The 114,275-nt window shown below is 59.6% G+C and carries 108 protein-coding genes and 2 pseudogenes (2 of these 110 running past the window's edge); 51 read left to right on the top strand and 59 right to left on the bottom strand.

Features of this window, described 5'->3' with window-relative positions:
- A protein-coding gene (locus IPK09_15990; protein MBK7985099.1) for a Na+/H+ antiporter subunit G crosses the window boundary here: on the top strand, positions 1 to 212 show its 3' portion. 139 nt of this gene lie to the left of the window's left edge; 212 of the gene's 351 nt are visible here — the last part of the coding sequence; its start codon lies off the left edge, out of view; it ends in the stop codon at positions 210 to 212.
- A gap of 33 nt (positions 213 to 245) precedes the next feature.
- Here IPK09_15990 and IPK09_15985 read toward each other — a convergent pair whose 3' ends face one another.
- On the bottom strand, positions 246 to 539 hold the full coding sequence (locus tag IPK09_15985; GenBank protein MBK7985098.1) for a TRAP transporter small permease subunit: 294 nt from the start codon (positions 537 to 539) through the stop codon (positions 246 to 248).
- 142 nt (positions 540 to 681) lie between these two features.
- Positions 682 to 876, bottom strand: a complete 195-nt coding sequence (locus IPK09_15980) for a hypothetical protein (protein MBK7985097.1) — start codon at positions 874 to 876, stop codon at positions 682 to 684.
- A 105-nt stretch (positions 877 to 981) separates the two neighbouring features.
- Here IPK09_15980 and IPK09_15975 point away from each other — a divergent pair, with 105 nt between their 5' ends.
- The 3 genes from IPK09_15975 (at position 982) to IPK09_15965 (ending at position 2,929) form a co-directional block, all read left to right on the top strand.
- Positions 982 to 1,176 (top strand): hypothetical protein, encoded by a 195-nt coding sequence (locus IPK09_15975; protein MBK7985096.1) that lies wholly within the window; start codon positions 982 to 984, stop codon positions 1,174 to 1,176.
- Positions 1,177 to 1,269: 93 nt separating this feature from the next.
- Entirely contained in the window at positions 1,270 to 2,313 is a 1,044-nt protein-coding gene (locus tag IPK09_15970) for a GGDEF domain-containing protein (protein MBK7985095.1), read from the top strand.
- Positions 2,314 to 2,350: 37 nt separating this feature from the next.
- Positions 2,351 to 2,929 (top strand): hypothetical protein, encoded by a 579-nt coding sequence (locus IPK09_15965; GenBank protein MBK7985094.1) that lies wholly within the window; start codon positions 2,351 to 2,353, stop codon positions 2,927 to 2,929.
- A gap of 41 nt (positions 2,930 to 2,970) precedes the next feature.
- Here the strand turns inward: IPK09_15965 and IPK09_15960 are convergent, their stop codons facing one another.
- From IPK09_15960 to IPK09_15945, 4 genes are all read right to left on the bottom strand, one after another.
- Positions 2,971 to 3,399 (bottom strand): DUF1345 domain-containing protein, encoded by a 429-nt coding sequence (locus IPK09_15960; GenBank protein ID MBK7985093.1) that lies wholly within the window; start codon positions 3,397 to 3,399, stop codon positions 2,971 to 2,973.
- Between the two features lie 8 nt (positions 3,400 to 3,407).
- Complete coding sequence (locus tag IPK09_15955; protein ID MBK7985092.1) at positions 3,408 to 3,659, bottom strand: IS1 family transposase; 252 nt, start codon at positions 3,657 to 3,659, stop codon at positions 3,408 to 3,410.
- Entirely contained in the window at positions 3,656 to 4,024 is a 369-nt protein-coding gene (locus IPK09_15950; GenBank protein MBK7985091.1) for an IS1 family transposase, read from the bottom strand. Before IPK09_15950 ends, IPK09_15955 begins: the two co-directional genes overlap by 4 nt.
- 157 nt (positions 4,025 to 4,181) lie before the next feature.
- Complete coding sequence (locus IPK09_15945) at positions 4,182 to 4,493, bottom strand: hypothetical protein (GenBank protein MBK7985090.1); 312 nt, start codon at positions 4,491 to 4,493, stop codon at positions 4,182 to 4,184.
- Positions 4,494 to 4,513: 20 nt separating this feature from the next.
- Between IPK09_15945 and IPK09_15940 the strand changes: the two genes are divergently transcribed.
- The 3 genes from IPK09_15940 to nhaD all read left to right on the top strand — a co-directional run bounded on the left by IPK09_15940 (position 4,514) and on the right by nhaD (position 9,891).
- Positions 4,514 to 7,150 (top strand): glucosidase, encoded by a 2,637-nt coding sequence (locus IPK09_15940; protein MBK7985089.1) that lies wholly within the window; start codon positions 4,514 to 4,516, stop codon positions 7,148 to 7,150.
- 68 nt (positions 7,151 to 7,218) lie between these two features.
- Positions 7,219 to 8,061 carry an SDR family oxidoreductase gene (locus IPK09_15935; protein MBK7985088.1) on the top strand — a complete coding sequence of 281 codons (843 nt, stop codon included), beginning with the start codon at positions 7,219 to 7,221 and terminating at the stop codon, positions 8,059 to 8,061.
- Between the two features lie 546 nt (positions 8,062 to 8,607).
- Positions 8,608 to 9,891: a sodium:proton antiporter NhaD gene (gene nhaD, locus IPK09_15930; protein ID MBK7985087.1), complete on the top strand. Its 1,284-nt coding sequence runs from the start codon at positions 8,608 to 8,610 to the stop codon at positions 9,889 to 9,891.
- 82 nt (positions 9,892 to 9,973) lie between these two features.
- Here the strand turns inward: nhaD and IPK09_15925 are convergent, their stop codons facing one another.
- The 5 genes from IPK09_15925 to IPK09_15905 form a co-directional block, all read right to left on the bottom strand.
- Positions 9,974 to 11,896, bottom strand: coding sequence for a potassium transporter Kup (locus IPK09_15925; GenBank protein MBK7985086.1), 1,923 nt, complete (start codon positions 11,894 to 11,896; stop codon positions 9,974 to 9,976).
- Between the two features lie 69 nt (positions 11,897 to 11,965).
- A complete protein-coding gene (locus IPK09_15920; GenBank protein ID MBK7985085.1) occupies positions 11,966 to 13,294 on the bottom strand; it encodes an ArsB/NhaD family transporter in 1,329 nt (442 codons plus the stop codon).
- 1 nt (position 13,295) lies between these two features.
- The gene (locus tag IPK09_15915; protein ID MBK7985084.1) at positions 13,296 to 13,751 is read right to left on the bottom strand and encodes a CBS domain-containing protein; all 456 of its coding nucleotides are present in this window, start codon (positions 13,749 to 13,751) and stop codon (positions 13,296 to 13,298) included.
- Positions 13,752 to 14,121: 370 nt separating this feature from the next.
- Positions 14,122 to 14,469 carry a hypothetical protein gene (locus tag IPK09_15910; GenBank protein ID MBK7985083.1) on the bottom strand — a complete coding sequence of 116 codons (348 nt, stop codon included), beginning with the start codon at positions 14,467 to 14,469 and terminating at the stop codon, positions 14,122 to 14,124.
- A 139-nt stretch (positions 14,470 to 14,608) separates the two neighbouring features.
- The gene (locus tag IPK09_15905) at positions 14,609 to 15,802 is read right to left on the bottom strand and encodes a glycoside hydrolase family 57 (GenBank protein MBK7985082.1); all 1,194 of its coding nucleotides are present in this window, start codon (positions 15,800 to 15,802) and stop codon (positions 14,609 to 14,611) included.
- 365 nt (positions 15,803 to 16,167) lie between these two features.
- Here IPK09_15905 and IPK09_15900 point away from each other — a divergent pair, with 365 nt between their 5' ends.
- Entirely contained in the window at positions 16,168 to 16,848 is a 681-nt protein-coding gene (locus IPK09_15900; protein MBK7985081.1) for a hypothetical protein, read from the top strand.
- Between the two features lie 127 nt (positions 16,849 to 16,975).
- Here IPK09_15900 and IPK09_15895 read toward each other — a convergent pair whose 3' ends face one another.
- A complete protein-coding gene (locus IPK09_15895; protein ID MBK7985080.1) occupies positions 16,976 to 17,425 on the bottom strand; it encodes a hypothetical protein in 450 nt (149 codons plus the stop codon).
- A gap of 362 nt (positions 17,426 to 17,787) precedes the next feature.
- On the opposite strand from IPK09_15895, the gene IPK09_15890 reads away from it, so the two are divergent.
- Positions 17,788 to 18,399, top strand: a complete 612-nt coding sequence (locus IPK09_15890; protein MBK7985079.1) for a single-stranded DNA-binding protein — start codon at positions 17,788 to 17,790, stop codon at positions 18,397 to 18,399.
- Positions 18,400 to 18,495: 96 nt separating this feature from the next.
- Entirely contained in the window at positions 18,496 to 19,008 is a 513-nt protein-coding gene (locus tag IPK09_15885; protein MBK7985078.1) for a Slp family lipoprotein, read from the top strand.
- A gap of 4 nt (positions 19,009 to 19,012) precedes the next feature.
- On the opposite strand, the gene IPK09_15880 is transcribed toward IPK09_15885, so the two are convergent.
- Entirely contained in the window at positions 19,013 to 19,639 is a 627-nt protein-coding gene (locus tag IPK09_15880; GenBank protein MBK7985077.1) for a LysE family translocator, read from the bottom strand.
- 135 nt (positions 19,640 to 19,774) lie between these two features.
- On the opposite strand from IPK09_15880, the gene IPK09_15875 reads away from it, so the two are divergent.
- The gene (locus IPK09_15875; GenBank protein ID MBK7985076.1) at positions 19,775 to 20,077 is read left to right on the top strand and encodes a hypothetical protein; all 303 of its coding nucleotides are present in this window, start codon (positions 19,775 to 19,777) and stop codon (positions 20,075 to 20,077) included.
- Here the strand turns inward: IPK09_15875 and IPK09_15870 are convergent.
- Positions 20,036 to 20,380 carry a nitronate monooxygenase gene (locus IPK09_15870; GenBank protein MBK7985075.1) on the bottom strand — a complete coding sequence of 115 codons (345 nt, stop codon included), beginning with the start codon at positions 20,378 to 20,380 and terminating at the stop codon, positions 20,036 to 20,038. The genes IPK09_15875 and IPK09_15870 overlap by 42 nt on opposite strands.
- A 1-nt stretch (position 20,381) precedes the next feature.
- A complete protein-coding gene (gene sugE / locus IPK09_15865; protein MBK7985074.1) occupies positions 20,382 to 20,702 on the bottom strand; it encodes a quaternary ammonium compound efflux SMR transporter SugE in 321 nt (106 codons plus the stop codon).
- 247 nt (positions 20,703 to 20,949) lie between these two features.
- Here sugE and IPK09_15860 point away from each other — a divergent pair, with 247 nt between their 5' ends.
- The 3 genes from IPK09_15860 to IPK09_15850 all read left to right on the top strand — a co-directional run bounded on the left by IPK09_15860 (position 20,950) and on the right by IPK09_15850 (position 23,931).
- Positions 20,950 to 22,815: a S8 family serine peptidase gene (locus tag IPK09_15860; protein MBK7985073.1), complete on the top strand. Its 1,866-nt coding sequence runs from the start codon at positions 20,950 to 20,952 to the stop codon at positions 22,813 to 22,815.
- Positions 22,816 to 23,005: 190 nt separating this feature from the next.
- On the top strand, positions 23,006 to 23,257 hold the full coding sequence (locus IPK09_15855) for a hypothetical protein (GenBank protein ID MBK7985072.1): 252 nt from the start codon (positions 23,006 to 23,008) through the stop codon (positions 23,255 to 23,257).
- A 35-nt stretch (positions 23,258 to 23,292) separates the two neighbouring features.
- Entirely contained in the window at positions 23,293 to 23,931 is a 639-nt protein-coding gene (locus IPK09_15850) for a hypothetical protein (GenBank protein MBK7985071.1), read from the top strand.
- Here IPK09_15850 and IPK09_15845 read toward each other — a convergent pair.
- The 3 genes from IPK09_15845 to arsS all read right to left on the bottom strand — a co-directional run bounded on the left by IPK09_15845 (position 23,918) and on the right by arsS (position 25,694).
- Positions 23,918 to 24,112 (bottom strand): hypothetical protein, encoded by a 195-nt coding sequence (locus tag IPK09_15845; protein MBK7985070.1) that lies wholly within the window; start codon positions 24,110 to 24,112, stop codon positions 23,918 to 23,920. The two genes, IPK09_15850 and IPK09_15845, sit on opposite strands and share 14 nt — an antisense overlap.
- Positions 24,113 to 24,169: 57 nt before the next feature.
- The gene (locus IPK09_15840) at positions 24,170 to 24,640 is read right to left on the bottom strand and encodes a DUF302 domain-containing protein (protein MBK7985069.1); all 471 of its coding nucleotides are present in this window, start codon (positions 24,638 to 24,640) and stop codon (positions 24,170 to 24,172) included.
- 73 nt (positions 24,641 to 24,713) lie between these two features.
- A complete protein-coding gene (arsS, locus tag IPK09_15835) occupies positions 24,714 to 25,694 on the bottom strand; it encodes an arsenosugar biosynthesis radical SAM protein ArsS (protein MBK7985068.1) in 981 nt (326 codons plus the stop codon).
- Positions 25,695 to 26,111: 417 nt separating this feature from the next.
- Here arsS and IPK09_15830 point away from each other — a divergent pair, with 417 nt between their 5' ends.
- Positions 26,112 to 27,380, top strand: a complete 1,269-nt coding sequence (locus IPK09_15830; protein ID MBK7985067.1) for a cytochrome C — start codon at positions 26,112 to 26,114, stop codon at positions 27,378 to 27,380.
- Between the two features lie 91 nt (positions 27,381 to 27,471).
- On the opposite strand, the gene IPK09_15825 is transcribed toward IPK09_15830, so the two are convergent.
- The gene (locus tag IPK09_15825) at positions 27,472 to 27,945 is read right to left on the bottom strand and encodes a hypothetical protein (protein ID MBK7985066.1); all 474 of its coding nucleotides are present in this window, start codon (positions 27,943 to 27,945) and stop codon (positions 27,472 to 27,474) included.
- A 166-nt stretch (positions 27,946 to 28,111) separates the two neighbouring features.
- Here IPK09_15825 and IPK09_15820 point away from each other — a divergent pair, with 166 nt between their 5' ends.
- The 3 genes from IPK09_15820 to IPK09_15810 all read left to right on the top strand — a co-directional run bounded on the left by IPK09_15820 (position 28,112) and on the right by IPK09_15810 (position 30,362).
- Positions 28,112 to 28,399, top strand: coding sequence for a hypothetical protein (locus IPK09_15820; GenBank protein MBK7985065.1), 288 nt, complete (start codon positions 28,112 to 28,114; stop codon positions 28,397 to 28,399).
- Between the two features lie 278 nt (positions 28,400 to 28,677).
- On the top strand, positions 28,678 to 28,920 hold the full coding sequence (locus IPK09_15815) for a hypothetical protein (protein MBK7985064.1): 243 nt from the start codon (positions 28,678 to 28,680) through the stop codon (positions 28,918 to 28,920).
- Positions 28,875 to 30,362 (top strand): hypothetical protein, encoded by a 1,488-nt coding sequence (locus IPK09_15810; protein ID MBK7985063.1) that lies wholly within the window; start codon positions 28,875 to 28,877, stop codon positions 30,360 to 30,362. Before IPK09_15815 ends, IPK09_15810 begins: the two co-directional genes overlap by 46 nt.
- 98 nt (positions 30,363 to 30,460) lie before the next feature.
- Here the strand turns inward: IPK09_15810 and IPK09_15805 are convergent, their stop codons facing one another.
- On the bottom strand, positions 30,461 to 31,408 hold the full coding sequence (locus IPK09_15805; GenBank protein MBK7985062.1) for an MBL fold metallo-hydrolase: 948 nt from the start codon (positions 31,406 to 31,408) through the stop codon (positions 30,461 to 30,463).
- Positions 31,409 to 31,863: 455 nt separating this feature from the next.
- Here IPK09_15805 and IPK09_15800 point away from each other — a divergent pair, with 455 nt between their 5' ends.
- Positions 31,864 to 32,136 (top strand): hypothetical protein, encoded by a 273-nt coding sequence (locus IPK09_15800; protein MBK7985061.1) that lies wholly within the window; start codon positions 31,864 to 31,866, stop codon positions 32,134 to 32,136.
- A gap of 158 nt (positions 32,137 to 32,294) precedes the next feature.
- Complete coding sequence (locus tag IPK09_15795) at positions 32,295 to 32,495, top strand: hypothetical protein (protein MBK7985060.1); 201 nt, start codon at positions 32,295 to 32,297, stop codon at positions 32,493 to 32,495.
- Between the two features lie 69 nt (positions 32,496 to 32,564).
- Here IPK09_15795 and IPK09_15790 read toward each other — a convergent pair whose 3' ends face one another.
- The 10 genes from IPK09_15790 to IPK09_15745 form a co-directional block, all read right to left on the bottom strand.
- Entirely contained in the window at positions 32,565 to 33,422 is an 858-nt protein-coding gene (locus IPK09_15790) for a DUF533 domain-containing protein (GenBank protein ID MBK7985059.1), read from the bottom strand.
- A 105-nt stretch (positions 33,423 to 33,527) separates the two neighbouring features.
- Positions 33,528 to 33,962, bottom strand: coding sequence for a peptidoglycan-binding protein LysM (gene lysM / locus IPK09_15785; GenBank protein MBK7985058.1), 435 nt, complete (start codon positions 33,960 to 33,962; stop codon positions 33,528 to 33,530).
- Positions 33,963 to 34,036: 74 nt separating this feature from the next.
- On the bottom strand, positions 34,037 to 35,152 hold the full coding sequence (locus IPK09_15780; GenBank protein MBK7985057.1) for an SPFH domain-containing protein: 1,116 nt from the start codon (positions 35,150 to 35,152) through the stop codon (positions 34,037 to 34,039).
- Position 35,153: 1 nt separating this feature from the next.
- Complete coding sequence (locus IPK09_15775) at positions 35,154 to 36,314, bottom strand: toxic anion resistance protein (protein MBK7985056.1); 1,161 nt, start codon at positions 36,312 to 36,314, stop codon at positions 35,154 to 35,156.
- A gap of 80 nt (positions 36,315 to 36,394) precedes the next feature.
- Positions 36,395 to 37,312, bottom strand: coding sequence for a 5-bromo-4-chloroindolyl phosphate hydrolysis family protein (locus IPK09_15770; GenBank protein ID MBK7985055.1), 918 nt, complete (start codon positions 37,310 to 37,312; stop codon positions 36,395 to 36,397).
- A 16-nt stretch (positions 37,313 to 37,328) separates the two neighbouring features.
- Entirely contained in the window at positions 37,329 to 37,466 is a 138-nt protein-coding gene (locus tag IPK09_15765; protein ID MBK7985054.1) for a hypothetical protein, read from the bottom strand.
- Positions 37,467 to 37,504: 38 nt separating this feature from the next.
- Positions 37,505 to 38,983, bottom strand: a complete 1,479-nt coding sequence (locus IPK09_15760; protein MBK7985053.1) for an aminotransferase class V-fold PLP-dependent enzyme — start codon at positions 38,981 to 38,983, stop codon at positions 37,505 to 37,507.
- 86 nt (positions 38,984 to 39,069) lie between these two features.
- On the bottom strand, positions 39,070 to 40,356 hold the full coding sequence (locus IPK09_15755) for a citrate synthase (GenBank protein MBK7985052.1): 1,287 nt from the start codon (positions 40,354 to 40,356) through the stop codon (positions 39,070 to 39,072).
- Positions 40,357 to 40,529: 173 nt separating this feature from the next.
- Positions 40,530 to 41,189, bottom strand: a complete 660-nt coding sequence (locus IPK09_15750) for a DedA family protein (GenBank protein MBK7985051.1) — start codon at positions 41,187 to 41,189, stop codon at positions 40,530 to 40,532.
- Between the two features lie 81 nt (positions 41,190 to 41,270).
- Positions 41,271 to 41,537, bottom strand: coding sequence for a hypothetical protein (locus tag IPK09_15745; GenBank protein MBK7985050.1), 267 nt, complete (start codon positions 41,535 to 41,537; stop codon positions 41,271 to 41,273).
- A gap of 164 nt (positions 41,538 to 41,701) precedes the next feature.
- Between IPK09_15745 and IPK09_15740 the strand changes: the two genes are divergently transcribed.
- From IPK09_15740 to IPK09_15730, 3 genes are read left to right on the top strand one after another with little or no spacing between them, the layout of a single operon-like run.
- On the top strand, positions 41,702 to 42,262 hold the full coding sequence (locus IPK09_15740; GenBank protein MBK7985049.1) for a hypothetical protein: 561 nt from the start codon (positions 41,702 to 41,704) through the stop codon (positions 42,260 to 42,262).
- A gap of 37 nt (positions 42,263 to 42,299) precedes the next feature.
- On the top strand, positions 42,300 to 43,172 hold the full coding sequence (locus IPK09_15735; protein ID MBK7985048.1) for a DUF3365 domain-containing protein: 873 nt from the start codon (positions 42,300 to 42,302) through the stop codon (positions 43,170 to 43,172).
- A 4-nt stretch (positions 43,173 to 43,176) separates the two neighbouring features.
- The gene (locus tag IPK09_15730) at positions 43,177 to 44,589 is read left to right on the top strand and encodes a serine/threonine protein kinase (protein ID MBK7985047.1); all 1,413 of its coding nucleotides are present in this window, start codon (positions 43,177 to 43,179) and stop codon (positions 44,587 to 44,589) included.
- A 289-nt stretch (positions 44,590 to 44,878) separates the two neighbouring features.
- On the opposite strand, the gene IPK09_15725 is transcribed toward IPK09_15730, so the two are convergent.
- Complete coding sequence (locus IPK09_15725) at positions 44,879 to 45,391, bottom strand: hypothetical protein (GenBank protein ID MBK7985046.1); 513 nt, start codon at positions 45,389 to 45,391, stop codon at positions 44,879 to 44,881.
- 185 nt (positions 45,392 to 45,576) lie between these two features.
- Between IPK09_15725 and IPK09_15720 the strand changes: the two genes are divergently transcribed.
- Entirely contained in the window at positions 45,577 to 46,077 is a 501-nt protein-coding gene (locus IPK09_15720; GenBank protein MBK7985045.1) for a hypothetical protein, read from the top strand.
- Between the two features lie 86 nt (positions 46,078 to 46,163).
- Here IPK09_15720 and IPK09_15715 read toward each other — a convergent pair whose 3' ends face one another.
- The 6 genes and pseudogenes from IPK09_15715 to IPK09_15690 form a co-directional block, all read right to left on the bottom strand.
- Positions 46,164 to 46,883 (bottom strand): hypothetical protein, encoded by a 720-nt coding sequence (locus tag IPK09_15715; protein MBK7985044.1) that lies wholly within the window; start codon positions 46,881 to 46,883, stop codon positions 46,164 to 46,166.
- A 634-nt stretch (positions 46,884 to 47,517) separates the two neighbouring features.
- Positions 47,518 to 48,441, bottom strand: a pseudogene (locus IPK09_15710) (PDC sensor domain-containing protein).
- 259 nt (positions 48,442 to 48,700) lie between these two features.
- Positions 48,701 to 50,500 (bottom strand): MCP four helix bundle domain-containing protein, encoded by a 1,800-nt coding sequence (locus IPK09_15705; protein ID MBK7985043.1) that lies wholly within the window; start codon positions 50,498 to 50,500, stop codon positions 48,701 to 48,703.
- 91 nt (positions 50,501 to 50,591) lie between these two features.
- Positions 50,592 to 52,607 (bottom strand): HAMP domain-containing protein, encoded by a 2,016-nt coding sequence (locus IPK09_15700; protein MBK7985042.1) that lies wholly within the window; start codon positions 52,605 to 52,607, stop codon positions 50,592 to 50,594.
- 79 nt (positions 52,608 to 52,686) lie between these two features.
- On the bottom strand, positions 52,687 to 54,540 hold the full coding sequence (locus IPK09_15695; GenBank protein MBK7985041.1) for a methyl-accepting chemotaxis protein: 1,854 nt from the start codon (positions 54,538 to 54,540) through the stop codon (positions 52,687 to 52,689).
- 14 nt (positions 54,541 to 54,554) lie between these two features.
- A complete protein-coding gene (locus IPK09_15690; GenBank protein MBK7985040.1) occupies positions 54,555 to 56,255 on the bottom strand; it encodes an MCP four helix bundle domain-containing protein in 1,701 nt (566 codons plus the stop codon).
- Between the two features lie 1,029 nt (positions 56,256 to 57,284).
- Between IPK09_15690 and IPK09_15685 the strand changes: the two genes are divergently transcribed.
- From IPK09_15685 to IPK09_15645, 9 genes are all read left to right on the top strand, one after another.
- On the top strand, positions 57,285 to 58,559 hold the full coding sequence (locus tag IPK09_15685; protein ID MBK7985039.1) for an ABC transporter substrate-binding protein: 1,275 nt from the start codon (positions 57,285 to 57,287) through the stop codon (positions 58,557 to 58,559).
- 177 nt (positions 58,560 to 58,736) lie between these two features.
- Positions 58,737 to 60,017, top strand: a complete 1,281-nt coding sequence (locus tag IPK09_15680) for an ABC transporter substrate-binding protein (GenBank protein MBK7985038.1) — start codon at positions 58,737 to 58,739, stop codon at positions 60,015 to 60,017.
- A gap of 85 nt (positions 60,018 to 60,102) precedes the next feature.
- On the top strand, positions 60,103 to 61,080 hold the full coding sequence (locus tag IPK09_15675) for a sugar ABC transporter permease (protein ID MBK7985037.1): 978 nt from the start codon (positions 60,103 to 60,105) through the stop codon (positions 61,078 to 61,080).
- A 3-nt stretch (positions 61,081 to 61,083) separates the two neighbouring features.
- Positions 61,084 to 61,911, top strand: coding sequence for a carbohydrate ABC transporter permease (locus tag IPK09_15670; GenBank protein ID MBK7985036.1), 828 nt, complete (start codon positions 61,084 to 61,086; stop codon positions 61,909 to 61,911).
- A 98-nt stretch (positions 61,912 to 62,009) separates the two neighbouring features.
- Entirely contained in the window at positions 62,010 to 63,155 is a 1,146-nt protein-coding gene (gene ugpC, locus IPK09_15665) for a sn-glycerol-3-phosphate ABC transporter ATP-binding protein UgpC (protein MBK7985035.1), read from the top strand.
- A gap of 63 nt (positions 63,156 to 63,218) precedes the next feature.
- A complete protein-coding gene (locus IPK09_15660) occupies positions 63,219 to 64,487 on the top strand; it encodes an ABC transporter substrate-binding protein (GenBank protein MBK7985034.1) in 1,269 nt (422 codons plus the stop codon).
- A gap of 37 nt (positions 64,488 to 64,524) precedes the next feature.
- Positions 64,525 to 65,517, top strand: coding sequence for an aldo/keto reductase (locus IPK09_15655; protein ID MBK7985033.1), 993 nt, complete (start codon positions 64,525 to 64,527; stop codon positions 65,515 to 65,517).
- Positions 65,518 to 65,615: 98 nt separating this feature from the next.
- Positions 65,616 to 66,794 carry a DUF4032 domain-containing protein gene (locus tag IPK09_15650; protein MBK7985032.1) on the top strand — a complete coding sequence of 393 codons (1,179 nt, stop codon included), beginning with the start codon at positions 65,616 to 65,618 and terminating at the stop codon, positions 66,792 to 66,794.
- A 38-nt stretch (positions 66,795 to 66,832) separates the two neighbouring features.
- Positions 66,833 to 67,408: a GNAT family N-acetyltransferase gene (locus IPK09_15645; protein ID MBK7985031.1), complete on the top strand. Its 576-nt coding sequence runs from the start codon at positions 66,833 to 66,835 to the stop codon at positions 67,406 to 67,408.
- Between the two features lie 109 nt (positions 67,409 to 67,517).
- Here the strand turns inward: IPK09_15645 and IPK09_15640 are convergent, their stop codons facing one another.
- On the bottom strand, positions 67,518 to 69,110 hold the full coding sequence (locus IPK09_15640; protein MBK7985030.1) for a carbohydrate porin: 1,593 nt from the start codon (positions 69,108 to 69,110) through the stop codon (positions 67,518 to 67,520).
- A 274-nt stretch (positions 69,111 to 69,384) separates the two neighbouring features.
- On the bottom strand, positions 69,385 to 71,271 hold the full coding sequence (locus IPK09_15635) for an alpha-amylase family protein (protein MBK7985029.1): 1,887 nt from the start codon (positions 71,269 to 71,271) through the stop codon (positions 69,385 to 69,387).
- Between the two features lie 233 nt (positions 71,272 to 71,504).
- On the opposite strand from IPK09_15635, the gene IPK09_15630 reads away from it, so the two are divergent.
- Entirely contained in the window at positions 71,505 to 72,485 is a 981-nt protein-coding gene (locus IPK09_15630) for a fructokinase (GenBank protein ID MBK7985028.1), read from the top strand.
- A 61-nt stretch (positions 72,486 to 72,546) separates the two neighbouring features.
- The gene (locus IPK09_15625; GenBank protein MBK7985027.1) at positions 72,547 to 74,994 is read left to right on the top strand and encodes an EAL domain-containing protein; all 2,448 of its coding nucleotides are present in this window, start codon (positions 72,547 to 72,549) and stop codon (positions 74,992 to 74,994) included.
- A gap of 16 nt (positions 74,995 to 75,010) precedes the next feature.
- On the opposite strand, the gene IPK09_15620 is transcribed toward IPK09_15625, so the two are convergent.
- The 5 genes and pseudogenes from IPK09_15620 to IPK09_15600 all read right to left on the bottom strand — a co-directional run bounded on the left by IPK09_15620 (position 75,011) and on the right by IPK09_15600 (position 79,247).
- Positions 75,011 to 76,855, bottom strand: a complete 1,845-nt coding sequence (locus tag IPK09_15620) for a phosphogluconate dehydratase (GenBank protein MBK7985026.1) — start codon at positions 76,853 to 76,855, stop codon at positions 75,011 to 75,013.
- Between the two features lie 136 nt (positions 76,856 to 76,991).
- Positions 76,992 to 77,319 (bottom strand): annotated as a pseudogene (locus tag IPK09_15615) (gluconate kinase).
- Between the two features lie 114 nt (positions 77,320 to 77,433).
- Positions 77,434 to 77,799, bottom strand: a complete 366-nt coding sequence (locus IPK09_15610; GenBank protein MBK7985025.1) for a hypothetical protein — start codon at positions 77,797 to 77,799, stop codon at positions 77,434 to 77,436.
- Complete coding sequence (locus tag IPK09_15605) at positions 77,800 to 78,765, bottom strand: tyrosine-type recombinase/integrase (protein ID MBK7985024.1); 966 nt, start codon at positions 78,763 to 78,765, stop codon at positions 77,800 to 77,802.
- 149 nt (positions 78,766 to 78,914) lie between these two features.
- Positions 78,915 to 79,247, bottom strand: a complete 333-nt coding sequence (locus IPK09_15600) for a hypothetical protein (protein MBK7985023.1) — start codon at positions 79,245 to 79,247, stop codon at positions 78,915 to 78,917.
- 291 nt (positions 79,248 to 79,538) lie between these two features.
- On the opposite strand from IPK09_15600, the gene IPK09_15595 reads away from it, so the two are divergent.
- The gene (locus IPK09_15595) at positions 79,539 to 79,775 is read left to right on the top strand and encodes a hypothetical protein (protein MBK7985022.1); all 237 of its coding nucleotides are present in this window, start codon (positions 79,539 to 79,541) and stop codon (positions 79,773 to 79,775) included.
- 42 nt (positions 79,776 to 79,817) lie between these two features.
- On the opposite strand, the gene IPK09_15590 is transcribed toward IPK09_15595, so the two are convergent.
- Entirely contained in the window at positions 79,818 to 81,014 is a 1,197-nt protein-coding gene (locus IPK09_15590; protein MBK7985021.1) for an anion transporter, read from the bottom strand.
- A 70-nt stretch (positions 81,015 to 81,084) separates the two neighbouring features.
- On the bottom strand, positions 81,085 to 82,227 hold the full coding sequence (locus IPK09_15585; GenBank protein ID MBK7985020.1) for a PQQ-dependent sugar dehydrogenase: 1,143 nt from the start codon (positions 82,225 to 82,227) through the stop codon (positions 81,085 to 81,087).
- Positions 82,228 to 82,383: 156 nt separating this feature from the next.
- On the opposite strand from IPK09_15585, the gene IPK09_15580 reads away from it, so the two are divergent.
- The 4 genes from IPK09_15580 to IPK09_15565 all read left to right on the top strand — a co-directional run bounded on the left by IPK09_15580 (position 82,384) and on the right by IPK09_15565 (position 85,524).
- Positions 82,384 to 83,202 carry an alpha/beta fold hydrolase gene (locus tag IPK09_15580; protein ID MBK7985019.1) on the top strand — a complete coding sequence of 273 codons (819 nt, stop codon included), beginning with the start codon at positions 82,384 to 82,386 and terminating at the stop codon, positions 83,200 to 83,202.
- Positions 83,203 to 83,279: 77 nt separating this feature from the next.
- On the top strand, positions 83,280 to 84,509 hold the full coding sequence (locus tag IPK09_15575) for a beta-lactamase family protein (protein ID MBK7985018.1): 1,230 nt from the start codon (positions 83,280 to 83,282) through the stop codon (positions 84,507 to 84,509).
- A 5-nt stretch (positions 84,510 to 84,514) separates the two neighbouring features.
- On the top strand, positions 84,515 to 85,210 hold the full coding sequence (locus IPK09_15570; GenBank protein ID MBK7985017.1) for an AzlC family ABC transporter permease: 696 nt from the start codon (positions 84,515 to 84,517) through the stop codon (positions 85,208 to 85,210).
- Between the two features lie 14 nt (positions 85,211 to 85,224).
- Complete coding sequence (locus IPK09_15565) at positions 85,225 to 85,524, top strand: AzlD domain-containing protein (protein MBK7985016.1); 300 nt, start codon at positions 85,225 to 85,227, stop codon at positions 85,522 to 85,524.
- 126 nt (positions 85,525 to 85,650) lie between these two features.
- Here the strand turns inward: IPK09_15565 and IPK09_15560 are convergent, their stop codons facing one another.
- From IPK09_15560 to IPK09_15550, 3 genes are read right to left on the bottom strand one after another with little or no spacing between them, the layout of a single operon-like run.
- A complete protein-coding gene (locus tag IPK09_15560; protein MBK7985015.1) occupies positions 85,651 to 86,679 on the bottom strand; it encodes a response regulator in 1,029 nt (342 codons plus the stop codon).
- An 18-nt stretch (positions 86,680 to 86,697) separates the two neighbouring features.
- Positions 86,698 to 88,521 carry a GHKL domain-containing protein gene (locus IPK09_15555; protein ID MBK7985014.1) on the bottom strand — a complete coding sequence of 608 codons (1,824 nt, stop codon included), beginning with the start codon at positions 88,519 to 88,521 and terminating at the stop codon, positions 86,698 to 86,700.
- Positions 88,518 to 89,498 (bottom strand): cytochrome-c peroxidase, encoded by a 981-nt coding sequence (locus tag IPK09_15550; GenBank protein MBK7985013.1) that lies wholly within the window; start codon positions 89,496 to 89,498, stop codon positions 88,518 to 88,520. Before IPK09_15550 ends, IPK09_15555 begins: the two co-directional genes overlap by 4 nt.
- Before the next feature lie 1,052 nt (positions 89,499 to 90,550).
- Between IPK09_15550 and IPK09_15545 the strand changes: the two genes are divergently transcribed.
- Entirely contained in the window at positions 90,551 to 92,377 is a 1,827-nt protein-coding gene (locus IPK09_15545; protein ID MBK7985012.1) for a hypothetical protein, read from the top strand.
- A 26-nt stretch (positions 92,378 to 92,403) separates the two neighbouring features.
- Here IPK09_15545 and IPK09_15540 read toward each other — a convergent pair whose 3' ends face one another.
- The 3 genes from IPK09_15540 to IPK09_15530 are packed head-to-tail and all read right to left on the bottom strand — an operon-like array spanning position 92,404 to position 94,721.
- Positions 92,404 to 93,882 carry an NADH-quinone oxidoreductase subunit M gene (locus IPK09_15540; GenBank protein MBK7985011.1) on the bottom strand — a complete coding sequence of 493 codons (1,479 nt, stop codon included), beginning with the start codon at positions 93,880 to 93,882 and terminating at the stop codon, positions 92,404 to 92,406.
- Positions 93,883 to 93,922: 40 nt separating this feature from the next.
- On the bottom strand, positions 93,923 to 94,360 hold the full coding sequence (locus tag IPK09_15535; GenBank protein MBK7985010.1) for a GNAT family N-acetyltransferase: 438 nt from the start codon (positions 94,358 to 94,360) through the stop codon (positions 93,923 to 93,925).
- 28 nt (positions 94,361 to 94,388) lie between these two features.
- The gene (locus IPK09_15530) at positions 94,389 to 94,721 is read right to left on the bottom strand and encodes a hypothetical protein (protein MBK7985009.1); all 333 of its coding nucleotides are present in this window, start codon (positions 94,719 to 94,721) and stop codon (positions 94,389 to 94,391) included.
- 87 nt (positions 94,722 to 94,808) lie between these two features.
- Here IPK09_15530 and IPK09_15525 point away from each other — a divergent pair, with 87 nt between their 5' ends.
- Together IPK09_15525 and IPK09_15520 are read left to right on the top strand one after the other, a co-directional pair.
- The gene (locus tag IPK09_15525; GenBank protein MBK7985008.1) at positions 94,809 to 95,171 is read left to right on the top strand and encodes an IS1 family transposase; all 363 of its coding nucleotides are present in this window, start codon (positions 94,809 to 94,811) and stop codon (positions 95,169 to 95,171) included.
- A 99-nt stretch (positions 95,172 to 95,270) separates the two neighbouring features.
- The gene (locus tag IPK09_15520; GenBank protein MBK7985007.1) at positions 95,271 to 95,522 is read left to right on the top strand and encodes an IS1 family transposase; all 252 of its coding nucleotides are present in this window, start codon (positions 95,271 to 95,273) and stop codon (positions 95,520 to 95,522) included.
- Between the two features lie 80 nt (positions 95,523 to 95,602).
- On the opposite strand, the gene IPK09_15515 is transcribed toward IPK09_15520, so the two are convergent.
- The gene (locus IPK09_15515; GenBank protein ID MBK7985006.1) at positions 95,603 to 98,686 is read right to left on the bottom strand and encodes an NADH-quinone oxidoreductase subunit M; all 3,084 of its coding nucleotides are present in this window, start codon (positions 98,684 to 98,686) and stop codon (positions 95,603 to 95,605) included.
- Between the two features lie 86 nt (positions 98,687 to 98,772).
- Here IPK09_15515 and IPK09_15510 point away from each other — a divergent pair, with 86 nt between their 5' ends.
- Both IPK09_15510 and IPK09_15505 read left to right on the top strand, forming a co-directional pair.
- Positions 98,773 to 98,979: a DUF2191 domain-containing protein gene (locus tag IPK09_15510; GenBank protein MBK7985005.1), complete on the top strand. Its 207-nt coding sequence runs from the start codon at positions 98,773 to 98,775 to the stop codon at positions 98,977 to 98,979.
- Positions 98,976 to 99,194 (top strand): PIN domain-containing protein, encoded by a 219-nt coding sequence (locus IPK09_15505; protein ID MBK7985004.1) that lies wholly within the window; start codon positions 98,976 to 98,978, stop codon positions 99,192 to 99,194. Before IPK09_15510 ends, IPK09_15505 begins: the two co-directional genes overlap by 4 nt.
- On the opposite strand, the gene IPK09_15500 is transcribed toward IPK09_15505, so the two are convergent.
- From IPK09_15500 to IPK09_15490, 3 genes are all read right to left on the bottom strand, one after another.
- Positions 99,144 to 102,473, bottom strand: a complete 3,330-nt coding sequence (locus tag IPK09_15500; protein MBK7985003.1) for a DUF2309 domain-containing protein — start codon at positions 102,471 to 102,473, stop codon at positions 99,144 to 99,146. The two genes, IPK09_15505 and IPK09_15500, sit on opposite strands and share 51 nt — an antisense overlap.
- Positions 102,474 to 102,482: 9 nt before the next feature.
- On the bottom strand, positions 102,483 to 103,949 hold the full coding sequence (locus tag IPK09_15495; protein ID MBK7985002.1) for an NADH-quinone oxidoreductase subunit M: 1,467 nt from the start codon (positions 103,947 to 103,949) through the stop codon (positions 102,483 to 102,485).
- Between the two features lie 191 nt (positions 103,950 to 104,140).
- A complete protein-coding gene (locus tag IPK09_15490; protein ID MBK7985001.1) occupies positions 104,141 to 104,440 on the bottom strand; it encodes an antibiotic biosynthesis monooxygenase in 300 nt (99 codons plus the stop codon).
- Between the two features lie 172 nt (positions 104,441 to 104,612).
- On the opposite strand from IPK09_15490, the gene IPK09_15485 reads away from it, so the two are divergent.
- From IPK09_15485 to IPK09_15475, 3 genes are read left to right on the top strand one after another with little or no spacing between them, the layout of a single operon-like run.
- A complete protein-coding gene (locus IPK09_15485; GenBank protein MBK7985000.1) occupies positions 104,613 to 106,553 on the top strand; it encodes a DUF4178 domain-containing protein in 1,941 nt (646 codons plus the stop codon).
- A gap of 27 nt (positions 106,554 to 106,580) precedes the next feature.
- On the top strand, positions 106,581 to 106,721 hold the full coding sequence (locus tag IPK09_15480; GenBank protein MBK7984999.1) for a hypothetical protein: 141 nt from the start codon (positions 106,581 to 106,583) through the stop codon (positions 106,719 to 106,721).
- Positions 106,722 to 106,742: 21 nt separating this feature from the next.
- Positions 106,743 to 108,239: a polyamine aminopropyltransferase gene (locus IPK09_15475; GenBank protein ID MBK7984998.1), complete on the top strand. Its 1,497-nt coding sequence runs from the start codon at positions 106,743 to 106,745 to the stop codon at positions 108,237 to 108,239.
- Between the two features lie 54 nt (positions 108,240 to 108,293).
- Here the strand turns inward: IPK09_15475 and IPK09_15470 are convergent, their stop codons facing one another.
- Genes IPK09_15470 through IPK09_15460 form a run of 3 tightly spaced genes read right to left on the bottom strand, consistent with a single transcriptional unit; the run spans position 108,294 to position 111,310 of the window.
- Positions 108,294 to 108,743, bottom strand: a complete 450-nt coding sequence (locus IPK09_15470; protein MBK7984997.1) for a chemotaxis protein CheX — start codon at positions 108,741 to 108,743, stop codon at positions 108,294 to 108,296.
- A complete protein-coding gene (locus IPK09_15465; protein ID MBK7984996.1) occupies positions 108,740 to 109,111 on the bottom strand; it encodes a response regulator in 372 nt (123 codons plus the stop codon). The genes IPK09_15470 and IPK09_15465 overlap by 4 nt, the downstream gene beginning before the upstream one ends.
- 33 nt (positions 109,112 to 109,144) lie before the next feature.
- Positions 109,145 to 111,310 (bottom strand): type IV pili methyl-accepting chemotaxis transducer N-terminal domain-containing protein, encoded by a 2,166-nt coding sequence (locus IPK09_15460; protein ID MBK7984995.1) that lies wholly within the window; start codon positions 111,308 to 111,310, stop codon positions 109,145 to 109,147.
- A gap of 283 nt (positions 111,311 to 111,593) precedes the next feature.
- Between IPK09_15460 and pyrF the strand changes: the two genes are divergently transcribed.
- The 3 genes from pyrF to IPK09_15445 all read left to right on the top strand — a co-directional run.
- Entirely contained in the window at positions 111,594 to 112,352 is a 759-nt protein-coding gene (gene pyrF, locus IPK09_15455; GenBank protein MBK7984994.1) for an orotidine-5'-phosphate decarboxylase, read from the top strand.
- A gap of 27 nt (positions 112,353 to 112,379) precedes the next feature.
- Positions 112,380 to 113,270 carry a glutamate racemase gene (locus tag IPK09_15450; GenBank protein MBK7984993.1) on the top strand — a complete coding sequence of 297 codons (891 nt, stop codon included), beginning with the start codon at positions 112,380 to 112,382 and terminating at the stop codon, positions 113,268 to 113,270.
- A gap of 332 nt (positions 113,271 to 113,602) precedes the next feature.
- Positions 113,603 to 114,275, top strand: the 5' portion of a protein-coding gene (locus IPK09_15445; GenBank protein MBK7984992.1) for a hypothetical protein. Its footprint extends 41 nt past the window's final position; only the first 673 of its 714 coding nucleotides appear in the window; the start codon lies at positions 113,603 to 113,605; its stop codon lies off the right edge, out of view.

The following is a 114,275-nucleotide window of genomic DNA, read 5'->3' as shown; positions in this document are numbered from 1 at the left end:
GCTTGTTGCTTGCGTCGGCGCTCTATTTCAGCACGCACGGGCAGGGCGTCAGCCTGCATGAGGTGCTGGTGACGGTGTTTTTGTTCATCACCGCGCCGGTCAGCGCTCATCTGCTGTCCAAGGCGGCGCTGCATCTCAAGTTGCGCTCGTTGGCGGCGTTGCCGTCCGAGGCGAATCGTGAAGGAGTGGATCATAGCGCGGATCGGCCGTAGCCGAGCCGGCGCGGGAGTGGCATGGAGCGGCGGTCACCAAAATGATAAGAGGACGCCGAACGCCGCCAACAAGCCGAACAACAGCAGGATAACGGCCAGCGCCAGCCAGTTACCCGTCGATCGCCAGCGCCCCGGCAGCCGCTCCACGGAAAAAGTGACCAGGCTGCGACGACCGGCCATCAAGGTGGCGGTTGAACCGAGCAAGGCCAGTCCCAACAGCAAGGTGACCGACGCTTCCTCGATGAAGGCGAAGGAATAAGAGGTCAGATAGCGCACGATCGCATGGCCCAGCGTAAGCAGCGCCAGCAACGCCAAGAGCGCCACCATCGGCCGCCGTTCCCAGTCGATCCGAGGGCGGGTCGGCGGGGATTTGGGCGCGTTCGGCGGAACGTTTGAAGCCGAGCGCGAACCGTTGATCGAGTAAAGCAAAACCCCGGTTTGAGACCGGGGCGAAATTTTGGGATCGGCTTTAGCCCTGGGGGACCGCCGTCTCTGCCTTCTTGACCAGTTCAGAGCCAATGCGCTCGCTCCAGCGGTTGTAAATGTCGCGAGCCGCAGCGCGGAATGCCTGCTTCTCCGCCGCGGGCAGGCGGACGATCGCGACGCTGTTGCGCTCGATCTGCTCGAGCGGCGCGTCGTTGCGCTCGATGGGTGCTGTCAGCATAGCCGCGGGGCAATTTGGGTTAGATATGGAAGCTTGGCAGCGCATACTATACCATCCGCTTATTCCGGTCTAAGGACGGATGCCGGCCGCGACTGAGGTAACGCCATGGCCCAATCACGAGCGGGCGAACGTCGCCCGACCCTTTATCTGATCTATGCCGCGCCGCTTGCGGGCGGTCTGACGGTCGAGGACACCGTGGTGGCCGGCGATGCGGACGAGGCTTATCGAAAAGCGCGCACCTTATATCCGCGCGATCATTTCGACGTGGCCGTTTATTTGCAATCGGCGGATGACGATTGATTCAAACCCAAATTACCCATTAGTTGCGATGGTGCGACCGCCATTGGTTCGGACGGCGCTTGGCGGCACGGAAAACCACCGCGTTGGATGCGCATGAACGAACTGGATCATGACAAACTGCTGGAGTCCATCGCACGACTCACGGAGAAGCGCAACCGGCTGTCTCTGGAAATTTGCCTGACGCAGACGATGTTCGAGCTGCTTGAAGTCGAGGAAATCGTGCTGTATCGCTGTGAAAGCGATCAAGCCAACCTGCTGGTTCGCATCGACCATAAGAATTGCTGGATTCGAGACAGCGAAGTCGACGAGACCGACGCGGAGGTGCCGATCAATCGTGATACCGGGTTTCGCGCCTGCGCCCACGGGCGCGAGATGGTGATCGAATCCGTCGCCGAGGGCCATCGCTACACCTTCCCCATCCCGCGCCAGGATCCGTTGATCGGGTTCTTGCGATTGGTATCCAGGCGCGACCTGCGCGACGACCGGCGGATGATCGAAGGCTTCGTGCAGATTTACTGGAACTATCTCAAGCTGATCGAAGACAACGAACGCGACAAACTGACCGGCCTGCTCAACCGCAAAGCCTTCGACGATAAGCTCATGGATATCCTGCAAGCCAGCCGGCGCGCCACCATGGCGAGAGCGGAGCGCCAGCACGTGGAGCGGCGCGATGGCGACGACGGCAAATACTATTGGCTGGCGGTGTTGGATATCGATTTCTTCAAGCGCATCAACGACACTTACGGCCATCTCTACGGCGATGAAGTCCTGATTCTGCTCGCCAACATCATGCGCCGTTCGTTCCGTCGTTCCGATCTGCTGTTTCGCTATGGCGGCGAGGAATTCGTGGTGGTGTTCCGAACGCGGATAGAAGGGGACGCGCCGCTCGTTCTCGAACGGTTCCGGCAGAACGTGGAGCGCTATCATTTCCCGCAAGTGGGTCAGGTGACGGCCAGCGTCGGCTACACCCAAATTCTCAATTCGGAAGCCACCACGGTGGTGATCACTCGGGGCGACAAGGCGCTGTATTACGCCAAGGAGCATGGCCGCAACCAGATCCGTTGTTACGAGACTCTGATCACCGACGGCGCGATGGCCAAACCCGAAGGAAATTTCGGCGACGTTGAGTTATTTTAAGCGGCCGCTTTTTGCCGAACCTTTCAAGAACATCTTCATGCGATGCTCCCATCAGTGCACCGTCTGGCGCGCGTGGAGGGTCGGCGGTCTGGTGGCCGTCACCTTGTTGGGCGGTTGCGCCAGCGCGCCCTCCAAGCCGCCCGCCAAGCCCACCATCGCGCCGACGTCTTCCGGCGCGCTGAGCGAAAAAGCCAAACAAGAACAGCGCCAGGCCATCCTCAAGGTCCGCACCGGCACCCTGAACCAACTCTACAAACTAAAACCGCTGACCCGCAGCGAGATCGAGCAAGCCGCCGGCTACGGCGTGTTCGAGATCAACGGCCTGAACGCCGTGCTGGCGGGCAAGCACGGACGCGGCGTGGTCCACGAAAAAAGCGGTAAGGTCACCTACATGCAATTGGCCCGCACCGATATCGGACCCGGCGTCGCGGTGAAACCGTGCTGGCAGGTTTTGGTGTTTCGCGATGCCCAATCGTTGAGCCAGTTCGTCAGGTCTGGATCGTCGGCCGATGTTTCCAGCGATCCCAGCATCACCATTTACCAGTTGAACGCGAACGGTGTCTCTACCCAGGCTGAGTGGAGCGCTCAGTATTTCCGAGACCCCGATCTCAATTAGTCGCGGCTCGGCTGGATCGGACGCGATCCAGCGGAGGGATTTCACGACAGACTGGATGCGAACACGTTGACCGCAATGGCCAGCACGATCAGATTGAAGCCGAACGACAGCAAGCCATGGATCAGCGTCAACCGGCGCATGGGGCGGCTGCGCGTCGTCACGTCGGACACTTGCGAGGTCATGCCGATAACGGCGGCGTAGTATAAAAAATCAAGATAATCAGGCTCTTGATCGTCGGGAAAGGACAGGCCGCGCGCCGGTTCTTTTACTGCGGGAGGCGGTCGGTAATAGACGCGAGCGTAGTGGGATGCAAAAACGGTTTGAATCAGCAACCACGCGCCCGCCAGGGATGACAGCATCACGCCGAGATGGACCCAACGCGCCAGTCCGCGCAGGTTGCGGCCGGTATCGATCACCAGCGCGACCGCCGCAAGACTGGCGCAGCAGGCCAACGTCACCAAAACAAACAACGAGAGTCCTAACTTAAGATAGATAAGAAGACGGCGGCGAGGGCGGCGTAGTTTTTGGAGTCGCGCACATGATGGTGAAGGCGCAGGGACAGATCGACCATCTTCTTCGATTTTGAAACGACCTTGGTGCGGCGTCGGAACCGCGCCAGATAATGCCGGAGGTTGCTGTTGTCTTGCTCGATGGGAAAGGTCAAATCCTTGCCAGTGAAGAGTTGGCCTTCGGGAATGTTGCGGTGGAACCCCTCCCAGTCGTCGGTCACGAACGTATGGCCTTCGATTCCGATTTTCCGAGGTGCTCTCGGCAGGTTGCATCATCACGCCGACCCAAAACCCAGGGAAGAGCTCGCCGCTCGATAGGGTCATACGCTCGCCAAAGCCATAGTTTTTCTGTCTTTTTAAGAAAGTGATGCATCTCGTCGAGCATCACAACCTCAACGTTGGCGGGCATTTCCGGTGCTGGCAAAGCTTCTGCCTCTTTCCTTATCCACTTCAAAACGGCAACGTCGCTGACGCCCAAAAGACGGGCGATGCCGCAGAAACTCATGTTGCCCATCGCATAAAGAAGGGTCGCCAGCGCCTTCGCTGCCGCAGGCATCCCCCGCCTTTCGTTGCCGTGAAATTGCATCCGCACGCCTTGCAGCGATAGCGCTGCAACCCGCGAACAACACCGTTTTTTACGTGATCCGTTCCCTGGCAACGTTTGCAGACAACCTCGGTCATGGCATTCTCCCTTCTGGTGGTCATGCCCTTTTCGCATTCATAATCATGATATCTATCTTAAGTTAGGACTCTCCAAACAACATCAGGGCTCCCGGATCGTTCCATTGAGCGCGGCGCCGGGTGGCCTGAGCGTCCAAGCGTAACGCCAGAAACCAAATCAGAGCGAGTTCGACCGCACAGTAAGTACACCAGGCAGCCAGCCACGACAGTTCGGCGCCCTGCTCGAAGTACCGTGGCGTGAGGGTTCCGACCGCAAGCGCGGGCGCTATCGCCAAGGCTTGACGGCCTAGGGCGCTCAAACGCGCCGACCAATGCAGGTCGTGGAGCGGATGCTGTTCATGGTAAAGGGTCGCGTGTCCGATTTTATGACTCAACCATCCTGAAGGATCACCTTATGCCACCCGACAAGCCGGCCGACCCCGAACGCCAGCGCATGGACCAACCGACCTGGCGGTGTTGGGGTCCGTACGTGAGCGAGCGACAATGGGGTACGGTGCGAGAAGATTACAGCGAGTACGGCACTGCTTGGGATTATTTCACCCACGAACAGGCCCGCAGCCGAGCCTACCGCTGGGGTGAGGACGGCCTCGGCGGGTTCTGCGACGACCGGCAAATTCTGTGTTTGGCGGTGGCCTTGTGGAACGGCCAAGATCCGATTCTCAAGGAGCGCTTGTTCGGATTGACCAACCAGGAAGGCAACCACGGCGAAGATGTCAAAGAATTGTATTACTACCTCGATGCGACGCCGACCTACTCCTACGCCCGGATGCTCTATAAGTACCCGCAAGCAGCGTATCCCTACCAGCGGCTGATCGAGGAGAACCGGCGGCGCGGTAAAATGGAGCCGGAATTCGAGCTGATGGATACCGGCATCTTTGCCGACAACCGCTACTTCGATGTCGATATCGAGTATGCCAAGGCCGATGTCGACGATATTCTGCTGAAGGTCACCGCCCATAATCGCGGACCGGAACCGGCCCGCTTGCATCTGTTGCCGCAGCTTTGGTTCCGTAATACCTGGAACTGGTTCGAGGGCGCCGTCAAGCCCAGCTTGCGCGCCCAAGGCGACCGGCGCGTGCTGGTCGATCATCCCACCGGTCAGCGGGTGGCCGATTTCGACGGCCCGCAAGATTTACTGTTCTGCGACAACGAGACCAACGCGCGCCGGCTGTCCGGCAAAGCCGATGCGCCGGGTTATTTCAAGGACGCTTTCCATGATTATCTGATTCACGGCCAGGAGGGGGCAGTGAACCCGGAGCGCGCCGGCACCAAGGCGGCCGGCTGGTTTGTGTTCGATCTGCCAGCGGGCGGCGGTCAGGCGCTGCGCGTGCGCTTGCGGCCCGACCGCGGCGCTGGTGATGCCTTCGCCGATTTCGCCGATCTGCTGGAAAAGCGGCGGCAAGAGGCCGACGTTTTTTATGCCGAGACCCAAAAGAACGTCAGCGACGCCGACGCTCGGCTGGTGCAACGGCAGGCGCTGGCCGGCCTGTTGTGGAGCAAGCAGTTTTACTACTACGACATCCCGCAATGGTTGGATGGCGACCACGGCCAGCCACCGCCGCCCGAAAATCGCCGCCACGGCCGCAACAGCGATTGGCGGCATCTGAACAACGCCGACATCATTTCCATGCCCGACAAATGGGAGTATCCGTGGTTCGCCGCCTGGGATCTGGCGTTCCATTGCGTGGCGCTGGCGCTGGTGGACCCGCAATCGGCCAAGGACCAACTGGTCCTGCTGTGCCGGGAATGGTACATGCACCCTAACGGCCAATTGCCCGCCTACGAATGGAGTTTCGGCGATGTGAACCCCCCGGTGCACGCTTGGGCGGCCTGGAAAGTCTATCAAGCGGATCGCGACCAACACGGCGGCGTCAGCGATCTGGCGTTTCTGGAACGAGTGTTTCACAAGCTGATGCTCAACTTCACCTGGTGGGTGAACCGCAAGGATGTCGAAGGCCGCAACATCTTCCAAGGGGGCTTCTTGGGCCTTGACAATATCGGCGTGTTCGACCGCTCCAAGCCGCTCCCTACCGGCGGCTTTCTCAATCAGGCCGACGGCACGGCCTGGATGGCGATGTATTCCCTCAATCTGACCCGGATCGCCCTGGAACTGGCCCACCACAATCACGTTTACGAAGACATCGCCACCAAATTTTTCGAACACTTTTTGAGCATCGCCGCCGCCTTGAACAATCTTGGCGACCAGGGAATCGAGCTATGGGACGAGCAAGACGGTTTTTTTTACGATGTGCTGTCTTTGCCCGACGGCCAGAAAACGCCGGTCCGCATTCGCTCCATGGTCGGTCTGATTCCGCTGTTCGCGGTGGAAGTGATCACCGAGGACGTGCTGGAGGGTTTGAAGGGCTTTGATGGCCGCTTGAAATGGTTTCTTAACTATCGCCCCGATCTGGCGAAGCTGGTGTCGCGCTGGGAGCAACCGGGCCAGGAGCGGCGGCGCCTGCTGTCGCTGGTGCGCATCGTCCGCATGAAGGCGTTGCTCCAGAAAATGCTGGATGAAAAAGAATTTCTGTCTCCTTACGGCATCCGGGCGCTGTCGCGCTATCACCTCGACCATCCCTACCGTTTTGAATGCGAGGGAGCGGGTTACGAGGTCCGCTACCAGCCGGGAGAATCCACCAGCGGTTTGTTCGGCGGGAACTCCAACTGGCGCGGGCCGATCTGGATGCCGGTCAACTACCTGCTGATTCAGAGCCTGCGCCGCTTCGATCGCTATTATGGCGATGGGGTCAAGGTGGAATGCCCGACCGGTTCGGGCATTTGGCTGACGCTGAACGAAGTCGCCGACGAACTGTGCCGTCGCCTCAGCCGGCTGTTCCTGCGCGACGCCGGCGGTTGTCGCCCGCTGTTCGGGGCTTGCGATCTCCTGCAAACCGATCCTTATTTCAAGGACCATCTGTTATTTTACGAATATTTTCATGGCGATGATGGGCACGGGATCGGTGCCGGCCACCAAACCGGCTGGACCGCCCTGATCGCCAGTCTCATCAATGAGATGTATCGGCCGGGCTAGTTTATCGGTCGAATTGTTTTAACCCGAACTCTCAAGCTGTCCCTTTTAACGCGAGCGGAGACCCTGCGATGCCCACGCCCCACAACACCACCTTGCCCAGCTATGCCTGTCCCCAGATTCTCGCCGGCCAGAAGGCCCTGGTCACGGGTGCCAGTTCCGGTATCGGCAAGGCGGTCGCCCTCGGCCTGGGGAAGGCTGGGGCCGATGTCGTGGTCAATTTTGTCGCCAATGAAGAGACCGCCCGAGAAATCGTCGGGGCCATCGAAGGCTTCGGAGTCAAGGCGATCGCGGTCAAGGCCGATGTTTCCAAGGAAGCTGAGGTGCAGTCTCTGTACAAGGCCATGTTCGAGGCTTTTGGAACCATCGACATTCTGGTGGCCAACGCCGGTGTGCAGCGCGACGCCAGAATCGACGAGATGACCCTGGGACAATGGAATACGGTCATCGATGTCAACTTGACCGGGCAGTTCCTGTGCGCCCGCGAGGCGATCAAGGAATTCAAGCGACGCGGCGTCAACGAGGCGGTGTCCGCGGCCGCCGGCAAGATCATCTGCATGAGTTCGGTCCATCAGATCATCCCTTGGGCCGGCCACGCCAACTACGCCGCGTCCAAGGGTGCCATCAACATGCTGATGCAAAGCATGGCGCAGGAGCTGGCGCCGTTTCGCATCCGGGTCAACAGCATCGCGCCCGGCGCGATCCGCACCCCGATCAACCGCCCGGCCTGGGAAGCCCCGGAAGCCTACGCCAAGCTGATGGAGCTGGTTCCCTACAAGCGCATCGGCGAGCCGGAAGACATCGCGCAGGCGGCGGTGTTTCTGGCCTCCGACATGGCCGATTACATCAACGGCACCACCTTGTTTGTGGACGGCGGCATGACCTGCTATCCCGGTTTTGCCACCGGCGGTTAACCCGGTTCGCTCGCCGGATAACCCCGTTTGACCCGCGCTGGCGGACAGGCGCGGATTTGCCGGGTGCTGGCCGGCATCCTCCGGCGCATTCAACGGCCGCCGGTTGGCGTGAAGGCTGGCGTTCTGGAGCTTGCTACATGACCGATCGCTTTCATCGGGAAGCACGCCGATAGCGACCCGGTATGGCATCCGCGCACCGCACCCGTCGAACCTGCTGTCCTGGCGAGCAAAAGTAGTCGGCGGGTTTGAGTCTGTCGATTTTGTGCGCCTTCAAACGACGGAAGGTGTGCAGCGGTCACTCCCGACCGGAGCGTTCTTACTACCGGCCTCTATCCTGTTTGGCTGGTTCTATCAAGCGGTATCCTCTTTATCTGCCGCTGTGGCGTCCGACGCTTACCATGAGTCGTGGCGGATAAATAATTGCCCCGTTAATCAGCCTGATTCTCTACTACTCTGTACACAGTGGGGATGTGTTGCGTCCCTAGCGATCAGCAGGCTTTCCCCAGCCAACAGTAACTCCCCCATCTCCCACCAGGATCATTTGAGATGCTGACTTTGCTCGTCCTCGTTTTTGTTGTCGCTTACGCCGCCATCGCGCTGGAGCATCCCATCAAGATCAACAAGTCAGCCTCCGCGCTGCTGGGCGCGGGGCTGCTCTGGACCATCTATGCCTTGGCGGGCGGCGAGCCACATAAAGTGGGGGAGGAGCTGGGGGAGTCGGTCATGGCGACCGCTCAGATCGTCTTTTTCCTGATGGGGGCCATGACCATCGTTGAAGTGGTGGATGCGCACAATGGCTTTGCCGTCATCACCCAACGTATTCGAACGACCCAACTGTCCTCGCTGATGTGGCTGGTGGGCTTTGTGACGTTCTTCCTCAGCGCGGTGCTGGACAACCTGACCACCACCATCGTCATGATTTCGCTGATGCGAAAACTGTTGGCCAAGCATGAGGATCGCCTGTTCTTCGCGGGCATCATCGTCATCGCCGCCAATTCGGGAGGCGCGTGGTCGCCCATCGGCGATGTCACCACCACCATGCTCTGGATCGGCGGTGAGATCACGACGCTGGCGATCATGATGTCAGTCTTCATTCCCGCCGTGCTGAGCATGGTGGTCCCCTTGGCGGTGACGGCGTATCTCCTGCGCGGCAAGCCGGTCGAGTCGCCGCAACTCGACGAGAGCGATCGTGGCTCGCTCACGACGGAATTCGAACGCAATCTGATGTTTTTCCTCGGTATCGGTATCCTGGTCGCCGTCCCGGTGTTTAAGACCATCACGCATCTGCCGCCTTTCATGGGTATCTTGTTCGGCTTGGGCATCCTCTGGCTGGTCGGTGATCTGGTGCATCGTCACAAGCAGGATGAAGACAAGCAGCCCCTGACGCTGGTGCACGCCCTAAGCCGCATCGACATGAGTTCCATCGTGTTCTTCATCGGCATTCTGCTGGCCGTGGCCACGCTGGAGCACACGCACATCTTGGCTTCGCTGGCCCAGTGGCTGGATCGGACGGTGGGACGGGAGGATGTCATCGTTTTGATCATCGGCCTGGTCAGCGCCGTGGTCGATAACGTTCCCTTGGTGGCCGCTTCGATGGGCATGTATAGCCTGGAGCGGTATCCCGCCGACCACTTTCTCTGGGAATTTCTGGCCTATTGCGCGGGAACGGGTGGCTCGATTCTGATTATCGGCTCGGCGGCCGGCGTGGCGGCCATGGGCCTAGAGAAGATTCACTTCTTTTGGTACGTGCGGAAGATTAGCTGGCTGGCGCTGATTGGCTATTTCGCGGGGGCGGGGGCCTATCTGCTCCAGTATCAAATAGTGCGCTGACGGCGGCCGGTTCATGCGTGGCTGAAAATTCAGGGCTTGCTGGCGACCCCGGACAAAGCTAGGGCAAGGGCGGGTCGCCGGCTTACAACTCCACCTGAGTGCCCATTTCCACCACCCGGCCATAGGGGATGCGGAAAAAATCCATCGGGCGGATCGCACTGCGAAACAGGCTGGCGAACAGCTTTTCGCGCCACAGCGCCATGCCGGCCCGCGTGGTGGGAATGAGCGTCGCCCGTCCCAGAAAGAAGGTGGTGTCCATCATCTCAAAGTGCAAGCCGTAGCGTTCGCACAACACTAGCGCTTGCGGCAGATTCGGATCTTCGATGAAACCGTAGCGGACAACGATCCGCCAGGCGTTGTGTCCCAGAGGATGCACGCTGACCCGTTCCTCGTCCTTGAGGCGAGGGATTTCCTCCGGCTTCACAGTCAGCAGGACCAAGCGTTCATGCACCACTTTGTTATGTTTCATGTTGTGCAGCAGCGCATTCGGTACGCCATCGGGGGTGCTGGTGAGAAACACCGCCGTACCTGGTACCCGCAGGGTGGAACCTTCGTTCAGGCTTTGCAGAAACAAATCCAACGGCATGGCGTTTTCTTGTAGCCGTTGATTCAGCAGCTTGCGGCCGTCTTTCCAGGTGATCATCAGCGTGAAAATAGCGCCCGCGATCAACAAAGTAATCCAGCCGCCGTGCGGGATCTTGAGGGCGTTGGCGCTTAGAAAAGCGACTTCGAGCATCAGGAACGCCGCGACCGCCAAGCCGATATGCGGCCAGCTCCAGCCCCAAGCGATGCGGGCCAGCGTCAGCACCAGCAGCGTGTCGATCACCATGGCGATGGTCACCGCGATACCGTAAGCGGCGGCTAGGTTGGATGAGGTGTGAAAGCCGAGCACCAGCACGAGCACCGCGACCAGCAAAGCCCAGTTGGCGGCGGGCACGTAAATCTGACCGATGGCCTGATCCGAGGTGTGGCGGATGGCGATCCGCGGGCAGTAACCCAGTTGCACGGCCTGGCGAGTGACGGAAAACACGCCGGAAATCACCGCCTGCGAGGCGATGACCGTGGCCAGGGTCGCTAACGCCACCAGCGGATACAGCAGCCAGGACGGCGCGAGCAGGTAAAACGGATGGCTGACCGCCGTCGGATCGCGCAGCAGCAGCGCGCCTTGGCCGAGATAATTGAGCGCGATGGCGGGTAGCACGAAGGAAAACCAAGCCAGGCGGATCGGCCGCTTGCCAAAATGCCCCATGTCGGCATACAGCGCCTCGCCGCCGGTCACCGCCAGGAATACCGATCCCATCACCAGAAAACCGGTCCAACGATTGATAGCGAAGAAAGCCAGCGCATATTGGGGATCGAACGCCGCCAATACCTGCGGCGCTTGCACCATGCTCACCAATCCCAGCAGCGCCAGGGTCGAAAACCATAGCACCATGACCGGGCCGAAATAAGCGCCCACCCGCGCTGTACCGCGCGATTGGATCAGAAACAGCCCCACCAAAATGATGAGGGTGATGGGAACCACGTAGCGGTCCAGCAGCGGGGTGGCGATGTGCAGCCCCTCGACCGCGCTCAACACCGAAATCGCCGGCGTGATCACGCCATCGCCATAGAAGAGCGCTGCCCCAAAAATACCCAAGCCGACCAGCCAGGCGCGCTGTTTCGCACCGCCCTTGAAGTGGTGCGTGGTCAGCGCCAGCAACGCCAGAATCCCGCCTTCGCCACGATTGTCGGCGCGCATCACAAAAGTCACGTATTTGATCGAAATAACGACGATCAGCGCCCAGAAAATCAGCGACAGGACGCCCAACACGTTGTCATGGGTGGGAGCCAAGCCGTAGTGGCCGCCGAAGCATTCGCGCATGGCGTACAGCGGGCTGGTGCCGATATCGCCGAACACCACGCCCAAGGCGGCCAGGGCTACCGGCAGGAGACGAGAATCGTGCGGGACGGACCCATCGGCCGGGGCGGAGTCGGCCAGGGCCGGATCGGCGGGAGCGTTCATCTGCAAAGTTTCATCGGAAGACGGCCCCGCCCGTCGGGCGTTACCCGACGGATACAGGGCTACGGCACGTTACAAATATCGCCATTCCAAGTAGTACATGCAGATAAAGATCGACATCAGCATGATGGGGAAGGCGACCATGGTATAGCGCATGAAGCGGATCGGTTGACCGGCCCGTTCGGCAAAGCCCGCGACCACCAGATTGGCGCTGGCTCCGATCAAGGTGCCGTTGCCGCCCAGGCACGCGCCCAGCGACAAGGCCCACCACAGCGGCATCAACCCTTCCGGCCCGCCGAAGGTCGGCGCCATCGCCTTGATCAGCGGGATCATGGTGGCGACGAAGGGAATGTTGTCGATGATCGCCGACAGGACCGCCGAGGACCACAGAATCACCATCGCGGTGGCGTTCAGGTTGCCGCCGGTCAGCGCCAGCATTTTTTCCGCCAGCACTTTCAGCAGGCCGGTGCTGTCCACGCCATGCACCACGATGAACAAGCCAACGAAGAAGAAAATGGTAATCCATTCCACTTCGTTAAAGGCGTCTAACACATGTTTGCTCTGGTGTTCCGGATCGCGGCCGAAGTTGGCCAGCAGCAGCAGCACCGCCGCGCCGAAAATCGCAATGGTGGCCGCTTCCAGATGCAGCCACTTGGCGAAGATGAAGCCGAACACCACCAAGCCGATCACGCTCAGACATTGTTTGAGCAAACGCCAATCCTTGATCGCTTCAAATTCGTTGAACTGCATCACCCGCTGGCGATCCTCAGCGTTGGCCCTAAGTTGGCGACCCCAGATGAAATAGATCGGGATCAGCGTGGCGATCTGCACCACGATGATGACCGGCGCCAAATTCCAGGCGAAGTCGTTGAAGGTCAGGCCGGTGGCCGAACCGATCATGATGTTAGGCGGATCGCCGATCAGGGTGGCGGTGCCGCCGATGTTGGAGGAGAAAATCATCGAGAACAGATAGGGATAGGGATTAACCTTCAGTTCCTCGGTGATCAGCAGCGTGACCGGCACCACCAGCAGCACGGTGGTGACATTATCCAGAAACGCCGAGGTGACCGCCGTCACCAGCGAAATCATCACCAGAATGCCCCAGGGATTGGCGTTGACCTTCTTGGCCGACCAGATCGCCATATATTGAAAAATGCCGGACTGGCGGGTGATGGCGACGATCAGCATCATGCCGATCAGCAGGCCGATGGTGTTGAAATCGATGCCGCGAATGGCCTGTTCCTGATTGATGACGCCCAGGATGATCATCAAACCCGCCGCCACCAGCGCGACGATGGCGCGGTTGACCTTTTCGCTCATCACCACCCCGTAGGTGATGACGAACAGGATGGCGGCGACCCACATATACCCCGTAGAGGCGACTCCTTCGGAACCGTGCATTTTATTTATTCTCCGCCGTCAATTTTTCGATGACATTCCAGGATGAAATCATCCCAACCAGGCGCTGGCTTTGCTTGTCCACCACCGGCACGCTGACATGGCCTTGCAGCAGGAGCAGCAATGCGTCCATCGCCGAGGAATCGGGGTGAAGCACCGGATCTTTGCTCAGCCACTTTGAAACCGGTTCGTTGCCGCGCTCGCGCAGGCGTTTGGCCAGTTCAGGGGCTTCTTCATTGACGAAACCGGCATTCGACAAACCCTCCTTCATGGTCACCGCCTTGGGCAGGGCGAGTTGCAGCAATGAGTAGATACTGAACGTTCCGGCATAACGGCTCTGATCATCGATCACGGGGATATGACGCAAATGCTCTTTAATGATGTACTCGGCGGCGGCGGCCACCGTGTCGGTGAGCCGCAGCGTCACCGGCTTGGGATTCATGAGGTTTTGAGCGGTCATGGAAAATCCTTGGTTGGGGGAGGGGTCGGCTGAACGGTTGCCTCCTGAAAAATCAATCCCCAGTCCACGAGTAGCTCAGGAAACAGGCCGGATGGCGGATTTCCTGTGGTTTCGTGAATGGCCGATTTACCGTAAGCCCCGTTGGCGTTCAAAGTGTAAACGATGGCGGCGTGATCGGTGGGATCGGAACAATGCACCGACCACGCTCTGATGAGCGAGGCCGGGCGCGGCCGTGGCGTAAGCTTCACCGTCGAGCAATTCCCAGCGCTCGGCATCAGGCCAGCGGCGGTGATCGGCGCAGGTGAAAGACGCCGTGGGTTTGGGGGGTGGTTGCCCCATTGGAACCCTCCGCGATAGTGGCCGGTGAACGCTAGCCAAACGTCCCGCTGTCCCAACCCCAATTTTCGGCGCTGACGTCAGTGAAGCCGAGATAAACCCGAGCGGGCGAAATGTCGAGCTGCTCTTGAAGCAGGGCGCAGATTCGCTCGGACAGCTGGCGATTGATTGCGTTGTTCAGGCCGCCGATGCTGCGGATGTCGGCGTAAGCGGCCGGCGTGTCCGCGCCGTCCATCAGCATGGCGGCTTCGCTGACGGCGACCATGACGTAGCGTTCGGGCTTGCCGGTGCACTCGGACACGATTTTTGAGAGCGGCGCGAGCAGGTTATAACGCTGTTGGTTGGACAGGCGCACCGATGTTTGCAGGGTGAGCAGCGGCATGGTGGAAATCTCCGTTGACCGTCCCGCGGTTGTCAGCGGGAACGCGTTGGGCGATAAGCTCGATGGCCGGATGGCACGATCGATAAAGGGATCGGCGAGCGCGACGGCCGGTACGCCCGCGATCCCGGCGGCGCTGTGGCTACAGGCGGTCCCCCAACAGGGACTTGGCTTCACCCAAGTGCCAGGCGACATCATCCAAGTCGGCGTGGGTTTTGTGAACCCAAGCTTCGCCCCAGTAGAAATTACAACTGGTTTCGGCGCGCAGCAGGTGCCAGTGCGCTTCATGAATGACCCGCGCCAGCTCCGGATTAAGGTCGCCGGCCCGCGCCGCCGCTTCCGTCACCCGATGAAACTCCCGGCTGAGGTCGTGCACGCGGACCAGGGTGTCGCGCTGGATCCAGGAACCCTGCCACTGATGAAAGTCCCAGCCGTGATGGGCGTCGGTATTCCAAGCGCCGCGCCGGACCGTGACTTGCCCGTGCGCGCCGAACCGGTTCAGGTAATCGCTGATGAAAACAGGCTTCATCGCCGAGCGGCCGGCCCGAATTTCCTCCAGGGCCTCGTGATAGAAATAATTCCAGAAGTTGGCGTTCTCGGAGACGTTGCGGAACCAGCCGCCGTTGTCACCGTCGGTGGCGGTGGCGACCAGCGGCGGGAAATCACACCATTTGGTCCGCTCTTGCAGTTCGTGATGGAACCAGCCGTAGTCCATGCCGGACAGTTGGGCGTCGGACAGTTCGCGATCGCGCACCACGATCACGATTTGTTCGCCGTCGTATTCGGCGATGTGGGGCCGGTAGCGCAACTCCTGCCAGCTCATCGCGCCGACCGGGTCCACATACTCGCAGTCCACCATCACATAGCGGTAACCGGCTTTGCGCAAATGTGGGATCATCCGCATGTCGAAACCCATTTCCGGCGGCCAGAAGCCGTTGAACTGAGTCCGCCACAGCAGGTGGCCGGCGAGGGCTTGCCAGCGCGTGATGTGCTCGTCCCAATCGGCTTCCGGGATCAGGGCCAGCACCGGGTGGTAATAGCCGGTGCCGAGCACTTCGAACAATTGCTGGTTTTGCAGGTGCCAGAGCAGTTTGCCGCAATCCACCGCGCCGTAGACCCGGCTTTGAAAGGCGGGGTTGGAGAGGGTTTCCAGCAAGGTTCCCGACAGAGAGAGATGGATGCGAGCGATATCCTGATACGCCCAGAGCACGCGCGGCATTCGGTCGTAGGCAAACAGGATTTCCTTGACCTCCCACTCGTTGCTATCGAGCAGGTTTTCGAGATTCTGGGGAGGCTGGTGCATGTTCAGCACCAGGGCGTGATAAATGTCTCGCATCGGGCGTATCCTCGATTATCGTTAGAGAGCAATGGCGTTAAGCCTTCTGACGGGCTTGAGAAAAGCGGCAAGTAACGCCATGCCCGAGCCGCGCCTCTCAAGTCTGGGCGCGGGGAGCTATCCGGTTGATGGCCGGATACATCATAGAAGCCGATGGCCCTAAAGCATATAGAGAGCCGCTATGCGCGCGCCATGCCGGCGTCTGGCAACCGGCGGATCGACGCGCCGGCGCCGGTCCGCCGGCGGGCTGTTGCTCTTTTCCTCTCTAAAATTTATCGGATGGATGAACCTTTGCGCGCCGGCCGGGGAACAGTAAGGGGATCGCAAGATTTCACCGACCGTTTAACTGTGAGAGGTTCATCATCATGAATGCCATTATTCATTCTCGTTCGCTGCCATTCTATTGCAAAAGCGCTGTTTTTGCGGCCCTGGCCCTATTAGGCGCCACTGTCGGCCCGGTTGAGGCGAGCGAGGATATCCGCTTCGATCTGACGCCTTCCGGGGGGGTGCGACAATGCCTGCCAAACGCCAGGGGCGAGGTGAGCATCGACGCCGGCGAAAGCGCGGAGCTGATGAGCGTCAAGGTCGAAGGGTTGCCCGCCAATACCGCCTTCGACGTGTTCGTCATCCAGGTGCCCAACCTCCCGTTCGGGCTGTCCTGGTATCAGGGCGACCTCACCACCAACGCCAAAGGCAAGGGCAAGGCCCGCTTCGTCGGCCGCTTCAACATCGAAACCTTCATCGTCGCGCCGAACGTCGCGCCGGCCCCGGTCGTGCACGAGACGCCCATTCCCGACGCCGACGCCAACCCCCCCACCGGCCCGGTCCACACCTATCATCTGGGGCCTCTGGTTCAACTCGCCCGCCGACGCCCGCGCCGCCGGTTGCGCCGACACCGTGACGCCTTTCAACGGCGAGCACAACGCCGGCATCCAGGTCCTCAACACCGGCTCCTTCCCGGACGATCAAGGCCCCTTGGCCCAGTTGCGGCCCTGAGCGGTTCCCTGGCATCGGGTGGGGTGATCGCCGGTTCCTGGGATGCGTGATCCGAGGAGCCGGGGGTCACCCTCCCGCTGGGTTCGCTGTCGGTGCCCGCCCGCTGGTAAAAGCGTCAAGCCCGGCTTGCAAAACCGGCCGCCGGGGTTGGGCGAGGTGCCCGGAGCGGCGGCGTCGTTAAGGAACCCTCCGCGGCGTCCGGCCAAATTTCTTGGACAATGCTTGCAAAAGCAGTCCGGTACCCAGACCCCAAGCGCCGTTGATCAACAGCGCCGTGACCAGCAACGGCGGATGCCAACCTCCTCCCAACGGCCGGCCTTTCAAGGGCAGGACCACTAGCCAAGCGACCAGTGAAGGAGCCAGGGCGCCGAACAGAAACGCCGCCAGCCAATAACCGCCATCGGGGGGAAACCGGGAGTCGAGCGCGGCGAACAGGATGCCCCAGATTCCACCCCAAAACGCCAGCGAAATCACCGCCGGCACTCCAAACGGCGCCGTCGCCGCCAGCGAGAACGGCGCAAAGGGCGCCAAGCCCGCTGCCCACAGTACCGCCAGCGTCAATTGATGAAAAATCAGCGTCGCTAAAAAACCCGCTATAAATCCCAATAACGCGCGTTCGGATTTCATTTCGACAAGCCCTCCTTTCAAGAGCCAAGACACGCTAGAATTCCCGCTCGATGAGGCTTAGGACCGCCGCGCTTACTCGGTGAATCCGCAAAGCAGACCGGCGGCGGTCATGCGGAATAAGCCGATTAGGGGCTAGCGGGTTTCGCTGGATTCGGTTGGTTTCGGTATCGGTTGGTTTCGGTATCGGTCTGGCCACCGCGCACAACCTCAGGCGGCGGAGTCGGCCCGGCGGCTGGAAGTCAAGCGCTATCATCGTGAGTTTAGCGCGCAAAAACTTTAAAACAGGTCTACGATGGAATTGAAAAGCCTGTTATTTAACTCCTTGGTATTCTCATCATTCCGCTCCTGGTTGGACGTTTCATATGCTCCACATTTTGCTGACTGGAACCGTGTATGAAACCCCGGTGCAGCGCGTTGCCAAAAACGGCAATCCTTTCGCCACGGCGAAGCTGCTGGCGGATGTCGATGATGGTTCGTCCGTTTGGTGCAACGTCATTGCGTTTGCCGAGGCCGGCGAGCACTTGGCGCTGCTTCAGGCCGGCGATGCGGTGTCGATGACCGGGAAAGCGCGTCTGAACCAGTGGGAAGACCAAAATGGGCAGCCCCGCGCCGGGCTGGCCGTGACGGCCACCGGCATCATGGCGTTGCCGCGCCCCTCGACGGTCCGGTTACCGAGGCCGCGAACGGCCCGGTTTCAACCCGAGCTATCGGACCATGAAGCGGAGCCTTTCGATGATGACTTGAGCTTTCTGGATGCGGCCTCGGGCGTCGCGTCGGCTGTTGCGTCCGCCGGTGCAGCCGAAACCTACGAAACCGGCACCGCTGGCGCGGTTGGCAATGCGACCCCGCTCGCGACCGGCCCAAACCAAGCGGCCAGGGCGGGGAGCGTGCGCCGGCTCCGCGAACGATTGGAGACAAAAAGCCGCAAACGATCGGCCGCGAAAACGCGCGCCCGGCAGACTCCAGAGGTTTGAGCGGGCAGGGTCGCTGCTACTTGAAGGGGTACGAACATGACGATCGAAAAGAGAACGCGCGTTCGAAGCATTTCTTGCCGTTGGTTTGGATTGTTGATGTTGGGATGGATAGCCGGTTGCGCGACGGGGCCGGCGATCTACGATCCGATTCGGGATGCCGGTTTTCAAGGGCCGACCCTGGCGGCGGTGCGCGAGCGGACCGACATCTTTCTTCAGACGCGGGTCCGTTGGGGTGGCACCATCGCGCGGGTCGACAACCAGCGCAAGGACACTTGGCTGGAAATCGTCGAGCATCCGTTGGAAGACTATGGCCGGCCTATCCTGGCCGACAACAGCGCAGGGCGTTTTTTGGCGCAGGTCCCCGGCTTTCTGGACCCCGCCATCTATGCGGTGGGCAGACCTATCACCATGGTAGGTCTGGTGAGCGATACCACGGCCGGTCAGGTCGGCAAGTATCGTTACACCTATCCGGTGGTGATGGTGGAACATCATCGGCTGTGGTCGGAGCGGCGGGGGGCCGATGTAATCTACGTTCCCGATCCGTTCTGGCCCGGCCCCGGTTATGGGCCGTTTTATCCGTGGGGTTACCGGCCCGGCCCGTTTTGGTAGCGCGTCAGACCGGCCGTTTGACCAGCAGCGCCCATAAGCCGGCGGCGAACAGCAGCGAGCCTCCGGCCAGATTGAAGCGGCGTTGGGATTTGGCCGATGCCAGCATCCGGCGCGCCGCCGCCGCGAAGGTGGCGTAGAGCGTGGCGTTCACCGCCGCCAGCGCCACGAAGGTGACGGCGAGCAGCCAAAGCTGCTGCGGCGCGCTGCCGGAGGGGCTGATAAACTGCGGTAGAAAGGCCACGAAAAAGACGATGCCCTTGGGATTGAGCGCCGTGACCAGATACGTGTTGGCGAACAGCCGCCAGCGCGAAAGCGATGCCGGCGACGCCTCGGGTTCGGCCGGCAAGACGCCGGCTCGAAACAGCTTGACGCCCAGATAGAGCAGATACAAACCGCCGATCCACTTGATCGCCGTAAACCACCAAGCCGAGGTGGCGAGCAGCGCGCCGAGGCCCAGCAGCGACAGCAACAGCGCGGTCGAATCACCGAGCGCCACGGCGGCCACCAACGCCGCGGCGGCGCTCCGCTCCTGCGCCACTGAATAGCTGATCACGGTCAGGACGGTAGGCCCTGGGATGATGAGCAGGACCACGGAAGTCGCCACGAAGGCGAGCCAGAGTTCGAGCGGCATAATGGCTAGCGGTAGCGGGTTGCGATGGGTGAAAAAAGGGAAAACCATCGGTTGTTTCGGTCGGTCATCACAGTGCTTTATTTTTTGTTTCCGCTCTGGGTGACTTGGTTGTCGTTGAGCCTGACGAGCATGTACATGGCCTATTACGACATCGGTATTAATGCGGTCGCCGCTAATGGCTTTCTGCTTTGGATCGTCGCGCCGATACTGCTCATCGCGCTTTTCGTTACGGCGGTAGTCTCATGGTACTTAGGGCGTCGCTTTCAGCGGGCGCCCTGGTTCGGAATTTTGTTGGGGATGGGGCTGGTTTTTATGGTAGGGATGGGCGCATTTCTATTGCAAGTCAAGTCCTATTCCGACTATCCGACCCAGAAACAGCAAGATATGAGTGTGTTCTTAAATTATTACCTGCAAGAGATCGGAAGGAGAATGCGCTAGGGCTGGCCGCTGGCGCCTAGAGTGCGGCGATCGGTTCGCGGCGATAACCGGACGGCTTACCGCTCGCACGATTTGCGGCAACAGGACGAAGGTACCGATTTGGGTGGTCACATCGTCCGATAAAAATATCCCCCGATGGCCGCCCGCTTCCAGTCCTTGCGCGATGATGCCATCGACGCCGCGTGCTTCAAACCAGCGCGCCTCCTCGACCGTCGTGGCGGACGCCAGTATTTTTGAACCCCAGGCTTTTACGCGCGCCAGCAAGCCGGCCAGCGGCGGTTTTGGCGCGGCTTCCGACCTCATTTTAGCCGGGTGACGCCAGTTTGAGCCCGATGATCCCTAGTACGATCAGCCCGAGGCTGACGAGGCGGCCGGCATTGGCGGGTTCGTCGAAAAGGGCGATACCCAGTAGCGCGGTGCCGACCGCGCCGACACCGACCCAGACGGCGTAGGCCGTACCCACTGCTAGCGACTTCATCGCCTCGCTCAACAGGACAAAACTGAGCGCCATGGCGGCGACCGTTCCCAGGCTGGGCCACAATTTGGTGAAGCCGTCGGTGTATTTCAAGCCGATGGCCCAACCCACTTCAAACAATCCCGCCAGTACCAGCAGTACCCACGCCATACCCACTCCAGAAGATGATCGGCTCGCCGAATCGGCGGACACGCCATGGTAGCGCGTTGGGCGGGCGCTTGGGACCGACAACGCTATTTTGATGCAACCGATTTGAACCATGAAACGTTAGCGGGGGAAAACCGAGTATGCCGACCCGGACAGTGTGCGGGAGGTCGTGGTTGCAGCTCGGTAGTGGTGGGCGAGCGGCGAACCGCTAAGGCCTAGCCCGCCCGCATCCGAAGGAGTGTTAGATTTTATGAGCGTACAACCACGTTCTCGCCTTTATGTTGCCGTCATCACCGGCCTGCTGGCTTCGAGCTACGGTCTGACTTCGATTTCCTTAGCCTCGGCCGCCGAACAGACCGTCGAGAAGAAAACTCGCGTTCTGGCCGGCCAGACCTTTACCTTCGTCAAAATCATTGATGCCAAGGGCAACGTTCGCACCGAGGTTAGCGATGGCTCCAACAAGCTCATCAACGAAAAAGATGTGCCGCGCGGCACAGCGCCATTGGTCGATCCGCGCGTCCTGGAAGCGCTGACCAAGCTGGAGCAAGCCAAGCTCACCAGCCAGACCCTGCAAGTTGAGATCGCCTTGAACCTGCCGGTCGATGTCAGTAATGAAGTGCTGGAAACAGGTTCGGGCGAAGTCGAGAAAGGCCGCTGGGTTAAGGGATTGCTCAACGATAAGGAAATATCGGAATCCGATATGACCGCTCATGCCGACCGGCGCGCTCAGGAAGAGCAGGCGGCCCGCACCAAGCGGAATACCGCTCGCGCGCAAAGCCTGCAAGATTGGGCCAACCGCCATGGCTTGGCCGGGCAGAAAAGCTTGGAAGAAGCGTTGGCGCAAGGCCGGTTGGGAGCGACCCTCGATTTGACCGCCAAGCAGTTGCGAGCGCTGATCGATTCTCGTGACGCCGTGTTGGCCGGCATCGAACCGCATGAACCGGGCAAGGATGACATCAACGACGCCATGGACGCCACCAGCATCAGCACCTCGGCGCTGCCCAACGCCAACACGCGCGGCAACGGCATCGGCATTTACATGACCGAAAGCGGCTGCGCCGACGAATCGCGCATCACTAACTACGATCGCCTGTCCGGCAGCGAGACCGACCATTCCCGCAATGTGGGGGCCATCTTGCGGGCGGTGTCGCCCGACTCGTTCATCTACTGTCGCGGCGGCGCGGTCCTGCCGCAGAGCAGCGATCTGGACGGAGTAGGCGGCAATTCGCCGATCCACATCATCACTCGCTCCCACAGCAGCAACGACACGATCAGCTATAACACGCTCGATCGAGACTGGGATAATTTCAGTTACGACAACAACATCGCGGTGTTCAACAGCGGAGGCAACACGGGGGCCGGCACCGGCAACGTGCGCTCGCCGGGCAAGGGCCTGAACGTGATCTCGGTGGCTAACTACGATGACGCCAACGACACCATCGTCAGCAGTTCGCCGTTCGTGGACCCTGACACGGGCAATGAAAAACCCGAAATCAGTTCGCCCGGCGCTAGCGTGACCGCCGGTGGCTTCACCATGACCGGTACCAGCCAAGCCACCCCCCATGCCGCCGCGTTCGCGGCCGACATGATGTCGCATTCCACCTATCTTCAATACCGTCCGCAGTTGGTGAAGGCCAAGCTGCTGGCCGGCGCCACCGACCCCATCAGCGGCGGCTACGACAAGGTGGGTCTGGGTGGCATCGACTTCGCCAGCGCGCAATGGAGCGGCCATTGGTACTGGTGGTCGGGCGGCACCAATGCGTTCAACACCTTCGACGCACAGGATGGCGCGACCGACGGTTATGTGGTCAAGACCTTGTTTGTCTCCAATTCATGGGACAAGGTTCGGGTAGTGTTGAGCTGGCTCACGCGCGGCACTTACACCTACGACCATCGCGCCGATGCACACCCCATCGGTTTGGATCTCGATCTGAGCGTGTACGATCCGAACGGCGGCTACGTTGGCGGTTCCGCATCTTGGGATGACCCGTTTGAGGATGTGACCTTTACGCCGACCGTTTCCGGGAACTACACCTTCAAAATCCGCCGTTACGCCACCCGCGATTCCAGCTTGAGCCTGCGGATGGGAATGTACGTCAACTACTACGCTCAGTGAGCGCACCTCGGCGCACCGCCGGGCGATCTGTAAGGCCGATACGGAAGTCGGCCTTTTTTATGGGGTAAATCGCGCTCGCGGCTCTTATCAAATAACGCGCTGAGTTTGAACCGTGCGGTGCTTGATGGGGAATACCAAACAAGCGGATTCATCGCACCTTAAATTTGATCTACCAAAGAGCCGTGTAGAGATGAATGCTCAACTCCATCGCAAGCAGACCCTCGTTTTAGGGCTGGCTTCAATCCTGGCTGTGGCCTCGTTCTGGATTCCGATACCGCGAAAAACCGTGTTGCTGGACCATCCAGCGCAATTGTCCGGTTTCGACGGGGGTGGAAAAAAGAACGTTCCACTGGGTCCGGTCAGTTTAAGCGATGACCGTATTGGATTATCTGGCGCTGCGACATTCTCGGGCGATGGCGCGGGATTTGCTAAAAACCGTTAGCTTCAGTGGATCAACCGCGCATCGAGGGCGAAAGAATGAAATATTCGACTTTGGATTTGGGTGATGGCAGCGATGCGCGACTGTGGGAAGCCGGGTGTCAGAAGATCGGAATGTCGCCCGAAAATTCGCTCATCGGTAGTTCGGTGACCGCCGAGCAACTGGCCACGTTTTTTGGCGGATTGCCAGATTGGGTCTATTTTAGCGGCCATTTTGCGCCCGTGACGCTCTATGGCGATTTTGCGGCTATCGATTTCAAACCAGATAGAATAACCGTGGTTACAGAGCAGGAACCTAGCCGGGAATTGCTCAAGAACGCCAGCGGGTTTCGGCTTCATGAACTCTGTTCGGTGGTGATATGGGGCGCGTGTAGTGTGTTGCGAGATGAGGCGACGATCCGAATCCTCCGCCAGTTATTCTGGAACCCGTTGCTGCTTGGGTACGCGGCCCAATGCGGCGTTGAGATCAATAAAGTCATGCTCAATCGTTTCTTCCAGCGTATCCAGCCCGGCCAAAATGGCCCGGACGCGCTTTTGGGCGCGTGGATGCAGGCGGCGAATTCGTTTTACGGCGGAGGGCCGATCGAACACATGTTTCGCGCCGTGGATGTGAGCGGGCAAGAGTGGAAAATCGTCAAAGCAAAGATCGTTAAGGGGCGAAAATTTATAGAGGGTTGAGCGCGAGCCTGTGGGAAATCACCGGTCCATAAAGACCCTTTCGACCGCCTGCTGGCCGCGCAAGCCACACGGTCGAAGGCATTTTTTTCCAAACCCCGGCCACGTATTTGTTGGCCTCGGCCAAGGTCGGGTAAATGAGAATGGTGGAGAAGATTTTGTCCAGGCCGATGCCGTGACGCATCGCCAGCACGTACTCGGCCAGCAGATCAACGGCGTCTCGCCGCCACAGGCGTTGGCGTCAGCGCACGGCGTCACGGGCGATGGCGGCGAAAATCGGATCGAGCTCCTCAGCCATCTTATCGAGCGCGGCATTGCCGTAAGGAGCAAAGGTCGCGCTCGGCGCGCGCCAGGTCAAACTGGCTTTACCGGCGGCGTTCTCGGTCACGTAGAAGCGCAGGGGCGCTTCGATGCCGGCGGGCGCGCTGGCTTCCAACATCCGCACCGCATAATCGTTGCGAAACACCATGATCACGGCGTTACCGGGGATTTTTACCCCGCGCGCGGCGGCGCCTTTGCTGGCGCTGGCCTTGGCGACCACCGCCAGTTTGTGCTCGGCCACCGCCGCTTCGAGCTTGGTGACCAGCGTCTCAAAATCATGCGGTGAAACCAGGGTTTGGGTGCCAGGCAATTCAGCGGAACGAAGCGGCGCGACAAAACCCAGCGCAAGCACGATAAGGGCCGCAAAAGAAATCAGGATACGAGCGGGCATACAGACTCCTAAAGCAAAAAGTAAATTGGAAAACCGGATCGCCGTGTTTGAGGCGAGCGTGATGGGGGCGCTATCACGCGGCGACGGATGCGGAATCGAGCGCGCCGCCGCAACTGCTACCCTGGCCGGCGGTGCAACCGTAGCAGTGATCGGCGACCCTGATCCGAGCGCCGGTCAATTCCCGCTCCAGCAATGCGGCGATGTGGGTGGGCTTCGCCCCGCCCGCGCCGAGCGACAGCTTCAGCATCTGATTGAAATCGCAGTCGTAAACGTAGCCTTGCCAGTCCACCGAGATGAGGTTGCGGCACATCACCGCCGCCAGGTTTTCATCGCGATGAGCGGATTTCAGCAGTTCCATATACGGTTTGAATTGTCCTTTGGAAATCAATTGGCTGCCAAAGCGTTGGATCGGCATGTTAGCCAGCGCCAGCAGCCGGTTGAACACGATGCCGTAGCGGTTCGCCAATTCCCGTTTGTAGGCGGCTTCCAGCCCCGCTTGATCCGGCGGCAATACCGGCCCGAGCGGGTTGTAGACCAGATTCAGCACCAAGCCGCTAGGGTCGCGGCCATAGCCTAACGCGTTCAGTTGCCGCAAGCCGGTCACGCTGGATTCAAAGACGCCCTTGCCGCGCTGTTGATCGACGTTTTCCTCCAGATAGCAGGGCAGCGACGCCGTGACCTCGACCGCGTGTCGGGCTAGGAACGACGCCAAATCCTCTTGGCCGGGCTCGTTGAGAACGGTCAGATTGCAGCGGTCGATCACCCGAACGTCGTGCGCGCGGGCGCGGGCGACCAAGGCGCGGAAATGAGGGTTCAACTCCGGCGCGCCGCCGGTCAGATCCAGCGTTGCGACCTTTCGTAGCGACAGATAGCGCAACACCAACTCCATGGTATCCCAGGTCATTTTCTCAGTGCGTTGAGGGCCAGCCGCCACATGGCAATGGGTGCAGGACTGATTGCAGCGATAACCCAGATTGACCTGCACGGTGTCCAGACGGCCGCGATGGAGGACCGGAAAATCGGTTTTCACCAGCAAGGGAGACGTGTCGCGCATAGCGGATGTTTGCCAAAGGTGGGAAGGAAGGCGGGCCGGCGCGGGCCGGCGCGTGAGTCAAGCTCCATACCATCAGTATGTTACTGGCTTATACGCAAATTCCAGGCGTTTGGATGCAATCGACTCGAATTTTTGAGACCGGCGCGCGGAACGTGAGTCTTTGCCGGCCGATGGGACAACGAGGCCTTCGCTGGTTGCCACCTTCTTAAAGGGAATTAAATGTGTATGTATTAATACATATCATACTAAAAACGTAGATTATTTATTTCTTGCTTATGCCGTATATTCTTTCACGATTTTGACAGAAACTTAAACAGGTATTTGGAAAGTGGTAGACATCACTTGACTCAAATGCCTTTATGAAGCCGTGTCAGTCAGTATTAATAGTCTATGGTTTTTTAATTGGGAGGTTAGAAAATGATAGAAAAATTAATCAATAAGTTCTTTTTTGTGATAGTAGGGGCCATAGCTGCGATAGCTTCTGTATCAGTTCACGCAGCTACCGCTCTGGAGCAACTTGGGCGGTCGATCTTTTTTGATCGAAACCTATCCCTCAACCGCAACCAGGCTTGCGTGAGCTGCCATGTGCCGGCGATGGGTTGGAGCGGGCCCAACGCCGCCTTCAACGCGGCGGGCGCCGCCCATCAAGGCTCGATAGTTGGCCGGTTTGGAACTCGCAAGCCCCCCAGTGCGGCTTACGCGACATTCAGCCCGTTTTTTCATTTAAGGTTTAACGAATTCGTGGGCGGCAACTTCTGGGACGGCCGGGCGACCGGCGAGAAGCTGGGTGACCCGACCGCCGATCAAGCTCAAAAGCCTTTTCTGAATCCAGTCGAACAGGCGTTGCCGGATTCCGCGTGCGTGGTGTATCGGGTTTGCAATGCGGACGGTTATTCGGGCCAATTCCAACAGGTTTGGGGCTCGTATTCCTGCGCGATCGGCTGGCCTCACGACATCGAGCGCGCCTGCGCCACGGAAGGGGCGACCGTCAGGCTTTCCCTGTTCGATAGGATGACATCAGATCGGGTTTACGGCTTGATCGCGCAAAGCATCGCCGCGTTCGAAGGCTCGTCCGAAGCGAACGCTTTCAGCTCGAAGCTCGATCAGAGCCTGCAAGGCAACGTCATTCTGACGGCTCAGGAGCAGAGGGGGTTCGAGCTGTTCAAAGGTGAGGCGCGTTGCGCCCGTTGCCACGAGGCCAGCGGCGGCAAACCGCTGTTTACCGATTTCACCTTCGAGAATTTGGGGGTGCCTAAAAACCCCGCCAATCCGGCTTACAACGCCAATCCGCACTTTGTCGATTTAGGTTTGGGCGGTTTTCTGGAGACCAAGCTTTGGTATTGGTTTCTCGGGCGGGCCAATTACGGCAAGCACAAGATTCCCACGCTGCGCAACGTCGACAAACGGCCGAATCCAGGTTTCGTCAAGGCGTATACCCACAACGGCTTTTTCAAGAGCCTGAAGGGGATCGTGCATTTCTATAACACGCGAGACATCAAGGACCATTGCCCTGATGGTTATACCGAAGCCCAAGCGTTAACCGAGGATTGTTGGCCCGCGCCGGAGGTGGCGGCGAACGTCAATAACAACGATCTGGGCAATCTCGGTCTGTCGGACGAGGATGAAGACGCCATCGTCGCCTTCTTGCAAACTCTCTCCGACGGCTTTGATCCCAACGCGCACTAGCGCTCATGACCTGACTCGCCATCGCCAGACCCGCATTGCTCCGAAGCGGGTTCGGCGTTTGCAAGGGCGGCTTTCAGGCCGCCCGGAATCATTATCGTGCCCGCTGGGAGAGCAGCCAGGCCGTGGTGAGGTTGGCGTTCTCGTTTTCCCCTTGCCGGTCGGGATGGCACAGCCAGAGCAGACGCCGCAGGATGTCGGGAGGGACGGCCGAGCGCGTGTCTGATCGGCTGAGAACCGCGTGATAGCGGCGTTTCCACTGGTCGCGCTCGATTTGCAAAACAGCGCGGGCGCGCTCGAGTTCGACTAGCTTGGCCGTTGCATCTCGTGCCAGCTGTTGCTGTCGCGCGAGTTCCAGCCGAACCGACGCCAACTCCGCTTGGGTCTGTTTGAGTTCGGCGCTGGCAGAGGGACCGTTCGGGTATGGGCCAACATGGGTTCCGCGGCAGCAGTCCGAGCAGCGGCTGTGCCAGCGCAAGCCCACGAAGCGAGCACCGCAACTGCCGCACTCACGCAGTTCGCGCTGGGTCAGGATGTCGGGGAGCAGCGGGTGAGGGGTGGCGGGCATGATAGGGGTTCCAATAACGGGATTGCGGCACCGATCCGCATGGTTTGGAGGTGGCGGCTTCCTCAGATCCGAACGCCTCTGCGGTCAAGTGACAGTCTGGATACTTTCCACTATTTTCAGTCTTGCGATCAACTGATTCATTCAAGAGACTTTCAAGGGAAGCCTGATGCGTATCGATAAGTGGTCGATTCGGCGCGTCTTTATCACGCTATTGTTTCCGTTGGTGCTTTGGTCGGGGCTGTGGGCGCCGCCGGTTCGGGCGGCCGATCCGCTCGAAAACGCGCCGCTCGCCTCGAATGCGCCGGCAGCGGTTCCGCCGGTGCTGCAACCCTGGATAGGATGGGTGTTGCAGGATCGGTCGGACCAAGGCTGTCCTGTGAACTACGACGCGCTAGACCAGCATCAGTGTGTTTGGCCGTCGCTGCTCAAGCTCGATCTCGACGCGCGGTGGTGAATTTCTCCAGCAAGCGCACGCCGACCGGGAAAGCTGGCTGATCTTGCCTGGCGACCGGCGTCATTGGCCGCAAGAGGTGCGTCTGGCCGATTCAGTGGTGCCGGTGCTGGAACGGGATGGCCGACCGGCGGTTAAGGTTCCGACCGGCGCTCATCGCCTCAGCGGGCGGTTTTTCTGGAGAACGTTACCGGATTCGATCCGAGTTCCAGCGCGCAACGCGCTGCTGGAACTCGGATCGACGGCGAGCCGGTACCGCGTCTCGGCTGGAGAGCGATGGCGTGCTGTGGTTGCGCCAACGCCCGACCGAAGCGGCGCAACAGGACGCGCTCGACTTACAGGTTTTTCGCTTGCTGACTGACGGAATTCCGTTCGAGATCACGACTCGCTTGGAACTGCGCGTGTCCGGGCAGGCGCGGGAAGAAACGCTCGGGCCCGTGCTGTTGCCGGATTTCTGCCGCTGGCGCTGGATAGCCCCTTGCCCGCCCGATTGGAGCCGGACGGACGGTTGCGAGTGCAACTGAAGCCGGGGAACTGGACGATCAGCTTGACGGCTCGGCAGCGCGGTCCGGTGGAAACGCTGGCCCGAGCCGAGGTTGCGGCGCTCTGGCCCCAGCAGGAGATTTGGAGCTTTCAAGCGCAAAACGCGCTGCGGGTAGTACAGCTCAGCGGTGCGCCGGCGCTCGACCCGGCCCAAACCAATGTGCCGGCGGAGTGGCGGCCATGGCCGGCATATCTGTTGCAGCCCGGCGAAGCGTTGCGCTTCATTACCCGCACGCGCGGCGATACCGAGACCGTCCCCGAACACCTGACTTTGCATCGCAGTCTCTGGCTGGATTTTGCCGGCGGCGGTTACACCGTGCAGGACCATTTGAGCGGAAATTTGAACCGAACCCGTTTGGAGGCCGCGCCCGCGCCCCGATTGGGGCGGGTGGAGATCAACGGCGACGATCAATTCATCACCCAATTGTCGGACGCCGGGACCAGCGGGGTGGAAGTGCGGCAGTCGAACAACCTGCAACTGGTCGCCGACAGCCGGCTGGAACCGGCTGCGATCGGCGATCTGCCGGCGGTCGGCTGGCAAATCGCCCCACAAAAAATCAGCGCCACGCTCACGGGTCGGGTCGAACTCAACATCGCTGGCTGGCTGGTGGAGAGGTACATCGAAGGACGCGCCGACCGGCAATTGCAACTGACCCGCCAGCGCCAGACCGCCGCGACGCCGCTGCAAGCCGGGGTGATGCCGCCGTTCGTGCAGGTCGAGCGGGAGATCGTGCTGGATGTGGATTGGCGGGTGCAAACCCGCGTGCGGCGGTTGAGTCAAGCCGATTCGGCGGTGGTGGTGGACGTTCCGTTGTTAACCGGCGAGCGGGTGACCACGCTGGATATCCGGGTGCGCGACGGTCGGGTATCGCTCAACCTGCCCCCGAACCAAGTCGAAGTCGCCTGGAGCGCAACGCTGAACCGGGGTTCCGAGCTGGTGCTGCAAGCGGCGGAGCGGGATGAGTTGATCGAAGTCTGGCGCTTGCGGGCCGGCCCGCTCTGGCACGTGCGGAGCGCCGGTATTCCGCTGGTGCGACGCATCGATGCTGAAGGGCGTTGGTTGCCGGAATGGCGGCCTTGGCCGGGCAAGCGCGTGACCTTGCAGATCGGTCGGCCGGACGGTGCGCCAGGAACCACCGCGACCATCGACCGCAGACAGGGCTTGCTGGGAGCGCCGGACATGCAGGTCGCCGGCCATCATTCCAGCGCTTGGCAGTTGAACTGGGATCAGGATCGGACGGCCGGACCGCTGCCGACCGCGTGGGTGATTTCCGCGCCGCTGTGGCTCTATCGCGGTCTGATGCTGGCTTGGGCGCTGTGGCTGGCGCTGGCCGTGCTGCGGTGGCTGGGCTGGGCGTGGGGCTGCTGTTTCAGCGTCGGCGGGTTGTGGCGACGTTTGCGGAAAGTGAAGGACGCCGTGTAGTCACGTTGGCGGTTTCCTGCACCGGAAAGATGGGGCGCCGCGGTACAAAAGGGATGGCGCCCACACTTGATTTATTCCGGGCAATAGCTGTGGCCTGTTTAACCATTCCGATGATCGAGCCAGTAATTTAACCCCTGGGCGTTGAGTTCGATATCCGATTCAAGCACTGGCCGCCAGTGATCGGGCGACAGCCGCCAGCCTTGCCGGATCGCTTCGGTCTCGACGAGCGCCCACAGACCGGCCGCTATTCGCGCCTCGCGCTCCGGGCCGCTGTCGCGCTCGCGCTCGGCGGTCGCCACATGGGCGTCGATCAAGCGATGCAGGTCGCCGCCCAGACGCGGGACCTCCTCAACACGGGAGAAGTGAGTCAGATAAACCGCCGGCGGCTGTTGCTCCAAAATTCGATCCACCGATTGATGCATGAGCGCCGGATCGAATTGCGTCGGCGAGGTGGTCGGGATGATGGACGGACGATCGCCGACATCCAATTCACGGAAGGACATGCCGAAAATGTCTCCGGTGAACAGGCAACCACTGCGAGTGTCGAGCAGACACAGATGGTGGCTGGCGTGGCCGGGCGTTTCCAAACAAACCAAGGTGCGGCCGGCCAAGTCGAAGCTATAACCATCGGCGGCGGTGATGATGCGGTCGGCGGCTATCGGCAGGGGATCGCCGTACAAGCGTTGCGCTTCTTCCGCGCCGTACACCGCCTGTACGGCGGCGAACAGTTTCCTGGGATCGGCCATGTGCCGCGCCCCGCGCGGATGGACGATCAGCCGGGCGTTCGGGAAGGTGTCCATCAGCGCGCCAGCGCCGCCGGCATGATCCAGATGAACGTGGGTGAGAAATACATAATCGACGTGGGCCGGTGCCAAACCCAGCGCCTGCAACGCCGCCAGGACGCGCGGCTGGCACGCTTGACTGGCGGTGTCCACCACCGCGACCCGGCCATTCTCGACGATAAGATGAACGGCGGCGAGCAGGGGCCGGATATAGCCGGAATCGATGGCGTAAATGCCGTGCTCGTAGCGAAACAACTCGCTCATGGAGACTGTTCTCTCGAAGGTTGGGAAAGCAGAAAAGGGTCGCCTCGTTCGCTGCCCCGGCGTCCGTCCGCCGTCGACTGCGGGAGCACCCCTGAGATTAGGGCCGGACGGCATGGAAGGACTTAGGCGTTGGCACAGTTTAGCATCCGACCGGAATGCTTGACGTCCTTGCGCCGATTTCCACTGGATTTATAAACCATTTTAAAAATGAGGCTAATGTGTTATCATGATGTTAGAAATGTGTGCCGCGCCAAAGCCGAACCGATGCTGAAATCGGGGCGGAGCGGTACGGCCCCTGTTTCTCAGGATGGCCGGACTGTCGCATTCGGCGGAAGTAAAGGAGTTGGGTGTGGTCGTTCGGCGTGTGGAGTTCAACGTTTGAATGGCGGGTCAACGCCTCGGAAAATCCGACTTTAGCCGGATCGAGACGGTATCGTTAGGCGAGGAGGTGTGACATGTTGACTTACAAAGATTGCGTCCACTTGACCGACCTGGAAGAAGGCGAGATCGAAGCCATCGCCCGGCACGAGCGGCTGCCGGAAATCGTCGCGGCCGAATACGGCTGTTGTCTGGCGCACGAACCGGGTGGCGAACAGATCATCGATCAGATGATTCGCGATGACATCGACACCGCCAATCGTCACCAACAGCCGAAAGTAGCGATGCATTGGCAAGCCGTTCTCCAGCGTTTCGAGACGACCCATAACATTGGGCCGGACCAAGCTTGACCGCGCGCGGTCGGGCCTGAATCCGCTTTAACACCGCATCGTTTTAGGACGATGCGGCTTCAGGTGGGCTTTTCTGACATAAATATTATTTCTGGCAAAGGGTTATACTAGCGGCTCTGCTTTGGAAGGCCGGTCGAACGTCTTCGCGGAGGTCGCCGATGCGTTTTGAAGAACTACCCTCAGAGACCCGCCATGCGAGCGAACGCGCCGCCTCCCGGTTTCTGGTCGCGCACTGCTACATCAGCTTGGACGAGGCTTGCCAGACGCTGGAACTGACGCTCCCCGATTTGTGGAATCGCATCTTGCAAGCGGCGAATTTACCGGAAAGCGAGCCGCCGGCGTTTTCACCGTTTTGTTAATCTCGAAGCGGCGGCCGGCCAGAGCATGGCCGGCCGCCGCTGAGTTGAAGTCGACTCGCCCCGATTTGCTCAGGAATACAGCGGAGCCACGCCCATTTGTTGGTGGATCGCGTTGACCGCCTGTGCGTCCAATCCCAAGGTCTGCGCCAGTTGGTCCATGTAGTTGGCTTCTTCCTTGGTATCGAGATTGATCGCCATCAGCGACACCAGATAAATGTCCGGCGCCATCTCGCGGGCGATGCCGTTGAGGAATTCCAGATTGAGCGGTTTGGCCAGTTCGTTTTGCAGGAATTCTGCTTCCTTCGCACCGACGCCCGCCACTTTGGAGAGGATGTTCTGCTGCTCTTGTTCGTCGACCTTGCCATCCGCTTTAGCAGCGTTGATCATCGCCTTGATCATGACCAGGGCCTGCTGCTGCATCTCGGTGACGGCCGCCGGGGCAACACCTTGTCCGGACGCCACCATCTGTTCCAGTCCAGCCAGCGATGATTGCGCCGCGGTCTCGCCGCGCTTGCCCAGCATTTGATAGGCCGCCATGGCCAGACCGCCGAGCAAGCCCAAATTGACGCCGCTGCTTTGCGGTCTGTTTCCGCCGCCCATCAGGCCGCCGAGCAGGCCGCCGAGCCCGCCGCCTTGGGCGCCGCCCATCAGGCCGCCGAGTACGTCGCCCAGGCCACCGGTGGCGCCGGATTGCGCCCGATTGCCCATCAGGCCGCCGAGCAAGCCACCCAGGCCGCCCGCTCCGCCGCTTTGCGCGCCGCCGAGCATGTTACCCAACACGCTCCCCAAGCCACCGCCCCAGTTTCCGCCAGGTTGTGCGCCGCCTCTCATTAAACCGCCGACCATTTGATCGAGAAACTGCCCGCCGATCCCAGAGGAAGTGGCGTTGTTGCCCAGCAAACTACTCAAGATTTTTAATGCATCCATTCCGGTGTCCTCGTTGGTGGCTTCATTCAAACTCGCAGGGTGGCCGTCGGTCACCCTGCATCGCTAGCTTCAATAGGCGCTAGCCGCCGTGTCAGCCTCGCCGCATCATCCTAAAGGAATGCGGATTTTCTGGCCGACAAAAATCTTGTCGGGATCGCGGATCACTTCCCGGTTCGCTTCGAAAATTTGATTGTACGCCGAGGCGTTGCCCAGGAATTGCTTGGCGATGGATGACAGGGTATCACCTGATTTGATGGTGTAATACTCGACCTTGCCCGTTTGCGCCGGTGCTTTCAACTGGTCGGCGGTGACGCTGCCAACCCCTTGAATATTGCCCGCCATCAAGACCGCCTTTTCCATGGCTTCCGGGGTTATCGCGTCCCCGGACAATTGGACTTGGCCGTCTTTGAATTTGACATCGAGATTCTTGACGCCGGGATTGGCCGTCTCGATTTCCTGTTTGATTTTGGCGGCGGGATCGTTGTCGTCAGCGCCGAACAGCTTTTTACCTTGGTTGACGAGAAAATCAAAAAGTCCCATAGCAATCTCCTGTGATCTTCGAGTTGTCAGAAACGTTGGGTTGTTGAAAACCAATGCGTGAGCCAGCATGGCATTCAGGCATTGGGCAGGGGTGGCGGCAGGTGGGCGAAGAGGGGATCCAACTCCCGCACTTCGCCGGCTTGCGTCCAGTTCGCCATGCCTTGGACCCACACCATCGTGGTGCGAGTGAGTCGACCGCTCCGCGCCTGCCGCTGCAGTTCGTCCATATCGAACGGTCCGGTCTGCTGGTGGTCGGCCGCCACGAAATAATGCCTGACGGCCGGCAGCGGCGGAGGGGAGGTCGTCGGTGCTGGAGCGGCTTGCCCCGCTTGGACCGGTCGGTTCAGAGTTTCGTTCAGTCGTTGGGCCATCGCCAGCCCCAAACCCATGTTCAGGGCCTCGGAGCCGCCGCCCGGCTGGCCGGCGGCCTCGCGCAATGCTTCCGCCGCTTGAAACTGGGTGTACTGGTCGAGGTTGCCGACGATGCCCATGCTGGAGCGCTTGTCCAGCACCGCTTCGACTTCTTTGGGCAGCGAGATGTTTTCCACCAACAGGCTGGTCAGTTCCAAGCCGACCGCCGCGAACTCCGGGGCGATGCGCTGTTGCAGGAACTGGCCGAGCTGATCGTAATTGCCCGCCAAATCCAAGGCCGGTATCTTGGATTGGCCGAGGAGGTTGGCGCAGCGCGCCACGATCATGTTGCGCAACTGGTGGGTGATTTCCTCGGTGGTGAAGCGGCCGTCGGTGCCGACGATGTCTCGCAGAAACAGCGGCGCGTCCTTGACCCGAATCACATAGCTGCCGAAAGCGCGCAGTCGGATCGGCCCGAATTCAGGGTCGCGCAGCATGACCGGATTTTGCGTGCCCCATTTGAGGTCGGTGAAACGGCGGGTGTTGAAGAAATAGACCTCAGCCTTGAACGGGCTTTCGAAACCGTGCGGCCACGCCTGCAAAGTGGACACGATCGGCAGGTTGTTGGTTTTTAGCTCGTACAGGCCGGGCTGGAACGCATCGGCGATCTGACCTTCGTTGACGAACACGGCGGTCTGGCCTTCGCGCACCGTCAGCTTGGCGCCGTACTTGATTTCGTTGCCGCGGCGCTCGAAGCGGTAGACCAGCGTATCGTTGGCATCGTCCGTCCATTGAATGACATCGACAAATTCACCGAGCAGTTTGTCCCACAGTCCCATGTCAGCGGCCTCCGGCGGGTTGGCGGGCGCGGGCCTGGGCGGCGGACAGCGACTGGCGCAGTTCGCCTTCCAGGGTTTCGAGTTGGGCGGTGGCGGCCCGGCGGCGGCGGCGGCCTTCGTCGGCGATGCGCAGGCTGTCTTCGATGGTGGCGATCAGCGTTGCGTTGGCTTTTTTGACCGTGTCGATGTCGAAGGCGCCCCGCTCGATCTCGGCGCGGGTTTGGGCATTCGCTTGCCGGAGGTTTTCCGCGTTGGATTGCAACAGCTCGTTGGTGAGGTCGGTGGCGGCCTTGACCGTCTTGGCGGCTTGGCTGGACCGGTAGATGGTGATGGCTTGCGCCAGATGCTGCCGCCACAGCGGCACGGTGTTGACCAGGGTGGAGTTGATTTTCGAGATCAGACCCTTGTCGTTTTCCTGCACCAGCCGGATGCTGGGCAGGCTCTGTAGGGTCACTTGACGGGTCAGCTTGAGATCGTAAACCCGCCGCTCCAGATCGTCGCGGCCGGCGCGCAGGTCGCGCAACCGCTGGGCCTTGACCATATCCGTCCCGGCGGCGACCTCCTGCTCCAGCGCCGGCAGGTCCACCGCATCGACCTGGTGCAATTTGGCGTCGCCGGCCGCGATGTACAGTTCCAGCGTATGAAAATAGTCGAGATTGGCGTTATAAAGTCGGTCCAGACCGGCGATGTCCGTCAGTAAGTGCGTCTTGTGCCGTTCCAGGGCGTCGCTGATGGCGTCGATCTGGTTCCGCACGGTCTCGTATTGCTGGACGATCTTGACCAGCGGTTTGGTTTTGCCGAGCAACCGACCGAAGAGGCCGGGCTTTTTGTTCGGGTCGAGTTCATCGAAATCGAAGCCGCGCAGCACCGCGATCATTTCGTTCAGCGCTGAACCGGCGGGTCCGCTGTCCTTGTTGCGCACCCCTTCCAGCATTTGGTCGGAAATGGCGGTCAACTGCTCTTGCGCCTTGCCCCCAAAGAAAAGGATGGAGTTGCTATCGCTCAGATCCAGCTCCTCGACCAAGGCGGCGATGTGATGCTGGTTCTGAGCGGCCAGCGGCGCACGGGCGGCCAAGTCCTGTTGGACTTGCGGCAGCGCGGTGGCGAATTCTTGCGGCAATGCCGGCAGCGAAGCGAGCGTAGGGGTTGGCGTCGTGCTCATGCAGTGCCATTCCTTAAGGGTGGAAGCCGTCTTTCAAGCAAGAATGAACGAATCATGGGGAGTTGGAAAAAATTTTTCCATCAGACCACGCCTTCCCGTTTCAGTTGGGTCGTCAAGACTTCGATTTGCACGTCGAGATCGGTGACATCCGCTTCCAGCAGTTTTTGCCGCTGCTCCGCGAAAACCTCCTCAATGGTCGCCAAAACCCGGCGGAAATTGTCCTCCAGTTCCGGCGCGGTGATGCGGCCGTGGGTTTTCGCGTAGCCTTCAGTCACTTGCTGGGCGCCGTCGAGATAGACGTTCAGGAATTTGCGAGCGCGCCGCAGATCGCGGGGGTCTTCCTCCAGCATCGTCAAGATCTGGCGGGCCTGACCGGCGATGCGGCGCAGGCGGGTGTTGAGTTCGGCGTTGTGGATGTGGCGGGTGCTGTGCTCGATGGCGGCGATGGAGGCTTCGGCCTGGGTCAGCGCCTCCAGCACCCGGTCGGTGGAATCGAGGCCGTCGCGGTCGGTGAAGCGTTTGGCGCGGTGCGGGTCGAAACCGTAGCTCAGATAGCAACCGAGCAGGGCGAGCAAGCCGTAGACGAGCGCCATCAAGGGCGAGTGTCCGACGCTGGTCCAGGCCGTGGTCGCGGTCGCCAGCGCGATCAGGCCGCCGCCGAGCGTTTTGAACGGCCAGGGCGCTTTGGCGACTTGGCGGCGCAGATAGTCCGCTTCCGAGCGCAAGCCGCGCCGCAATAGCAGCGCGCCGCCGAGGAACAGCCCATAGCAGATCCCGTTGTCGGACAAGCCGGTCAAATCGCCGTGCATCAAGGCGCCGACGGCGGCCAACAACACCGGTAAGGGCAACAAGAACATCAGCAGCCCCCTGGCCGGAGAGGCCGAGCGGGGAGCTGGCGTGTAGCGTTCGGCCACGATGCGAATTCTCCTTTGCAACAGCACCACCAGGGGGACCATCAACAGCAGGACAGCGCTGGCCAGCACCAACAAACGGTTCATGACAGCGCGCGCGGAATCAATGATTTACGCTGGACTGAGCGGGCCGCGCCGGCGCGGTGCTCGCAGGGTCCGCCGTCAGCGCCTGACAGGAGACGGCACCGACCGTGGCCAGCAGCAACAGCAGGCCGATGAGTTTGCGAAGAAAGTCAGGCATGGTGGCAGACTCGCTCGATGACGTTAAGGTCGTTGGCGCTATAGTATATCTTGCGTTACACTCAGTCCAGACAGCGCGCGATCGAGCGCCGTTTCGGGGTCGAAATAGGATTCGGCCGGCGCCGCGAAGGTCCGATGCGCGAAACCGCCGTCCGCGTCCGGCTGATACAGCGCCCTATAGCGATCCGGTCGCGCCAGCAGATCCCGAATTCCAGCCAGCAGCGCCGCCAGATCGTCCCGATCGGTATGCAGGCCGAAACTGGCGCGCACCAAGCCTTGCCGGCGAGCGAGCAAGGCCGCCGCATCCTCGGCGTCGGGATCGAGCTCCAGGGCCCACAGCTCCGGTTTCAGCAGTTCGCGAACGTAAGGATGCGCGCAGAAACAACCGTTTCTGACCGCGATGTTGTGATAATCGTTCAATGCGGCGGCGGTCAGGCCGTGCTCCAGGCCGTCCAGGTTGAAGGCCACGGTCCCGAGGCGCGGCGTGCGGTCGAAATCGGTGTCGCCGTAAAGCCGCACGCCCGGCTGGGCCGATAGCTCCGCCATGAACGCCCGAAGCCGGGCTTGCTCGGCGGCATGAACGCGCGCCATGCCGATCCGTTGCAAGATGTTCAGCACCGCGCCCAACTGCACCGCGCCGATGATGTTCGGGGTGCCGGCTTCTTCGCGGTCCGGGAAGCGGCCAGTCACCCGATAAGCTTTTAAATGAACATCGTCCACCATGCCGCCGCCCAGTTCGTCGGGCTCCTGATCGGCCAACAAATTTCGCCGCGCCACCAGTACTCCCGGCGAGCCGGGCGCGTAGAGCTTGTGGCCGGAAAAGACCACGGCATCCAGTTCCCGGTCGGTGGCGCCCGTGTCGCTGAGGGGCAACGGAGCGTGGGCGAGATATTGGGAGGCATCCACGACGACCCAGGCACCGTGAGCGTGGGCGAGCGCCGCGATGTCGTGAACCGGATTGATGATGCCGGTGACGTTGCTGGCCGCCGAGACGGCGACGTAGTTGATCCGGCCGCGCTGCTGTTCCAGCACGGCGGCCAGCGCCGTCAGACCGACCGCGCCCAGCGCCGGCGGTTCGCCGCTCAACGGCGCATGAACGATGTGGCGGGCGTGTTTGCGGTGCGGCAGGTCGTTGGCGTGATGCTCCATCAAGGTCAACACCACCCCATCCCGCTCCGGCCGGCGCGCCGCCAGCGCCCGCGCCAGTCGATTTAGCAAGGCGGTGCAACCGCTGCCGGCGAAAGTGGCGGTGTAGCGGTCGGGGTCGGCTTTCAGAAAAGCTAGCGCCTGCACGTGCGCCCAGGCGTATGCTCGATGGACGATGCGGGCGGAGAAATGCAGCTCGCTATGGGTGTTGGCGTAATGTTCGAGCAGTTCGTCCGCCACCTCTCGGGCTGGACGCAGCGCCAGCGTGGAGGCCGCCGAATCGAGATAGCGGCGGCGGGTCACCCGACCGTCGGCCAATCGGTAGCGGGTGTCGAGGCCGATGAAATCTTTGGTTAAAGCGTCGAGCCACATCGAAGTTCGCGTGAGTGGCGAAAGCGCCGCCGATGCGACAAGGCGGCGCGGGTTCGGTTCTCGAACAGGACGGTTCCCGGTTGGGATCAGCGGTCCTTGACCGGCACGTAATCCTGAACGGTGGGGCCGATGTAGATCTGGCGCGGCCGGTAAATGCGCGACTTGGGATCGTCGTGGATTTCCTTCCAATTGGCGATCCAGCCGGGCATCCGGCCGATGGCGAACATGACCGTGAACATGTTCAGCGGAATACCCATCGCCCGCAGGGTGATGCCGCTGTAGAAATCCACGTTCGGATACAGCTTGCGTTCGATGAAATAATCATCCTTGAGCGCCGCTTCCTCCATTTGCAGCGCGATGTCCAGCAGCGGATCGCTGATGTTGAGCCGTTCCAGCATCTTATCGGACGCTTCCTTGAGAATCTTGGAGCGGGGGTCGAAATTCTTGTAGACCCGGTGTCCGAAGCCCATCAGTTTCAGTTTGGTGTCTTTTTTCTTCACCCGGTCGATGTATTCCGGCACCTTCATGCCGGACTGGCGGATGAATTCCAGCATCTCGATCACCGCCACGTTGGCGCCGCCGTGCAACGGCCCCCACAGCGCGCACACCCCCGCCGCGCAACTGGCGAACATGTTGGCCTGGCTGGAGGCGACCATGCGCACCGTGCTGGTCGAGCAGTTCTGCTCGTGGTCGGCGTGCAGGATCAAGAACAGGTTGAGCGCGCGGCTCACTTCCGGGGTCGGCCAGTATTCGCGGTAGGGGATCGAGAACATCATGTGCAGGAAGTTCTCACAATACTTGTATTCGGGATGCGGATACATCAGCGGCTGGCCGATCGACATCTTGTAGCTGGCCGCCGCGATGGTGCGCACCTTGGAAATGATGCGGGCCGCCGCCTTTTCCATGGTGTTCTCATCTTCGATGTCCATCATCTCCGGTTCGTAGCAGCTCATGGCGTTGATCATCGCGGAGAGGATCGCCATCGGAGGGGCGTTGGGCGGAAAACCTTGAAAATGACTGCGCAAGCTCTCGTGCATCATCTGATTCATGGTCAGCCGCCGGCTGAAACGCTCCGTTTCCTCCTCGGTGGGTAGCCGGCCCCAGATCACCAGCCAGGCGGTTTCCACGAAGGTGCTGTGCTCGGCCAGTTGCTCGATGGGGATGCCGCGATAGCGCAGAATCCCCTTGTCGCCATCGATGTAGGTGACGGCGGATTTGCAGGAACCGGTGTTGCTGTATCCGTCGTCCAGCGTGATGTAGCCGGTGCGGTCGCGGAGCGTGCTGATGTCGATGGATAGTTCCTTTTCGCTTCCCTCGACGACCGGAAAATCGTGGGGTTTTCCATCCAGTTCGATGCGGCACGTATGGCTCATGGCGTGGCTCCGTTGATGTGGGGCTTAGTGGGTTGATCGCGTGTTTTTGGTTGCGGAGTCGTTCGCGGACGGGCGGCCGGGTGACGGCCGATTGCTCCGGTGCGCCCGATGGTGGGTTAAAGACCGGAAGGCGCTCGGCGTTGATTATACAGGGCGGCTTGCGCTTGCAAACTCTATGGCGTGGTAAGGTCGGTTCCGGCCGTCGCGCGGCGGTGTCGCCAGTATTCGACCGCGCCCGGCAGGAGCGACAAGATGATGATGGCCAGGATGACCAGCGAAAAATTTTGTTTGACGAACGGCAAGTTGCCGAAGAAGTAGCCGCCGTACAGAAACGAGGCGGTCCAGAGCACGCCGCCGGCCACATTGTAACCCTGAAACCGGCCGTAGCTCATGCCGCCGGCGCCCGCCACGAACGGCGCGAAGGTGCGCACGATCGGCACGAAGCGGGTGATGATGATGGTTTTACCGCCGTGCCGTTCGAAGAACTGGTGGGTGCGATCCAGATAGGCTTGCTTGAGAATCCGGGCATCGGGGCGAAACACCTTTTCCCCCAGGTAGCGGCCGACCGCATAATTGACCGTATTGCCGGCGATGGCGGCAAACGCCATTAAAAGAAACAGGAAATGAATGTTCATCTCGCCGAGGGCGGCCAAAGCCCCCGCCGCGAATAACAGCGAATCACCGGGCAAAAACGGGGTCACGACCAGCCCGGTTTCACAGAAAACGATCAAGAACAAAATCCCGTAAAGCCGGCCGCCGTACTGGCTGGCCAATTCAGCCAGATGGCGGTCGAGATGCAGAAAAAATGAAATCAGATCCGAAACAAAATCCATTGTTGAACACTCAGTTAATATTAGAATAGCAGGCGAGTGGATGCGTGCTAAAAGCCGTGACCGAAGACCCTGTAACCGACGTTAATCCGCGCAGTTACACCAAGGCTCCAGCGGGTCGGGATAGCGGTCGCTGAAATAGCCCCCGCGCCGCAACGCCGCTTCAGCCGAGGCCGGCCAGCGCGGTAGCTCTACTTCCCGAGGGGCGACTTCGGTTCCGGCGGCGGACGCCAGCACCGGCGTGCCGTTTGCGCGGGAGGGCCGCCAGTTCAGAGACAGGGTCCTACGGCCGTCACTGGCTACCACGCCGTCGGAAGGTGCGGCAGGGGCTAGGATGATGGCGGGTCTCACGGTAAGGGTCTAATCTCAGGTTGGTCCTGGTTGATACTATACCGGAAGCGGTTCGCGACCGGCCATTTGAATTCCGCTAAGTTCCTGGGCGAGCGCCTATCCGGGCCGTGGGTTCGAAGCGAAATAGCAGACCGTCAGGCCATCGAAAAAGGGAGACTCCAACCGTGTTGGCTCATCATGACCAAAACTTGTCGCACCATCCAGTGGCGATCCGCTGGCGGCGCTGGCTGGCGGCCCTCGGCGTGTCCGCCGGGCTAGCGCTGGGGGCTGCCCCGGCGGTGTCCGGTTGGACGGCGGCGATCAAGCCGGACCCGCTCACCCGCCAGCCCCGTTGCTTGTTGTCCAGCGAACGCCAAGTCCTTGCGGACGGCTACGAGCAAACGCCCGTGTCCCTGGTGTTCGACGGCGCCAGCCTGCTGGTGATCACCGAATCGGAGCTGGATTCATCCTTCTCCGATCTGCAACTGGTGGTGAACAACAACCCGCCGCATCGCAGCGATAAAATCTCCCGCAAAATGATCCTGGTGTTCGACCAGGACTTGCCGGAATTGCTCCGGCAATTGCGGGAAGAGCGCCTGGCGACTGTGTATTTACGGTTTTGGCCGACTTGGCCGGCCACCCAATCGTACCCGGTCAACTTCAGCCTGATCGGATTCAAAAAGGCGCACGACGCCTTCACGCAAGGCTGTCTGCCGGCGGCGGGTTCCAGCCCCGCGTCCGGTTGACCGCGATTTCGACCAACCGAGCCCGAGGAATTCGCCCATGGGTCTACGCATGAAATTCAATCTGGTGTTGCTGCTGGCCTTCGTGATCGGCCTGGGGCTGGCGGCGTACCTGAGCGACCGCATCCTGAAACAAAACGCCCGCGAGGAAGTGGTGCAACACGCCCGCATCATGATGGAGAGCGCGCTGGGCGCCCGCACCTACACCGCCGAACAGATAAAACCGCTGCTTACTTTGCAAATGAAGCGGGCGTTCCGGCCCGAAACGGTGTCGGCCTACGCGGCCGGGCAAAGCTTCAAGGCGCTGCGCACCAAATTTCCCGAATACACCTATAAGGAAGCGGCGCTCAATCCGACCAATCCGAACGACCGGGCGAGCGACTGGGAGGCGGACATCATCAACGAGTTTCGCAACAACGCCGAACACAAGGAGCTGGTGGTCGAGCGGGATACACCGACCGGCCGGATGCTCAATCTGGCCCGGCCGCTGGGGATTTACGACGAGGGCTGTCTGAGCTGTCACGGCAAGGTCGAGGACGCGCCCAAGACCATGACCGACATCTACGGCGTCAACAACGGTTTCGGCTGGAAGATGAAGGAGATCGTCGGGGCGCAGGTCGTCACGGTGCCGATGGCCGTGCCGCTGGCGCGCGCCCAGAAAACCTTCACCACCTTCATGGTCCTGCTGGGTGGGGTCTTTCTGCTGCTGTTGATCTTACTTAATATCTTGTTGCATTTCGTGGTGATCCAGCCGGTGGTGCGGATTGCGGATATCGCCAACGAGGTCAGCATGGGCAAGCCGGATGTACCGGAATACGTGCGCCAGGGCAAGGATGAGATTTCCTCGCTGTCGCAGTCCTTCAACCGGATGCGGCTGAGCCTGGAGAACGCCATGAAGATGCTGGGCGAATAAAAAGATGGTTGACGACAGCGGCGACATCAGCAAGACCCGACCGCCGCGCATCGGCCGCTATCGGCTGACCAAAACGCTCGGCCGAGGCGCCATGGGCGTGGTCTATCTGGGTTATGACGAGGCGATTGATCGCCACGTGGCGATCAAGACCATCCATCGCACCCTGCTGGAAAGCGACGACGGGGCCGGCTGGTTGGAACGATTCCGCCGCGAGGTCCGCGCCGCCGGCCGCTGCCTGCACCCCAACATCGTAACGGTGTTCGAGTACGGTGAGGAAAACGGTATTCCCTACATCGTCATGGAATACGTGCAGGGCCGCGAGCTGCGCGATTATCTCAAGGAACGCCAACCCCTGCCGCTGGCCAACGCCGTGGCGGTGGCGGTGCAAGTCCTGCACGCGCTCGATCACGCCCATCACTGCGGCGTGGTGCATCGGGACATCAAGCCCGGCAACATCATCCTGCTGGCGGGCGGCCAGCTCAAGGTCTCCGATTTCGGCATCGCCCGGATGGAAACGATCAGCGGGCTGACCCAACACGGTATGACGGTCGGCACGCCGGCCTACATGGCGCCGGAACAGTTCAAAGGACTGGAGGCCGACCGCCGGGCCGATCTGTATGCGGTCGGCGTGGTGCTGTTCGAAACATTGACCGGCGTGCGACCGTTTATGGGGCGTGGCGCCAGCGATCTGATGTACAAGGTTTTACACGAGCCACCGCCTCGGGTGACGCTGATCAACCCGCGCTTGCCCGTCGAACTCGATGGCGCGCTCGAAAAAGCCCTGGCCAAGTCGCCGGAGCAACGCTATCAAAACGCCAATGAGTTTATCGCGGCCCTGGAAAACATGCGGCTGGTGGAGCGCGAGATAGCGGCCGACGGGTCGACGCTGATTCGAGTAGCGCCGGTGCAGGCGCCGGAACCGCCGGCCCCCGACACCCCGGCGGGTTGGGACCCGGCGCTGCTGGCGCAGGCCGAACGCTTCCTGACCGAAATTCTCGGTCCGGTGGCCAAGGTGCTGGTGCGGCGCGCGGCGCTCCAGGCCGGTAGCCCGGCCGAACTGGTGCAACAGTTGATGGCGCTCGTTCCGGGCGAGCCGCAACGGCTGCTGTTCCAGCGCCGGATGCGCGGCGTGATGAGCGGCACTTTGAGTGGAAGCGTCAGCCGCGTGACCACAGCGGGAACCAGCGCGCCGGCCAGCCAGATGAGCGGGTCGCTGGGCTCCTTCGAACAGCCCTTGCTGGAAACCGCGCGGCAGGATTTGGCGCTGTATCTTGGCCCTATCGCTAAAGTGCTGGTCAAGCAGGCGGCTGCCAAGGCGCAAACCCCGCAAGAGCTTTACCAAAAGCTGGCGGAATCTATCCCCACGGCCGCCGACCGCGCCGCCTTTCTCAAGCGTGCCCCGGCTTTGACCGGTTAAAACGGGTCCAGCCCGGCAGCGGCTGTCTCACTGAAGGTAGCCTTTCGACCGGCTGGCGAGTTGTTTGGAGCGCCTCGGCAAACCGGCTGGAAGGTTGCCGAACCCTCAGGAGCTGCGGGCGATCATCCGAGCGGTCGAACGGGAGCCCATGATATGGATTTGGCCTATTAGAGCATCCCCAGTATTACGACAAACTAGCGAAAAGGCGGCGAGCGAGCGCTTGAGTGGTTATTTCAATCAATTGCTCACCACGGCGGCGGATGCCAAGGAAGTGCGTTAAGCCAACGGCTCAATAAAGCATCATGATCGGCGCCAGGGTAGTGCGGATTTCGGCCGCGGTCAGATGGCGCGGGTTCTGGTCGCTGGCTTGTAGGTGGCTGCATCCTAACCGGAATACCTCGGGCTGTCGGTCCGAATGCAGGTAGAGATAGGTCGTGAAAGTGAACAGGTGGGGACCGTCGTCATCGAAGCGGCTGAAACGCGCGTGCCGCAGCCCGCTGGCCCGCGTGGAGAACAGTTCCGACAGGCGATTGACCCGCTCGACGGTGAAGCGATCCGCTCGCACCGTGCGCGGCGCGGCCGCGACCGTCCGCACTTCCAGCCGACAGACCGCATCGTAACGATAGCGGTCGCCGATGCGGGTGCCTTGAATGAAAGCGCCAGCCTGATCGGACGGAATCCCGATGTCTTGATGCAAGTCCAGAAGCGTGCCGGGCGGGATGTTGAAAGCGCGGTTACCGCTTCCATCCAACGCCTGACAGGCGGCCAGTAGTAAGAGCAACGGAATCGCGCTCAGTTTCATCAAGCTAGCCCTTGGATGATCGAAAAATGGCTCATTATGGCAACTTTTTCGGGAAAGGCTCTAAACGACCGGTTTTCCGCTGATGGCGGAAAACGGATTGAGGTCCGGTGACTTTGGTCAGGGAACCGATCCGGCGCTTGCCACCACCAAGCATTCAGCGTCTCTCAACCCGAGTAAGCCCACCCGTGAAATTCTTCTTGAAACGAGTGTTCTCGCCGCCTTTGACCGTGTTGGGGGCGTTGTTGATGTTCCTGGAAGAATGGCTTTGGGAGCACTTGCAGCGGTTGATGGCGGCAATTGGGCGGCTGCCGGCGGTTCGAGCGCTGGAAGCTGCCATCGCGCGGTTGCCCCCTTATCCGGCGATGGCCGTTTTTTTGCTGCCGGTCCTTCTATTGCTTCCAGTCAAGCTGGTCGCTTTATGGTTCATCGTTCGAGGGCAGGCTGTCTTGGGATTGCTGGTCATTGTAATCGCCAAGTTGATCGGCACTGCCTTTGTCACCCGTATTTTTGTATTGTGCAAGCCGAACTTGTTGGCTCTGAATTGGTTTCAGCGACTGCACGACGGGGTGTTGGCTATTAGGGAACGACTTTATGCCTACGTGCGCGCCTCGTCGCTTTGGCAGGCGGCGCGGCGTTGGGTACAGACCATGCGTTCGCTGTTTCGCGGGGTCAACAGTCAATTTTGAAGCTGGAGCGCAGAGTTTTATTGAGAGAACGTTGGCTAAAGAGCGAATCCTAGCTCTGACATTTGCTCTGGTTTTCGCTGTTTGCTTTAAAACTCCTCCCGCTCCTCAGTAGCCGCCGAGGTCGCGGGCGCGCGTTTCTGCTCGACCGGTGTGGGGCGGAGAGCAGGCCGGGATTTAGCCGGCGCTGACTTGGCGGCAGCCGGGCGGGCACCGGTGCCGGCGACTGAGCGCAAGTCGGGGCGGGTCTTGGCGACGTTCGCCGTTGGAGCGCTCGTGGCCTGGGAGGCGAGGGCGGCCTGCCCGTCGAGCTTGAAGAAGGCCATGAGCTGTTGGAGCTGCTGGGCCTGCTCGCCCATGGCGTGGCTGGCGGCGGCGGTCTGTTCGACCAGGGCGGCGTTTTGCTGGGTGGTCTGGTCCATCTGGAGGATGGCTTTGTTGACCTGTTCGATGCCGGAGGCTTGTTCCCGGCTGGCGGCGGCCATTTCCGCCACGATGTCGCTGACTTTCTTGATGGCGGTGACGATCTCTTGGAGGGTCTTCCCGGAGCGCTCGACCAGCGCCCCGCCGTCCTCGACCTTGGTCACGCTGTCGGTGATCAGGGCCTTGATCTCCTTGGCGGCGTCGGCACTGCGCTGGGCGAGCTTGCGGACCTCGCCGGCCACCACCGCGAAGCCCCGACCCTGCTCGCCGGCTCGGGCCGCTTCCACCGCCGCGTTCAAGGCCAGCAGGTTGGTCTGGAAGGCGATCTCGTCGATCACCCCGATGATGTCGGCGATCTTTTTGCTGCTGTGGTGGATCGCCCCCATCGCCGCCACCGCCTGCTCCACCACCTGGCCGCCTTGCTCGGCTTGCGCGCGCGCCCGCGCTCGCTAGCTGATTGGCTTGTCCGGCGTTCTCCGCGCTTTGCTTGACCGTCCCGGTCAGCTCTTCCATCGAGGAGGCCGTCTCTTCCAACGCACTGGCCTGCTCTTCCGTCCGCTGCGACAGGTCCGCGCTCCCGCGCGCGATCTCCGAGGCGGTGGCGGTCACTTGAGACGATGAAGCGGATACGGCGCTCACTATCTTACGTAACTCTTCATTGACTCCTTTAACCGCCTGAATTAATTGATCGGTTCCTTCCGGCAATTTGTCGTTGGTTCCGACGGTGAGATCGCCCTTTGCCATGCTGGTTAATTTGCCAGTCGCCCAATACATCGGACGGATCATGCGCATTGAAGCAAGAAAAATAATTAACAGCGCGGCCAACGTCGCTGTCAGGCCGACAAAAATTTCCCATTTAATATTTTTATTCTGTAGAAGCATCATCGCTCGGTCTAATTCCTTGGTTCTCACGGTTACCGCGTCTTGCGATATCCGAATCAGCATGGCCCAAGGAGTTGCTGAATGACCGACATAAACCGGTGTTACTGCTTCAATCTGTTGAGTCTGAGGGTGAATTCTGATGATGGATTGACGGGCTTGAATTACTTTTAAAAAATCCGCTGCTTCCGATGCCCAAGCTTTTTTGATGGATTGACCTAAATTTTGATCGCCTTTGCTGTATCCAACTAGAATTCCGCGATGACTGATAATGGCGGTTTCACCTTGGCCTTGATAAAGCGAATGATTCACCTGCTCGGTCAATTTTTGTAAAGTGGATAATGCGATATCGACACCCACCACCCCGATGGCGCGATTGTCCTTTAACACTGGAACTGCAACCGTACTCATCAAGATATTTTTGCCTTGAACTGTTTCGATATAAGGCTCCACCACGCAAATGTTCCGAGATTCCAGCGGACACCAATACCATTCGTTTTTGCGTACTCCATCTTCATCTCGTTCAGCATCAGGCGATAAATCTTTTTCAACAATTGCTTCAAATTGAATCTTGCCGTTGTCGTCATGCGTCCAGTAAGGGGCAAATCGCCCTTTCTCGTTAGATCCACTTTTTTGATCATCAATCAACTGATCATCAAGTCCGTCTAGCTGATTCGGCTCAAATACGGCGTATATCCCTAGGAAATTCTCGTTGACTTCCAGAACGCCCTGCATAAACTCGTTAAGTTGTTGGCGAGTTATTGAATTTGTCGAATTCGTTGTTGCTTTCGCTCGGGTAATTTTTTGGGCCAGGATTTTGGCTTCATAATAAGCTGCCTCAAATTGCGCATTGACGGTTGTTATTTCAGCGAGTCCCTTGGAAAGAATTTGTTCCTTGACGGTATCGATAATAATTTGGGTTGCTTGTTCGCGAACTAACTTTTGACTTTTCTCTGAAGCGATTAAAGAATAAGCGACTAGTATGCTGGCTGTTGTGATTAGACAGATACCAGCTAATAGGGTGATTTTCCATTGCACAGAGTTTAATCTCATATAAAAATCCATTAAATTTATTTTTAAAAATAAAAAATATGCCCTTAATTTTCTGAATTTGAGCAAGAGATTTAAGCCTTTATATCCCTCACTCTTAGATATAAAAAATGAAAAGCTTTAAGGTGTTGAAGGCCAAGAAAGAGGCTAGGAATAAAGTTTTAAATAATGCTTGCAGTGGTTCAGAAGGAACTATCTAAAGAGCTTCACCAGCTAATTAGCCAAGAACATTCCTTCTGGTCTACTGTCAACAATTGTGAGGCCGGGATCGGCCTTAAAACTCCTCCCACTCCTCGGATGCGGCGGCGACGGCTTTTTTCTCGACCGGGGCCGGACGGGCGACGGAGCGGGGCTTGACGGCCGGCTTGGCGACGCTCGGTCGCGCATGGGCCGCCGGCACGGGCCGCAAGTCGGGCCGGGCCTTGGCGACGTTCGCCGTTGGAGCGCTCGTGGCCTGGGAGGCGAGGGCGGCCTGCCCGTCGAGTTTGAAGAAGGCCATGAGCTGTTGGAGCTGCTGGGCCTGCTCGCCCATGGCGTGGCTGGCGGCGGCGGTCTGCTCGACCAGGGCGGCGTTTTGCTGGGTGGTCTGGTCCATCTGGAGGATGGCTTTGTTGACCTGTTCGATGCCGGAGGCTTGTTCCCGGCTGGCGGCGGCCATTTCCGCCACGATGTCGCTGACTTTCTTGATGGCGGTGACGATCTCTTGGAGGGTCTTCCCGGAGCGCTCGACCAGCGCCCCGCCGTCCTCGACCTTGGTCACGCTGTCGGTGATCAGGGCCTTGATCTCCTTGGCGGCGTCGGCACTGCGCTGGGCGAGCTTGCGGACCTCGCCGGCCACCACCGCGAAGCCCCGGCCCTGCTCGCCGGCTCGGGCCGCCTCCACCGCGGCGTTCAAGGCCAGCAGGTTGGTTTGAAAGGCGATCTCGTCGATCACCCCGATGATGTCGGCGATCTTTTTGCTGCTGTGGTGGATCGCCCCCATCGCCGCCACCGCCTGCTCCACCACCTGACCCCCTTGCTCGGCTTGCGCCCGCGCCGCGCTCGCTAGCCGGTTGGCTTGCCCCGCGTTCTCCGCGCTTTGCTTGACCGTCCCGGTCAGCTCTTCCATCGAGGAGGCCGTCTCTTCCAGCGCACTGGCCTGCTCTTCCGTCCGCTGCGACAGGTCCGCGCTCCCGCGCGCGATCTCCGCCGAGGCGGAATTCACTTGCCCGGTCGCTTGCGTCACTTGCCCGACCATGTCCTTCAGTTGCACCGTCATCTCGCGCATGGAACGCGCCAGATCGCCCACTTCATCTTTACGACGAGTTAGATCAGAAGCAACCTCAAGTGACATATCTCCCTTGGCAAGTACGCTAAGTATTTCGCTACCCCGCCGCAGCGGACTCGTAACACTCCGAGTAATTAACCAACCCAACAGTATCGATAAAATGACGCCCGTCACTGTTGCTGTAACGGCCACCATTTTCAATTGGCTCGCTAGATTAAGATTGCTTTCGATCCTTTCGATAGTTCGAGTAACGTGATTCTCCGTCAGAGCGTCGAAATTTTTTCCCATCGCATCCGAGATAGGTACCATGCGACCGACAAGCTGACGGTATTCCCCATAAAGCGTTGTTTTCTGATTAGTGTCGGCAGTGCTAGCCAATTCTTCGATCAGCTTGTCTAAGTCGACATAAATCGCTCGCCATACCTTATACTGTTCAGTAACTTGTCGTTGAAGCTCTCTACCTTTCTCACTCGTGCGAGGAATCTTTACCAATATTTCCCAGTTCTGATCGACTCGCTGCCAACTTTTACGGCGTTCTTCCTGAATCGTGCGATATTTTTCTCCAGCATCGGCTTGAGTTTCTTGGGCAAAAACTGCTTGCGTCTGCGCTCTAATGACCATGCGCTCTCGATTGAGTCGATCCAGTGCTAGTAATATGGGAATGCGGTTTTCACCCATCGCATTCATATCACTTGTTAACTGATTAATGCCAAATAACGCAAAACTTCCCAAGATCAAAACAATCATCGCCATGACACCAAAACCAAGTGCCAAACGGGTGCCAATTTTCAAATTACCAAGCCTCACTATATTGCCTCCAAGCTAATCTTCAATTTCGTAATAAGCGAGTCTTAATCTGTACAATGTCCATTCATGGCGAGGAAATTTTTTAATGTCATTAAAATTCCTCCCACTCCTCGGATGCGGCGGCGACGGCTTTTCTCTCGACCGGGGCCGGACGGGCGACGGAGCGGGGCTTGACGGCCGGCTTGGCGACGCTCGGTCGCGCATGGGCCGCCGGCACGGGCCGCAAGTCGGGCCGGGCCTTGGCGACGTTCGCCGTTGGAGCGCTCGTGGCCTGGGAGGCGAGGGCGGCCTGCCCGTCGAGCTTGAAGAAGGCCATGAGCTGTTGGAGCTGCTGGGCCTGCTCGCCCATGGCGTGGCTGGCGGCGGCGGTCTGCTCGACCAGGGCGGCGTTTTGCTGGGTGGTCTGGTCCATCTGGAGGATGGCTTTGTTGACCTGTTCGATGCCGGAGGCTTGTTCCCGGCTGGCGGCGGCCATTTCCGCCACGATGTCGCTGACTTTCTTGATGGCGGTGACGATCTCTTGGAGGGTCTTCCCGGAGCGCTCGACCAGCGCCCCGCCGTCCTCGACCTTGGTCACGCTGTCGGTGATCAGGGCCTTGATCTCCTTGGCGGCGTCGGCACTGCGCTGGGCGAGCTTGCGGACCTCGCCGGCCACCACCGCGAAGCCCCGACCCTGCTCGCCGGCTCGGGCCGCTTCCACCGCGGCGTTCAAGGCCAGCAGGTTGGTTTGAAAGGCGATCTCGTCGATCACCCCGATGATGTCGGCGATCTGCTTGCTGCTGTGGTGGATCGCCCCCATCGCCGCCACCGCCTGCTCCACCACCTGGCCGCCTTGCTCGGCTTGCGCGCGCGCCGCGCTCGCTAGCTGATTGGCTTGTCCGGCGTTCTCCGCGCTTTGCTTGACCGTCCCGGTCAGCTCTTCCATCGAGGAGGCCGTCTCTTCCAACGCACTGGCCTGCTCTTCCGTCCGCTGCGCTAAATCCGAACTGCCCCGCGCGATCTCCGCGGATGCGGCGGTAACGTGACCCGTCGCTTGGGTGACTTGCCCGACCATCTTCTTGAGTTGGTCGGCCATGTTATCGAGCGCTTGCGCTAAATCGCCGATTTCGTCGCCACGCCGTAGATACTGTGGCTCGATGCGTTGCGTGAGATTCCCGTCCGCAATGGTCTTGGCGAAACCGACACCGTATACCAGCGGACGAGCGATCATATTGGAAAGCAAGATGGCGATAATTAACCCTAATACAATGGCAATGGCCACCCCGACACTGGTCGTGGTAATGCTGAGATTCTCGGTGGCGATCATGCTCTTGGCGGCATTACTGGCCGCATCATACGCCAAGAGGACTACTTCCGCGCCGTGCGCGGTCATTTGTGGAATGAGTTCTTTGTTCACCTTGGTGTCGTTCGCAATCCAGGTGGCCGCCGCCTGGAAATATTCCTCAGTCGCTTTACGCGCTTGGTTGACCTTCTCGTCGTTGCCCGCGGCATCGAGCGCGTTGAAATAGCCGTTGAGCTTGGCGCGCGATTCCAGCATCTCCTTGTAATATTGACGATTCGCGTGAAGGCGCTCTTCTTTCTCTTTCTTCATGATTTCCATAGCGGTGATATACACCCAAAGCGCAGCTTCCTTTTTGGTATTTTTGTAATACTCTTCAGCAAGCTCGACCACTTTACTCCCTTGTTTGATCATCGCTTCTACAGCGGCGTTATTGCCTTTTTGGGCTTCACTCACTCCTTCAAACGTCTTGAGGTACTCCAGCGTCGCCGTCCGCGCTGACTTGGACTTTTCTAATAGATCCGCATTGGTCGAAACTTTGTCGATGCTGTCCAACGCATTGATGATCGTCTTAATATCTTCATGAACTTTAGGGTCTGCTTGCATGTCGCCGAGACGATAATCTCGAACATGCACGCGAGCATTCAATGCGTACCGCTCTACCTGCGTGGCTTCCGTTAATCCGTCAAATTCCTTACGAATACTTTGAAGATTGAAAATTGCGGTAGCGCCAAGCACCAATAAAATCAACAGGACCGTAAAAAACCCCAATAAAATCTTTAAGCGAATATTCATCCGAAAAGCTTTTTTTTCAGAATTACTGTTCATAAAAGTTTCCTAAATATTAAGAATATTAAAAAAAGCGATGTTTTTTATAGGGTTGCTCAAGCTCCGCTTAGACTCTTCATTAAAAATTTTCCCATTCTTCGGAAGTGTGAGCGGCGACAGCTTTTTTCTCGACCGACACGGGGCGGGCGGCGGGTCTCGGTTTGGCCGGGATCCGCTGGGCGACGGGTGCGCCGGTGCCAGTGACCGGACGCAAGTCGAGACGCGATTTGACTGGGGCGGTCGTAGGTGTTGTGCTGGCGGTCGCGGCAGGCGCGCCGTCGAGCTTGAAGAAGGCCATGAGCTGTTGGAGCTGCTGGGCCTGCTCGCCCATGGCGTGGCTGGCGGCGGCGGTCTGTTCGACCAGGGCGGCGTTTTGCTGGGTGGTCTGGTCCATCTGGAGGATGGCTTTGTTGACCTGTTCGATGCCGGAGGCTTGTTCCCGGCTGGCGGCGGCCATTTCCGCCACGATGTCGCTGACTTTCTTGATGGCGGTGACGATCTCTTGGAGGGTTTTCCCGGAGCGCTCGACCAACTGTCCGCCGTCCTCGACCTTGGCGACGCTGTCGGTGATCAGGGCCTTGATCTCCTTGGCGGCGTCGGCGCTGCGCTGGGCGAGCTTGCGGACCTCGCCGGCCACCACCGCGAAGCCCCGGCCCTGCTCGCCGGCTCGGGCCGCTTCCACCGCCGCGTTCAAGGCCAGCAGGTTGGTCTGGAAGGCGATCTCGTCGATCACCCCGATGATGTCGGCGATCTGCTTGCTGCTCTGATGGATCGCCCCCATCGCCGCCACCGCCTGCTCCACCACCTGGCCGCCTTGCTCGGCTTGCGCGCGCGCCGCGCTCGCCAGTTGGTTGGCTTGCCCGGCGTTCTCCGCGCTTTGCTTCACCGTCCCGGTCAGCTCTTCCATCGAGGAGGCCGTCTCTTCCAACGCACTGGCCTGCTCTTCCGTCCGCTGCGACAGGTCCGCGCTCCCGCGCGCGATCTCCGAGGCCGCCGCGTTGACGTGGGCCGTCGCGTCGTTGACTTGACTGACCATGTTCTTAAGCTGTCCGCTCATACCTTTTAATGCAGCGTAAATCCCGCTTTCCTTATCGGTGGATGCGAATTTCATGGTCAGATCGCCCTGCGAAATCTGATTGGTAATGTCGACCATGTCAGTCGGTTCGCCGCCCAAGGGCAACCGCACCTTATGATGGAACATCCAATAAAACCAGACGATGAATCCCAATAAAGACGCCATCAGACCAAAAGCGAATGAGAAATAGGTATTGCCGAGCGACGCGTAGTGATCGACCGCATCCTTAGTCCTTTGATCGAGCAAAGCAAAGAATTCGTTAATCGGTTTCATGATCTTGGCTTTCTCGATATGGTATTCTTGTGAGTGCATCAGCTTTCTCGCTATTTCGAAATCCGGATCACCCTTCTTAGTGAATTTTCCATTGCCGTCAGCGAATTGGCCCTTAACTGCATTCATGGCGACCGTTTCGATTCCCACCAAGCCATCTGAATTGGCTTGGGCTTCCTTCAATTTTCCGAATTCCTGTTCCGTAAAACCGATGTCTTTCATCAATTTTTGAAGCGCTACTTTCTGACCGTCAGCCGTCGGTTTGTTACCGTCAGCCGCCACGAAATCCCAGTAAATTCTCTGATAGTTTTCAGGACGCGGCTTTTCACCGTTACGGATGGCCAGTACATCCCAATACTGAGATTCATATTTCGCATCATTTGACACGACATAAGTTCGGGCCAGTCGCGTCAAATCATCCGAACTTTGACGCAATTCATCAGCCAATAGATAGGACTGATAACGAGTATCGGATGCCTTCAGAAGATTTTGTTGGTTGATGAGCATTGAATAAGCGACAAAAATGAAGCTCGCCAATAAAGCCAACATGATGATTGCTGACGTTAAAAATAGCTTTTTGATGGTCATTTCAATAGTCCTTGTTAAGCTACCGCCGGTTGATAAGAATGCTGATGTCGTTTGGGATGGATATGTACTGTTGAGTGAGTCTCATTGGATAGTGAATTAATTGAAGGGCTATTGCCTTCGTCGAGCTTGAAGAAGGCCATGAGCTGTTGGAGCTGCTGGGCCTGCTCGCCCATGGCGTGGCTGGCGGCGGCGGTCTGCTCGACCAGGGCGGCGTTTTGCTGGGTGGTCTGGTCCATCTGGAGGATGGCTTTGTTGACCTGTTCGATGCCGGAGGCTTGTTCCCGGCTGGCGGCGGCCATTTCCGCCACGATGTCGCTGACTTTCTTGATGGCGGTGACGATCTCTTGGAGGGTTTTCCCGGAGCGCTCGACCAGCGCCCCGCCGTCCTCGACCTTGGTCACGCTGTCGGTGATCAGGGCCTTGATCTCCTTGGCGGCGTCGGCGCTGCGCTGGGCGAGCTTGCGGACCTCGCCGGCCACCACCGCGAAGCCCCGGCCCTGCTCGCCGGCTCGGGCCGCTTCCACTGCGGCGTTCAAGGCCAGCAGGTTGGTCTGGAAGGCGATCTCGTCGATCACCCCGATGATGTCGGCGATCTTTTTGCTGCTGTGGTGGATCGCCCCCATCGCCGCCACCGCTTGCTCCACCACCTGGCCGCCTTGCTCGGCTTGCGCGCGCGCCGCGCTCGCTAGCTGATTGGCTTGTCCGGCGTTCTCCGCGCTTTGCTTGACCGTCCCGGTCAGCTCTTCCATCGAGGAGGCCGTCTCTTCCAACGCACTGGCCTGCTCTTCCGTCCGCTGCGCTAAATCCGAACTGCCCCGCGCGATCTCCGCGGATGCGGCGCTGACTTGGCCGGTCGCTTGCGTCACTTGGCCGACCATGTCCTTCAGTTGCACCGTCATCTCGCGCATGGAACGCGCCAGATCGCCGGCTTCATCCTTACGTTGGGTGAGCTCGGCGGGAATCTCATGCGTCATATCTCCTCCGGCTAGAACCTCCAGAATTTCACTACCCTGACGCAACGGACCGGTAACACTTCGCGTGATTAACCAACCCAGCAACACCGCTAAAATGACACCGGCTACTGTCGCTGTAATAGCCGCCATTTGTAATTGATCCGCCATGTGGTGCCCTTTATCGATCATTTCGTTGGTTCGGATGATGTTATTTTCCGTTATGGCATCAAAAGTCTTTCCCATGACATCCGAAATAGGCACCATGTGATCGACAAGCTGCCGGTATTCACTATAAAGCGTTGCCTTCTGATTGGCCTCGGTAGCACTGGCTAGGACTTCGAGAAGTTTGTCTAAGTCGACATAGATGGCTCGCCATGCCTTATATTGCTCGGCAAGCTGTTGTTGAAGCTCCTTTCCTTTCTCACTGGTGCGAGGAATCTTCACCAATGTTTGCCAACTCTGATCGACCCGCTGCCAACTCTTGTAGCGTTCTTCCTGAATCGCCCGATATTTTTCACGCGCATCGCCTTGGGTTTCGTAGCCGAATACTGATTGGGTCTGCGCCCGAATTACCATGCGTTCTCGATTGAGTTGAGCGAGTGCTTGTAATGCGGGAAGGCGGTTGTCGCCAATTACTTCCATGTCATTCGACAATTTATTAATGCCGAACACCGCGAAGCCTCCCAAGATCAAAGCAATCATTGCCATGACGCTAAAACTGAGTATCAAGCGCGTACCAATTTTTAAATTACTAATTTTCATAAGTGTGTTTCCAAGCCAATATTGAATGGAGTAGTAAGCGAATTTTAATTGGTATAGTGTTTTCCATGACCGAGAAACTGTTTGAGATGCGGTTGTTAAAACCCCTCCCACTCCTCGGATGCGGCAGCGACAGCCTTTTATCTCGACCGGGGCCGGACGGGCGACGGAGCGAGGCTTGACGGCCGGCTTGGCGACGCTCGGTCGCGCCTGCTGTAACGGTTGTCTGGACCTTGAACACTATTTCTTACAAACAACCTTTCATTGTTTGTATGGCTTGTAATAATTCATTGATTTCAGAGTAAATACCCGTTGCCTTAGCAGCATTTTTGAACGATATGTCAAATTTCAGTTAGCAATTTGCTCGGTCAATCTTCGATGACTTCTGGCTTGCCACCCAACGGACGAAACAACACTAGATGAATAAAGTAAGCCGTTGATAAATAACCCCGATGGTTGGTTGTCCTAAAAAAATTAAAATAATGAAATCAATAAGTATGCTAACAACATGCCATTTTCACTCAATGACTCAGAATGCGGGGCGAGAGTAGTGGATGTTACAATTTGCTTTTTCGTGCTTCGCGGCAACGCGAGAAGGTGTGGTCTTTTAAAAAGAGACGATGCTGAGCGGTGTTCGAGGCCACACGAACCAGGTAGAGGCCGGCTAGGGCGCTAGCATGGCCGCTCGTGAGCCTATAATTCTGGATGTGGCGAAGAGTTTGAGTGTGGCGTGTCGATAATACCCGTTGCGCCAACCGGCGCTCCACGGCTCAAGTGCGAGGTTACCTATCGGCGATGTGTCAGTAATCGGCGGTCGAGCGGGGGGCGGGGCGTCGATATTTTGGCGGGCGACCGCACGGTTTATCTGGTGGCGCGCCGCCATGCGGTAGTCGATTTCTAATATCGCTTCAACCGACTTCTTTTCCGCGCTTTGCGAGCGGCGTATAAATATCTGTGGCGGAATGCATCCCTCGCCGGCAAAGGTTGATTGTTAAAACAGCATCGACCACCAGCAGACCAGAGGAGAATGCCATGAACATCCAGCGACAAGCTCTTTTCGCCGTGCTTGCTGTCGGTTCGGTCGCGTTGGGCGCGGCTGCGATCCAGGCCGCAACCCTACGAATAGCCTGCGGTTCTGGCCCGCATCTGGAGCATTGCAGCAAAACCGTCCAGGCGTGGGGCAAGGAACACGGTCACACGGTGGAAACGGTCTCTACCCCCAATTCTCCCACCGAGCAGCTCGCCCTATACCAGCAAATGCTGGCTGCAAAAAGCGCCGACATCGATATCTACCAGATCGATGGGGTCTGGGCGGGTACCCTGGCCTCGCACTTGGTGGATTTGAAACCGCACTCGAAAGGCGTCGAAGACCATCATTTTCCAGCGATCATCAAAAATGACACGGTGGACGGCAAACTGATCGCACTGCCCTGGTTCGCTGACGCCAGCTTGCTGTTCTACCGAAAGGATCTATTGGAAAAGTACGGCGAGCAGGCGCCCCAGACCTGGGCGCAACTGACCGCGACCGCGCAGAAGATCCAGGACGCCGAGCGCAAGGCCGGCAATGACAAGTTCTGGGGTTACGTCTGGCAGGGTCGGGCCTATGAAGGATTGACCTGTAACGCCCTGGAATGGGTCGCCAGCTACAACGGCGGCAGTATCGTCGAGCCGGACGGCAAAATTTCCATCAACAATCCTCAAGCTGTGAAAGCCCTCGCCCAAGCCAAACCCTGGGTCAACACCATTACGCCGCCGGGCGTATTGAACTACACCGAGGAAGAAAGCCGCGGCGTGTTTCAGGCTGGCAACGCGCTGTTCATGCGCAATTGGCCGTATGCCTGGGGTCTGTCCCAGGGAGCCGACAGCCCGGTGCGGGGCAAGGTCGGCACCGCGCCCCTACCCAAGGGCGGCGATGGGGGCCGCCACGCCGCCACGCTGGGCGGCTGGCAAATGTCGGTCTCCAAATACTCGGCCAATCAGGAGGCAGCCATCGCGCTAGTGCTCTATCTGACCGGGCCGGAGGTGCAGAAGCAGCGGGCGGTCGAGCTATCGCAATTTCCTACCTTGACCAAGCTTTACGACGATCCGGATATTTTGAAGGCCAATCCGTTCTTCAGGGAAATGAAAGCAATTCTGGCTGCGGCTATCCCTCGCCCCGCCAGCGTGACCGGCAGCAAATACAATCAGGTCAGCAGCGAGTTTTTCAACGCCGTCTATGCGGTGCTCTCCGGCGGCAAGACCGCCGAGCAGAGCCTTAGCGATCTGGAAGGCTCGCTCAAGCGCATGAGCCGAGGCGGCAAGTGGTGAGCCGCTGAACGATCGGTAACGCCGAATGGGAAATCAGCAACAAGCGACCATACTCATAGCAAGACTGCAAAAGGAGCCCAACCGCCACAGCCGGCCACTGACCTTTCAAAACCATGCGGACAACAGCTTGCAAGAGGCGTTTTAAAAACAATCTGAGCAACCACAGTGAGGACGATCATGAAAACCGCTAAACCCGTTAGATTCTTTGCTTCCGTGATGTTCGGCGCGGCCCTGTGCGGCGCCGGTGCGGTCCATGCCGCCAAGATTTCGATTTCTTGCGGCGCGGTCGGCCAGGAATATGAGTTCTGCAAGACCGGCAGCGAAGCATGGGCCAAGAAAACCGGCAACGAAATCAATTTGGTCTCGACGCCCAATTCCGCCACCGAGCGGCTGGCCCTCTACCAGCAATTGCTGGCGGCGGGCGCGCCCGACATCGACGTGTTTCAGATCGACGTGGTGTGGCCCGGCACCTTGGGCAATCACTTCATCGATCTGGCCCCGTTCGCCAAGGACGCGGTGAAGAGCCATTTCCCGGCGATCATCCAAAACAACACCATCGACGGCAAGCTGGTCGCCATGCCCTGGTTCACCGACGCCGGCTTGCTCTATTACCGCAAGGATTTGCTGGAGAAGCACGGCGCCAAGCCGCCGCAAACCTGGCAGGAGCTGACCGATACCGCCAAGAAAATCCAGGACGCCGAACGGACCGCCGGCAACGACAAGATGTGGGGCTTCGTCTGGCAGGGTCGGGCGTATGAAGGATTGACCTGTAACGCCCTAGAATGGGTGGCCAGTTACAACGGCGGCACCGTGGTCGATAAGGACGGCAAAATTACCATCAATAACCCGCAGGCCGTCGCCGCCCTCACCATCGCCGGCGGCTGGGTCAAGACGATCTCACCCGAAGGTGTGCTGAACTACACCGAGGAAGAAGCACGCGGCGTATTCCAGTCCGGCAACGCCGTGTTCATGCGCAACTGGCCTTATGCCTGGTCGCTGGCGCAGGGGCCGGAAAGCGCCATCAAGGGCAAGGTCGGCGTGGGCGCGCTGCCCAAGGGCGGCGCGGACGGGCGCAGCGCCGCCACCCTCGGCGGCTGGCAGCTTTCCGTGTCTAAGTATTCGAAAAACAAGGAACTGGCCGCGGATCTGGTCATGTATCTGACCAGCCCCGAGGAGCAGAAGCGCCGCGCCATCAAGGGCGCCTACAACCCGACCATCGAAAGTCTCTACAAGGATCAAGAAGTGCTGGCCGCCGTTCCGTTTTTCGGCGAGTTATACGACACCTTCGTCAACGCGGTCGCGCGCCCGTCCACCGTCACCGGCGCCAAATACAACCAGGTCAGCAACGAGTTTTGGAACGCGGTGTATAGCGTGCTGTCCGGCAAGGCCAAGGCCGACGCCAGCCTGGGACAACTGGAAGCCTCGCTCAAGCGCATGAGCCGCGGCGGTAAGTGGTAACGATCCGGCATCGCGCCCGGCGGAGCGCGGCGTCAGAGCGCTCCGCCGCCTGCTAACGCTTCAATCGGTTCACAAGGGGGTTCTCATGGCGACCGCAGCAGCCGAACTCGGCGACCGGGCGGCCAGCGTGGCCAGCATCGCCGCTCCAGCGCAAAAATCCCAACTCACGCGCAGCCGCGTCCGGGCGGCGTGGCTGTTTCTGACCCCGATGCTGATTCTGCTGGTGATGGTGGCCGGCTGGCCGCTGTTTCGCACCATCTGGTTCAGCTTCACCGACGCTAACCTGTCGGATTTGAGTAACGCTAAATTCATCGGTTTTGAAAACTATCTCGCTTACAACAACGGCGAATGGTACGGCGTGCTGGCCGATGGCGAGTGGTGGAACGCCGTTTGGAACACGCTGAAGTTTTCAGCGATTTCCGTCACGCTGGAAACCATTTTGGGCATGGTGGTCGCCCTGGTGCTCAACGCCTCCTTTCCGGGCCGCAGCCTGGTGCGGGCGGCGGTGTTGATTCCTTGGGCGATTCCGACCATCGTCTCGGCCAAGATGTGGGGCTGGATGATGCACGACCAGTTCGGGATCCTCAATCACATGCTGATGGGCCTCGGGCTGATTTCCTCGCCGCTGGCTTGGACCGCCAGCCCCGATCTGGCGTTGACGGCGGTAATCATGGTCGATGTTTGGAAAACCACGCCGTTCATGGCCTTGCTGATTCTGGCCGCGCTCCAGATGCTGCCGACCGACTGCTACGAGGCGGCCCGCGTCGATGGCATCCATCCGGTGCGGGTGTTTTTCAAGGTCACCTTGCCGCTGATCAAGCCGGCGTTGATGGTGGCGGTGATTTTCCGCCTGCTGGACGCCCTGCGCATCTTCGATTTGATCTACGTGCTGACCTCCAATAGCAAGGACACCATGTCGATGTCGGTCTATGCCCGCCAGCAACTGGTCGATTTCCAGTCGGTGGGTTACGGCTCGGCGGCTTCGACCTTGTTGTTTTTGACCGTGGGCTTGTGCGTGGTGTTGTACATGGCCTTCGGCCGCGTCCGTTTTGACGGGAGGTAAGCCATGAAACGCATCGTCGGTTGGATCGCTTTTTATGCGCTGGTGGCGGCGATCATCCTGTATTCAGTGTTTCCGTTCTACTACGCCATCGTCACCTCGCTCAAAGCGGGTTCGCAGTTGTTCAGCGTTGAGTATTTCCCTTCCACTTGGAATTGGGATAACTACGTTTCGGTGTTTCGGGAACAGCCCTTCGCCCATAACCTGTTCAACTCGGTGCTGGTGTCGTTCGCGGTGGTGGCGCTGTCGCTGTTTTTCGGCGTGACGGCGGCCTTCGCCCTGGGCCGGGTGCAATTCCGGGGCCGGGGCGTGCTGTTGCTGACCGTGCTGGGCGTGTCGATGTTTCCGCAAGTGGCGGTCTTGTCCGGCATGTTCGAGCTGATCCGGGGCCTGGGCCTGTACAACAACCTGTTAGGGTTGATGATTTCCTACATGATCTTCACCTTGCCGTTTACGGTGTGGGTGCTGACCACCTTCATGCGCGATCTGCCCAAGGAACTGGAGGAAGCGGCGATCATGGACGGCGCCAGCCCGTGGGAGATCATCGTCAAGGTGTTCATGCCGCTGATGTGGCCGGCGCTGGTCACCACCGGCCTGCTGGCGTTCATCGCCGCCTGGAACGAATTCCTGTTCGCGCTCACCTTCACCTTGACCAATACCCAGCGCACGGTGCCGGTCGCCATTGCGCTGATCAGCGGGGCCAGCCAATACGAGTTGCCGTGGGGCAACATCATGGCGGCCTCCGTCATCGTCACCCTGCCGGTGGTGGCGCTGGTGTTGATCTTTCAGCGGCGCATCGTGTCCGGGCTGACCGCCGGCGCGGTGAAAGGCTAATTCAACTTGATGACCCCTTTTTAACCATTCGGGCGGATGGCGTGGCGCGTCGAGCCGTGCGATCCCAACGAATCCATTGATTTGAGGAGCGATTCACGATGGCCGATATTCGTATGCGCAACGTTAGCAAGGCGTTCAAGGACGTCCGCGTCATCGAGCGGGTCGATCTCGATATCGAGGACGGCGAATTCGCGGTGTTCGTCGGACCTTCAGGCTGCGGCAAATCCACGCTGCTGCGGCTGGTGGCCGGCTTGGAGGATATCAGCTCCGGCGAAATGACCATCGGCGGCAAGAAGGTCAATAATGTGCCGCCGTCGCAGCGCGGCGTGGCGATGGTGTTTCAGTCCTACGCGCTGTACCCGCACATGACGATCTTCGACAACATGGCCTTCGGCCTCAAGCTCGCCAAGGAGGACAGCGGCGAGATCAAGAACCGCGTGCACTGGGCGGCGAAAATTCTGCAAATGGAGCACCTGCTGGAGCGGTTGCCGAAAGAGCTGTCCGGCGGCCAGCGCCAGCGGGTCGCCATCGGCCGCGCCATCGTCCGCAAGCCCGGCGTCTTCTTGTTCGACGAACCGCTGTCCAACCTGGACGCCGCGCTGCGGGTGCAAACTCGGATCGAAATTTCCAAGCTGCACCACGACCTGGGCGCGAGCATGATCTACGTCACCCACGATCAGGTGGAAGCCATGACCCTGGCCGACAAAATCGTGTTGCTAAACGCCGGCAAACCGGTGATCGAGGAGGGTAGCGTGGCCCAGATCGGCCCGCCCTTAGAGTTATATCATCATCCTGTCAATCTGTTCGTCGCCGGCTTCATCGGCTCGCCCAAGATGAACTTTCTTCCCGGAAAACTGGCCAGTATCGAAAGTGGTATCGCTGCCATGACCTTGCCGGACGGAGCGACGGTGCGGGCGGCGGTCGACGCCTCGGCCGCCAAGCCCGGCGCTGCGGTGACGCTCGGTATCCGCCCCGAACACGTGACCATCGGTGGCGGCGACAACAGCGTTCAGGCCGAAGTGGCCTACGTCGAGCATCTGGGCGAATCGTCGTTCATCTACACGCAGGTGCCTGGGGTGACCAACCACGTGATCGTCCGGCAGGAAGGGGATACCTACGCCAAGATGGGCGACCATCTCACGCTGGTCATGGCGCCCCAACACTGCCATCTGTTCGATGAAAAGGGGCGCGCCTTCAAGCGGCGGATCGAAGCCGTCGCCGAGACCATGCCCGTACTGCAATAGCCGGATGCGTCCCATGACGGAGCACCGGAATCCATCACCCTCACTCATGGACGCGCTGCGATGATGCACTCAACAGCAGTTTTTATTTTCGGCGCGCTGCTGGCGGTCTCGCTTTCCGCCTCGGCGGTCAATGTGACGATTTCCTGCGGGGCGGTCGGTCAGGAGCGGGAGTTTTGCGAACAGGCGACCAGCGCCTGGGCCAAGGCCACCGGCAATCAGGTGACGGTCCTCACCCCCCCGAACCGGACCAACGAACGCTACTTTCAATACTTGGTCGATCTCGGCGCGGGCGACAGCCGCACCGATGTCTACCAGATCGACGTGATCTGGCCGGGCCTGTTGGCCAAGCATTTGGTGGATTTAAAACAGTACATCCCCCCGGAGGAGATCCAGCGCCACTTCCCGACCCTCGTCGCCAACAACACGGTGGAGGGGCGGCTGGTCGGCGCGCCCTGGTTCACCGATGCGGGCATGTTGTACTACCGCAAGGATTTGCTGGAGAAATACGGCTTGCCGGTGCCTCAGGACTGGTCGGAACTGGCGGATACGGCGCTGTATATCCAGACCCAGGAACGCAAGGCCGGCGGTTCGGCGGAATTTTGGGGTTACGTCTTCCAGGGCGGAGCTTACGAGGGCCTAAGCTGTAACGCACTAGAATGGATCGCCGCCTACAACGGCGGCACGATCATCGGCGCCGACGGCGCCATCACGGCCGACAACCCTCAGGCCGTCATGGCGGTGGCGCGGGCGGCGAGTTGGATCGGCACCGTCGCGCCGCCGCGCGTGCTGTCGTTCAACGAGGAAGACGCCCGGCAGACTTTCCAACTTGGTAACGCCGCCTTCATGCGCAACTGGATTTATGCCTGGGCGCTGGTCAACGGCAAAGACAGTCCGATAGCCGGCAAGGTCGGTGTCGCTCCGCTACCCAAGGGCGGCCTTAAGGGCGCCTCCGCCAGCACGCAAGGCGGCTGGCAACTGGCCGTTTCCAAATACTCCAAAAACCCGGCGGTGGCGGCCGATCTGGTGCGCTATCTAACCGGCGAAGCGGTGCAGAAGCAGCGGGCCGTCGCCGGCTCCTACGCGCCGACCCTCATGCATTTGTACGATGATCCAGAACTGGCGGCGGCCCAGCCTATTTTCACCGCGCTGCGGCCCGTTTTAGAACGTGCGGTCATCCGGCCCGCCGCCCGCGCCGGCGCCAACTACATGGCGGTCACGACGCATTTTTGGGATGCCGTCCATGCCGTGCTGGAGGGCCGCGCCACGGCCCCGACCAGTCTGAGCGGGCTGCAAGACCAATTGCGGTTGCTCAAGGTTCGTGCCGGTCAATAATCCCAGCAGCGCTTGGCGCTCACTTTGGAGGCTCACCATGCCGGTCATTCCCGCCAGCGACCGTTACCACGCCATGCGTTACCAGCGCTGCGGCCGCAGCGGGCTGGTGCTGCCCGCCATTTCCCTGGGGCTGTGGCACAACTTCGGCGAAGTCGATGTTTTCGCCAACGGCCGGGACATGGTGTTGCGCGCGTTCGATCTGGGGATCACCCATTTCGATTTGGCCAACAACTACGGGCCGCCGCCGGGTTCGGCCGAGGAAACCTTCGGCCGGATTTTGCGGCGGGATTTGCTGAACTACCGGGATGAACTCATCATCTCCACCAAGGCGGGCCATTTGATGTGGCCCGGCCCCTACGGCGACTGGGGGTCGCGCAAATATCTGGTGGCCAGTCTCGATCAGAGTTTGCGGCGGTTGGGCCTGGATTACGTGGATATCTTATATCATCATCGCCCTGATCCCAACACCCCCTTGGCGGAAACGATGGGCGCACTGGATCACCTCGTGCGACAGGGTAAGGCGCTGTATGCCGGCATTTCGGCCTACTCGCCGGAACAGACCCGCCAAGCCGCGCGGCTGTTGCGCGAGCTGGGAACACCGTGCCTGATCCACCAGCCGCGCTACAGCCTGTTCGACCGGGAGCTCGAACAGGGCTTGCTGGCTGTACTGGCCGAGGAAGGGATCGGCTGCATCGTGTTCTCGCCGCTGGCACAGGGCTTGCTAACCGATAACTATCTCGATGGCGTTCCCGACGGTTCCCGAGCGGCGAAGGCCCACGGCTTTTTGCGGCCTGACGACATCACCCCGCAAAAGCGCGCGCAGATCCGGCAACTCAACGCTATCGCGCGGCAGCGGGGCCAGACTTTGGCGCAGCTGGCGCTGGCCTGGGTGTTGCGTCATGCCGGCGTGACCTCCGCATTGATCGGGGCCAGTCGGGTGCAACAGATCGAAGAGGGCGTCGCGGCCTTGCCAGCGGCGCCGTTCCAGCCGGAGGAACTACAAGCCATCGAGGCGGTCTTGGCCGCTTGATCCACCGCGCCGAACTCGGCTTCGGTCGAGCGTCGCTGCCTGGTTTTCGAGCGACGGCGGTGGTTGTTTTCATTCGCTTGGGGCGTGACTGACTTTACATGTTTTCTCTCAAAGTCCGACCCGGACACCCGGCCTTTCTCGATTTGCCCTGGCTGGACTCCATCATCGACTGGCCCGGCGAGCGTTTCGTCGAGCTGCCGCGCGGTCCCTCCCGGCATGAAGTCCGCTTCGTGGCTTACGAACAAGGGCTTTACGTCGTTAAGGAACTGCCGCGCAACGCCGCCCGCCAGGATTATGAAGTGCTGCGGGCGTTGGAAACCCAGGATGTCACCGCCGCCGTGCCGGTCGGCATCGTCGAAGGGCGGCATCCCGATCACGGGGCCGAGCGTTCGGCGGCCATCATCACCCGCTATCTGGAACACTCCTTTACTTACCAGGATTTAGTGCAGGATCATGATTTCGGCGCGCGCCGCGAACAGATGCTCGACGCTTTCGCCGGGTTGCTGGTGGAGTTGCATCTGGCCGGCTGCTTTTGGGGAGATTGCTCGCTGGCCAACGTGCTGTACCGCTACGACGCCGAAGCTATCGAGCCGATCATGATCGACGCCGAAACCGCCGTGCTGCGCGAATCCTTGTCCGCGGGCCAGCGCGAGGAAGATTTGGAGATCATGACCATCAATGTCGCCGGGGGCATGGCCGACATCGCCGCCTCACGGGGATTATCCATCGATGACGCCGATCTGATGCTGGGCGAGGAGATCGCGGAACGCTACCGAAACTTGTGGCGGGAATTGACCGAAACCCGGACCATCGCCCCGGAGGAGGGGTTCAAGATCACTGAAAAGATCGATCGGCTCAACGACCTCGGTTTCGATGTGGACGAGGTCGACCTACTGCCGGCCGACGGCGGCGGCCGGCTGCGGATGAAGGTCAAAGTCGGCGGTCGGAATTTCCATTCCGCCAAACTCCAGCGCTTGACCGGGGTCGAAGCCCTGGAACGCCAAGCCCGGCAAGTGCTTTCGGACCTACACTACTATCAATGTTTGACCGGGGCCACCACCGCCACCGGTAAGGAAGTGGCCGCCGTGCGCTGGCGGGCGGGCGTCTTGGAGCCGATGCTGGAGCGGTTGCGGGCGATGGCCGAGATCGCCGATCCCATCCAGGCTTATTGCGCGGTGCTGCGCCACCGCTATCTGAAATCTTGCGAATCCGGCTGCGATGTCGGTACCGAAGCCGCGTTCCAGGATTGGCTGGCGGTGGACCGGCCGGATTATTGACCCGCCGCCAGCGATTCGGGCGCCAGCGATCACGCCGCATGAACCAAGAACAGCCGACCCCCCCGTTCCCGGCGCGTCAGGCGCCCGCTCACGCCGCTCGCCCGCCAGGCTATCCGGTGGAACTCGAACAGGCTTTGTCCTTGCGGGACGGCCGCGCGGTGTTCGTCCGACCGATCGTTCCGGCCGATGAGTTGGTGATCGAGCGCGAATGGCGCCGCGCGGATGCAGACACGCTTTATCAACGCTTCTTCACGGCGCAGCCCAAGCTCGATGCTCGCCGCTTGCATTCGTTGGTTCATGTCGATTATCGGTTGCGGTTGGCGGTGGTGGCTTTTAGCGAGGACGAGCAGGGCGCCGGCATCGCCCGCTATGAAAGCAGCCCCGGTCAGAACCACGCGGAAATCGCCTTTGTCGTGCATCCGGCTTGGCGGCGGATCGGGTTGGGGAGCGCGCTGCTGCGCGTGCTGGCCGATGCGGCGCGGGCGCGCGGCATCCGGCAGCTGACCGCGTTGTGCCTTCAGGAAAACCGAGCGATGACCGAAATGCTGGTGCGATTCGGTTTCGAACTGCCCCAGACCAGCGCCGGCATCGCCACGGCGATAAAAATACTTTGAGGGCGCTTGCCCCACGACGAGCAGGTGTCTGGCGTGCGGCGGTCGCGAGCCGGCTCTCGGAATCCGGCGATTCCGAGAGCGCGGAGCCCGTGGGTGGCGGTCCCGCCCGTCAGAACCAAATTTCCATCTGGGTTCCAAACAGCCAGCGGTCGCTGCCGGTGAATCGAGTATTACCGAAGAAAGAGTCGTGGTCTGCTTCAGTATCGGTCAACAGATCGGCATATTTGAAGCCGTTCAGACTCTTATCCCAACCCAAGTAGCTCACCATGAACCGCAGTTCCGGCCGCATGAAGAATTCGGAGGTGTCGAGCTTGAACGTGGGCGCGATGGTCAGCCGATAAAAACTACCGCTGGCCGAGTTATTGACGCCCGGCGTTTTGGTGCCATTGTCAAGGTCCATATACTGATAGCCCGCGTCGTAGACCATTTGGAAGTTCTGCGTGATGGCCTGGGCGAACCGCAGATCGAGAGAGGCCCAATTGTATTCGTCGCCCTTCGTATAACGATCCTTGCTGTGTTCGGCCATCAACCCCCCGACGACCCGCCAGTTGGGAGCGATTTGGGTGCCGCCGTAGGTAAAGGCGCGCACCGCCTTGGCGTCTTCAGTCAAATCGCCGTCGGCGCCGATGTTTTTAGCCTGCGCTCCCAAGCCGTGACCGTAGATAATTCCACTTTTCGAGTTGCCTTGACGCAAGCCATAGAAGCTTTTGTCGTCGCCGTAAGCCACCATGGCGTGGACGCCGTTCCTGGCCGAATCGGCCTTGCGGTCGGCGTTGTCGTTGGCGTTCATGATCGAGAGCATGAGCTGCCAATAGTTGGGCGAATCGGGGCTTATATTGAAGTAGTTGTTGCTGGAGAGGATGTAATTCTGGACTTTCATGCTGGAGCTTTCGACGACGCCGAAATCGCGGCCGTACAGCGACAGGTTGGTTTTCCAGGTGTCGCTGGGCTTGACGTCGTAAATACCGGCGCCGGTGCCCGCCAGAAAGACGATATCTGAATCGAAGAGATGGATGTCGAAGTTGTTGCGGTCGAACCGTTTGCCCGCCCATAGAATCGAATCCTTGAACGCGCCGGTGAAGCTGGGTAGGTTGCCGAGCTCCGCATAGACTTGGCGGACGTTCAGTTGGCTGTCGGCGGCGGTCCAGTCGTTGTTGGTGTCGACGCCATCGGCGATCATCAAGAAATACTTTGCGTAAGCGCCATTGGCCAAAGTCTGCTTCATCTGCAAATCGGCTTCCATGTACTTGTCCTGTTCCACTCCCAGCCGACCGACCGACGCGCCGAGCCGACCGGCCGGACTCATGTAGGGTCCTGTCCCCTTGACGCCGTTGAAGTTGTCGTCGAACAGCGTGCCGGCACGGGCATAGGCCTTGAAGGTAAATTCCTTGGTGGGTTCGCCGGGTTTTGCGGCCGGAGCGGCCGGAGCCGCCACTTGTTTGGCCTGAACCTCCTCCACCTGTTGGACTTGCGCGTCGGTCTGCCTGACCTTGGCCTCAGCTCGCTTGGCGCGGGCTTCGGCTTGCTCCGCTCGCATTTCGGCTTGTTCGATGCGCCTCTCCAGATTCGAAAGCCGTTTTGCCAGCATACTTTTGCCTGCGGAATGACGTTTTGCCAGCGTGCTCTTCCCCGCGGCGTCAACCGTGGTGGCGCCGACCATCAGGGCCAACGCGATACTGATGCTCAGTGTGGTTTTTTTCATAATTTTGGGTTTCCTCGGTGTTGTGGGCGTAAGAGGCTGTATGGAAACCAACTCGCCAATCACAACTTGCTTGCAAGACTCAGTTTCTTTAAAGCTCCGTAAGCCCGAGTTCTTGCATTATTAATTATGGTTTTCATACAGATTTAATGATGCTGCGCAAGCGCAAAATAAGTGTAGCAACAAAGTTGCCTTATTGCAGAACGACAAAAGTTCCAGCTTGGAGGCCGGGGTCGATTTGCGGGCTGATGCCGCCTGTTGTTAAGCCGCAACCGGCTTACGCCGTGGCGACTTGTTCCAGCCACAGGACTTGATAGGGATCAAGCGCCAATTCCGACCAGCTATCCAGCGTCTCGCCCTCCAAGCGGTCGACCAGTTCCCCCTTGAAGTCCATGTCGTGAGCTCGATGGCGAGAAACCGTCTGCCGGTGCTCGGTGAAATTGGCCAATACCAGCAGCCGCCCCCGGGCGCTGGCGCGGATCATGCCGAAGACTTGTTCGTTATGGGTCCAAACTGGGTAACAGCGGGCTTGGGCGTGCAGGCCCGGCAGGTTTTTGACGGCCTGGATCATGGCGCGGACGCCCTGGAAAATCCGGGCGGTGCTCGTTTGCCAGTCGTGCCGTCGTTCGGCCTTATGCCAGTCCATGAAGGGGCGGTGCAGCCAGCGGTTATCGTCGGCGAGGTGAGGATCGTCCAAATAGCCGGGGTCGTTCAGCAAACCTAGTTCGTCGCCCATGTAGAGGGCGGGGATGCCGTTGAAGGCCAGGATCAGGGCGTGCAGCAGCAGGATGCGGCGCGCGGCCAGATCGGTTTCCCGCCAGTCTCGTTTTTCAACGGCGGCTTCCAGTCCGGCCAGGGAGGCCAGGGTGCCGCTGATCCGCCGGTCGCCGGTCTTGGGGTTGTGCTGGAAGGTGGCGCCCCGAGCGAAGGTGCCGGGGAAGCGGCCGCTGTAGAAGTCGCTGAGAAACGCCCGGTGCAGGAAGCCGGACAGGCCGATGGCGGCGGCGTCCTCGTCGCGCACCGCCCAACCGATGTCGTCGTGGCAGCGGACATAGGTCAGCCAGGCGCAATTGACGGGGGTATCGGGCATGTTTTGCAGGGCGTGGGTCATCAAGACCACCCGTCGTTCGGCCAGACTGCTCCACAGCAACACCATGAACACATTGTGATAGGCGATCTCGCATTCCTTGTGGGTGGCCGCTCCCAAACCTAGATACGGCAGCAGTTTGTCGGGAGAGACGATGGCTTCGGCCTTGAAGATCAGGCCGGGCGCGGCCAGCCGGGTCAGCGCTCGAAAGACTTGTAAAATCGCGTGTGCCTCCGGCTGGTTCTGGCAGTCGGTCTTAAGCCGCTTCCACATGAAGGCGACCGCATCCAGCCGCAAGATTTCCACGCCTTGATTGGCTAGAAACAGGATAGTGTCCAGCATCTCGGCGAGAACCGCCGGATTGGTGTAGTTCAAATCCCACTGATAGTCGTTGAAGGTGGTCCAGACCCAGCGCTGACACTGGTCGATATAGGTGAAATTGCCCGGCGCAAAGTCGGGGAACACCTCCGGCAAGGTCATTTCGTACTGGTCGGGCATGATCCGGTCGGGAAACAGGTAATAATATTGCTGGTAGATCGGATCGCCGGCGACCGCCCGGCGAGCCCATTCATGCTCTTCGGCGGTGTGGTTGCACACCAGATCGACGCACAGGCTGATGCCTTCGCGCCGCAAAGCGGTCGCCAGCTCGCGCAAGTCGTCCATGGTGCCGTAATCGGGATTGACTTGGCGGTAGTCCATGACGGCATAGCCGCCGTCGTTGGCGCCGGGGCGGGGCTTGAGCAGCGGCATCAGGTGCAGGTAGGTGATGCCGAGCTCCTTGAGATAGGGAATTTTGGCCTTGACGCCGATGAGATCGCCGGCGAAGCGGTCCACGTAGCAAACGTAACCGACCATACGGGGCTGTTGGAACCAGTCGGGCTCGCTGGCGCGACGCAGGTCGAGCAGGCGCAATTCTTCCGACCGAGCGGCGTAAGCACGCGCCGCGATGGCGAGCAGGTTGGCGAGCTGCGCGCTGAAGTCCGCGCGCGCGCCGTACAGCGCGCTCAGCGGCCGTACTACATCCGGCAGATGTAGGTCGAACCGGATGCGGAAGATAGCCTGTTCCAAGGGACCCATCGACTGCAAGGGGCCTTGCAGCAGGTCGTCGAGCAACTTTTGCGGGTTGAGGTCACCGGCAACGGATAAGCTATTCATGAATTTTCCAGAAGTAGGTAATGGATCGTTTCCGCGGGGAGATGGCATTACACTAATAAATGAAGTCGCCCTTGAGGCGCACGAAAGGTTATTCGGCGCAAAGAATTGACTCGCGGTCATTCCCGGCCTGTTTATCTCGTAAAAGGAGCCCCAGCATGGCGGATGCGATTTGCCTTGGCGAACTGCTGATCGATTTTGTTCCCACCGTCACCGGCACCGGCTTGACCGACGCGCCCGCCTTCATCAAAGCGCCGGGCGGCGCGCCCGGCAACGTGGCGGTCGGCCTGGCCCGGCTCGGCATCACGAGCGCTTTCATGGGCAAAGTCGGCGACGATGCGTTCGGCCATTTTCTGGCCGACACCTTAGCCGAAACTGGGGTCGATGTCAGTTCGCTGCGTTTTTCCAGCGAGGCGCGCACCGCGTTGGCGTTCGTCTCGCTGCGCGCCGACGGCGAACGGGAATTCATGTTCTACCGCCATCCCAGCGCCGATATGTTGTTCGCGCCACGGGAGGTCGATGTCGGGGCGATCAAACGGGCCAAATTGTTGCATTTCGGCTCGATCAGCCTGATCGGCGAACCCTCGCGCGGCGCCACTTTGTATGCGGTTGATGAGGCCCGCGCCGCCGGCTGTCTGATTTCCTACGACCCCAATCTGCGACTGCCGTTGTGGCCGGATGCCGCCACCGCGCGGGAAGGGCTGCTGCTCGGCTTGAAAAAGGCCCAGATCGTCAAAATCAGCGACGATGAAACGGCGTTTCTGACCGGGATCAACGATCTGGAGCAGGCCTGCCAGGCGCTCTGGCACGACGGTTTGAAGCTCATGGTCGCCACGCGCGGACGGGCGGGGTGCGTTTACTTCACGCCCCGCTTTACCGGCGCGGTCGAAAGCTTTGCCGTTGAGGCGGTCGATGCGACCGGGGCGGGGGACGGTTTCGTGGCCGGCTTGCTGCAAGGGTTGCTCGCCGATCCGGCCGCCTTCGCCAACGAGGCTCGCTTGCGTGAGTGGTGTCGCTTCGCCAACGCGGTCGGGGCGCTGGCGACGACCGAGCGCGGGGCGATTCCGGCGCTGCCGGATCGGGAAAAAGTGTATGCTTTTCTGAATAACCGGCCGGCGGACGCCCGTCGCTCGCTCTGAAACGCGCGCGACCTCGCCATCGAGGCCGACCAGGGAAACCGTTAAACGCGCTTGCAGGTTCATGACCGAAACAGGAACGACCCCTTCCATCCCACCCACGCTGTTGAGTGTCACTTGGCCTTTTGTCACGGGCTTCCTGGCGATTGTAACGGTTGGTGTTTTCAGCCTCGAAATTCTGATGGCGGCGCGCAGCTTCAGCTACGGCGAGAATCTGTGGGCCAAGAACCAGAAAAGCGCGACCTTTCAATTGTTGCGCTACGCGCAAACCGGCGATCCGCTGGCCCTGCAACGGCACGATGCCGCGATGGACATTCACCAGCATTTTCGCAAGGGACACGCGGCGGCGGTCGGCGCTCCCTATCAATCAGCCATCGTTCTGGAAGAATTCAGCAAGGCTGGAATGCCGCCGGAGGACATTGAGAAAGCCGCGTGGCTGCACCAGACGTTTCGCCACACCGAGATGGTGCGAAAAATCCTCAGCCTGTGGTCCGAAGGCGAAGCGGTCATGGCCCGCCTCGAACCGCTGCGCGCCGAGCTAGCGGCTTATTACCAGCAAAACCGCGACGATTCGCGGCGCTTGGCTGAAATCGCCGCCGAAATCGATGAAATCGACCGCTCGCTGGAACCCAAGGAATTCGAATTCAGCCTGACGCTCGGCGCCATGGCCCATCGGGTCTACGGGCTATTGCTGGCGATCGAGGTGCTGCTCGGATCGGTGCTGCTGGTCGCCATCGTGTGGCGCACGTTCCGCCTCCTGCAAGAGCGCCACCGGATCGAGCAGACCTTGGTCGCCGAGCGCCAGTGGGCCACCGTGACCCTGGCGTCCATCGGCGAGGCCGTCGTCAGCACCGACCGACAAGGGCGGGTCATCTACATGAACCCGGCCGCCCAGCGCTTGATCCAGCGATCGGTTCCGGAAACGGGAGCGGCGGTTCGATATCCGCCGCTCACCGAGATGATCCGGTTGATCGAACGGGAAACGGGCATCGAAAGAGCGCTGCTCACCGAGGAGTTGCTCGACGGTCGGATCGCGGGCTTGCACAGCGAAATCGACCATTTGCTGGTGCGGTCGGACGGCACGTCGGTGCCGGTCTCCTGGGTCGCCTCACCCGTTCGGGACGACAGCGAGACGCAGGGTGTGGTGCTGGCCTTGCACGACACCACGCGGGAACAGCAGCTCATCAACCGGCTGTCGTGGCTGGCGGCCTACGACCCGCTCACCGGATTGCCCAACCGGCGCGAGTTCGAGGCGCGACTGTCACAGGCGCTCGCTACCCTCCAGCGGCGCGACGGTCCGAGCGGCCTGCGGCGCGAGGACAGCCAGCAGCACGTCTTGATGCTCATCGACCTCGATCAATTCAAGATCATCAACGACACTTGCGGCCATGCCGCCGGCGATGACATGTTGCAGCAGGTGACCGACGTCATGAGCCAGCACTTGCGCGATCAGGACACGCTGGCGCGCATGGGCGGCGACGAGTTCGGGTTGCTGCTCATCAACTGTCCGCCGGAAAACGGCGAACAAAAAGCCGAGGAACTGCGCCGCGCGGTCAGCCAAATCATTCTGACCTGGGGGTTGCGGCGGTTTACCATCAGCGCCAGCATCGGTTTGATTCATCTGGATCGCCCGCACAGCGACTTGGGGGCGGTGATGAGCGCGGCCGATATGGCCTGTTACAAGGCGAAAGACAACGGACGCAACCGGGTTGAGGTCTACCGGGATGACGACGAGCACTTGGTCGCCCGTTTTGGCGAGATGGCCTGGGCGCAGCGGCTGCAAACCGCGCTCAAGGAGAACCGCTTTTGCCTGTACGCGCAGCCCATTCTGGGCCTGCAAGGCGGCGCGGATTCGGGGGAGCGCTGCGAGCTTCTCATCCGATTGCGCGATGAAGATGGCAAACTGATTCCGCCGGGATTGTTCATCCCGGCCGCCGAACGGTTCGGCATGATGACCCTGATCGACCGCTGGGTGATCGATCGCGCCCTCGGCGATATCGCCCGCCGGCTGGCGGCGAATTTATCCGACCGACACGCGGTGTTTTCCATCAATCTCTCGGGCTCTTCCTTCGGCGACAAGCATTTCCTGGCCGATATCAAAAGTTTTTTCGAGCAATATCAGGTTCCCCACCGTCATGTGTGCTTCGAGATTACCGAGACCCAGGCGGTCACCCATCTCGCGCAGGCGATCAGCTTCATCAACGAATTACGGGCCCTGGGTTGTTCGTTCGCGCTGGATGATTTCGGCGCTGGAATGTCATCGTTCGCTTATCTCAAACATATTCCCGTGGATTATCTGAAAATCGACGGCAAGCTGGTCGAGGATATGATCGACGATCCCGTCGCTCGCGCCATGGTCGAAATGATCAACCGTCTGGGCCATACCATGAATATCAAGACTGCGGGCGAGTACGCCGCCACCCAGGAAATCGTCGATGCCCTGCGCAAAAGCGGGGTGGATTACGCGCAAGGCTTCGCCGTGGACCACCCGCAACCTTGGTCCAGCGAATGAGCTGTAAGAAAGCCGATCATCCAGCGGTGCCGGTTGCTTTCTCGGTGGATTGAAAGGTGATCCCGCCCTGTTCCGCTTCGGCGGCGTTAGCCCGGAATCCGGCGAACAGCTCGCGCCCGAGACCGTGTTGATAATGGCTCAAATCCAGCGTTTCCGGTTGGCGCGCGGCCCACTCTGATTCCGCCGCGCGGACTTCGAGAACGCCGCGCTCGCCGTCGAGCCGGATCACATCGCCGTTGCGTACCTTGGCCAGCGGCCCGCCGGCCAGGCATTCCGGAGTGACGTGAATCGCCGCCGGCACCTTGCCGGACGCGCCGGACATGCGGCCATCGGTGACCAGCGCCACCTTGAAACCCGCATCCTGCAACACGCCGAGCGGCGGGGTCAGCTTGTGCAGTTCCGGCATCCCGTTGGCGCGCGGCCCCTGATAGCGCACCACCGCGACGAAATCGCGCCGCAATTCGCTTCGTTCGAAGGCGGTCATGAGTTCATCCTGATCGTTGAAGACGAGGGCAGGGGCCTCCACCACCCGATGTTCCGGCTTGACCGCCGAGGTCTTGATGACCGCGCGGCCCAGATTGCCGCTCAACAATTTGAGTCCGCCGTCGGGGCTGAACGGTCGGGCGGCGGGCCGTAAAATCTTCTCGTCGCCGCTTTGCAGCGGCGCTGGCCGCCAAGCCAGTTGGCCGTTGTTCAGATAAGGCTCCTGCCGATAGTGCGCCAGCCCTTCGCCCGCGATGGTGAGAGTGTCGCCATGCGCCAATCCGGCGTCGAGCAACTGCCCGATCAGAAAACCTATCCCGCCGGCGGCGTGAAACTGGTTCACGTCGGCCTTGCCGTTGGGATAGACCTCGGCGAGTAGCGGGATCACGGTGGAGAGGTCGCTGAAGTCGTCCCAGTTGATGACGATGCCGGCGGCGTGAGCCATCGCCACCAGATGCAGGGTGTGATTGGTCGAACCGCCGGTGGCCAGCAGGCCGACGATGCCGTTGACGATGGCCCGCTCGTCGATCACCCGCCCGACCGGAATGTAGTCCTGGCCGAGGGCGGTGATTTTGGCCGCGCGTTGCGCCGCCGCTTGGGTCAGCGCGTCGCGCAGCGGGGTGTCAGGGTGGACGAAGGCCGAACCGGGCAGGTGCAGCCCCATGACTTCCATCAGCATCTGGTTGGAATTGGCGGTGCCGTAGAAAGTGCAGGTGCCCGGCGCGTGATAGGACCGCGCTTCGGACTCCAGCAGCGCGTCGCGGCCGACCTTACCTGCGGCGTACAGCTGGCGAATTTTGGCTTTTTCAGCGTTGGGCAGACCGGAAGGCATCGGCCCGCCGGGGACGAAGATCGCCGGCAAGTGGCCGAAATGCAACGCGCCGATCACCAGCCCCGGCACGATTTTGTCGCAGATGCCGAGATACAGCGCGGCGTCGAAGGTGTTATGAGACAGCGCGACCGCCGTGGCCATGGCGATCACATCGCGCGAGAACAACGACAGCTCCATCCCCGGCTGGCCTTGGGTCACGCCGTCGCACATGGCCGGGACGCCGCCCGCGAATTGCGCCACCGCGCCCGCTTCCCGCGCCGCCTGCTTGATCAACGCCGGGAAGCGCTCCAACGGCTGATGGGCGGACAGCATGTCGTTATAAGAGGAGACGATGGCAATGCTAGGCCAGCGCATTTCGCGCAACTTGGCTTTGTCGGCCGGCGCGGACGCGGCGAAGGCGTGGGCCAGATTGGTGCAAGACACGCTTTTGCGAACTGGGCCATTCACGCGCGCCTGTTCGAGTCGCGCCAAATAGGCGGTGCGGGTGGTCGCGCTGCGCTGGCGGATGCGGTCGGTAACGGCGGCAACGGTAGGATGAAGCGTCATTATTTGTTCTCCTCTTTCAGGGGCGGCGGCGCAATACTTCCGGTCGTGGAGCCAGTGGCGGACGTCTCCCGCTGAAAGGCGGCGATGGCGTTGTATTCGGCTTCGAGTTTGGTGGGAATGGCGCGATAAATCGGCGGTGGAACAGCAGCCCCTCCGCGCCGGGCGCGACCCGCTCGGCGATGCGGGTCAGCACTTCGTAAGGTTCGATGCCCAGCCGTTTGGCGGTTTCCACCACCGGAGCCGGTCAGTTCATCGCGCACCCAGCGGAACACGATGCCGCCGTTGTTGACCGGTCCGCCGATCACCCAATGCCGGTCGGTCAGGGCGTAACAGAAGGTGCGCCCCGCAGGATTGGTCGGCGGGCGATCCGCCGCCGCCCGTAGCGCGCCGCTGGTGCCGATGGTGACGGCGATTTCGCCCGGCCCGATGGCGTTGACCCCGAGATTGGACAGCACGCCGTCATTCGTTTAGACAAACAGGCTCATCGCGTGCCGAAGCAGCGCGTTCCCCGGCGGAGGGCTGTGGTATGGCGGCGCGTCGAAAACGCGATAGCAAGGACCGGTCGTGGACCAGAGGGTTCAAACGTCTTTAGGTACAGTTTCGAATTCGATTCCGCCCATATCTCGGACCATGAAATTGTAGATGGCGCAGCCGATGAGCGTCATGACGTAGACCCCAATCAAGTACATCACGGGCATGATGAACAGCATCGATAAAGTCGGTCTTGCTTGAGACGGCAAGCTCGCCAGCATGAATAGAGACATTGGCATCAGAAAAATGAAAGAGCCTATTGCGGAAAGCACGGCCAACACTTTTGCGTTTTGATGAAGCATAAGCGAATGATGTGCTGCTTCACGAGCGTTTCCTTTCCAGTGCCGCACGGAGTCGCGGAGTTGAAAACCAGCTTCGAGGATAGGCTGAGTGGCGGGCGGTTCGTTCCGCATTCAATACCGAACGGCGAAGCTGGCGCTTTCCCGGTAATGCAGTTTGCGCTTGTCATACATCTTGGTGGTGGCGATGTGGCGGTGGCCGACCGAGGCTTGCACCGCTTCGATGGGACACTTGCGGTCTAGCGCCTCCGTGATGAAGGTTGCCCGCGCGCTGTGCGGCGTCACTCCGAGAGGCAAATCCGCTTCAAAGGCATAACGATGGAAGAGTTTGCTGACTTGGCGGCTGGTCAGGGGTTTTCGGCGCTGGTCGCGCATGACGGTCAGGAACAGCGGGGATTCTCGTTCGCCGCCGTGGCTGGCAACCGCTAGATAAGCGCGTAACGCCAATTGCAGTTCGTGGTGGATGGCCAACCGGTTGCGCTGGCCGCCCTTGACCAGAAAATCCAGCACCCAGTACCCGGCATCTTCAAAAAAATCCTTTACTTTCAAGTGAGTCACTTCTGACACCCGGCAGCCGGTATAGAACAGAACATGCAGGATTGCCCGATCTCGCATTCCTTTGAGCGTGTCTGGCGCTGGGGTTTGCAGCAGGCGGCGAACTTGCTCGGGCGTCAGTGCGGTCGCTTCGACCCGGTCGGTATTGACTCGGGGACGCTTGACTCCCGCGACCGGATTGCGCGGCGCCACTTGGCGCTCGCAGAGGTGTTGAAACAAAGAGGAAACGGCCGCCAAGCGGTTCTGAACGGTGCGGGGGCTGGCCCCGGACTGGATCAGGTGTTCGCGCCAAGCGATGAGATGGCTTTGGCCGATCGCGCGAAGTTCTTGCGAGCCCTCTAGGCCGTGGAAGGCGATGAAGCTCCGCACGGCGGCTTGATAGGTTCGTCGGGTGCGGGCCGAGACAAAATTAGCCAGCCATACGGCTTCCTCGGGCACGGCGGTCAAATAATCGTCCGGGAACGGTCGATCAGTTTTGCTTAAAGCGTTCGTGGCGGAAATTGGCAACTTCGAAGCGCGGTCCATCGGGGCCTTATTCAGCGGAATAATTTTAAAGTATAGACCCTTCAAAAAGTTCCGATAACTTATTTTATCGGAACTAAAAAAATAGCTAATTTTGAAAATAATTACATTATACGTATTATGTAATAATGCATTTTTCTGAACTCAATCCGTTAAAAAGAACGCCGCCAAAACAGCATCACGTCGTCACCACGCACTCGAAACAAGATGGTGGGATCCGTCGCTTTAGTGGGGGCGTTGAGCGGTAAGCCATCGCCGCTCAACGCATTGATGGTTTCGATTAAGGTGTTCGCTAGCGGCAGGTTGGTCGCTCCATCGCGAATCGAACCGCCGGCACGACTTCCGGCTACAGCCGCGCTATTGCTATTACCCGGCTGTTGGCGAATCGAGCGATCCGCGCGCTGGTAGACGCCAGGAGCGGCCTGGGCGGGTACGGCGATAGCGGACGATGAGGGAACGTTGGATGATTGACGGAGGCTACTCAAGTGATCGGAGCTTCCAGTGCCGCAACCCAAAAGCCCAAGGACACCTAGCAAAATCCCAATGTCGCAGAAGCGCATATCAATTCTCCTGTTAGAATCGAAATTCGCCGTCAAGCATTGTTGATGTTAAGACCGCAACGTAAGTTCAACCCGGCGGTCAGAGCATTGAGCCGTTTTACGACGCAACTTTCATACCGATTGGTCGCATAGCTATTTGAAAAGCGCCAAAATCCCTCAAATCCGCTGGGTGGATCGGTGCATGGGGCTTGACCTCAACGAACAGGAGCACAACCGATGAAGTACCTTGCTGGAACCATCGCCGACGTGATCGAAGGCGGCGACCTTGCTACCTTGGTTCTGGATACGGGTCAGCAGCGCCACCACCTGCGAGCCGACGCCGGTTCGCTCGTTGAAGGCCTGACCACCCTCTTCGGCGCTGACTGGATCGGCAAAGCCGTTGCCGTGCAATGTGAAAGCGACACCCTCACCAGCCTCGAAATCCCCGGCGCACCGCCCAACTACGCCATCTAACCCCGAAACCGTCGCGCGCCGCTGGCTTGTCGCCGCATTTCTTCAACCGCCCTCCAACCGCCACCCGAAGTAACAAGCACTCAAGGCCAGCGTCGCCAGTGTGACCGGCACGCCCGCGCGGGCGTGCGTGCGCCAATCAATGTGGATGCCGCGCTGGGCCGCCGCACCGACCACGATCAGATTCGCGATGCTGCCCACCAGCAGCAGATTGCCGGCCAGCGTGCTCGATAGCGCCAAAATCGGTCCCGCCAGCGGATGGGTCGCCGCTGGCAACAGCAACATCACCGCCGGTACGTTCGACACCAGATTGCTGAGCACCACCGCAGTTGCGAACAGCAGTCCCGGCTGCGCCAACGGTACGCCCGCCGCCGCCAACCGCGTGATCGCTTCCGCCACCAAACCAGTATGCTCCAGGGCGTGATTGACCACGAACAAGCCCACGAACAACACCAACAGCTCCCAATCCACCAGTCCCAGCATTTGCCGGGAATGCAGCTTCCGACTGGTCAGCAGCACGCCCGCTCCCACCAGCGCCGCCGCCTCGCGCGGCCAATCGCTGAATAAAAACACCGCCACCAATGCCGCCGCCACCGCTAAACCCTTGGCGGTCTGCCAGGAATCGAACGCTGGCCGATCATCGCCCCGCCGTGAAGGAACCAGCTCCGGCGCATCCGCCGGCAGCGTCCACCGCCCCCGCGTTTGCCAGACCAAAATCCCCCAAATCGCCAACAGGCCCAACAGGACCGGACCCAGCGCCTCCAGCGCATAACCTCCGAACGACAACCGCAAGGTGGCTCCGATCAACATGTTCTGCGGATTGCCGATCAAGGTCGCGGCCGAACCGACGTTGGCCGCGCAGGCCAGCGCCAGCAGATAGGGTACCGGGTTGAGGCGGCGCCGCCGGCAGATATCGACCAACACCGGTGCCACCGCCAAGCAAACGATATCGTTGCTGAACACCGCCGACAGCCCTCCCACCGCGAACGCCAACGCACCCAGCAACAGCGGCGGCCGCAGCGGCAGCGCCGCCAAACCCAGCGTCACCCAGCCGTAAAACCCGCCCAGCCGCAGTTGCGCCGACACCACCATGAACGCGAACAACAGGATCAGGGTCGGCAAATGCAACGCCCGCACCGCCGCCTCCGGTGTCAACACCCCGCCACCCACCAGGGCGATGGACCCCAGCAGCGCGATTCCGGTCCGATCGATCTGCAAGAACGGCAGATCGCCGAGGATCATCCCCAGATAAACCACCAGAAAAACGATCAGCGTGACCGTCACGCGCCGGCCTTTTCCAACCGCTTCGCCCTCATTCAGAAACGAATTTAAGCAACCGCCCGCCGATATAATCGGTCAGGTACAACTCGCCAGCCTCATCCTCGCCGAAACTGGAAATCGCGATGGGCGAGGCCGCTACCTCCTCATTGACCCAACGACTCCCTTCCAAGCGAGCCGCCCAAATCCGCCCGCTGATGAAATCGCCGTACACATAGCGGCCCGCCAACTCCGGCACCTGCGAACCGCGATAAACGTAACCGCCCGTGACCGACTCGCCCACGCTGTGATCGTATTCCAGCACCGGCGGGGTCAGCGTGCCATCATCGCAAGCGTTGGGCGGATTGAAGCAATGCCGCCCCTCCAGCCGTCGCCAACCGTAATTCAGTCCGCCGGGACCGGCGGCGGGCTGAAAGTTGACCTCCTCCCAAGCGTCCTGACCGACATCGGCGATATACAAATCCCCCGTCGCGCGGTCGAAGCTGAACCGCCAGGGATTGCGCAAGCCCACCGCCCAGATTTCCGGGCGGATATCGGTCCGGTTGCTAAAAGGATTGTCGGTGGGGATGCCATAAGGTGATTGATTCACATCGATCCGCAACAGCTTGCCCAGCAGCGACCCGCCATCCTGCGCCCGATTCTCTGGATCGCCGCCGCTGCCGCCGTCACCCGTGCCGATGTAGAGAAAACCGTCTGGTCCGAACTGCAACTGACCGCCGTTGTGATTGGCATAGGGCTGCGTCACGCTTAACACCAAGGTTTCACTGCGACGTAACGCCACGTTCGGCGCCCGTCGCGCCGCGCGGAATCGAGAAACGACAGTATTCCCCGCCAGATCGGTGTAATTGACGTAAAACCACCGATTGTTGGCAAAATCGGGATGAAAGGCCACGCTCAACAACCCGCGTTCACCGCCGCTCGCCACCCGCTCGCGAAGATCCAGAAAGGGTTTTGGCACTATCTGCCGGCCGTCGAAGATCATCACCCGCCCCTCCTGCAAGGTGACGAACAGTCGCCCGCTGCCATCGCCGGCGTGCGCGATCGCAAGCGGTTGGCTCAAACCGTTCGCCACCTCTCGCAGTGTCACCCTCGCGGCCGCGCCCGGCAACCACGCCCACAGCAGCGCGATGGCCAGCAACCCGCACCACCATCCGTTCGAGCGGCTACAGTAAGACATGACGGTCTCCTCTCGTTTGCGTTAGTCTTGTCGGCAATAGCCTCGCCCAAGCTGGCCTTACCGTCGCGCTCGAAGCATCCGAGCCGCCGCGCGCCGTTCCGTTACAGCATGGCTTCTCTTTCAAAATCGTCAAACCCTGCCCGCCGGGAAACGCTCATGACCGCCGATTTTTCCTCTGACCGCGCGCTGCTCGACCGGCCGAACGTGCTTGCCTGTCTGTTCTATCCGCGGCGCGGCTTCGCGGAGCCGCCCTCGGCGGGCATCCGCGATCTCGCCGTTCCGGTGGCCGATGAGGTAACCATCGGAGCGCGCTTCCATGCGGCTGATCCCGCCGCCAGCACGATCCTGTTCTTTCACGGCAACGGCGAAATCGTGCAGGACTACGACGATATCGGCGCGCTGTACGTCGGGCGCGGCATCAATTTTCTGGCGGTCGACTATCGCGGCTACGGCCAATCCACCGGCTGGCCCACCGCCTCGGCCCTGCTGGCCGACAGTTGCGCCATTCTCGATTTCGTCGCCGGTTGGCTGCGCCGGAGCGGATCGACCGGACCGCTGCTCGTCATGGGCCGCTCCCTGGGCAGCGCCTCGGCCCTGGAGTTGGCCTTGCGCCGCCCTACAATGATCGCCGGGCTCATTCTGGAAAGCGCCTTCGCCCACACCGGCCCGCTGTTGCGCCGGATCGGCGTCACCCGCGCCGCGCTGCCTGACTTCACTGAAGACCGCGGGTTTTGCCAGCTCGACAAAATCCGTACCTTCGCCAAACCCACCCTGATCATCCACGCCGAACGCGACCACCTCATTCCCTTCAGCGACGGTCAGGCCCTGTACGAAGCCAGTCCCGCGCCGGACAAGCATTTGCTGACGATACCTCGCGCCGATCACAACACCATTTTCGCGGTCGGTTTGCGCGCCTATCTGGACTCGATTGAAACCTTCGCCGACCCGTTGCGATTCAAACCCGTCCCATCGTGACCGTCCCGATGGATGAGCCGCGCGGATCGCGGCACAATGCAGCTTCCGCTAATGCACTGCAAGGACGGAACACAACCATGTCTGAACTCCAAGTCGAAGTCGATGCCGGTGACGTCGGTTTCGACCCCGAGCGACTCGCCCGAATTGATGCCTATTTCGCCCGCTACGTGGATGATGGACTGCTGCCCGGCTGGCTGATCCTGGTCAGTCGGGCCGGCAAGATCGCCCATCTCGGCCGGTACGGCCAGCGCGATATGGAAACCGGCAAGCCCGTCGAGCACGACACCTTGTTTCGCATCTACTCGATGACCAAGCCCATCACCGCCGTGGCCGCGATGATGCTGTACGAGGAAGGCGCTTTCGAACTCAAGGATCCGGTGAGCCGTTTCATCCCGGCCTTCGCCGACACCCGCGTTTATCGCGGCGGATCGGCCTTGAAACCGGTGACCGAACCGCTCAAAGAACCGATAAAGATTTGGCACTTGCTCACCCACACCGCCGGTCTCACCTACGGCTTTCACCACGCCCATCCCGTCGATACCCTCTATCGGGCCGCCGGTTTTGAATGGGGTCCGCCGAATGGCCTCGACCTCGCTGCGTGCTGCGAGCGTTGGGCGGAAATGCCTTTGCTGTTCCAGCCCGGTACGGAGTGGAACTACTCGGTGGCGAGCGATGTGCTCGGCCGGATCCTCGAGATCGTCTCTGGATTGAGTCTCGATCGATTTTTCGACGAGCGGATTTTTCGGCCGCTGGGAATGCGCGACACCCGCTTTTGGGTGGAAGATACCGACCGGCTGGCGGCGTTCTATTCGCCGCAACCCAATACCCTGCGCGCGATCCGCAACAACGCCATGGATCGGATCGGACGAGAGCGCCCTGCCTGCTGCCTGGGTGGCGATGGACTGGTATCGACCGCCGCCGACTATCACCGATTCACCCAAATGCTGTTGCAGGGCGGCCAGTTGGACGGGGTCCGGCTGCTGGGCGACCGAACCCTGCGCTATATGACCCGCAATCACCTGCCCGGCGGGGTCGATCTCGAAACCTTTGGCCGACCGCTGTTCGCCGAAACCACCTTCGATGGTATCGGCTTCGGCCTGGGCTTTTCGATGGTGCTCGATCCGGTCGCTAACAAGGTGTTGTCCTCGCCCGGCGAATTCGCTTGGGGCGGCGCGGCCAGCACCGCGTTTTGGGTGGATCCCACCGAGCAAATCACCGCCCTGCTGTTGACCCAGTTATTCCCGTCCAGCACCCATCCGCTCCGCCCCCAGCTCCGGCAGTTGGTGTATCAGGCGTTGGTGGACTGACCGGCATGGTCCCGCCGCAATCCGCCGGGCAGGAATTTTGGGCTGGCGCGCGGGCGCTGGCCCCGCTGCTGGTCGGCGTCGCGCCCTTCGGGATGATTTATGGCGTGCTGGCCTTGGCCAACGGCCTCAGTCCGACAGCGGCGCTGGCCATGTCCTCGATTCTGTTCGCCGGGTCCGCCCAATTCCTGTTCTGCCAGCTGGTCGGCGCCGGCGCGCCGGCTACCATCGTGGTTGCCGAGGTCGGCTTGCTGAACCTGCGTCACGCGCTCTATAGCGCCGCGCTGGCCCCCCGCCTCGCGCGGCTACCGCGCCGCTGGAAGCTGGCGCTGGCCTACCTGCTGACGGATGAAGCCTTCGCCGCGATCAGCCGGCGCGAGGCGCGAGATCGGCCCGGCCCTCACCAGCATTGGTTCTATCTGGGCGCCGGTTTGACCCTGTGGGGCGGCTGGCAATTATCCACCGCCGTCGGGGTGGTGCTGGGCGCTCGCTTGCCATCCGACTGGCCGCTCGATTTCGCCCTGCCGCTGACCTTCATCGCCATCGTGGTGCCCTTGATCCGGGATCGGAGCATGCTGTTGGCGGCCGCTGTCGCCGGTGTCATGGCGTTGCTGGCGGCGGGCCTGCCGTTCAAGCTGGGTTTGCTCGCGGCGGCTTTGACCGGCATGATGGCCGGCTGGTGGGCCGCGGAGAAAATCCGTTGAGCGTTTGGCTGACGATGGTGGTTTGCGGGGTGCTGACCTTCGGCCTGCGGCTGTCGTTCATCGCCGCCGAAGGCCGAGTGAGCTTTCCCCGCTGGTTCCGGGTGTTGTTGCCGTTCGTGCCGGTCGCTACGCTGACCGCGCTAGTGACGCCCGAACTGCTGTTGCCGCACGGCGCGCTGTGGCTGTCTTGGAGCAACGCCCGCTTGATGGCCGGACTGGTCGCCATCGCTATCGCCGCCGCGACCCGCAGCGTGCTATGGACTCTGGTCGGGGGTTTTGTGGTGCTGGCGCTGTGGCCTGGTCTGATAAGGTGAGAGCGTTCCTTTCCGAGCAGTGCGGTCAGGGGCGTTAAGGGTCTGAATGTTCCCTGACGCAAAGTCTTTTTTTCGTCTCCTATCCGAACCGCAGCGCCGGTTTTTCGACGCTTCTGGAGGGCCTGCTTAGAATCCCATCCTCAGTCGCAGCGACTTCAAGCGGCCCATCAATTTCCCGACCAGGGAAGGATTTTGAATGTCCTTGATTTCTTCCACTTGATGTCGCTTGAGGAGCTCGGGTTTCTTGAGGTTGGCGCCGTGGCGGACGAAGGCGGATTTGATATAAGACCCCAGCTGATTTTTTTGAATGGGTTTATAACTGTAGCGATAAATCTGACCCTGGTTGATCAGGCTGATCATAGTGTCCGCGCTGTGAAACTTGGTCAGCATAATCGTGATGATGTCAGGATGATGCTGTTTCAAAAGTTTGACGAATTCGGTCGCATCCTCACCGGCGACCACGGTTTCGGAAATAATCACCGTAACGTGCTTATCGCCCAAGATTTCGATCGCTTCATGAATGCTGTGGGCGCTATAAATCAGCACGGTATCGCCGAACAGCTCCTTAAGCGTCGAAACCACGTCCCGATCGTCATCCACGACCAAGATCGATTCGCTGGTGAGCGTGCCGGCCGCCGGTAAATCCGCATGACTGACCGCCGCGTCTTGAACCGCCCCAGCCGAACCGGCCTCGTTTTGAGCTCTATCAAGCTGGAAGTCCACGGGGGTTTCGACGACTACCCCTGCTTCAGAAATGCTCTCGGCGGCCTGCCCGGTTTCGATGGCGACCGCGACCGCCAGTTCGACGATGAAGCGGAGTTCTTGATTGTTCCAAGGTTTATTGATGAAGCGGAACACTTCTCCTTCATTGATGGAATCGATAATGGCCTGTAAATCCGAGTAACCCGTCAATAGCAAGCGCATGGTGCCGGGGGATATTTTCCTGGCCTCGCGCAACACTTCAGCGCCCAACATTTTAGGCATGCGCTGATCGCTGATCAGCACGCGAATCGTGTTGTCCTTGCGCAAAATGTCCAGCGCTTCTTCTCCGCTCGTGGCGATCAGCACCTCATACTTGGAGCGGAGTAAGGCACGCAAGGAAATTACAATTTGAACTTCATCGTCCACGCATAAAATTTTTTCTTTTTTGTCCATTGCTTATGACTCTCCCAGCTAAGCGGCGACTTCAAAACCTTGCGAGTTCATCGCCTGGGCGATGGGGATGGAAACGGTGAATCGAGCACCTCTGCCAACTTCCGATTGGACCGTGATATTGCCAGCGTGCTGTTGGACGATTTTGTAGGCGATGCTCAACCCTAGCCCCGTACCTTTGCCGATTTCCTTGGTCGTAAAGAAAGGATCGAAGATGCGCGGCAATATGTGATCGGGAATCCCTTTGCCATCATCCTCGATCGCAATATTGACGCAGTGATCGGCGGTGTAGGTACGCAGCGTGATGGTTCCCTGTTTTTCGATAGCCTGAGCGGCGTTGACGATCAAATTGAGAAACACTTGATTCAGTTGCGAAGGGGAACAGCTGATCTTCGGTATGTCACTGTATTCCTTGACAATAGTGACTTTATCTTTCAACACATTGTTAGCGATCACCAGCACGCTGTCCAATCCTTTGTTCAGATCCGAATTTTCGATCTTGTGCTGATCGAGCCGGCTGAAGTCCTTCAAACTTTTTACCATCTCGCTGATTTGATCCAAACCGGACAAACTGCCGTCCAGCAAAACCTCCATTTCGTCCAGCACGCCGTCCCGTTCGAAAGAGCTCATTAATTCCTGAATTTTGCCAAGCTCTTCTTTAAAAGATTGCTGTTCGGACTCTGGCGTCTCCAGAAGATTTGGAAAATTCACGAACTCCTTGAACAAGGTAAGGACTTCGGGCAGCTGTTCCTTGACCAGATCGATATTGCTGTGACAGTAAGCCAGCGGTGTATTGATTTCATGGGCGACGCCCGCCACCATTTGTCCGAGAGAGGCCATTTTCTCGGATTGGATCAGTTGCATCTGCGATTGTTTGAGTTGGTCATACGCTTTTGAAAGCTCTCGTGTTCTTTCGATCACCCGTTCTTCCAGCGTCTCATTGACGACTTTGAGCTGTCTGTTGACGGAGTTCAGTTCCCGATAGCTGTTACGCAAGCGATAGCCGATCAAAGCGATCAACAGCAACAGAAAGCTGGCATAAGCGATCAAAATGGTGAAATAAAAATCCTTGTTACGTAAATAGCTATCATAAACCGTCGTATAAGCCTTTTCGATTTGCTCAATATTTTGCATGATGGGCAAGCTGACCGTTTCGGCGAGCAGTGTGTCTATTTCGGGCTTTCTTTTGATAATGACCGAAGCGTGCCTGATCACGGTTTCCAGTTTGCTTGAAACCACCTCTGGATAATCATCTTTCTTGTTTTCCAGAAGGTCGATACGACTGATCAATGAAGCCAGGACTTCCGGTTGAGAGAGCTGATTAAACTCCAATAATTCGCGTAGCAAGCCCTGAGCCTGGCCCCTTAAATTCACCAGAACCACGCTCGGCTTAGCTGCGTTCGATAATTGCAGGTCAATCTCGGAACTGAGGTCATCAACGGCGGTTGCTATATAGCGCAACGAGTTGTCGAAAATAGCATTTTGGCCTTTGAACTGTTCGATGAGCCTATTTTTCTCTTCGATCGAAATGCGGTAGTCGTTAACAGCATTTTTTAATTGAGGGCTTTCGCTGGTAAATTTTTCTAGCCTAGAATCTAATCCTTTTTGCAGGGTGCGCAAATCCGCCAGAGGACTGGTTACCGCGTCATAATTGCTGCTCAAACTCAGCTTGGTTTTTAAGACATCCTCATTCCATCGAAAGTTTAGCGCGGATATTTGGCGTAAGATATCAGTAATTTCATAATGTTCTTTTACATTGAGGGACTGGACCTTAGCATACAGGAAAACCAGTACTCCAATCATGCAGACACCGATAATGAGATTCACGAAGTAGCGTAATTTCATTTTTTTACTCCCTGTTCTTGATTCGGCATGTCTCCGGAAAGCGCATTCAAAAACTGAATGATAAGTTCTTCATCAGCTTCAGGAATAGTGCGTCCTAGCTGATATTTGGCCATGACTCTTACGGCATCATGCAAAGTTTTGGCTGAGCCATCGTGAAAGTAGGGCGCTGTCAACGCGATGTTGCGCAAACTGGGCACTTTAAATTTATGGCGGTCTCTTTCGTCATGGCTGACATTAAAGTAGCCCAAATCCGCATTAGTGATGTTGCCTCTCTCTTTGAAGTAATCGCCCATTACGCCAAACAATTGATACATGTTACCGCCGATATTAATGCCTTGATGGCAAGCCACGCACCCGTATTTCTTAAAAAGGTCATAGCCTTTGAGTTCGCTCTCATTTAAAGCAGTTTTATCGCCCAATAAATACTTATCGAAACGCGATGGCGTAATGAGCGAGCGCTCGTATTCGGAAATGGCATCTTTGATGTTGTTGCCTTGGATACCATCGTTGTAAAGCTTGCCAAATAGATTGATATAATTTTGATCTTTATTTAATTTAGCGATGACTTGCGGCCAGTCGCTGTTCATCTCATTTTTCATGTGGACGGGGCCATCGATTTGCTCTTCCAAAGTGGCGGCGCGCCCGTCCCAGAACTGGCGGAAGTTTAGACTGCTATTTAATACGGTAGGGGCGTTGATGCTTCCTAACGCCCCGCCCACGCCTTTGGATAAGGCGGCTTGATCCGCGCCTCCCTTACTGACATCGTGGCAGGAAGCACAAGAAATACTATTATCCCCAGATAATCTTTTATCGTTGAATAGCAAATTTCCGAGGCTCACTTTATTCGGGTTCAAATCATTTTTAACGCTTAGCGGGTGAATGGGTTCTTTTAGCTCAGCACTCTGGACGTCGGTAAAGCCGCCGACCGTTAGAATTGCCAAGCCAGCCAGCGCGAGCAAGAATCGATGAGTATTCATTAATCTTAAAACCTATGCAGTTCAATAAGTTGTTTTTAGGCCAAATGGGTGGTTCGTGCTTTTCCGCGCCCGAGCCCGACATCAGCAGGGCTTCGTCACGTTTGCTCACTCGACAAACCACGAATCTGTTGAAGTCATGCCACATTTTTCGTAACTTTTGTATAAATTATGTTCATATTTGATGAGTAATGGGGCTATGACTAAGAATCTTAGGTTAAATTTTATCTACAATATTTATACCATTTTTTGTTAGTTTGTTGCATTTATAGCCATTCTGGCTAATTTCCATAAATTTTGCGGATTTCCTCAAACGGGATATTGAGGGGGATCGATTGGCGGCGTTTTTTGAGGCTGGCGACCTCATGTGAGGGGATTGAGGTCTGGACTATAAAGCGGCGGGAACAGGATGTGGTGGCCGTGGTTCTGAGCGATGACGGCGAAGTCCTTTGGTATGGAAATTATCCTAAAGGCCGACGGAATCTTGACGCAGTGCTGTGAGTCTTGGTCGAGCGTGAAGCGCATTCATTGCTTCCCAAGGTCTGCACGGGCAATGCTTTAATTGGCGTGAGATTGAAATGCTCGCTCGTGATAGGCTGTGGATGTTCCGCCAGTCCGGCGGTCAGCCGCGAAGCGGGGTAGAAGACGGAAGGTTGGCGCCTATCGAGCGGTTCACGGGTTTGCTGGCGCGGCTGGAACGGCATTTCCGGTCGCGCGGGCCCTTATCTACCCATCAGCTTCAACTATTTTGAAAAGCTCGTCGACTTATACACTCAGGGTATTCTACGCACTGAGGCGTTTGCGGAAAAATCTGGAATTTCCGAATAGGTTATAGGTACGACTAATGAAGTTTTATCGTCTCTGATTATTTTGGAGCGCAAAAAGTTTATTAAATATTTCGTTAGTAGAGTATCTTTAAAACAGGTTATTTGGTTTATCTGAGTTGCAAGTTCAATAACGACCATATTTTTCAATTAAATCTATCAAAAAAACCTTTATTGTTTTGGCCAGTGATCTGAATCAAGCCACGCTTGATGGACGGGATGGGTTAAAAAATGCTTAAAACTAAAAAATACAATTATTTATCCATCAATGGCAGGAATCACAGGGACTCTGTTGTCACAGAATTGGTCGGTCCCTCTCCTAACATACCCGTTCGTGGCTTTTGTGTCGCTTTAGGGCCGTCGCTTGATAAAAAAGGATCTCAGCTCGCTACGGTTGAAATAACCATCGAAACAGCGGCCAATCGGGCTTTAACCGCTTGGGTTGAGCTTGCTCCAGGCAGGTGGAACGAGCGAGCGGCGCCGCAAGTATCAGAGAAAATTTATTTGCTCGGCGATGGCCAGGATTCGGGGCAAGCGGGCAATGAGTTTCTAGGTCATGGGGCGTTGCTGAAAATCGATATTCCCAACAAGCAAATTTTTCTGCGCACCAGCCTTACCGGATTTCCGCCGATCTTCATTTATCAGGACAGCGCCTGCACGGTTATCGCTTCCAGCATAGATCGTATTGCGGCGGCGCCCGGTGTTCGCCTGACCTTCGACCCTCAAGGAACCGTCGAATTTGCCCTGATCGGAAAACCGATCAAGCATAGGACGCTATTTCGAAATTTGTCTGTAGCGCCGGCCGGAGTCGGTTTCACCATCGATTTGGCGGGCGGTATGCGGACGGTCGAGCGCTGGCGCCCGCCCAGAGACAAACCATTCGCCAGTTGGCGGGATTACAGCGCCGCCCAAGAAGCGGCGCTGACGGCAGCCTTGCATCGAATGGATTTATCGCGAAGTTTTCTTTCGCTCACCGCAGGTCTGGACACACGGGCTATTTTTGCGCTGCTCTGTCGTGATAGCCGTCTCTTGCCCGCCTTTACGATCAGCGGTGTCGCAGATTCGCTCGATGCCCGGCGGGCCAAGGAATTGTGTGATGCCTATGATTTAAAGCATACCGTTGTCTCTCTCGACGATCGCTTCATCCGTCAATTTGCGGATTGTGCCATGGAGGCGTCGCGCCGTTCGGGAGGGTTGGCGAGTTTCACCCAAGCGTCTGAGGTGTTCTTCTATCGCGCCTTGCAAAATGCGTACGATGCCCGCCTTTCAGGGATGCTTGGCAATCAAATCGGCCGGTCGGGAACCGAAGGCATCGGCCTGCGCAACGTGCCGCTGGATGTATTTGATGGTGATTTTATAAAAGTGGCAAAACGCTTGTCGAACCGCCATTGGTTTAAAGAAATTACCGACGGAGCTGACTTTACCTCGCTGCATCTTATCCAGCAGGAAAACTTGTTCGCATCGATAGCCAACTTCGGCGTCGGCAGCAGCTATACGATGCAGCAGACACCCTACGCCGACCGAACGGTCATCCTGCAAAAACTTCGCGAGCCGGTACTGCGGGATACCAGCACCTCAGCGGCGGCCGTACGGCTGCGCGATCTCAAGCATCGGTTTCTGGGCGATCCGCTCCAGACGTCCTTTCAACGTCAGATCGTGGCCCAGGTCGGAGGCACGGTTGCCCGTAGTCCGATCAACTGGGGCTGGCGAGTCGCGGGGGGAATATCTCCAGGCGGGTTCACACTTGGAATTTTCGCCCTTCTTGATGTGCTCGCTTGCACGCGGTTGCCCAAGGGTTTGGCGGCGCGCACCATCGCGAAAACCGGGATTGCTGGTTTGTCCGGCTTTGAGTATCAGGATCTGCTGCAAAAGCGACCGGTCGCTGAATTCGTGTTCGACACGCTGGATTCCAGTACAGCGCGCTGTAGCCCGATAATCGACCAAGCGGTTTTGCGGCGCGCTCAAGTCAAGGGGTTTGGCGACCGATCGGCCAGGAAGACGCTGCTGTTTGCGCTGGATATCGTGTTGGCGCAGCGCAATTTTCTTACCGATGCCTGAAGCTGCAAAGCGAGCGAGGTGGCTCTTTACTCGGCGGCCACCCGTTCGGCCCAAGCGCTCGCCGCGCTCGTGGTGAGGCCCTGAATCCAGTTGGGGAACAGGCCGCCGATCAGCACCAGCAGGCCTAGCACACCGGCGACCAGCAGCTCGCGCGGCCGCAGGTCCGACAAGGCCGCCACCGAATCCTGAGTGACCGGCCCCAAAAAGGCTCGCTGAAAAAAACCTAGAAAATAGGCCGCGCCCAGAATCATGCCGAGCACGGCGACGGCCGCCAAAACGGGCGATGCTTGCATCAGACCCAATAAAATCAGCAGTTCCGCGACGAAACCGTTGGTGCCGGGCAGCCCGATGGACGCCGTACCGAGCAGGAGAAAAAAGCCGGCCAAATACGGCAAGGGCTGGGCCAGTCCACCCAAGCTCGCCAGGTCGGTCGAACCGAGGCGATGGTGCAGAAATCCAGTCAGTAACAACAAACCACCCGCGATCACGCCGAAGTTCGCCAGTTGGAACACCGCGCCCTGTACCCCCTGCACGTTCAAGGCGGCGATGCCCGCCACCACCAGACCGACATGACTGATGCTGGAAAAAGCCAGCATCAGCCGCAGGTTGGACTGGCGCAGCGCCACCAGCGCCCCGTACACCATCCCGAACAAGCCCAGCCCAGCCATCAGCCAGACAAAGTCGCGCGCCGCCGTCGGAGCGAGCGGCACGGCAAAGCGCAAGATGCCGAACGCGCCCAGCTTGAGGCCGACCAAAAGCGCGCTCAAGCCGACCGGCCCCTCCCGCAGCACGGTCGGCAACCAGGTATGGAACGGAAACAGCGGCGTTTTGACCGCAAAGCCGACGAATAGCAGCAGAAAAACGCCGGTCTGCAATGCAGCGGGCAAGGGACGTTCCAGCAGAGTCGGATAATCGAACATCAACGCGCCCAGCCCCGGCGCGCCGCTGCCGCCGGTATGATAAAGGCCGAGCAGCAAAATGGCGAACAACAGCGGAATCCCACCCGCCAGCATGAACAGGGTGTATTTGACGGCGGCGAAACGCCGCTCTGGCCCGATGCCCCACAAACTGATCAGAAAATAGATCGGAACCAGCGTCAGTTCCCAGAACAGAAAGAACAACACTAAATCCAGCGCGCAGAACACGCCCACCGTCACCCCTTCCAGCATCAGCAGCAGGGCGAAATACAAGCGGGGCATGGATTGGACGCTCGTCCAGGACGCGAGAATCACCGCGCAGAACAATAGTGCGGTCACGGGCGGGAACAGCACCGCAAGCCCGTCGATCCCGACCAGATAATGCACGTTCAGGCTCGGAATCCAGAGGGATCGCTCCACCAACTGCATCCCGGCGACTTCCGGGCGTAGCGCGGCCAGCATCATGAGCGATAACAGCAATTCCAATCCCGCTCCCGCCAGCGCCGCGACGCGGACGGCGCGATGATCGCGGACGAACGCCAACAGAATCGCCCACGCCAGCGGCAGCCCGATCAAAACGCTCAACATCGGAAAACCGATTTGCTCGGCGGCAAACAGCGGTTCGAGATCAGACGGCACGGTCGCTGAGTTCCTTGGAAAAATGATGGGAGCTGATCTGCAATTTCCGGCTGAGATAAAGCCGGTGGGCGTCGTGGCGATGCGCGCCGGAATCCAGATGAAATTGGGTGCAGCCGGCTTCCTTGGCTCGATCCAGCAACCAATCGAGCAATTGCCCGCCGTAGCCGTGCTTGCGAAAAGCGCTTCGGCAAATCAGGTCATCCACATAGAAAACCCGTCCCCAGGCTAGAAATTCCGCGATCCGATAGCCCGCCGCAGCGACGATCTCCTCGCGCGCGGCCAGAGCAACGAGCACATAACCATGATTTTGCATCTGGCGCCGAACCTGAGCTAGAAATTCAGATTGCGTAAGATGTGGACGCAACTCGCGTACGATGAGAAAACAAGCAACTATTTCACTCTCTTTCGAAGCTATTTGAATTTCCATTTTCATCTCTCATGCTTTAAACAATGGATTATATACTTGGAAATAAAAATAACTTTATGATTTCTCTAATCATTGATTTAATACCTTCTTCTTTTCCAGTCTTCAAAACTTCTTTAAGCTTGTCACCAAGAGCCTCTTTTTTATTCGAAATGGCTTCTGGAATTGAATTAAGTGTAATAAACCCTTTTGAGGTTAAAACAACATTGAGGTAAGAGTCGTAGGAATCAAAGTCGCATCTTATAAATCCTTCATTAATCAGAAATTTTACTGTTTCATTAAATATTCCTTCGTCTTCTAAGTTTTTGAACTGGGGAAATTCATCTATTTTAATATCGGTTCCGATTGGAAACTTTTCATACAATCGGCTAAATATTTGAGAGTCCTAACTTAAGATAGATATCATGATTATGAATGCGAAAAGGGCATGACCACCAGAAGGGAGAATGCCATGACCGAGGTTGTCTGCAAACGTTGCCAGGGAACGGATCACGTAAAAAACGGTGTTGTTCGCGGGTTGCAGCGCTATCGCTGCAAGGCGTGCGGATGCAATTTCACGGCAACGAAAGCGCGGGGGATGCCTGCGGCAGCGAAGGCGCTGGCGACCCTTCTTTATGCGATGGGCAACATGAGTTTCTGCGGCATCGCCCGTCTTTTGGGCGTCAGCGACGTTGCCGTTTTGAAGTGGATAAGGAAAGAGGCAGAAGCTTTGCCAGCACCGGAAATGCCCGCCAACGTTGAGGTTGTGATGCTCGACGAGATGCATCACTTTCTTAAAAAAGACAGAAAAACTATGGCTTTGGCGAGCGTATGACCCTATCGAGCGGCGAGCTCTTCCCTGGGTTTTGGGTCGGCGTGATGATGCAACCTGCCGAGAGCACCTCGGAAAATCGGAATCGAAGGCCATACGTTCGTGACCGACGACTGGGAGGGGTTCCACCGCAACATTCCCGAAGGCCAACTCTTCACTGGCAAGGATTTGACCTTTCCCATCGAGCAAGACAACAGCAACCTCCGGCATTATCTGGCGCGGTTCCGACGCCGCACCAAGGTCGTTTCAAAATCGAAGAAGATGGTCGATCTGTCCCTGCGCCTTCACCATCATGTGCGCGACTCCAAAAACTACGCCGCCCTCGCCGCCGTCTTCTTATCTATCTTAAGTTAGGACTCTCAAATATTTAAGCAGCGCATTTATTAAATTTTTCTATGTTGTTCATAAATTTATTTTTGTAAAATTTTCTAATTTCAATGAGCTTCCGCCATCTCAAAAACCTCTGCCACCTTCTCCACCGATTCGCCGATCATCTTGATCCACGGATCAGCGTACAACCCGACCCCGATCATGACCGCGCATAGCAGCGCCGCCATGATGAGTTCGCGATTGCGCAAATCGTGCAAGGCGCGCGCGGCGACCTTGGGATTGCGGGCCAAGAAAATCCGTTGATAGGCCCACAATAAATAACCGGCGGCGAGCACGTTGCCGGACGCGGCGGCTGTCGCCACACCCCAGCCGAACGCCTCCAACGTTCCTTCCAGGGCCAGATGCGCCGCCTCGAAGCCCGGCGTTCCCGGCATCGCGATGCTGCCCAGCACCACCACCAGGAACATCAAGCCCAGCAACGGCAACGCATCGAATAAGCCACCCAGCCGGTGGAATCGCGTGGTGTTCAGCCGTCGGTTCAGCAAGCCGGCGGCGACGAATAGCCCCGCCGCCGCCAGGCCCAGATTCAAGCTGAGCAGCAACGCACCTTTCAAACCAGCGGCTTTCAGCGAGAACAACCCCGCCATCAACACTCCGGTCTGGCTGACGATGCCGAACGCTAGCAGCCGGCGCAGATCGATCTGCAACACCGCCAGCAGCGCGCCGTACACCATCCCCGCCAAGCCCAACGCCGCAATCCAGCCAGACCACTGTTGGGCGGCATCCGGCAGTAGCGGCAACACGAAGCGCAACAGGGCATAAATTCCGACCTTCGCCCCCACCAACAACACCATGCCGATCGCGACCGTGCCGTGCTTGGCGACGATGGGCAGCCAGGAATGGAACGGAAACAGCGCCAGCCGCACCGCCAACCCGCCGAATAACAGGATGAAAATAAACGATTGTTGCCCGGCTGGCACCGGCGTCGCCAGCAACGCCGGCAGCTCGAACGACCACTGTCCCGCCACCGTCGCATGATGCCAGCCCAGCAACACAATCCCCGCGAGCAGCCCCGCCAGACCGCCGAGCATCGCCCGTAGGTATTGGGCCGCCGCCCGCGCCCGCGCCGGACTGGTGCCCCAGCGCTGGATCAGCAGCGTCGACGGAATCACCTCCGCCAGCGCGAACAGCCAGAATTGCAGCAGATTCAGCGCGCTGAACATCCCCATCAGCGCCAGTCCCACACCGAGGATGTTCGCCACGAACGCCCCCGGCTGTTCCCAGCGGTGCGGCTGCGCGTACAGCATCACGAACAGAGTCAGCAACGCGGTCAGCGGCAGGAACAACACGCCGACGCCATCGACGCCGACGTGATAAGGCAGCCACGAGAAAATTTCGACCCGTTCGACGAACTGCATTCCCGGCGCGTGCGGGTCGAATCGGGCGACCAGATACAGCGCCAACCCCAGTTCCACACCCGCCACCGTCAAGCCCAGGGCAAAGGCGCTGCGCGCCTGCCGGTCGCGATAATCCGCGATGATGCCGACCAAGGGCACGACCAGCAACGCGCTCAACAGCGGAAAATCGTCGCTGCCCTGTCGGTGCAATATCTCACCGGCCGCGACGATGATCGCCAGTACGCCCACCATCGCCGCGACCCACCACCACGACCGCCGCAGCAGGCGCTCGACCTGGCTCAACCGGGTTCCCAGTCGGTGGCTGGTCGCAACGATGCCTTGACCGACCGCCTTGAATACCATTTGCTCTTCAAAGCGATGGAAGATCGAGGCGATCCACTCGGTCGCACGGCCGACCACGCCTTGACCCTGGTCCCGCGCGTCGGGCGCGCGTTCCAGAAACCGGCCCGCGCCGAGCTGGCGTTCTTCCCATTGCGCCAGCGACGACAATACTCGCACCGTGGGCGCGGGTAAGCCGGTCGCCCGATCCACCACGGCGGCGTCGAAGCGGTTGGCTTGTTGCGCCAGCCAGCCCACCGGCCGCACCGCGCCCCAATTCGCCGCGTCTTCCAACCAGAACCGCTGGAACGCCGCCGCGTAAAGCCCGCGCCGCCGCGCCAGCCACTCCGGCGCGGGCCGGGTGCGCTCTCGCAGTTGGTGCAGGATCGACGGCGCGCTGAGAAATTGATAGCCGCGAAAGACGGCGTGACAGCATAGATGCAACAGCGCCCACCGCCAGAACCCCAACCCGCAAGCCAGAAACATCAACCCAACCTGCCCGGTCGTGGAAAAAATCAACGCGCTTTTGATATCGGTCTGCGCGAGTCCGGCCACGAAACCGTACAGCGCACTCGCCAGCCCGATCAGCGCCATGACCGCCATCAGCGGCGGCGACTGCTCGAACAGCGGTTGCAGCCGCAACACCAGATAAACCCCGGCGTGGATCATCACCGCGCCGTAGAACAGAGCGCTCGACGGCGTCGGCCCCTCCATCGCCCGACCCAGCCACGGCGCGAGCGGCACCTGCGCTGATTTGGTGGTCGCCGCCAGCAGGAAACAGCCTGCCAGAACACCGGTCTGACTGGCGCTCAGCTTCGCCGCCCCGACATTGATCGCTTCCCAATCCACACTGCCCAGCCAGTAGAACGACAGCCCAATCCCTAACAGAAAGCCGCCATCCCCGACGCGATTGGCCACAAACACCCGCGTGGCGTTGCTAGCGGCGGTTGTCCGATCCTGAAAGAAGGAGATCAACAGGTAAGAACACAGCCCGGCGATTTCCCAGCCGATGAAGGCCAGCACCGCATTGCCGCCGGTGACCAGCAGCGCCATCGCCGCCGCGAACAGGCTTAACACCATGAACAGCCGATGAAATCCGGTCTCGCGGTGCATGTAGTTCACGGCGAAACGCGCGACCAGCAGGCAGAGCAGCGACGCCAGCACCGCCAGTGTCAAACTCAACGGATCGGCGTTAAAAACCAGATCTACGCCATAATCGCCACTGGTCAGCCAGCGGCCGAGCATCAGCCGATCCGGCAAGGTACCGGCCAAGCGGGCGACCGACAGCGCCAGCGCCGCCGTGAAGGAACCGCCCAGTGCCGCCAGCACGATCCGGCTGCTGCGCCGCTCGCGCGCCTCGCCGCTGGCCTGCCCGAACAGGATGGCCGCGCCGAGCCACAACGCGGCGGCCAGGGGCAAAGCGGGAATGAGGGCTAGCAACCATGCCAACATGCTCAGCCCCTCGTCGTCATCGGTGGATTTCCAGAGACCCTGTTAAAATACCCATCGGCCAATATTGAAAAGTATGGGTGTATGGCATGAAAACGACGGTGGAACTGAACGATAGTCTGTTTGAAGAAATCAAACGCTACGCCGCCCAGAACCGAACGACGCTGCGAGCCGTGCTGGAAAGTGCGTTGCACAACTTTTTGAAGCAGCGGGCCGCCGGTGCGGCGCCATTCCGAATGCGGCGGGCGACCTTTGCGGGAGCTGGCTTGCAAGCTGGCCTTGAAGAAGGAAACTGACATCAAATTCGCTCCCGCATTTACCAAGAGCAAGGCATGGGCTGCGGCTGTGGGAATTGATTGAACGGTCGAAGAGCGCTGGCTCAATGATTTACGATGCCAGAATCGCGGCCCTCTGTCTGGAGCACGGCGTGACAGAACTGTGGAGCGCCGACCGAGATTTCTCACGATTCGCGCCCCTGAAGGTCAGAAATCCGCTTGCGGGAAGCCAGTAAAGCGGGCGCGGCGCCGATCAACGCCGGGGGCAGCGGCTCGGTGTAACCTCGATACCAGTCGCCGGAACGAGCGCGCGCCGGCAGCGGTCGCACCGGCCCGGCCCACGGCATAAAGCCGCGCGCCGGATCGAAAATCGCGAATTCTCCGCTATCCGGGTCTTTGGCGATAACATGAATCCAGCCGTTGCCGATCAGTTCGCGCAAGCCGGGCTGACGGCCGTAAATGGCGGCCAGGATCTCGGTACGCGCCTCGATCACGATCTGCAACCGCACCGGCTCGTGAATCTCGATCATCTGGCGCGGCAGACCGGTCCGCAGGTCGCTGCTCGCGCCTTCCATTACCGCGAACAGGCCGGTCACATTATGCGGGGTCTTGGTGCCGCAGCCCAGCCGTTCGTTGTCGACCGTGGAAAAGTAATATTCCAGATTGATGCCCGCGCCCACCGGCCCCACCGCCAACAGAATATTTTCCAGCACCGCGCCGGTCGGGTCCTGGGTCGGATCGTAGGACACCAAAAACGCCCGCCGATCCAGAAACACGCCCTGACTCATCGTCCGCCGACCGACCAAGGCGGCGGCGTTGGTGGCATGGCCTAATTCCGGCCGGGCTTGGCTGAAGTCCCGCGACCGGCTGACCACATGCCGCAACGCCCGTTCCGGCGCGGGATCGCGCGGCGCGGAGGCGAACCGGCGGCAGCGCTCTTGCGCCGACAGCGCGCAGGCGCGATCCAATTCCGGTCGCAGCGCCCGCAGCGCCTGTTCGGCCTCTTGCGGTAAATCGCTGCGGTCGTAAAACAGGATGCGCTCGTCGCAGGTGTTGTGCTCGGCCCCGACAAACCAGGTGTCCGCCGGAACCGCGATGCCGCGCTCGACCAATAAGTCTCGCACCACCGGACGGTTGGCCATCGCCGCGAAAGTGCGCCCGTTCGGCCCGCCGTGCCGACCGCCGCACGCGCCGCAATCGTAAGCGCCCAGATGCGGGTTGTTTTGGCTCATCGAGCCGTGCCCCATCAGCACCACGAGACGGGCAAATTGCCGGGTCAGGCCGATGTTGCGCAGCAGGCCGGCCACTCGGTCGGCTTGTTCGGCGTCGGTGAAACCCAAGCGCGGCTGTTCCGGCGTCGCTGGCGCGGTGGCGTCGTCCGCCGTCACCGCCACGACAGTCGGTGCGTCCGGCACCCAGCGCATGTGGGTCGCGCTGGTGAGTTGACCCTGCTGGCGCGGCGCGAAAATTTTGCCCGCCAGCACCGGCAACACCGCCGGGGCCAGCACGTCGATGGCCAGCGCCGAAGACAGCAGGTTGCGCCGGATGTTCTGATAGAACGCGCCCAATCGGCCGCGCAAATCCCGCCGCTGCTCGTGCAACGCCAGTTCCGCTCGCGCGCCGGGCCGTCCGACTTCGCGGATTTCGTGGGCGGGCGTGACCACCACCGGACAGAGCGGCGTCACCTCGCGGTCGTCCAAACCCCGCCAGTTCATCGCTACCCCGAAGAACCCCGCCGCGCCGAAGGTCTCGATCCGCGGGTTGGCTTCTTCCAGGTGGCGGCGGATGCCTTCTTCGCGGTCGTCGATGCAAAACACGATCTGCGCGTGCGGCCGCTCTTGCCGCGGCGGCCAGCGGCCGTGGTTGTTCGCCAAGGCGTTGATCAATCCATCGCGGTAATGGTGCTCGTAGGCGTTTTGCCACAGCGCGCCGCGCACCGGAGCCGACAAGGCGTCCAGCGGCTCCAGCAGCCGTTCCAAGTCGGCCAGCGCCAGCGCCCGTACCTCACCGCCGGGCAGGCCGAGATGCTGCGCCAGCCGGAACAAGCGCCACGCGCTGCCGTGAACGGTGTGGCTGTCGGCTTGCGCCGCCACCGGACTGTGCAGCCAGGTCCAGATCATGTCGGCCAGCGTATCCCAGGCGGCCAACGGCGCGTGTTGTTTCGCCAATTCTCGCGCTCGGCTGGCCAGATATTCCGGCAACTGCCCCGCATACAAGGCATGACGGGCCAACGCCTCCGCCGGTCGCGCCGTGAAATAGCCGCGCAAAGCGGACAGCGTGCCTTCGATAGCCCAACGGTCCCGGCACCACCGATCGATCCACAGCCGATCCAGACACAACCGCACCGCCAGATAATCGATCAGCGCGACCGGATTCTCCCGGTTGGCTGGATAAGCGGGATGCTGTTGTCGCCAGTTCATCATGCCCGACCAGCCCGGTAGTTCCAGCGCCAGCCGCGTGAGATAACCTTCCCAGCGCGTTTCGGGAAGTCCTAAGCGCCGCAATTCGGCGATGGCCGCCTCCACCGGATCGTCCGGCCAGCCAGCAACCGTCTTGCGCCAGCCCGGCAACCCGGCGAACGACCAAGCCGGATCGCGCTCGATCAGCCGCCGCCACGCCGCGTACAACCCTTCCGTCCGACCGGGCAAATTCCAAGCCGCCAGACCCTCGTCGAGATAGGCGGCGGCCAGCCGGATCAAGTAGGGCCGAACCTGATCGAAAAAATCCTGTCCGGTCAGACGGTGCAACAACCCGCGCAAGGTGCTGCCCTCGCCTACGTCGTCGAACCAGCGTTCCAGCAAGGCGATGGCTTCGGCCTGCATCCGCTTGTGGACGATGGGGCCTCGGTCATCCGTTGCTCCTTCGTCCCGAAACCGCGCCAGCAGCGACTTGGCGACATTCAGTTGCAAATCGACCAATTCTTCCGGGTGGAGATCGAACGCGGGCAATTGAAAACCTTCCAGACAGGCTCGCCACAAATCCTCCAGCGCCGCGCCGGTATCGGCCAAGCCGGCTTGGCCCGCGCTTGCCAGCAAGCGTTGGCGGGCAGGTTCCGGCACGTCCTCGGCAAATTGACGGGTCGCTTGCAACTCCTCGATCCGCCAGATCAGCTCGCTCAAGGCCAGCGGTTCGACGCCGTACACCAGCGCGATCCGCAGCACCTCGCCCCGGTGGATGGCGCGATCCCCCGTTCGCGCCAAAACGCGATCGATTTCCAGTTCCGGGCGTCGGGCAAACACTGCGTCCAGATCGGCGGCGACGATCCGATCCGCCCGAAACAGCTTGCGAAAGGCCGTATCGGGCAGATAGGGATGAATCCCGGTCAACGCCTCGGCGGCGGCCAGCGCCTCCTCGAACGGCAGATGTTGGTAACCGTGCAAGGTATTGTGGTGGACGAAATTTAGAATCGGCGCTTGCGCGGGCAGGACGTGATCCAGATGGGCGATGGCGTGTTCGACGATGTGCCGGGGGGTGAGCGGCAGGTCGGTTGACGGCTGAGCGACGGTCACAGACATGGCGCTCTCCTACGGCAAGCGGCCGAACAGCGCGGCCCATTCCGCGACCTTGGCGCTGCTCAAGGCGACGACGGGAGCCGGTAGCAAGCCCATCAGCAGCAAGCCCGCCGCCAGCGGGATGGCTGCCGCCAGTTCCAGCGGCCGCATGTCCGGCATCTGCGCCAGTTCCGGCCGGATCGGTCCGGCGAACAAACCGCCGATGGTGCGCACCGCGTAAGCGGCGCTCATGAGTATCCCCAAACTGGCCAGCACCATCAGCCAACCCCACCGCGCGAAGCCGCCGATCAACACATGCAGCTCGGCTACGAATCCGGCCAGTCCCGGCATTCCCATTCCGGCCAGCAAGGCCAGCGTCATCAGAAAGGTGAAGCGCGGCGTCACCCGCACCAACGAACCATAATCGGCCAGCTCGCGGCTGTGGGTGCGCTCGTACAGCAGGCCGACCAGCAAAAACAGGGCGCCGGCGATCAATCCGTGCGCCGCCATCTGCAAGGTCGCGCCCTGTAAGCCAATCTCGTTCAGGGTCGAGATGCCGAGCACCACCACGCCCATGTGGCTGACCGAGGAATAGGCGATCATCGCTTTCAAATCGGTCTGCCGCCACGCCAGCAACCCGCCGTACAGAATGCTGATCAACGCGATGCCGACCAGCAACGGCTGCAACAGTAGGGCCGCCTGCGGCAGAACCCCCACCACTCGCAACAGCCCATAAGCGCCCATCTTCAGCAAAATCCCGGACAGCAGGACGCTGATCGGACTCGGCGCTTCGACGTGAGCCAGCGGCAGCCAGCCGTGCAGCGGAAAAATCGGAATTTTAATCCCAAAGCCGACCAGAAACGCCAGCAACAGCCACACCTGCTCGTTGCGGGGCAATAGCAAAGCCGTTTTGGCCATGGCCGCCATCGCGAAGCTATGCTCGGGCGTGGCCTGATAGATCATGATCAGGGCGATCAGCATGAAGATCGATCCGCCCATGGTGTACAGCACGAAATTGAGGCTGGCGGCGTGGCGCTTTTCGCCGCCCCACAGGTCGATCAGGAAAAACAGCGGGATCAGGGTCAGTTCCCAGAACATAAAGAACAGCGACCAGTCTTGGGCCATGAACACGCCGAGCATGGCGAATTCCAGCACCAGCAACCAGACGTGGTAACCCTTGACCCGCACCGTCACCCGGTTCGAGGCCAGCAGCGCCACGGTGGCCAGTAAAGTGCCCAGTAGCACCATCGGCAAGGACAAACCATCGACCCCCAGTGCGTAGGAAACGCCGATGGTGGAACTCCACACCACTTGCTCGACAAATTGCAGCGCCGCCGTGGCGCGGTCGAATTTGGCCAACAAGCTCCACGACAGAATCAGGGTCAGGCCCGCGTGGAACAGGGACACTGCGCGAATCAGGCGCGGCTGGTCGGCTGGCAAGAGCGCGACCAGCATCGCGCCGAAAAAGGGAACCCACAAAATCAGGCTGAGCATTTTCATGATTGTTCTTTATCCGCCGCCGGCTCGTGGCGGGTCTCGCCTATGGATATTCTTAAATTATTGAATTATTTATTAAATAATAAAGAGTATTGTACGTTAATTGACCTCGTTCTGTCAGGCTTATCAGAAAATGATCGGTAAAAACCGCATCAGCTTGTGATTGAGGTCGTTTTTTGCTCTTCCGCCAATAGCTACCCCACCCTCTTATAGCGTCGAATATCCGGCTCTGCCCCGAGCAATTCTGATATTTGGCGAAAAGCGGCTTGAAAATGAGCGGTTTGTGGGTGTGCGTTGAGGGCGGTTTCGCTGGCCCACTCTTCCACGAAGGTAAAATCGGTGGGATCTTGCTGGTTTTGGAGCAGCGTATAGCGACGACAGCCTGCTTCTTGACGGGTGGGTTCCAAAAGCGTTGTCAGTACTGCTTGTAATTGCGTTACGGTATCCGGTTTGGCAACGATGCGGGCGACGATGTGGATGCTGGGGTCGGTCATGATGGTTTTGCCTTTGAAGTTGGCGGCGGCTGATGCTGGGCTGAATTTTAGCGCCGTTTTGTTTGGTTGGTTGGAGGTATAGTAGTGCGGTTGATGTTGGGTATTGCATTTGAGATGATGATATAAAATCAACTATTATTAGATTGCTTCCGTTACTCCCGCACATAAGCTTATGAAAACCGCTAACTGTCCTTCCTGCGGCGCGGCGATCGCCTTTCAATCGGCCGTATCCATTCTAGCGGTCTGCGACTACTGCAAAAGCACGTTGATCCGCCACGACCTGAAGCTGGAAACCATCGGCAAAATGGCGGAACTGCTGCCGGATTCCTCGCCGATCCAACTCGGGACCGAAGGTGTTTATCGTAAAACCCGCTTTACGGTCGTCGGCCGTATCCAGTTGCGCTATGGTCAGGGCTTCTGGAATGAATGGTACTTGCTGTTCGAGAACCAGCGTGAGGGCTGGCTGGGTGAAACGCTGGGCCATTATGCAGTCACCTTTCTGATCCAACCGCCCGAACCACTGCCCCCTTTTTCAGAGCTGCGGGCCGGCGTAACAGTACCCTTGAAAGGTCGTGTCTTTCAGGTGACGAACCTCGAAAACGCCCGTTGCATCGCGGGCGAGGGCGAATTGCCGATCCGAATTGGCCCCGGTTACGAAGCGCCGGTGGTGGATTTGCAAGCGGCCGGCAACCTGTTCGCCACGCTCGACTACAGCGAGAATCCACCGCTGGTGTTCGTGGGCGAACAGCTCCGTTTCGACGATCTCAAGCTGGCTCGGCTGCGCCGGGTGCCGCCGGTGGGCTGGGAATCTGATAGCGGCGTCGACGCGCGGGCTTTTCAATGTCCCGGCTGTGGCGGTTCATTGACCGTTCGCGCCAAAGGCCATACCGAAACCCTAGCCTGCGGCACCTGCGGTTCGATCATCGATATTACCGAGCCGAATTTTCGCATCCTGTCCAGCTTCAAGGCCGCGATCCGGTATGAGCCGAGCATTCCGCTGGGCGCGCGCGGCAGTTTGGAAGGCGTGGAGTATGAGACCATCGGTTATCTACGCCGCCGTGTGACCGTAGAGGGCATCCAGTACGAATGGAGCGAGTACCTGCTGTTCCACCGGGAGCAAGGATTCCGCTGGCTGGTGGAATACAACGGCCACTGGAATCTGGTTCGGACCACCACCGAACCGCCGCTGGTGACCGGCTGCGGCGCGCAAGCACAGGCCGCTGACCAGGACCGGACTTACCGACATTTTCAGACGGCTGACGCTGAGGTCAGCTACGTGCTGGGGGAGTTCTACTGGCGGGTGGCGGTCGGCGAACGCTGCGAGATTCGGGATTACATTGCGCCGCCGTTTCAGTTGAGCCTGGAACTCAGCGCGAAGGAAGCGGTTTGGTCGCGTGCGGAGTACGTCGAGCCGGCGACCGTCAAAGCCGCCTTTCAGTTGCCAGAGCCTCTGCCGGCGCGCATCGGGATCGGCGCCAATCAACCTTCACCCCACGAGCCGCAGCGACCCCGATTGCGGCGGCTGCTCTGGTTGTTTCTGGCTGTGTTGCTCGCCGGCCAGCTCATCACCTTGCTGTTGTCCGCCAACCAACGGGTTCACCAGCAAACCTTTTTGTTCGATGCCGCCGCGCAGGACAAGCCGCAAACCGGCGAACCGTTCACCTTGCACGGGCGTGCCTCCAATCTGGTCATCCGCACCCAAACCAACCTCAATAACAACTGGGTCTATTTCGATCTGGCGCTCATCGAACGCGACACCGGCGCCAGCTACGCCATCGGGCGCGAGCTGGATTATTACCAGGGCGTCGATGAGGGTGAACGCTGGTCGGAAGGCGACGCCGGCGACGAGGCGGTGCTGTCCGCCATTCCGGCCGGAAACTACTATCTCAACGTCGAAGCCGAGCTACCGCCCGGCTCTGCGACTGTCACCAGTACCTTTACGGTGTTTCGCGATGTGCCAGGCTGGACCAACTTTCTCCTGGCCCTGCTGGGTTTGCTGGTGTTGCCGTTGGGGTTTCGCTGGCGGGTTTGGGCGTACGAGCGGGCGCGTTGGGCGGAAAGCGATTACGGTCCATCGAGTAAAGGAGAGGCGAATGAGGGTGACGATGAGTAGACCAGCAGCAACGGAGCGCGCTCGCTCATGCTATACCGAAGCTATCTGATCGTTGGTGGTTTGATCCTGACGTTGTTCTTTGCCGCCCAATATCGCGGCTGGAGCGTGTTCGCGGTCAGCGAGGCCAAAAGCCCGCCGGGTACGGCGCGGGGGATTTATCATAAATAAAGCGGTTAGGGATCGTCGGCGATGACCCATGCCCTGTTGATCTCGGTTTTCGTCATCGCTTCCTGCGGGCTGGTGTACGAATTGATCGCCGGCACGCTGGCATCTTATTTACTGGGCGATTCGGTCACTCAGTTTTCGACCGTCATCGGCACGTATCTGTTTGCAATGGGAATCGGCTCCTGGCTGTCGCGCTACGTGGTTCGGGGCTTGATCGCCCGCTTCATCCAGATCGAGCTGGCGGTGGGCATCCTGGGCGGCTTCTCCGCGCCGGTTCTGTTTTTGATCTTCGCCTGGGGCGGCGTGTTTAGGCTGGCGCTGTACGGGCTGGTATTGATCGTCGGCATTCTGGTCGGGCTGGAAATCCCGCTGATCATGCGCATCCTCAAGCAACAGTTCGCCTTCAGGGAGCTGGTGGCGCAGGTGTTGACGCTGGATTATCTCGGCGCGCTGGCGGTGTCGCTGCTGTTTCCGATCCTGCTGGCGCCGCAGCTGGGCTTGAATCGCACCAGCCTGCTGTTTGGCCTGCTCAACGTGCTGGTGGCGGCGTGGGCGCTGTGGCTGTTTCGCGAGCAGTTGCCGCAGTCACGCTGGCTGCGCGGTCAGTGCAGCGCCGCGATTCTGGCGTTGCTGGTGGGTCTGACGGTCGCCGATCAGCTCACCACGTGGGCCGAGGACAATCTGTATGCCGATGAAATCGTGCTGGCCCGCACCTCGCCCTACCAGCGCATCGTGCTGACCCGCTGGAAGGACGATCTGCGGCTGTTCCTCAACAACAACCTGCAATTCAGCTCCCGCGATGAATACCGCTACCACGAGGCGCTGGTGCATCCCGGCTTGAGCGCGATCCCCGGCGCGCGGCGGGTGTTGGTGCTGGGCGGCGGCGACGGGTTGGCGGTGCGTGAAATCCTCCGTTACCCGGCCATCGAAACCGTCACGCTGGTCGATCTCGACCCGGAGATGACCCGGCTGTTCGCCGGCCATCCGCTGCTCGTTCCGTTGAATCAAAACGCGCTCAACTCCCCCAAGGTGCGGATTGTCAATGCTGACGCTTTTCGATGGCTGGAGCAGAACGCCGAAACCTTCGACTTCATCGTGGTGGATTTTCCCGACCCGAGCAATTATTCGCTGGGCAAGCTCTACACCAATACGTTCTATCGACTGCTGGCAAAACACCTGACCGCGAGCGGCGCGGCGGCGATTCAGACCACCTCGCCGCTGTATGCCCGCCAGTCGTTCTGGTGCATCGCCCACACCCTGGCCAGCGTGGGGCTGCAAGTGGCGCCGTATCACGCCTACGTGCCGGCGTTCGGCGAATGGGGCTTCGTTTTAGCGAGCTGGCAACCCTGGCAACCGCCCGAGCGCTACCCGCCCGGCCTGCGCTTCCTGACCGTCGCTAGCGCTCCGACCTTGTTCCAGTTTCCGCCGGACATGGGGCCGGTCGAGACCGAGATCAACCGCCTGAACAATCAAATCCTGGTGCATTATTACGAGCGCGAATGGAGCCAGGCGACCCAATAATCAATTGGCTCGAACCGGGCAGCGCCGCGGTAATGCCCGGTCTTTGGCCAAATCTTATTCTTCGACGCTCACCACCAAGACCGCCATATAAAAACGCCACTGGATCGGAATGGCATACGAGCGACTTTTCTTAGCGAGCAACATCATGTCCGGTTTGCCGGCGATCTTGAACGGTACCGAGATCAAGAACTCGCTGCCGAGCTCGCGCCGGGCGTTGCCGGCCAGCGTGTTGGCGATCTCGCCGACGACATCCAGACAATGCTCTGGAGTGTGCTTGTTCTCGCCCTGAGTCGTGAGCAGATAACGCATCATCCCCTCGGGAGCGCTGAAGTAAACGTTACCTTTGTACAGACCGGCGATACCGATGACGCCGGTGTAGTCATAGACCAGCGACTCGTCGTGATCGATCAGATACGGCACCTGCACCGCAGCCGGTTCGTTGGACAAATGCTTGAAGTAGTGGGTCGCGCTGTCGACAAAAATCTTGAGGTGCTGTTCGTTCATCGGACGTCAAACTCCAAAAGTTCCATCAAAGCGTCGTTCAGTTCTTTATCGGTAAAGGGCTTACAGAGAAACCCTCTGGCGCCCCGGCGTATCGCCTCGATCGCCGTAGTCTTGTCGGCCAGCGCCGAGACGACCAAGATGCGCGTGTCGGATTTGAGCGCGAGCAGCGCCGTTACCGCCTCCAGGCCGTCCATCTCCGGCATGGTGAGGTCCATCGTCACCAGATCCGGGGTGTGTTTTTTGAAAAGCTTCACCGCCTCGACGCCGTTGGCGGCGGTGCCGATGATGGTCAGGCCCGCGACGCTGACGCTGCGCTCGATCTTGCGCCGGATGATATTGGAATCATCGACGATCAGTAGTTTGATCATGTTCTCCTTCTCCGTGTCGGTGTGCTAGGGCCGTCAAGCGGCCTTGAATCCAAGTTGATCCAGCGCCAGCCCACCGGGTAGGGTGATGCGCCAGGCGCAATAGTGACCGGGCTGGGTCGCGAACGCCAAATGTCCGCCGAGCGCTTCGACTTTGCGCTTGACCACATCCATGCCGACGCCGCGCCCGGCGGCGGTGGTCACCGCTTCGGCGGTGGACAGGCCGGACTCGAACACCAGACCGCGCAAACGGTCCTCGTCCCAGCCCGCCAGTTCCTCGGCGGACCAACGCCCGCTTTTCAGCGCCGCCGCGCGCAACCGCTCGGCATCGAGGCCGCGACCGTCATCGTGGCAGATGATTTCGTAACCGTCGGCGGCCGCTTTGGCGTGCAGCCGAACGGTGCCGGCGGCGGCCTTGCCGGCGCGGGTGCGCTCTTGGGGAACCTCGATGCCGTGGACGACGGCATTGCGCACCAATTGCACCAGCGCATCGCGCAACGTCGCCGCCGGCTCGCCGACCAGCGCCAACGTCTCAAAGCCCTGAGCGGCGAGATTGACCTGCTTGCCTTGGTCGTCGGCCAGTTTCTGCGTCAGCCGCCGGAACTCATCGAAGGCGAGCGGCGCCGGCGCGACCGCTGCCACCTTCGGCAACTTGACGGACGCCGCTTCCGCCGTTGCCGGCGCTGACTCAAACGTTTCCTTCAAGCTGGTGATGCGCTCGATCATCTCGCGCACGGCTTGCACGTCGCTCATCAGTTTGTCGAGCTTGACCGTGAGGCTGAGCAGATCGTCGCCCGAGACATTCGCCCGCCCGCGCAACTCGCTGATGGTGTCCTCGAACGCGTGGGCCTTATCCACGAACAGCGCCAGCTCCAGCAGCGCGGCCTCGCCCTTGAGCGTGTGCACGATCGGGAAGATTTCCTGCAACACCAAGCTGTAATGGTCGTCCCGAGCGCGGCGTTTGCTACCGTAACGCTTGAGCGTGTCGTTGACCTCGCGCAGCGAGCGATCGGCGCGGTCCAGAAACTCGCGCAACACGGATGGTTCGACGTGCAGGATGCTGAGCATCATGTTCACCTTTTCCTCAGTCTGCTTTTGCGACTGCTCCAGCTCGTTCTCCAGCAGGACCTGGGCGGTGATGTCCTTGACCGTCACCAGCAGGTGAAACAGCTTACGGTCCTTGTTGTGGACGCGGCTAAACTGAAACGCCAGGTATTTGCTCCGTTGGCCGTAGTCAAAGTAGGCATGGACCTTGCCGAGCGGGTTGAGGCTCGCCACCAACTTGACGTTGACGTGTTCCTTAAACAGGATGTCGAGGTAGTCGCTGGCTTCTTTATAAATTTTTTCCGGGACTACCTCGCGCAGCATTTCGAGGAACGAGCAACCGCCAAAGTTTTGGCGGATGAAGATCGTTTCCAACGATCTTGAGTATTGATCGCCGATTTTAAGGTCGCGATCGAGCAGCATCAGCCCCTCGGAAACCGACTCCAGGATGTCCTGGGTCTCGCGCCGAGCCGCTTCGGCCATTGCATCGCTCTCCCGCAACTGGCGGATAAAATGCAGCAAAATGACAAAAAAGTTCATCAGCGCCAGCGTGATGCCCCCCACCTGAATCATCCGCAGCCGGTCGGCTTTGGCGGAGGCCATATGCTCCAAGGCCGTGGTCAGGAAATTCATCTGATCGAGAATCTGCACGTTGTTCGCCAGGGCGTAAGACACCACGTCGGGTAAGGCCGCGACCCGCGCCGGCGCATCACCCGTCAGCACCGGCTGCAATTTCTCGCGATAAGGCGTCCAAACCGCAAAGGCTTTTTCAATGGCCGCGCGGCCGGCGGGGTCGTCTACCCGCTCCAGGACCACCGGCTTGCCGTCGCCACCGACCGCTTGACCGCCCTCGTTGAACGAGCGCAGCGTGCCATCGAACAGATTGAAGGTCTTACGCAACTCTTCAAGCGGTTTTTCGATATCGCTGTTACTTTGCGTGGCGTTCTGAAGCTGCAACAACGTCTTTGCCGTGCGCTGCGAGAGCATCCGCTGACGCCCGGCCAGATTGACCCCGATGGCATCTTTAGTGATCTGCGATGAGATGTAAAAATTCATCACCAACACGCCGAGGTCGAAGACGATAAACAACGCGATGGAGATGACGATAGTCCGGTATTTGCTGAGTCCGCTGCGAGCATGAGCGGTGGAGGGTTTCATAGTATTCCTACTTCTTTCTGGTATAAAAACTCGTGAAAACGACACAGCTTGATATCGTTTGTCACTTTCAAGAACTAGAGCGAGGCAAAAATAATGCCAAATATCTCAAAAGCGCTTATGAAGGATGGAAGGGCGTGGGTCGGGTCACTCAGTGAAGCATTGGATCGGACGGCTCGGCACAGTATCCGCTAGCGTTCAATGCCCGATCCTGTTATCAGCACACCGACCGCGCTAGAATCGCCGCTATCCCTTCCACGACTTGCCGGCCCGCACGACGCACCCCATGACCGCTTCCAAGCTGCTTTCCAACCAACCGATCCCCCCGGCCGAACGCCTGATCTTTGCTCTGGACGTGCCGGATCCGACCACCGCCCGGCAACTGGTCGAAACGCTGGGCGATGCGGTGCGCTTTTACAAGATCGGCCTGGAATTATTTATGGCCGGCGGTTATTTCGAGCTGATCGAGTGGCTGCGCGCCCGCGACAAAAAAGTCTTCGTCGATCTCAAATTTTTCGACGTGCCGGAAACGGTTCGCTCCGCCGTGCGCCAGCTGCAATCTTATGACGCCACCTTCGCGACGGTTCACGGCAACGACGCTATTCTTCGGGCGGCGGTTGATGCGGTGCGGGAGATGGCTAGCGACTTGGGAATCCTCGCCGTTACCGTGCTGACCAGCCTCGATCAAGGCGACCTCGACGACCTGGGTTTTGCCTGCGATCCCAAGACCTTAGTGCTGTCGCGGGCGCGGCGGGCGCTGGAGATCGGCTGCCGCGGGGTGATTTCCTCAGGGCTGGAAGCGGCCGAGCTGCGCGCCAGTCTAGGCGAAAAACTGCTGATCGTCACCCCTGGCATCCGGCCGGTGCTGAACAAGCCCGCCGACGATCAGAAGCGCACCATGGATGTCGAGGATGCTTTTTTGAGCGGAGCCGATCACATCGTGGTAGGCCGGCCGATCCGCCAAGCGCCCGACCCCCGAGCGGCGGCGGCGGCGATTCAGGACCGGATCGCGCGGTTGTTCGCCGTCGCGACGCCAGCAGCCTGAATAACAACGGGACTTGACCGGCACCCAATGGACCCCAGCCAGCCCATCGGCCTCTTTGATTCCGGCGTGGGGGGGTTGTCGGTGTTCCGGCGGATCCGTGCCGATCTGCCCTACGAGACGCTGCTGTACGTTGCGGATTCCGGCCATGCCCCCTACGGCAACAAAGCGGTGGATTTCATCATCCAGCGCTCGGTCGCCATCAGTGAGTTCCTGCTGGAGCAAGGGGCCAAGGCGATCGTGGTAGCCTGCAACACCGCCACGGCGACGGCGATCGTCCGCTTGCGCGAGCAGTTTGCCGTGCCAGTCATCGGGATCGAGCCGGCGCTCAAACCGGCGGTGGCCGCCACCCGTTCCGGGGTGGTCGGCATTCTGGCCACCGGCCACACGGTGCGCAGCGACAAGTTCGCCGCCCTGCTCGACCAACACGGCCATCGGGCGCGGGTGATGGTGCAACCGTGTCCCGGCTTGGCCGATTGCGTAGAAGAGGGCGACTTGAACGGCCCGCATCCCCGCGCGCTGCTGGAAAGTTACCTGCAACCGCTGCTGGCGCAAGGCGCCGACACGCTGGTGCTGGGCTGCACCCATTATCCGTTCCTGACCCCGTTGATCCAGCATTTGGCCGGCCCGAACGTCGCGATAGTCGACCCCAGCGCGGCGGTGGCCCGCCAAGTGCGGTGCCGGTTGGAAGCGGCGGCTGCGCTGGCGGACCGCAACGGCATGAGCGGAGAACGTTATTTCACCAGCGGCGCACTCGACCGCACCGCGCGGGTGATGGGTTTGCTGCTGGAACAGCCTGTCCCGCTCCAACCCTTGCCTAAACCCTTCCGACCAGAGGAAATGCGCCTCAACTCGGCAGCACCATCCGCGCCTCCGGCCACCACCTCGGGCCTTAAATCCCGCACACTGGGGTCACGGTGACCCGTCATTCCAACCTGTAGCAGGTTTCCTCGGCATCGTATCCCCAATGGATCGTGCTCATTCAATACACGACACTCAAAATACGCCGATATTTGAGTCGATTAGCAAACGATCAAAACACCTGAGCAATAACCCTCTCAGGAAGTTTCCAAACCACGAGGACATTACCCATCCAGAAAACGGGATAACTTTACTCGGATATTCTCTGTAACCGTATCCTTTGCAGCCAGTTATCGCATCGTGATCGTCGCGCCCTCATCTCCAATGGATTTTAATGGCATTAATATTGCATATTTTTTATCGCCAAGAGAGGTCCGATAAGGAAATTCAGTGTGGTTACCGAAGTTTCCATTTTAATCGAAAATAATAATCCCAGGCTATTTAGCAATCTTACCATAGCGTTATTGCATAATGGCTTTAAGATCGCTAAATACAGAAAGAAAGAAGCCGAGCATTCTGGTCAGTCATGGGTTCTTTTCTCTACTCTGGACGATCAAATTGATTTTGCCAAAATCAAGCAGATTCTTAGCCGTATTAACGGCGTGCTGGATATAAAAAAGTCGGGTCTTGATAACAGCGCTCCAGACTCCACTACTTCAACTCATCTAAGCGGATTGGCGAAATCGATTGCTGGACGCTATCCCGATATTATTAAGCCAGTCTTTGAATTCGAATCATCGCTATCGGCTAACATACGGAGCGCAATGTTATACGAGCTCGGCGAGCATACCGGCCGGTACATTTTTACTGCAAAGTTTAAAAACCACCGGATCAATGGCTCAATCCTTGTTGCCTTGGCTCAGCTAGTATTGCCCGCATTACGGCCGTTTACCATTGCGGATTCCAATTTAATGGAGGTCAAACTCTCGCTATCGCCCTTTGCCCTGAACCGACATAGTTCAACTCCGCAGTGTCACTTTATTGCCGGACTTATGACAGGTCTGTTGAATAGCCCTCCTGACGCCACACCCGTCCGAGCCAGCGAGTCAAGCTGCCGGGCTCAGG

This window comes from Candidatus Competibacteraceae bacterium (assembly GCA_016713505.1).
Taxonomy (GTDB): domain Bacteria; phylum Pseudomonadota; class Gammaproteobacteria; order Competibacterales; family Competibacteraceae; genus Competibacter_A.
Note: the sequence above shows the minus strand (reverse complement) of the source record. Positions and strands in the feature narration are given on the sequence as shown.

Coding starts and splice junctions, on each gene's coding strand:
- IPK09_15490 (MBK7985001.1), bottom strand. CDS start 104,440: ATGACCGACCCCAGCATCCACATCGTCGCCCGCATCGTTGCCAAACCG.
- IPK09_15970 (MBK7985095.1), top strand. CDS start 1,270: ATGAACGAACTGGATCATGACAAACTGCTGGAGTCCATCGCACGACTC.
- IPK09_15565 (MBK7985016.1), top strand. CDS start 85,225: ATGGTGGTTTGCGGGGTGCTGACCTTCGGCCTGCGGCTGTCGTTCATC.
- IPK09_15915 (MBK7985084.1), bottom strand. CDS start 13,751: ATGACCGCTCAAAACCTCATGAATCCCAAGCCGGTGACGCTGCGGCTC.
- IPK09_15675 (MBK7985037.1), top strand. CDS start 60,103: ATGGCGACCGCAGCAGCCGAACTCGGCGACCGGGCGGCCAGCGTGGCC.
- IPK09_15730 (MBK7985047.1), top strand. CDS start 43,177: ATGGTTGACGACAGCGGCGACATCAGCAAGACCCGACCGCCGCGCATC.
- IPK09_15925 (MBK7985086.1), bottom strand. CDS start 11,896: ATGAACGCTCCCGCCGATCCGGCCCTGGCCGACTCCGCCCCGGCCGAT.
- IPK09_15625 (MBK7985027.1), top strand. CDS start 72,547: ATGACCGAAACAGGAACGACCCCTTCCATCCCACCCACGCTGTTGAGT.
- IPK09_15690 (MBK7985040.1), bottom strand. CDS start 56,255: ATGAAAATTAGTAATTTAAAAATTGGTACGCGCTTGATACTCAGTTTT.
- IPK09_15795 (MBK7985060.1), top strand. CDS start 32,295: ATGCGTTTTGAAGAACTACCCTCAGAGACCCGCCATGCGAGCGAACGC.
- IPK09_15630 (MBK7985028.1), top strand. CDS start 71,505: ATGGCGGATGCGATTTGCCTTGGCGAACTGCTGATCGATTTTGTTCCC.
- IPK09_15765 (MBK7985054.1), bottom strand. CDS start 37,466: ATGCCTGACTTTCTTCGCAAACTCATCGGCCTGCTGTTGCTGCTGGCC.
- IPK09_15900 (MBK7985081.1), top strand. CDS start 16,168: ATGAATGCCATTATTCATTCTCGTTCGCTGCCATTCTATTGCAAAAGC.
- IPK09_15485 (MBK7985000.1), top strand. CDS start 104,613: ATGAAAACCGCTAACTGTCCTTCCTGCGGCGCGGCGATCGCCTTTCAA.
- IPK09_15655 (MBK7985033.1), top strand. CDS start 64,525: ATGCCGGTCATTCCCGCCAGCGACCGTTACCACGCCATGCGTTACCAG.
- IPK09_15500 (MBK7985003.1), bottom strand. CDS start 102,473: ATGTCTGTGACCGTCGCTCAGCCGTCAACCGACCTGCCGCTCACCCCC.
- IPK09_15535 (MBK7985010.1), bottom strand. CDS start 94,360: ATGGAAATTCAAATAGCTTCGAAAGAGAGTGAAATAGTTGCTTGTTTT.
- IPK09_15450 (MBK7984993.1), top strand. CDS start 112,380: ATGGACCCCAGCCAGCCCATCGGCCTCTTTGATTCCGGCGTGGGGGGG.
- IPK09_15830 (MBK7985067.1), top strand. CDS start 26,112: ATGATAGAAAAATTAATCAATAAGTTCTTTTTTGTGATAGTAGGGGCC.
- IPK09_15755 (MBK7985052.1), bottom strand. CDS start 40,356: ATGAGCCATACGTGCCGCATCGAACTGGATGGAAAACCCCACGATTTT.
- IPK09_15920 (MBK7985085.1), bottom strand. CDS start 13,294: ATGCACGGTTCCGAAGGAGTCGCCTCTACGGGGTATATGTGGGTCGCC.
- IPK09_15760 (MBK7985053.1), bottom strand. CDS start 38,983: ATGTGGCTCGACGCTTTAACCAAAGATTTCATCGGCCTCGACACCCGC.
- IPK09_15805 (MBK7985062.1), bottom strand. CDS start 31,408: ATGAGCGAGTTGTTTCGCTACGAGCACGGCATTTACGCCATCGATTCC.
- IPK09_15840 (MBK7985069.1), bottom strand. CDS start 24,640: ATGCCCGCTCGTATCCTGATTTCTTTTGCGGCCCTTATCGTGCTTGCG.
- IPK09_15495 (MBK7985002.1), bottom strand. CDS start 103,949: ATGAAAATGCTCAGCCTGATTTTGTGGGTTCCCTTTTTCGGCGCGATG.
- IPK09_15980 (MBK7985097.1), bottom strand. CDS start 876: ATGCTGACAGCACCCATCGAGCGCAACGACGCGCCGCTCGAGCAGATC.
- lysM (MBK7985058.1), bottom strand. CDS start 33,962: ATGGGACTTTTTGATTTTCTCGTCAACCAAGGTAAAAAGCTGTTCGGC.
- IPK09_15890 (MBK7985079.1), top strand. CDS start 17,788: ATGCTCCACATTTTGCTGACTGGAACCGTGTATGAAACCCCGGTGCAG.
- IPK09_15770 (MBK7985055.1), bottom strand. CDS start 37,312: ATGAACCGTTTGTTGGTGCTGGCCAGCGCTGTCCTGCTGTTGATGGTC.
- IPK09_15555 (MBK7985014.1), bottom strand. CDS start 88,521: ATGAAATTACGCTACTTCGTGAATCTCATTATCGGTGTCTGCATGATT.
- IPK09_15975 (MBK7985096.1), top strand. CDS start 982: ATGGCCCAATCACGAGCGGGCGAACGTCGCCCGACCCTTTATCTGATC.
- IPK09_15670 (MBK7985036.1), top strand. CDS start 61,084: ATGAAACGCATCGTCGGTTGGATCGCTTTTTATGCGCTGGTGGCGGCG.
- IPK09_15595 (MBK7985022.1), top strand. CDS start 79,539: ATGAAGTACCTTGCTGGAACCATCGCCGACGTGATCGAAGGCGGCGAC.
- IPK09_15895 (MBK7985080.1), bottom strand. CDS start 17,425: ATGAAATCCGAACGCGCGTTATTGGGATTTATAGCGGGTTTTTTAGCG.
- IPK09_15605 (MBK7985024.1), bottom strand. CDS start 78,765: ATGGACCGCGCTTCGAAGTTGCCAATTTCCGCCACGAACGCTTTAAGC.
- nhaD (MBK7985087.1), top strand. CDS start 8,608: ATGCTGACTTTGCTCGTCCTCGTTTTTGTTGTCGCTTACGCCGCCATC.
- arsS (MBK7985068.1), bottom strand. CDS start 25,694: ATGCGCGACACGTCTCCCTTGCTGGTGAAAACCGATTTTCCGGTCCTC.
- IPK09_15820 (MBK7985065.1), top strand. CDS start 28,112: ATGCGTATCGATAAGTGGTCGATTCGGCGCGTCTTTATCACGCTATTG.
- IPK09_15715 (MBK7985044.1), bottom strand. CDS start 46,883: ATGGGGGCGATCCACCACAGCAGCAAAAAGATCGCCGACATCATCGGG.
- IPK09_15610 (MBK7985025.1), bottom strand. CDS start 77,799: ATGCGGAACGAACCGCCCGCCACTCAGCCTATCCTCGAAGCTGGTTTT.
- IPK09_15880 (MBK7985077.1), bottom strand. CDS start 19,639: ATGCCGCTCGAACTCTGGCTCGCCTTCGTGGCGACTTCCGTGGTCCTG.
- IPK09_15645 (MBK7985031.1), top strand. CDS start 66,833: ATGAACCAAGAACAGCCGACCCCCCCGTTCCCGGCGCGTCAGGCGCCC.
- IPK09_15580 (MBK7985019.1), top strand. CDS start 82,384: ATGACCGCCGATTTTTCCTCTGACCGCGCGCTGCTCGACCGGCCGAAC.
- IPK09_15540 (MBK7985011.1), bottom strand. CDS start 93,882: ATGTTGAGCGTTTTGATCGGGCTGCCGCTGGCGTGGGCGATTCTGTTG.
- IPK09_15750 (MBK7985051.1), bottom strand. CDS start 41,189: ATGGATTTTGTTTCGGATCTGATTTCATTTTTTCTGCATCTCGACCGC.
- IPK09_15800 (MBK7985061.1), top strand. CDS start 31,864: ATGTTGACTTACAAAGATTGCGTCCACTTGACCGACCTGGAAGAAGGC.
- IPK09_15940 (MBK7985089.1), top strand. CDS start 4,514: ATGCCACCCGACAAGCCGGCCGACCCCGAACGCCAGCGCATGGACCAA.
- IPK09_15635 (MBK7985029.1), bottom strand. CDS start 71,271: ATGGGTCCCTTGGAACAGGCTATCTTCCGCATCCGGTTCGACCTACAT.
- IPK09_15680 (MBK7985038.1), top strand. CDS start 58,737: ATGAAAACCGCTAAACCCGTTAGATTCTTTGCTTCCGTGATGTTCGGC.
- IPK09_15735 (MBK7985048.1), top strand. CDS start 42,300: ATGGGTCTACGCATGAAATTCAATCTGGTGTTGCTGCTGGCCTTCGTG.
- IPK09_15470 (MBK7984997.1), bottom strand. CDS start 108,743: ATGAACGAACAGCACCTCAAGATTTTTGTCGACAGCGCGACCCACTAC.
- IPK09_15695 (MBK7985041.1), bottom strand. CDS start 54,540: ATGACCATCAAAAAGCTATTTTTAACGTCAGCAATCATCATGTTGGCT.
- IPK09_15620 (MBK7985026.1), bottom strand. CDS start 76,855: ATGACGCTTCATCCTACCGTTGCCGCCGTTACCGACCGCATCCGCCAG.
- IPK09_15515 (MBK7985006.1), bottom strand. CDS start 98,686: ATGTTGGCATGGTTGCTAGCCCTCATTCCCGCTTTGCCCCTGGCCGCC.
- IPK09_15950 (MBK7985091.1), bottom strand. CDS start 4,024: ATGCAATTTCACGGCAACGAAAGGCGGGGGATGCCTGCGGCAGCGAAG.
- IPK09_15965 (MBK7985094.1), top strand. CDS start 2,351: ATGCGATGCTCCCATCAGTGCACCGTCTGGCGCGCGTGGAGGGTCGGC.
- pyrF (MBK7984994.1), top strand. CDS start 111,594: ATGACCGCTTCCAAGCTGCTTTCCAACCAACCGATCCCCCCGGCCGAA.
- IPK09_15855 (MBK7985072.1), top strand. CDS start 23,006: ATGAATGCTCAACTCCATCGCAAGCAGACCCTCGTTTTAGGGCTGGCT.
- IPK09_15465 (MBK7984996.1), bottom strand. CDS start 109,111: ATGATCAAACTACTGATCGTCGATGATTCCAATATCATCCGGCGCAAG.
- IPK09_15475 (MBK7984998.1), top strand. CDS start 106,743: ATGACCCATGCCCTGTTGATCTCGGTTTTCGTCATCGCTTCCTGCGGG.
- IPK09_15585 (MBK7985020.1), bottom strand. CDS start 82,227: ATGTCTTACTGTAGCCGCTCGAACGGATGGTGGTGCGGGTTGCTGGCC.
- IPK09_15860 (MBK7985073.1), top strand. CDS start 20,950: ATGAGCGTACAACCACGTTCTCGCCTTTATGTTGCCGTCATCACCGGC.
- IPK09_15905 (MBK7985082.1), bottom strand. CDS start 15,802: ATGCGAGACATTTATCACGCCCTGGTGCTGAACATGCACCAGCCTCCC.
- IPK09_15775 (MBK7985056.1), bottom strand. CDS start 36,314: ATGAGCACGACGCCAACCCCTACGCTCGCTTCGCTGCCGGCATTGCCG.
- IPK09_15875 (MBK7985076.1), top strand. CDS start 19,775: ATGGCCTATTACGACATCGGTATTAATGCGGTCGCCGCTAATGGCTTT.
- IPK09_15650 (MBK7985032.1), top strand. CDS start 65,616: ATGTTTTCTCTCAAAGTCCGACCCGGACACCCGGCCTTTCTCGATTTG.
- IPK09_15700 (MBK7985042.1), bottom strand. CDS start 52,607: ATGAACAGTAATTCTGAAAAAAAAGCTTTTCGGATGAATATTCGCTTA.
- IPK09_15850 (MBK7985071.1), top strand. CDS start 23,293: ATGAAATATTCGACTTTGGATTTGGGTGATGGCAGCGATGCGCGACTG.
- ugpC (MBK7985035.1), top strand. CDS start 62,010: ATGGCCGATATTCGTATGCGCAACGTTAGCAAGGCGTTCAAGGACGTC.
- IPK09_15985 (MBK7985098.1), bottom strand. CDS start 539: ATGGTGGCGCTCTTGGCGTTGCTGGCGCTGCTTACGCTGGGCCATGCG.
- IPK09_15525 (MBK7985008.1), top strand. CDS start 94,809: ATGACCGAGGTTGTCTGCAAACGTTGCCAGGGAACGGATCACGTAAAA.
- IPK09_15660 (MBK7985034.1), top strand. CDS start 63,219: ATGCACTCAACAGCAGTTTTTATTTTCGGCGCGCTGCTGGCGGTCTCG.
- IPK09_15725 (MBK7985046.1), bottom strand. CDS start 45,391: ATGAAACTGAGCGCGATTCCGTTGCTCTTACTACTGGCCGCCTGTCAG.
- IPK09_15570 (MBK7985017.1), top strand. CDS start 84,515: ATGGTCCCGCCGCAATCCGCCGGGCAGGAATTTTGGGCTGGCGCGCGG.
- IPK09_15845 (MBK7985070.1), bottom strand. CDS start 24,112: ATGCGTCACGGCATCGGCCTGGACAAAATCTTCTCCACCATTCTCATT.
- IPK09_15640 (MBK7985030.1), bottom strand. CDS start 69,110: ATGAAAAAAACCACACTGAGCATCAGTATCGCGTTGGCCCTGATGGTC.
- IPK09_15510 (MBK7985005.1), top strand. CDS start 98,773: ATGAAAACGACGGTGGAACTGAACGATAGTCTGTTTGAAGAAATCAAA.
- IPK09_15935 (MBK7985088.1), top strand. CDS start 7,219: ATGCCCACGCCCCACAACACCACCTTGCCCAGCTATGCCTGTCCCCAG.
- IPK09_15790 (MBK7985059.1), bottom strand. CDS start 33,422: ATGGATGCATTAAAAATCTTGAGTAGTTTGCTGGGCAACAACGCCACT.
- IPK09_15575 (MBK7985018.1), top strand. CDS start 83,280: ATGTCTGAACTCCAAGTCGAAGTCGATGCCGGTGACGTCGGTTTCGAC.
- IPK09_15590 (MBK7985021.1), bottom strand. CDS start 81,014: ATGATCCTCGGCGATCTGCCGTTCTTGCAGATCGATCGGACCGGAATC.
- IPK09_15460 (MBK7984995.1), bottom strand. CDS start 111,310: ATGAAACCCTCCACCGCTCATGCTCGCAGCGGACTCAGCAAATACCGG.
- IPK09_15885 (MBK7985078.1), top strand. CDS start 18,496: ATGTTGGGATGGATAGCCGGTTGCGCGACGGGGCCGGCGATCTACGAT.
- IPK09_15685 (MBK7985039.1), top strand. CDS start 57,285: ATGAACATCCAGCGACAAGCTCTTTTCGCCGTGCTTGCTGTCGGTTCG.
- IPK09_15480 (MBK7984999.1), top strand. CDS start 106,581: ATGCTATACCGAAGCTATCTGATCGTTGGTGGTTTGATCCTGACGTTG.
- sugE (MBK7985074.1), bottom strand. CDS start 20,702: ATGGCGTGGGTACTGCTGGTACTGGCGGGATTGTTTGAAGTGGGTTGG.
- IPK09_15825 (MBK7985066.1), bottom strand. CDS start 27,945: ATGCCCGCCACCCCTCACCCGCTGCTCCCCGACATCCTGACCCAGCGC.
- IPK09_15780 (MBK7985057.1), bottom strand. CDS start 35,152: ATGGGACTGTGGGACAAACTGCTCGGTGAATTTGTCGATGTCATTCAA.
- IPK09_15550 (MBK7985013.1), bottom strand. CDS start 89,498: ATGAATACTCATCGATTCTTGCTCGCGCTGGCTGGCTTGGCAATTCTA.
- IPK09_15545 (MBK7985012.1), top strand. CDS start 90,551: ATGCTTAAAACTAAAAAATACAATTATTTATCCATCAATGGCAGGAAT.
- IPK09_15560 (MBK7985015.1), bottom strand. CDS start 86,679: ATGGACAAAAAAGAAAAAATTTTATGCGTGGACGATGAAGTTCAAATT.
- IPK09_15870 (MBK7985075.1), bottom strand. CDS start 20,380: ATGAGGTCGGAAGCCGCGCCAAAACCGCCGCTGGCCGGCTTGCTGGCG.
- IPK09_15910 (MBK7985083.1), bottom strand. CDS start 14,469: ATGCCGCTGCTCACCCTGCAAACATCGGTGCGCCTGTCCAACCAACAG.